Annotated in this window: 100 protein-coding genes, 1 pseudogene and 1 riboswitch (2 of these 102 running past the window's edge); of the genes and pseudogenes, 55 read left to right on the top strand and 46 right to left on the bottom strand. The window is 71.8% G+C overall.

Going from position 1 to position 114,208, the window contains the following annotated elements:
• The 5 genes in view from AAW14_RS10165 to AAW14_RS10185 are tightly spaced (at most 31 nt apart) and all read left to right on the top strand, a layout consistent with a single transcriptional unit that may run on beyond the window.
• On the top strand, window positions 1–686 hold the 3' portion of the coding sequence (locus AAW14_RS10165; RefSeq protein WP_265562230.1) for a beta-ketoacyl-[acyl-carrier-protein] synthase family protein. It extends 583 nt beyond the left edge of the window; the window shows 686 of its 1,269 coding nt (coding positions 584–1,269); the start codon falls outside the window, past its left edge; the stop codon is at window positions 684–686.
• Window positions 683–1,933 carry a ketosynthase chain-length factor gene (locus AAW14_RS10170; protein WP_265562233.1) on the top strand — a complete coding sequence of 417 codons (1,251 nt, stop codon included), beginning with the start codon at window positions 683–685 and terminating at the stop codon, window positions 1,931–1,933. Before AAW14_RS10165 ends, AAW14_RS10170 begins: the two co-directional genes overlap by 4 nt.
• A 31-nt stretch (window positions 1,934–1,964) precedes the next feature.
• Window positions 1,965–2,222, top strand: a complete 258-nt coding sequence (locus AAW14_RS10175) for an acyl carrier protein (protein WP_265562235.1) — start codon at window positions 1,965–1,967, stop codon at window positions 2,220–2,222.
• Window position 2,223: 1 nt separating this feature from the next.
• The gene (locus AAW14_RS10180) at window positions 2,224–2,703 is read left to right on the top strand and encodes an SRPBCC family protein (protein ID WP_265562237.1); all 480 of its coding nucleotides are present in this window, start codon (window positions 2,224–2,226) and stop codon (window positions 2,701–2,703) included.
• Window positions 2,704–2,723: 20 nt separating this feature from the next.
• Complete coding sequence (locus AAW14_RS10185) at window positions 2,724–3,056, top strand: TcmI family type II polyketide cyclase (RefSeq protein WP_265562238.1); 333 nt, start codon at window positions 2,724–2,726, stop codon at window positions 3,054–3,056.
• Between the two features lie 97 nt (window positions 3,057–3,153).
• Here AAW14_RS10185 and AAW14_RS10190 read toward each other — a convergent pair whose 3' ends face one another.
• Both AAW14_RS10190 and AAW14_RS10195 read right to left on the bottom strand, forming a co-directional pair.
• A complete protein-coding gene (locus AAW14_RS10190; protein ID WP_265562241.1) occupies window positions 3,154–4,182 on the bottom strand; it encodes a methyltransferase in 1,029 nt (342 codons plus the stop codon).
• A 50-nt stretch (window positions 4,183–4,232) separates the two neighbouring features.
• A complete protein-coding gene (locus AAW14_RS10195; protein ID WP_265562242.1) occupies window positions 4,233–5,291 on the bottom strand; it encodes a right-handed parallel beta-helix repeat-containing protein in 1,059 nt (352 codons plus the stop codon).
• A gap of 198 nt (window positions 5,292–5,489) precedes the next feature.
• Between AAW14_RS10195 and AAW14_RS10200 the strand changes: the two genes are divergently transcribed.
• From AAW14_RS10200 to AAW14_RS10215, 4 genes are all read left to right on the top strand, one after another.
• Entirely contained in the window at window positions 5,490–6,143 is a 654-nt protein-coding gene (locus AAW14_RS10200; RefSeq protein WP_265562471.1) for a rhomboid-like protein, read from the top strand.
• A gap of 10 nt (window positions 6,144–6,153) precedes the next feature.
• The gene (locus AAW14_RS10205) at window positions 6,154–7,560 is read left to right on the top strand and encodes an NAD(P)/FAD-dependent oxidoreductase (RefSeq protein WP_265562244.1); all 1,407 of its coding nucleotides are present in this window, start codon (window positions 6,154–6,156) and stop codon (window positions 7,558–7,560) included.
• 189 nt (window positions 7,561–7,749) lie between these two features.
• Entirely contained in the window at window positions 7,750–10,398 is a 2,649-nt protein-coding gene (locus AAW14_RS10210; RefSeq protein WP_265562246.1) for a glycosyl hydrolase, read from the top strand.
• A gap of 77 nt (window positions 10,399–10,475) precedes the next feature.
• Window positions 10,476–10,952 (top strand): GNAT family N-acetyltransferase, encoded by a 477-nt coding sequence (locus AAW14_RS10215; protein WP_265562248.1) that lies wholly within the window; start codon window positions 10,476–10,478, stop codon window positions 10,950–10,952.
• Window positions 10,953–10,967: 15 nt separating this feature from the next.
• Here AAW14_RS10215 and AAW14_RS10220 read toward each other — a convergent pair whose 3' ends face one another.
• Complete coding sequence (locus tag AAW14_RS10220) at window positions 10,968–11,642, bottom strand: pentapeptide repeat-containing protein (protein WP_265562250.1); 675 nt, start codon at window positions 11,640–11,642, stop codon at window positions 10,968–10,970.
• Between the two features lie 98 nt (window positions 11,643–11,740).
• Here AAW14_RS10220 and AAW14_RS10225 point away from each other — a divergent pair, with 98 nt between their 5' ends.
• Window positions 11,741–13,246 (top strand): MFS transporter, encoded by a 1,506-nt coding sequence (locus tag AAW14_RS10225; protein ID WP_265562252.1) that lies wholly within the window; start codon window positions 11,741–11,743, stop codon window positions 13,244–13,246.
• Between the two features lie 30 nt (window positions 13,247–13,276).
• Here AAW14_RS10225 and AAW14_RS10230 read toward each other — a convergent pair whose 3' ends face one another.
• Entirely contained in the window at window positions 13,277–13,777 is a 501-nt protein-coding gene (locus AAW14_RS10230; protein ID WP_265562255.1) for a hypothetical protein, read from the bottom strand.
• Window positions 13,778–13,876: 99 nt separating this feature from the next.
• Here AAW14_RS10230 and AAW14_RS10235 point away from each other — a divergent pair, with 99 nt between their 5' ends.
• Window positions 13,877–15,241, top strand: coding sequence for a M1 family metallopeptidase (locus AAW14_RS10235; RefSeq protein ID WP_416223284.1), 1,365 nt, complete (start codon window positions 13,877–13,879; stop codon window positions 15,239–15,241).
• Window positions 15,242–15,692: 451 nt separating this feature from the next.
• On the opposite strand, the gene AAW14_RS10245 is transcribed toward AAW14_RS10235, so the two are convergent.
• Window positions 15,693–16,268 carry a TerD family protein gene (locus AAW14_RS10245; RefSeq protein WP_265562259.1) on the bottom strand — a complete coding sequence of 192 codons (576 nt, stop codon included), beginning with the start codon at window positions 16,266–16,268 and terminating at the stop codon, window positions 15,693–15,695.
• Between the two features lie 221 nt (window positions 16,269–16,489).
• Here AAW14_RS10245 and arfB point away from each other — a divergent pair, with 221 nt between their 5' ends.
• Entirely contained in the window at window positions 16,490–16,921 is a 432-nt protein-coding gene (gene arfB / locus AAW14_RS10250) for an alternative ribosome rescue aminoacyl-tRNA hydrolase ArfB (RefSeq protein ID WP_265562261.1), read from the top strand.
• A gap of 226 nt (window positions 16,922–17,147) precedes the next feature.
• Here the strand turns inward: arfB and AAW14_RS10255 are convergent, their stop codons facing one another.
• Complete coding sequence (locus AAW14_RS10255) at window positions 17,148–17,774, bottom strand: flavin reductase family protein (protein WP_265562263.1); 627 nt, start codon at window positions 17,772–17,774, stop codon at window positions 17,148–17,150.
• Window positions 17,775–18,298: 524 nt separating this feature from the next.
• Here AAW14_RS10255 and cdgB point away from each other — a divergent pair.
• Window positions 18,299–19,972 (top strand): diguanylate cyclase CdgB, encoded by a 1,674-nt coding sequence (gene cdgB, locus AAW14_RS10260; protein ID WP_265562265.1) that lies wholly within the window; start codon window positions 18,299–18,301, stop codon window positions 19,970–19,972.
• Between the two features lie 116 nt (window positions 19,973–20,088).
• On the top strand, window positions 20,089–21,051 hold the full coding sequence (locus AAW14_RS10265) for a CBM35 domain-containing protein (RefSeq protein WP_265562267.1): 963 nt from the start codon (window positions 20,089–20,091) through the stop codon (window positions 21,049–21,051).
• 118 nt (window positions 21,052–21,169) lie between these two features.
• On the opposite strand, the gene AAW14_RS10270 is transcribed toward AAW14_RS10265, so the two are convergent.
• The 9 genes from AAW14_RS10270 to AAW14_RS10305 form a co-directional block, all read right to left on the bottom strand.
• Window positions 21,170–22,414 (bottom strand): DUF2201 family putative metallopeptidase, encoded by a 1,245-nt coding sequence (locus tag AAW14_RS10270; RefSeq protein ID WP_322741057.1) that lies wholly within the window; start codon window positions 22,412–22,414, stop codon window positions 21,170–21,172.
• 125 nt (window positions 22,415–22,539) lie between these two features.
• Window positions 22,540–23,847 carry an AAA family ATPase gene (locus tag AAW14_RS10275; RefSeq protein ID WP_416223282.1) on the bottom strand — a complete coding sequence of 436 codons (1,308 nt, stop codon included), beginning with the start codon at window positions 23,845–23,847 and terminating at the stop codon, window positions 22,540–22,542.
• A 111-nt stretch (window positions 23,848–23,958) separates the two neighbouring features.
• Window positions 23,959–25,473, bottom strand: a complete 1,515-nt coding sequence (locus AAW14_RS10280) for a hypothetical protein (protein WP_265562269.1) — start codon at window positions 25,471–25,473, stop codon at window positions 23,959–23,961.
• Window positions 25,474–25,725: 252 nt separating this feature from the next.
• Window positions 25,726–25,893, bottom strand: coding sequence for a hypothetical protein (locus tag AAW14_RS39450; protein WP_322741053.1), 168 nt, complete (start codon window positions 25,891–25,893; stop codon window positions 25,726–25,728).
• Between the two features lie 54 nt (window positions 25,894–25,947).
• Window positions 25,948–27,117 (bottom strand): serine hydrolase domain-containing protein, encoded by a 1,170-nt coding sequence (locus AAW14_RS10285; RefSeq protein WP_322741054.1) that lies wholly within the window; start codon window positions 27,115–27,117, stop codon window positions 25,948–25,950.
• A 26-nt stretch (window positions 27,118–27,143) separates the two neighbouring features.
• Entirely contained in the window at window positions 27,144–27,815 is a 672-nt protein-coding gene (locus AAW14_RS10290; RefSeq protein ID WP_265562271.1) for a DUF4097 family beta strand repeat-containing protein, read from the bottom strand.
• Between the two features lie 406 nt (window positions 27,816–28,221).
• The gene (locus AAW14_RS10295; RefSeq protein ID WP_265562273.1) at window positions 28,222–29,151 is read right to left on the bottom strand and encodes a 1-phosphofructokinase family hexose kinase; all 930 of its coding nucleotides are present in this window, start codon (window positions 29,149–29,151) and stop codon (window positions 28,222–28,224) included.
• 182 nt (window positions 29,152–29,333) lie between these two features.
• Window positions 29,334–30,515: an N-acetylglucosamine-6-phosphate deacetylase gene (gene nagA, locus AAW14_RS10300; RefSeq protein ID WP_265562275.1), complete on the bottom strand. Its 1,182-nt coding sequence runs from the start codon at window positions 30,513–30,515 to the stop codon at window positions 29,334–29,336.
• The gene (locus tag AAW14_RS10305; protein ID WP_265562278.1) at window positions 30,515–31,459 is read right to left on the bottom strand and encodes an ROK family protein; all 945 of its coding nucleotides are present in this window, start codon (window positions 31,457–31,459) and stop codon (window positions 30,515–30,517) included. The genes nagA and AAW14_RS10305 overlap by 1 nt, the downstream gene beginning before the upstream one ends.
• A 175-nt stretch (window positions 31,460–31,634) precedes the next feature.
• Between AAW14_RS10305 and AAW14_RS10310 the strand changes: the two genes are divergently transcribed.
• The 3 genes from AAW14_RS10310 (at window position 31,635) to otsB (ending at window position 34,033) form a co-directional block, all read left to right on the top strand.
• On the top strand, window positions 31,635–32,855 hold the full coding sequence (locus AAW14_RS10310; protein WP_265562475.1) for an extracellular solute-binding protein: 1,221 nt from the start codon (window positions 31,635–31,637) through the stop codon (window positions 32,853–32,855).
• A 37-nt stretch (window positions 32,856–32,892) separates the two neighbouring features.
• The gene (locus AAW14_RS10315) at window positions 32,893–33,120 is read left to right on the top strand and encodes a DUF3263 domain-containing protein (RefSeq protein ID WP_265562279.1); all 228 of its coding nucleotides are present in this window, start codon (window positions 32,893–32,895) and stop codon (window positions 33,118–33,120) included.
• A gap of 67 nt (window positions 33,121–33,187) precedes the next feature.
• Window positions 33,188–34,033 (top strand): trehalose-phosphatase, encoded by an 846-nt coding sequence (otsB, locus tag AAW14_RS10320; protein ID WP_265562281.1) that lies wholly within the window; start codon window positions 33,188–33,190, stop codon window positions 34,031–34,033.
• 95 nt (window positions 34,034–34,128) lie between these two features.
• On the opposite strand, the gene AAW14_RS10325 is transcribed toward otsB, so the two are convergent.
• The gene (locus AAW14_RS10325) at window positions 34,129–35,556 is read right to left on the bottom strand and encodes an alpha,alpha-trehalose-phosphate synthase (UDP-forming) (RefSeq protein ID WP_265562283.1); all 1,428 of its coding nucleotides are present in this window, start codon (window positions 35,554–35,556) and stop codon (window positions 34,129–34,131) included.
• Window positions 35,557–35,660: 104 nt separating this feature from the next.
• On the bottom strand, window positions 35,661–36,632 hold the full coding sequence (locus tag AAW14_RS10330) for a glucosyl-3-phosphoglycerate synthase (protein WP_265562477.1): 972 nt from the start codon (window positions 36,630–36,632) through the stop codon (window positions 35,661–35,663).
• Between the two features lie 190 nt (window positions 36,633–36,822).
• Window positions 36,823–36,979, top strand: a riboswitch (SAM riboswitch).
• An 18-nt stretch (window positions 36,980–36,997) separates the two neighbouring features.
• Here AAW14_RS10330 and thrC point away from each other — a divergent pair.
• The 6 genes from thrC (at window position 36,998) to AAW14_RS10360 (ending at window position 44,358) form a co-directional block, all read left to right on the top strand.
• Window positions 36,998–38,278, top strand: a complete 1,281-nt coding sequence (thrC, locus tag AAW14_RS10335; protein ID WP_265562285.1) for a threonine synthase — start codon at window positions 36,998–37,000, stop codon at window positions 38,276–38,278.
• 44 nt (window positions 38,279–38,322) lie between these two features.
• The gene (locus AAW14_RS10340) at window positions 38,323–38,598 is read left to right on the top strand and encodes a MoaD/ThiS family protein (protein WP_152788212.1); all 276 of its coding nucleotides are present in this window, start codon (window positions 38,323–38,325) and stop codon (window positions 38,596–38,598) included.
• 448 nt (window positions 38,599–39,046) lie between these two features.
• Window positions 39,047–39,250, top strand: a complete 204-nt coding sequence (locus AAW14_RS10345) for a cold-shock protein (RefSeq protein WP_003986833.1) — start codon at window positions 39,047–39,049, stop codon at window positions 39,248–39,250.
• Window positions 39,251–39,597: 347 nt separating this feature from the next.
• Entirely contained in the window at window positions 39,598–41,220 is a 1,623-nt protein-coding gene (gene groL, locus AAW14_RS10350; protein WP_265562307.1) for a chaperonin GroEL, read from the top strand.
• 238 nt (window positions 41,221–41,458) lie between these two features.
• Window positions 41,459–42,589, top strand: coding sequence for an NADH:flavin oxidoreductase (locus AAW14_RS10355; RefSeq protein ID WP_265562308.1), 1,131 nt, complete (start codon window positions 41,459–41,461; stop codon window positions 42,587–42,589).
• Window positions 42,590–42,807: 218 nt separating this feature from the next.
• Window positions 42,808–44,358 (top strand): carboxylesterase/lipase family protein, encoded by a 1,551-nt coding sequence (locus AAW14_RS10360; RefSeq protein ID WP_265562310.1) that lies wholly within the window; start codon window positions 42,808–42,810, stop codon window positions 44,356–44,358.
• 185 nt (window positions 44,359–44,543) lie between these two features.
• Here AAW14_RS10360 and AAW14_RS10365 read toward each other — a convergent pair whose 3' ends face one another.
• Both AAW14_RS10365 and AAW14_RS10370 read right to left on the bottom strand, forming a co-directional pair.
• Window positions 44,544–44,813, bottom strand: a complete 270-nt coding sequence (locus AAW14_RS10365) for a DUF397 domain-containing protein (RefSeq protein ID WP_265562311.1) — start codon at window positions 44,811–44,813, stop codon at window positions 44,544–44,546.
• Window positions 44,797–45,636, bottom strand: coding sequence for a helix-turn-helix domain-containing protein (locus AAW14_RS10370; protein ID WP_265562314.1), 840 nt, complete (start codon window positions 45,634–45,636; stop codon window positions 44,797–44,799). Before AAW14_RS10370 ends, AAW14_RS10365 begins: the two co-directional genes overlap by 17 nt.
• A gap of 116 nt (window positions 45,637–45,752) precedes the next feature.
• Between AAW14_RS10370 and AAW14_RS10375 the strand changes: the two genes are divergently transcribed.
• Together AAW14_RS10375 and AAW14_RS10380 are read left to right on the top strand one after the other, a co-directional pair.
• A complete protein-coding gene (locus tag AAW14_RS10375) occupies window positions 45,753–45,977 on the top strand; it encodes a hypothetical protein (RefSeq protein WP_265562315.1) in 225 nt (74 codons plus the stop codon).
• Window positions 45,974–46,195, top strand: a complete 222-nt coding sequence (locus tag AAW14_RS10380; protein ID WP_265562317.1) for a hypothetical protein — start codon at window positions 45,974–45,976, stop codon at window positions 46,193–46,195. Before AAW14_RS10375 ends, AAW14_RS10380 begins: the two co-directional genes overlap by 4 nt.
• Before the next feature lie 52 nt (window positions 46,196–46,247).
• On the opposite strand, the gene murQ is transcribed toward AAW14_RS10380, so the two are convergent.
• Together murQ and AAW14_RS10390 are read right to left on the bottom strand one after the other, a co-directional pair.
• Window positions 46,248–47,183, bottom strand: coding sequence for an N-acetylmuramic acid 6-phosphate etherase (gene murQ / locus AAW14_RS10385; RefSeq protein WP_265562319.1), 936 nt, complete (start codon window positions 47,181–47,183; stop codon window positions 46,248–46,250).
• A 54-nt stretch (window positions 47,184–47,237) separates the two neighbouring features.
• Window positions 47,238–48,176, bottom strand: coding sequence for a MurR/RpiR family transcriptional regulator (locus AAW14_RS10390; RefSeq protein ID WP_265562321.1), 939 nt, complete (start codon window positions 48,174–48,176; stop codon window positions 47,238–47,240).
• Between the two features lie 57 nt (window positions 48,177–48,233).
• Here AAW14_RS10390 and AAW14_RS10395 point away from each other — a divergent pair, with 57 nt between their 5' ends.
• Together AAW14_RS10395 and AAW14_RS10400 are read left to right on the top strand one after the other, a co-directional pair.
• On the top strand, window positions 48,234–48,617 hold the full coding sequence (locus tag AAW14_RS10395) for a hypothetical protein (protein WP_265562323.1): 384 nt from the start codon (window positions 48,234–48,236) through the stop codon (window positions 48,615–48,617).
• Window positions 48,614–48,874, top strand: coding sequence for a DUF4031 domain-containing protein (locus AAW14_RS10400; protein WP_265562324.1), 261 nt, complete (start codon window positions 48,614–48,616; stop codon window positions 48,872–48,874). Before AAW14_RS10395 ends, AAW14_RS10400 begins: the two co-directional genes overlap by 4 nt.
• Before the next feature lie 2 nt (window positions 48,875–48,876).
• Here the strand turns inward: AAW14_RS10400 and AAW14_RS10405 are convergent, their stop codons facing one another.
• Window positions 48,877–49,536 (bottom strand): hypothetical protein, encoded by a 660-nt coding sequence (locus tag AAW14_RS10405; protein WP_265562326.1) that lies wholly within the window; start codon window positions 49,534–49,536, stop codon window positions 48,877–48,879.
• Between the two features lie 183 nt (window positions 49,537–49,719).
• On the opposite strand from AAW14_RS10405, the gene AAW14_RS10410 reads away from it, so the two are divergent.
• Entirely contained in the window at window positions 49,720–50,409 is a 690-nt protein-coding gene (locus tag AAW14_RS10410; protein WP_265562328.1) for a copper homeostasis protein CutC, read from the top strand.
• 63 nt (window positions 50,410–50,472) lie between these two features.
• Here AAW14_RS10410 and AAW14_RS10415 read toward each other — a convergent pair whose 3' ends face one another.
• Window positions 50,473–52,437, bottom strand: a complete 1,965-nt coding sequence (locus AAW14_RS10415) for a HelD family protein (protein WP_265562479.1) — start codon at window positions 52,435–52,437, stop codon at window positions 50,473–50,475.
• Between the two features lie 505 nt (window positions 52,438–52,942).
• Between AAW14_RS10415 and AAW14_RS10420 the strand changes: the two genes are divergently transcribed.
• Window positions 52,943–53,137, top strand: a complete 195-nt coding sequence (locus AAW14_RS10420; protein ID WP_265562330.1) for a hypothetical protein — start codon at window positions 52,943–52,945, stop codon at window positions 53,135–53,137.
• Between the two features lie 171 nt (window positions 53,138–53,308).
• On the opposite strand, the gene AAW14_RS10425 is transcribed toward AAW14_RS10420, so the two are convergent.
• Both AAW14_RS10425 and AAW14_RS10430 read right to left on the bottom strand, forming a co-directional pair.
• On the bottom strand, window positions 53,309–54,952 hold the full coding sequence (locus AAW14_RS10425; RefSeq protein WP_265562332.1) for a DNA repair helicase XPB: 1,644 nt from the start codon (window positions 54,950–54,952) through the stop codon (window positions 53,309–53,311).
• A gap of 71 nt (window positions 54,953–55,023) precedes the next feature.
• Window positions 55,024–57,606, bottom strand: a complete 2,583-nt coding sequence (locus tag AAW14_RS10430) for a helicase C-terminal domain-containing protein (protein ID WP_265562334.1) — start codon at window positions 57,604–57,606, stop codon at window positions 55,024–55,026.
• Window positions 57,607–57,852: 246 nt separating this feature from the next.
• Between AAW14_RS10430 and AAW14_RS10435 the strand changes: the two genes are divergently transcribed.
• The gene (locus AAW14_RS10435) at window positions 57,853–58,848 is read left to right on the top strand and encodes a hypothetical protein (protein WP_265562336.1); all 996 of its coding nucleotides are present in this window, start codon (window positions 57,853–57,855) and stop codon (window positions 58,846–58,848) included.
• Between the two features lie 130 nt (window positions 58,849–58,978).
• Window positions 58,979–59,617 (top strand): HAD family hydrolase, encoded by a 639-nt coding sequence (locus AAW14_RS10440; protein ID WP_265562338.1) that lies wholly within the window; start codon window positions 58,979–58,981, stop codon window positions 59,615–59,617.
• Here AAW14_RS10440 and AAW14_RS10445 read toward each other — a convergent pair.
• Window positions 59,614–59,865 carry a hypothetical protein gene (locus AAW14_RS10445; RefSeq protein WP_265562341.1) on the bottom strand — a complete coding sequence of 84 codons (252 nt, stop codon included), beginning with the start codon at window positions 59,863–59,865 and terminating at the stop codon, window positions 59,614–59,616. The two genes, AAW14_RS10440 and AAW14_RS10445, sit on opposite strands and share 4 nt — an antisense overlap.
• A gap of 175 nt (window positions 59,866–60,040) precedes the next feature.
• On the opposite strand from AAW14_RS10445, the gene AAW14_RS39455 reads away from it, so the two are divergent.
• Entirely contained in the window at window positions 60,041–60,424 is a 384-nt protein-coding gene (locus tag AAW14_RS39455) for a cold-shock protein (RefSeq protein WP_322741056.1), read from the top strand.
• A 23-nt stretch (window positions 60,425–60,447) separates the two neighbouring features.
• Here AAW14_RS39455 and AAW14_RS10455 read toward each other — a convergent pair whose 3' ends face one another.
• The 4 genes from AAW14_RS10455 to AAW14_RS10470 form a co-directional block, all read right to left on the bottom strand.
• Window positions 60,448–61,341, bottom strand: coding sequence for a 1,4-dihydroxy-6-naphthoate synthase (locus AAW14_RS10455; protein WP_265562343.1), 894 nt, complete (start codon window positions 61,339–61,341; stop codon window positions 60,448–60,450).
• Window positions 61,325–62,080 carry a futalosine hydrolase gene (locus AAW14_RS10460; protein WP_265562345.1) on the bottom strand — a complete coding sequence of 252 codons (756 nt, stop codon included), beginning with the start codon at window positions 62,078–62,080 and terminating at the stop codon, window positions 61,325–61,327. The genes AAW14_RS10455 and AAW14_RS10460 overlap by 17 nt, the downstream gene beginning before the upstream one ends.
• Window positions 62,050–62,511 (bottom strand): DUF2771 domain-containing protein, encoded by a 462-nt coding sequence (locus tag AAW14_RS10465; RefSeq protein ID WP_265562347.1) that lies wholly within the window; start codon window positions 62,509–62,511, stop codon window positions 62,050–62,052. The genes AAW14_RS10460 and AAW14_RS10465 overlap by 31 nt, the downstream gene beginning before the upstream one ends.
• 183 nt (window positions 62,512–62,694) lie before the next feature.
• Window positions 62,695–64,122 carry an MFS transporter gene (locus tag AAW14_RS10470; RefSeq protein ID WP_265562350.1) on the bottom strand — a complete coding sequence of 476 codons (1,428 nt, stop codon included), beginning with the start codon at window positions 64,120–64,122 and terminating at the stop codon, window positions 62,695–62,697.
• 412 nt (window positions 64,123–64,534) lie between these two features.
• On the opposite strand from AAW14_RS10470, the gene AAW14_RS10475 reads away from it, so the two are divergent.
• On the top strand, window positions 64,535–65,461 hold the full coding sequence (locus AAW14_RS10475; protein WP_265562351.1) for a DUF3027 domain-containing protein: 927 nt from the start codon (window positions 64,535–64,537) through the stop codon (window positions 65,459–65,461).
• Window positions 65,462–65,671: 210 nt separating this feature from the next.
• Window positions 65,672–68,821: a sacsin N-terminal ATP-binding-like domain-containing protein gene (locus AAW14_RS10480; protein ID WP_265562353.1), complete on the top strand. Its 3,150-nt coding sequence runs from the start codon at window positions 65,672–65,674 to the stop codon at window positions 68,819–68,821.
• 94 nt (window positions 68,822–68,915) lie between these two features.
• Here the strand turns inward: AAW14_RS10480 and AAW14_RS10485 are convergent, their stop codons facing one another.
• Both AAW14_RS10485 and AAW14_RS10490 read right to left on the bottom strand, forming a co-directional pair.
• Entirely contained in the window at window positions 68,916–71,309 is a 2,394-nt protein-coding gene (locus AAW14_RS10485) for an HAD-IC family P-type ATPase (protein WP_265562355.1), read from the bottom strand.
• 117 nt (window positions 71,310–71,426) lie between these two features.
• Complete coding sequence (locus AAW14_RS10490) at window positions 71,427–71,699, bottom strand: DUF2530 domain-containing protein (RefSeq protein WP_265562359.1); 273 nt, start codon at window positions 71,697–71,699, stop codon at window positions 71,427–71,429.
• 244 nt (window positions 71,700–71,943) lie between these two features.
• Between AAW14_RS10490 and AAW14_RS10495 the strand changes: the two genes are divergently transcribed.
• The gene (locus AAW14_RS10495) at window positions 71,944–73,395 is read left to right on the top strand and encodes an NCS2 family permease (RefSeq protein WP_265562361.1); all 1,452 of its coding nucleotides are present in this window, start codon (window positions 71,944–71,946) and stop codon (window positions 73,393–73,395) included.
• 48 nt (window positions 73,396–73,443) lie between these two features.
• Here the strand turns inward: AAW14_RS10495 and AAW14_RS10500 are convergent, their stop codons facing one another.
• Window positions 73,444–73,626: a ribbon-helix-helix protein, CopG family gene (locus AAW14_RS10500; RefSeq protein ID WP_265562363.1), complete on the bottom strand. Its 183-nt coding sequence runs from the start codon at window positions 73,624–73,626 to the stop codon at window positions 73,444–73,446.
• A 191-nt stretch (window positions 73,627–73,817) separates the two neighbouring features.
• Between AAW14_RS10500 and AAW14_RS10505 the strand changes: the two genes are divergently transcribed.
• Entirely contained in the window at window positions 73,818–74,255 is a 438-nt protein-coding gene (locus AAW14_RS10505; RefSeq protein WP_265562365.1) for a MarR family winged helix-turn-helix transcriptional regulator, read from the top strand.
• Between the two features lie 246 nt (window positions 74,256–74,501).
• The gene (locus tag AAW14_RS10510) at window positions 74,502–75,770 is read left to right on the top strand and encodes an MFS transporter (RefSeq protein ID WP_265562481.1); all 1,269 of its coding nucleotides are present in this window, start codon (window positions 74,502–74,504) and stop codon (window positions 75,768–75,770) included.
• A 28-nt stretch (window positions 75,771–75,798) separates the two neighbouring features.
• Here AAW14_RS10510 and AAW14_RS10515 read toward each other — a convergent pair whose 3' ends face one another.
• Window positions 75,799–76,305: a GNAT family N-acetyltransferase gene (locus tag AAW14_RS10515; RefSeq protein ID WP_265562367.1), complete on the bottom strand. Its 507-nt coding sequence runs from the start codon at window positions 76,303–76,305 to the stop codon at window positions 75,799–75,801.
• A gap of 53 nt (window positions 76,306–76,358) precedes the next feature.
• Here AAW14_RS10515 and thpR point away from each other — a divergent pair, with 53 nt between their 5' ends.
• A complete protein-coding gene (gene thpR / locus AAW14_RS10520) occupies window positions 76,359–76,928 on the top strand; it encodes an RNA 2',3'-cyclic phosphodiesterase (RefSeq protein WP_265562369.1) in 570 nt (189 codons plus the stop codon).
• 735 nt (window positions 76,929–77,663) lie between these two features.
• Here thpR and AAW14_RS10525 read toward each other — a convergent pair.
• From AAW14_RS10525 to serC, 3 genes are all read right to left on the bottom strand, one after another.
• Window positions 77,664–78,656 carry an aldo/keto reductase gene (locus AAW14_RS10525; protein WP_265562370.1) on the bottom strand — a complete coding sequence of 331 codons (993 nt, stop codon included), beginning with the start codon at window positions 78,654–78,656 and terminating at the stop codon, window positions 77,664–77,666.
• 147 nt (window positions 78,657–78,803) lie between these two features.
• Entirely contained in the window at window positions 78,804–79,487 is a 684-nt protein-coding gene (locus AAW14_RS10530; RefSeq protein ID WP_265562483.1) for an SGNH/GDSL hydrolase family protein, read from the bottom strand.
• Window positions 79,488–79,787: 300 nt separating this feature from the next.
• Window positions 79,788–80,906, bottom strand: coding sequence for a phosphoserine transaminase (gene serC / locus AAW14_RS10535; protein WP_265562372.1), 1,119 nt, complete (start codon window positions 80,904–80,906; stop codon window positions 79,788–79,790).
• Window positions 80,907–81,220: 314 nt separating this feature from the next.
• Between serC and AAW14_RS10540 the strand changes: the two are divergent.
• Window positions 81,221–81,524 (top strand): annotated as a pseudogene (locus AAW14_RS10540) (FAD-binding oxidoreductase); the annotation flags it as partial.
• Between the two features lie 179 nt (window positions 81,525–81,703).
• Window positions 81,704–82,828 (top strand): lipid II:glycine glycyltransferase FemX, encoded by a 1,125-nt coding sequence (locus AAW14_RS10545; RefSeq protein WP_265562374.1) that lies wholly within the window; start codon window positions 81,704–81,706, stop codon window positions 82,826–82,828.
• A gap of 243 nt (window positions 82,829–83,071) precedes the next feature.
• On the opposite strand, the gene AAW14_RS10550 is transcribed toward AAW14_RS10545, so the two are convergent.
• The 3 genes from AAW14_RS10550 to AAW14_RS10560 form a co-directional block, all read right to left on the bottom strand.
• Window positions 83,072–84,025, bottom strand: coding sequence for an EamA family transporter (locus tag AAW14_RS10550; protein WP_265562376.1), 954 nt, complete (start codon window positions 84,023–84,025; stop codon window positions 83,072–83,074).
• A 126-nt stretch (window positions 84,026–84,151) separates the two neighbouring features.
• Window positions 84,152–86,140, bottom strand: coding sequence for an ABC transporter ATP-binding protein (locus tag AAW14_RS10555; protein ID WP_265562378.1), 1,989 nt, complete (start codon window positions 86,138–86,140; stop codon window positions 84,152–84,154).
• A gap of 139 nt (window positions 86,141–86,279) precedes the next feature.
• Window positions 86,280–86,414 (bottom strand): hypothetical protein, encoded by a 135-nt coding sequence (locus tag AAW14_RS10560; protein ID WP_265562380.1) that lies wholly within the window; start codon window positions 86,412–86,414, stop codon window positions 86,280–86,282.
• Window positions 86,415–86,797: 383 nt separating this feature from the next.
• Between AAW14_RS10560 and AAW14_RS10565 the strand changes: the two genes are divergently transcribed.
• From AAW14_RS10565 to AAW14_RS10605, 9 genes are all read left to right on the top strand, one after another.
• Complete coding sequence (locus AAW14_RS10565; protein ID WP_265562382.1) at window positions 86,798–87,634, top strand: TIGR03084 family metal-binding protein; 837 nt, start codon at window positions 86,798–86,800, stop codon at window positions 87,632–87,634.
• Window positions 87,631–89,397, top strand: coding sequence for an acyclic terpene utilization AtuA family protein (locus AAW14_RS10570; protein WP_265562384.1), 1,767 nt, complete (start codon window positions 87,631–87,633; stop codon window positions 89,395–89,397). The genes AAW14_RS10565 and AAW14_RS10570 overlap by 4 nt, the downstream gene beginning before the upstream one ends.
• Window positions 89,394–91,001: an acyl-CoA carboxylase subunit beta gene (locus AAW14_RS10575; protein WP_265562386.1), complete on the top strand. Its 1,608-nt coding sequence runs from the start codon at window positions 89,394–89,396 to the stop codon at window positions 90,999–91,001. The genes AAW14_RS10570 and AAW14_RS10575 overlap by 4 nt, the downstream gene beginning before the upstream one ends.
• A 40-nt stretch (window positions 91,002–91,041) precedes the next feature.
• Window positions 91,042–92,889, top strand: a complete 1,848-nt coding sequence (locus tag AAW14_RS10580; RefSeq protein ID WP_265562388.1) for an acetyl/propionyl/methylcrotonyl-CoA carboxylase subunit alpha — start codon at window positions 91,042–91,044, stop codon at window positions 92,887–92,889.
• 54 nt (window positions 92,890–92,943) lie between these two features.
• Window positions 92,944–94,104, top strand: coding sequence for an acyl-CoA dehydrogenase family protein (locus AAW14_RS10585; RefSeq protein ID WP_265562390.1), 1,161 nt, complete (start codon window positions 92,944–92,946; stop codon window positions 94,102–94,104).
• 56 nt (window positions 94,105–94,160) lie between these two features.
• On the top strand, window positions 94,161–95,726 hold the full coding sequence (locus tag AAW14_RS10590; RefSeq protein ID WP_265562393.1) for a 4-coumarate--CoA ligase family protein: 1,566 nt from the start codon (window positions 94,161–94,163) through the stop codon (window positions 95,724–95,726).
• Window positions 95,723–96,460 (top strand): enoyl-CoA hydratase family protein, encoded by a 738-nt coding sequence (locus tag AAW14_RS10595; RefSeq protein ID WP_265562394.1) that lies wholly within the window; start codon window positions 95,723–95,725, stop codon window positions 96,458–96,460. Before AAW14_RS10590 ends, AAW14_RS10595 begins: the two co-directional genes overlap by 4 nt.
• Window positions 96,461–96,467: 7 nt before the next feature.
• Window positions 96,468–97,067, top strand: coding sequence for a TetR/AcrR family transcriptional regulator (locus AAW14_RS10600; RefSeq protein WP_416223283.1), 600 nt, complete (start codon window positions 96,468–96,470; stop codon window positions 97,065–97,067).
• A gap of 253 nt (window positions 97,068–97,320) precedes the next feature.
• Window positions 97,321–98,337 (top strand): isopenicillin N synthase family dioxygenase, encoded by a 1,017-nt coding sequence (locus AAW14_RS10605; protein WP_265562398.1) that lies wholly within the window; start codon window positions 97,321–97,323, stop codon window positions 98,335–98,337.
• Between the two features lie 51 nt (window positions 98,338–98,388).
• Here AAW14_RS10605 and AAW14_RS10610 read toward each other — a convergent pair whose 3' ends face one another.
• A complete protein-coding gene (locus tag AAW14_RS10610) occupies window positions 98,389–99,489 on the bottom strand; it encodes a citrate synthase 2 (protein WP_265562400.1) in 1,101 nt (366 codons plus the stop codon).
• Window positions 99,490–99,993: 504 nt separating this feature from the next.
• On the opposite strand from AAW14_RS10610, the gene pdxH reads away from it, so the two are divergent.
• Window positions 99,994–100,632 carry a pyridoxamine 5'-phosphate oxidase gene (gene pdxH, locus AAW14_RS10615; protein ID WP_265562485.1) on the top strand — a complete coding sequence of 213 codons (639 nt, stop codon included), beginning with the start codon at window positions 99,994–99,996 and terminating at the stop codon, window positions 100,630–100,632.
• A gap of 487 nt (window positions 100,633–101,119) precedes the next feature.
• A complete protein-coding gene (locus AAW14_RS10620) occupies window positions 101,120–102,511 on the top strand; it encodes a PAS domain-containing protein (RefSeq protein WP_265562402.1) in 1,392 nt (463 codons plus the stop codon).
• Window positions 102,512–102,517: 6 nt separating this feature from the next.
• Here the strand turns inward: AAW14_RS10620 and AAW14_RS10625 are convergent, their stop codons facing one another.
• Window positions 102,518–103,306 (bottom strand): SIS domain-containing protein, encoded by a 789-nt coding sequence (locus AAW14_RS10625; protein ID WP_265562404.1) that lies wholly within the window; start codon window positions 103,304–103,306, stop codon window positions 102,518–102,520.
• A 233-nt stretch (window positions 103,307–103,539) separates the two neighbouring features.
• Between AAW14_RS10625 and AAW14_RS10630 the strand changes: the two genes are divergently transcribed.
• Together AAW14_RS10630 and AAW14_RS10635 are read left to right on the top strand one after the other, a co-directional pair.
• The gene (locus AAW14_RS10630) at window positions 103,540–104,232 is read left to right on the top strand and encodes a metal-dependent transcriptional regulator (RefSeq protein ID WP_265562406.1); all 693 of its coding nucleotides are present in this window, start codon (window positions 103,540–103,542) and stop codon (window positions 104,230–104,232) included.
• Between the two features lie 594 nt (window positions 104,233–104,826).
• Window positions 104,827–105,684: an alpha/beta fold hydrolase gene (locus AAW14_RS10635; protein WP_265562487.1), complete on the top strand. Its 858-nt coding sequence runs from the start codon at window positions 104,827–104,829 to the stop codon at window positions 105,682–105,684.
• Between the two features lie 352 nt (window positions 105,685–106,036).
• On the opposite strand, the gene AAW14_RS10640 is transcribed toward AAW14_RS10635, so the two are convergent.
• The 3 genes from AAW14_RS10640 to AAW14_RS10650 all read right to left on the bottom strand — a co-directional run bounded on the left by AAW14_RS10640 (window position 106,037) and on the right by AAW14_RS10650 (window position 109,198).
• Complete coding sequence (locus AAW14_RS10640) at window positions 106,037–107,626, bottom strand: transporter (protein WP_265562408.1); 1,590 nt, start codon at window positions 107,624–107,626, stop codon at window positions 106,037–106,039.
• A complete protein-coding gene (locus AAW14_RS10645; protein WP_265562410.1) occupies window positions 107,623–108,414 on the bottom strand; it encodes an ABC transporter ATP-binding protein in 792 nt (263 codons plus the stop codon). The genes AAW14_RS10640 and AAW14_RS10645 overlap by 4 nt, the downstream gene beginning before the upstream one ends.
• Before the next feature lie 121 nt (window positions 108,415–108,535).
• Window positions 108,536–109,198: a bifunctional DNA primase/polymerase gene (locus tag AAW14_RS10650; protein ID WP_265562489.1), complete on the bottom strand. Its 663-nt coding sequence runs from the start codon at window positions 109,196–109,198 to the stop codon at window positions 108,536–108,538.
• A gap of 392 nt (window positions 109,199–109,590) precedes the next feature.
• Here AAW14_RS10650 and AAW14_RS10655 point away from each other — a divergent pair, with 392 nt between their 5' ends.
• Both AAW14_RS10655 and AAW14_RS10660 read left to right on the top strand, forming a co-directional pair.
• A complete protein-coding gene (locus tag AAW14_RS10655; RefSeq protein WP_265562412.1) occupies window positions 109,591–110,976 on the top strand; it encodes a transcriptional regulator in 1,386 nt (461 codons plus the stop codon).
• A 353-nt stretch (window positions 110,977–111,329) separates the two neighbouring features.
• On the top strand, window positions 111,330–113,057 hold the full coding sequence (locus tag AAW14_RS10660) for a hypothetical protein (RefSeq protein WP_265562414.1): 1,728 nt from the start codon (window positions 111,330–111,332) through the stop codon (window positions 113,055–113,057).
• Window positions 113,058–113,109: 52 nt separating this feature from the next.
• Here the strand turns inward: AAW14_RS10660 and AAW14_RS10665 are convergent, their stop codons facing one another.
• Window positions 113,110–114,208, bottom strand: the 3' portion of a protein-coding gene (locus AAW14_RS10665; RefSeq protein WP_265562416.1) for an ABC transporter substrate-binding protein. It continues 236 nt past the right edge of the window; 1,099 of the gene's 1,335 nt are visible here — the last part of the coding sequence; its start codon lies beyond the right edge, outside the window; it ends in the stop codon at window positions 113,110–113,112.

Raw genomic sequence — 114,208 nt, forward strand, 5'->3', positions numbered from 1 at the left:
CCTCGGACTCGCCCATCTCACCGATCACCATGGCCTGCTTCGACGCGATCAAGGCCACGTCCCCGAACAACGACGACCCCGCACACGCCTCCCGGCCCTTCGACAACAACCGTGACGGGTTCGTCATGGGCGAGGGCGGCGCGGTGCTGGTCCTGGAGGAACTGGAGCATGCCCGGGCCCGCGGCGCGCGGGTGTACTGCGAGATCAGCGGCTACGCCACCTTCGGCAACGCCTATCACATGACCGGTCTGACCAGCGAGGGCCTGGAGATGGCCCGGGCGATCGAGGAGGCGCTCGACCACGCACGCCTCGACGGCTCGGCGATCGACTACGTCAACGCGCACGGATCGGGCACCCGGCAGAACGACCGCCACGAGACCGCCGCGGTGAAACGGGCCCTGGGTCATCACGCCTACGACACGCCGATGAGTTCCATCAAATCCATGGTGGGCCACTCGCTCGGTGCGATCGGCGCGATCGAGGTCGTGGCCTGTGTGCTGGCCCTGGACCGTCAGGTCGTACCCCCGACCGCGAACTACGAGACCCCCGACCCCGAATGCGACCTGGACTACGTGCCACGGGTCGCCCGCGAACGGAGACTCGGCAGCGTGCTCTCCGTGGGCAGCGGGTTCGGCGGCTTCCAGTCCGCGGTGATCCTTACCCGATCGAGGGAGAGGACACGATGAGCGCACCGTACCCGAGGCGTGCCGCCGTCACCGGAATCGGCGTCGTCGCGCCCAACGGAACGAACACCGACACCTTCTGGAAGTCCACCCGGGAGGGCATCAGCGTCCTGGACCGGATCACCCGCGAGGGCTGCGAGAACCTTCCTCTGCGGGTGGCCGGTGAGGTCCGCTCCTTCGAGCCCTCGTCGTCGATCGAGGAGCGCTACCTCGTCCAGACCGACCGGTTCACGCACTTCGCGATGGCCGCGGCCGACTTCGCGCTGGAGGACGCCCGGCTCGGCGATGCCGATGCCGAGGCCTCGCCGTTCTCCCTGGGCGTGGTCACCGCGGCCGGATCCGGCGGCGGTGAGTTCGGCCAGCGGGAGCTGCAGCAGCTGTGGGGGAAGGGAAGCCGCTTCGTCGGCCCGTACCAGTCCATCGCCTGGTTCTATGCGGCCAGTACGGGTCAGATCTCCATCCGCCGGGGCTTCAAGGGCCCCTGCTCGGTGGTCGCCGCCGACGAGGCCGGTGGCCTGGACGCGCTGGCCCATGCCGCTCGGGCGGTGCGGCGGGGCACCGATGTGATAGTGGCCGGCTCGACCGAGGCGCCGCTGGCGCCGTACTCGATGGTCTGTCAGCTCGGTTACGAGGAGCTCAGCATCGTCCAGGACCCGGCGCGGGCCTACCGTCCGTTCACCGACGACGCCTGTGGGTTCGTGCCCGCGGAGGGCGGGGCCATGCTGGTCGTGGAGGACGAGACCTCGGCCCGTGAGCGGGGCGCCCGGGTACGGGCGTCGGTCGCCGGACACGCGGCGACCTTCACCGGGGCCTCCCGCTGGGAGTTGTCCCGGGAGGGACTCGCCCAGGCGGTCCGGGGGGCCTTGGACGAGGCCGGTTGCGCCCCCGAGGAGATCGACGTCGTCTTCGCCGACGCCCTCGGCGTCCCGGAGGCGGATCGTGCCGAGGCGCTGGCCATCGCCGACGTCCTGGGCACGCACGGCAGGCGTGTGCCCGTCACGGCACCCAAGACGGGCATAGGCCGTGGCTACTGCGCGGCGCCCGTGCTGGATGTCGCGGCGGCCGTGCTCGCGATGGAGCACGGCCTGATCCCACCCACTCCCAATGTCTTCGACATCAGCCATGACCTCGACCTGGTGACCGTCCGCGCCCGCGCCGCCGAGCTGCGCACGGCGCTGGTCCTCAGCCGGGGGCTCATGGGATCGAACACCGCGCTCGTGCTGCGGCACGGCGCTGCCGAGGCCTCCTAGCGAGGCCGCCCCGGAACAAAGGAGGAACCGCATGAGTGCCCAAATCACCGTGGAAGAACTGGCCGAGCTCATGAAGAAGGCCGCTGGGGTCACCGTCGCCCCGCAGGATCTCCAGCAGCGGTACGACTCCGGCTTCGACGCCCTCGGCATCGATTCGCTCGGTCTGCTCGGCATCGTGGGCGAACTGGAGAACCGGCACGGCACGCCGATGCCCCCCGACGCGGAGCGCTGCAAGACCCCCCGGCAGTTCCTCGACCTCGTCAACACCACTCTTATGGCAGGAGCCTGATATGGCCGGACACACGGAGAACGCCATCACCATCGCTGCGCCGGTGGATCTCGTCTGGGACATGACCAACGATCTGGAGAACTGGCCGCAGTTGTTCAGCGAGTACGCCTCGGTCGAGGTCCTCTCCCGGGACGGGAACAGGACGACCTTCCGGCTGACCATGCACCCCGACGAGAAGGGCACGGTGTGGAGCTGGGTCTCCGAACGGGAGACGGACCGCTCCTCGCTCAGCGTCAAGGCCCGCCGCGTGGAGCCGGGACCCTTCGCGTACATGAACATCCGGTGGCGTTACGAGGAGGTCGCCGAAGGCACCCGGATGGTGTGGACGCAGGACTTCGAGATGAAACCGGAGGCACCGGTAGACGACGACTGGATGACCGACAACATCAACCGGAACTCCAAGGTGCAGATGGCCCTGATCCGGGACAAGATCGAGAAGGCCGCCGCCGGGCACCGGCCCACGCCGGCGCTGGCCGACTGAGCCGGACGGAGGACAGGCCGATGCACCAAGCCCTGATCGTCGCCCGCATGGCCCCGGGGTCGGCGCCGGACATCGCCAAGGTGTTCGAGGAGTCCGACCGGGGAGAGCTGCCGCACCTCGTCGGGGTCACCCGGCGCAGCCTCTTCCAGTTCGGTGATGTGTACATGCACCTCATCGAGTCCGACCGGGAACCGGGTTCCGCCATCGCCAAGGTGGCGGACCACCCGGAGTTCAAGGCCATCAGCGAGCGGCTCACGGCGTACGTCAGCGCGTACGACCCCGCGACCTGGCGCTCCCCGAAGGACGCGATGGCGCAGTGCTTCTACCGCTGGGAGCGGGACGCCCGCGCCTGAACCGTCCCCACGGCCACCGGTCGCCGGGCCCGCGTCGGACGCGGACCCGGCGACCGGTGGTGTGAGGGGACCGCCTCGCCGGGGCGGTCCCGGATGTTCAGGCCGGGACGGTGCAGTCGAATGCGTGCAGGTAGGGGTTCACCTGGCGGATCGCGTCGATGACGAGGCCCGCCCCGGTCAGCCGGTCCACCATGCTCTGGGTGGTGTGCTTGGCCCCGCCCACGTTGAGGAGCAGCAGCAGGTCCATGGCGGTGCTGAACCTCATCGAGGGGGTGTCGTCGACGAGGTTCTCGATGACCACGACCCTCGCTCCGGGCCCGCCTGCTGCGATGACGTTGCGCAGTGTCCGGGCGGTGCTGTCGTCGTCCCACTCCAGGATGTTCTTGATGATGTAGACGTCGGCCCGGACCGGGATGGCCGCGCGGCAGTCGCCGGGCACGATGCTTACCCGGTCCGCGAGCGCACCGCCCCTGCGCAGCCGTGGATCGGCGTTCTCCACCACACGCGGCAGATCGAGCAGAGTGCCCTGCATCGACGGGTATTTCTCCAGCAGGCTCGCCACCACGTGCCCCTGGCCGCCCCCGATGTCGGCGACCGACGAACTGCCCGACAGGTCGAGCAGCTGTGCGACGTCACGCGCCGACTGCTCGCTCGAGGTCGTCATGGCGCGGTTGAAGACGTCCGCCGATTCGGGGGCGTCCTCGTGCAGGTACTCGAAGAACTCCTTGCCGTACAGGTCCTGGACGACGTTCCGTCCGGTGCGCACCGCCTCGTCGAGCCTCGGCCACGCCTCCCAGGTCCAGGGCTCGGTGCACCACAGCGAGATGAAGCGCAGGCTGTCGGGGTCGTCCTCGCGCAGCAGCCGGGACATGTCGGTGTGCGCGAACCTCCCGTCCTCCTGCTCGGCGAAGACGCCGTGGCAGGACAGAGCCCGCAGCAGTCGTCGCAACGGCCGCGGCTCGGCCTTCACCGCGCCCGCGAGGTCCTCGACGGTCATGGGGTTGTCCCCCAGTGCGTCGGCCACGCCCAGCCGGGCGGCCGCGCGGAGGGCGGCGGCACACGCCGCCCCGAATACGATTTCCCGCAGCCGCATCGACGGCGCCGGGGCAGGAGTTGCGGTCGTCATGTGCCGCCTTCCTCTCTGGGGTCCAACAAGGGGGGAACAGGACCGGACGGTCAGCACAGCCCGTCGGGCCTGGAGACCCGGCAGATGTTGCGCTGGAAGGTGTTGCCCTTTCCGGTGTCCACGTTGACGAGGTCCGCCGGTGCGTTGCGGCGCAGCGTGTTGCCGCTGATCTGGTTGTGTTCGTTGAGGGTGCCCACAAAGCTCCTGAAGAGCACGATGCCGCCCGAGAACGGGGAGTTGCCCGCGTTGTCCGTGATGACGTTCCGCGTCAGCACGGTGCCCTCGGCGCCGGTCAGGACGATCCCCGAGCCCTTCAGGAAGGGCAGCCGGGCGGTCTTCGGGCAGAACTTGTTGTTCTTGTGGATGACGTTGTCGCTGACGGTCAGGCCCCCGGCGCGCGGGGAGTTCTCGTCACTGACGACGAACACGGCGGCACAGTTGCCGGTGAGTTCGTTCTTCGTGACGGTGAGGTCCCGGAGGCGTTTGATGACGAGGCCGGCCCGGTTGCCCTCCAGACGGTTCCGCGCGATCACCGCTCCCTGGGTGTCCGTGGCTCCGCCCTCGACGTCGACCATGTTGGCGAGGAACAGGCCCGCGTCGCCGTTGCTCCGGGCGGTGTTGTCCAGGAACAGGGCGCGGGTGCCGCGTTCCTGAGCGATGCCCCACTGCCCGTTCTTCTCGGCGGTCACCTGCCGGACGGTCAGCCCCGTGGTCCTCGACGACCACAGGCCGCTCTTGCGGAAGCCGGTCAGGGTCAGTGACCTGATGGTGGTGTCCTCGACGGGACGGCCGTCCCGCCCCTCCACGCAGATGCCGTTGCCCGCTTTCGCACAGGCGTTCTTGCCCGGTCTTGTGCTCGGGGAGATCACGGTGCTCCGGCCCCTGCCGCGCAGGGTCACCCCGGACGTGGTCATCCGGATGCTCTCCCGGTAGGTCCCGGCGGACAAGAGGACGGTGTCGCCCGGCCTGGCGGCGTCCACGGCCCTCTGGATCGAGCCCCCCGGACGGACCAGATGGATCGCCGGACCCGCGGCGGCCGGAGCGAAGCCCAGCCCGCATCCGGCGAGCGCCGCGGTGCATGCGAGGTACGCGATATGGCGTTTCGTCATATTCTGTACGCTATGGCCAAGGATGGGTCGTTGAAAGCTCGATCGGCCATCCGACGGCGTGTCTACGGGGTGCCCGGACCGCCTCCGGGGGCATCGCCCGCGCGTTGTCACCCAGCCGCCGTAGCGGACGGCCGCCCGCCGCGGGGGCCCGGCACGTCGATCACGTCGGCGACCATACTTGCGTATGTGAACCGGGTGATGCGGGTCAGACGTCTGCCCGGGGCGGTGGCGGACTACGTCCGCAGCGCCCCGGGGACGTACGTCTGGCTGCTGGTCCTGTTCGTCACCACCGTCGCCCTGCATCGCATGTCGCCGCAGTTCGAGGAGAGCTTCCTGCGGCAGCGCTCCACCAACATCCACGAGCTGTCTTCCGACCCGGTGCGGGCGTTCATCACCAGCGCGATGTGGATGGACGGGGGGCGCTGGCTGCCGTACGCCCTGCTCTACACGGTCTTCCACGCGCAGGCGGAGCGCTGGCTGGGCACCGCACGCTGGCTGGTCGTGTGCATCGCTGCGCACGTGATGGCCACGCTCGCCAGCGAGGGCGCGCTGCTGCAGGCCGTGCGCGACGGGATGGCTCCGCAATCGGCCGTCAACGCCCTTGACATCGGGGTTAGTTACGCATTGGCGGGGGTGGTCGGGGTGCTCACGTACCGGATCGCGGCGCCCTGGTGCTACGCGTATCTGACGGCCGTCCTGCTCGTGTACGCCCTCCCCCTCGCCACCTCTCCCACGTTCTCCGATTTCGGGCATTTCATCTCGTTGCTGATCGGTCTCGCGTGCTACCCGCTGACACTGGGCCGCGGAGAACCATGGAATCCGAAGGAGACATTGGCCGCCCTGAGGGGTTAACGTCCGGCGCATGAGCAGCGCAGTGAGCAGCGTCGTCAACGGAGGCATCTCCTTCTGGTACGCCGACGACGGCCTGCCCGTCCAGCGGGAGCCCCTCGCCGGGGACGCGTCCGCCGACGTCGTGATCGTCGGTGGCGGCTACACCGGTCTGTGGACCGCGTACTACCTGAAGAAGGCGGCGCCCTTCCTGCGCATCACCGTGCTGGAGCAGAAGTTCTGCGGCTACGGCGCCTCCGGGCGCAACGGCGGCTGGCTCTACAACGGTGTGGCCGGCCGCGACCGGTACGCGAAGCTGCACGGTCACGAGGCCGCCGTACGCCTGCAGCGGGCGATGAACGAGACGGTCACCGAGGTGGTACGGGTCGCCGAGGAGGAGGCCATCAAGGCGGACGTGCACGTCGGCGGAGTGCTCGAGGTGGCGTACACGCCCGCCCAGCTGGCCCGGCTGAAGGCTTTCCACGAGCACGAACTGTCCTACGGCGAGAAGGACCGCGAGTTGTACGGCGCCCGGGAGACCACCGAGCGGATCAAAGTCGCGGATGCGGTCGGCTCGACCTGGACCCCGCACGGGGCCCGGCTGCACCCGGTCAAGCTGGTCAAGGGCCTCGCTGCGGCCGTCGAGGCGCTCGGCGTGACGATCCACGAGCGGACGCCGGTCACGGAGATCCGTCCCAAGCACGCGGTGACGCCGTACGGCACGGTCCGCGCGCCGTACGTGCTGCGCTGCACGGAGGGCTTCACGGCGTCCCTCAAGGGCCAGCGGCGCACCTGGCTCCCCATGAACTCCTCGATGATCGCGACCGAGCCGCTGAGCGAGGCGCAGTGGGCGGAGATCGGCTGGGAGGGGTGCGAGGCGCTGGGCGACATGGCGCACGCCTATATGTACGCGCAGCGCACCGCGGACGGCCGGATCGCGCTCGGCGGACGCGGAATCCCGTACCGCTTCGGCTCACGCACGGACAACGACGGCCGCACCCAGCCCGCCACCGTCGAGGCGCTGTACGACATCCTGGTCCGCTTCTTCCCGTCGCTGGCCGGGGTGAAGGTGACGCACGCCTGGTCGGGAGTGCTCGGCGTGCCGCGCGACTGGTGCGCCACGGTCACCCTGGACCGGTCGACGGGCCTCGGCTGGGCCGGCGGATACGTCGGCTCGGGCGTGGCCACCGCGAACCTCGCCGCCCGCACCCTCCGCGATCTGGTCCGGCAGGACTCGGGTCAGGCGGGCACGACCGAGCTGACCGCGCTGCCGTGGGTGAACCACCGGGTGCGCAAGTGGGAGCCGGAGCCGATGCGCTGGCTCGGTGTGCACGGCATGTACGCCACGTACCGCACGGCGGACCGGCGTGAACTGACCACCCACGGTGCCGAGTCATCGAGGCTGGCGCGGATCGCCGACCGCGTGGCCGGGCGGCACTGAGGAAAGCCCCGCGCCGGCAAGGCGGTTCGGGGGCGGCAGGACCAGCGGGCGACCGGCACGGTCACCTGCTGGCCTGATTTTGTCGTCTCATTGCCATCCTGGGCACCTCTCTCAACTCCCTTCTCCCCAAAGCTGTGTGCGGCTCATGTCATGTACGCCGCGACTTCCTCTGGGGAGGGCATGTTTTTCATGGCAGTTGACTCAATGCGCAGAAGACGGGCGTGGGCGGCGGTGCTCGCCGTGTCCGCCGCGCTGGGGCTGACGGTGGCACAGGCCCAGGCGGCGTCCGGCACCGGTGGGGATCCCTTCGGGGTGCGCGCGCTCAGGGCACAGGCCCTTCTGAACCAGCAGAAAGGCCCCTCCGCCTTCGTGGACAAGGGGAACGACGACCCCGGTGGCGACGAGGACGAGTCCGGGAACACAGCAGAGCAGGCGGATCAGTACGCGGAGGCCCGGACCTCGCCGGGGATCGTGGCACCGGGCGCGTACGGGGCCGCGTACGGCGAACTGGCAGGTCTGCGGCACACGGACGGCAGTTGGCGGGAGCTGACCCGGCTGCCGTACGACTCCGACGACCCGCGCTACCGGGACGTCAACTCCAACTCCAGCGGGGGAGCGGGGAAGGTCACCGGGCGCGTGACCGGGCTCGCGGCCGACGACCACGGGTATGTGTACGCCGGCTCCGCCAACGGCGGTGTCTTCCGGTCCCGCACCGGTGGCGGGCACTGGACGAACATCTCCGACCGCCTGCCCGCGCTCTCCACCGGCGATCTCCAGCTCGATCCGCACGGACGGCTCTGGTACGCGACCGGTGAGGCCAACACGAGCTCGATGGCCTTCCTCGGTACGGGCGTCTATGTGCTGGACGACCCGCACGAGGGCCGTTTCAGCCCGCGCGACCGGGTCGGCGGCGAGGAGCTGGAGTCCAGCTCGATCAACGCGCTGCGGTTCGCCGGGGACAAGGTGTGGGCTGCGACCACGCGCGGTGTGTGGAGCCACTCCACCAGGACGCTGAACGGCGCGTGGAAGCTGGAGTTCGCCCCCAACCCCGACTATCTGCCGGGCGGCGCGAAGGCGAGCGACCCGTCGGCCGCGTACAAGAACATCACCAGCGACATCGCGATCGATCCGAAGGACCCTGACAAGGTCGTGCTCGCGGTCGGCTGGCGCGGCGGCGACACCTACAACGGCTTTTACGCGAAGGGCCCCCGCGGCTGGGAGCGGCTGACCGGACTGGGCGATCTGCCGAGCGACAGCGACAACGTGGGCAACGTGACCTTCGCGCGCAGCGCCGACGGCTCGCGCTACTACGCCATCGACCAGTCGCCCGCGATGACCGCCTCCAACCCGGACAGCGGTCTCGCGGGCATCTTCGTCTCCAAGTCCGGTTCCCCTACGGGGCCGTGGACGAAGATCGCCGACCACACGCAGCTGCGCGACTCCGGTTCGGCGCTCACCGGTGCGGGATACCAGCCCGGCATCCAGGCCTGGTACGACCAGTTCCTCACCGTCGACCCGAAGAACCCGGACCATGTGTACGCGGGGCTCGAGGAGGTCTTCGAGACCAAGGACGGCGGCCGGAGCTGGACGGTCCCCGGCCCGTACTGGAACTTCGGCTTCTCCTGCTGGTCCATCGACCCCGCGAAACGGAGCGGCGACTGCCCGCCCACCACGCACGCCGACCAGCACTCGGTGGCGATCGGCAGCGACGGCGGGAATCCGTACGTCGTGGTCGGCGACGACGGCGGTGCGTTCCGGAGGCCGGTGGACGGCTCCGCCAACGCCCAGGGGCACGCCACCGACTGGACGTCCCTGAACGACGGCACGATGGACGCGCTGCAGTACTACTCCGTCGGCGTGGGCATCGACCAGGCCTCGCGCGGGGTCTCGGTGACCGGCGGTCTGCAGGACAACGGGCAGTCGATCCTGCGCCCCGGCGACCGGGTGATGGGCTCCAACTTCGGCGGTGACGGCGGCGACACGATCACCGACCCGGCGAACGGGTGCAACATCGCGGCCGAGTACGTGTACCTGGCGGTGTCGGTCACGCAGAACTGCGCCGTCAACAACGGTGCTTGGGCCACCGATCCGTCGAAGGCGACCACGTACTCCGTGGCGCCGCCCGACAACGCCACCAGTGAGGCGCGTTTCATCGCCCCGCTGAACGCCGACATCAAGGACCCGAACACCTGGGTCGCGGGCGGCCGGCACGTGTGGATCAACACCAAGGGGTGGGCGATCCGCAGCGGCAGCGAGTGGTCCGCGGCATACGACCTCGGCAAGGGCAACACCGCCACGGCCGTCGCCTCCTCCGGCGGCAAGGTGTACGCGGCCTGGTGCGGCCCCTGCAACAACCAGGGCTTCACCCGCGGCATCGCGGTCGGCAACGCGGACGGCACCGGCTGGCACCAGCTGAACCTGCCGGTCGACGGGACGGTCCCCAACCGCTACCTGGCGGGCCTGGCGATCGACCCGGCGGACTCGAACCATGTGCTGCTGGCCGTCAACGGCTTCTCACGCAAGTGGACGGAGGGTCCGGGCGCGGGCGTCGGGCATCTGTTTGAGACCCGGGACGGCGGCGCCACCTGGAAGAACGTCTCGGGGAACCTGCCGGACGTGCCCGCCAACTCGGTGGTGCTGCTGAAGAACGGGACCGTGGCGCTCGGCACCGACCTCGGTGTCCTGGTCCGCCCGGCGAGGTCGTCCCGCTGGAAGGTGGCGGGGGAGAACCTGCCGACGACGGCTGTCCTCCAGCTGCGCACCGGTCCCGACGGCCGGCTGTATGCGGCGACGCACGGGCGCGGGATCTGGGCGATCGACGTCCGACGCCTGTGCTGACCGCACGCCACCGGCCGGTGGCGTGCGGGAGGGGGCGGGGCCTGACGGGCCCCGCCCCGCCGTGTGAGACTGCGCGCATGATCCGCACCGCGACCCCCGACGACGTCCCCGCCATCCACGCCCTGATACGTGAGCTGGCCGCCTACGAGAAGGCGCCGGACGAGGCGCGGGCGACGCCGGAGCAGCTGAACGAGGCGCTGTTCGGCGCCCGCCCGGCGGCGTTCGCGCACATCGCCGAGGAGGACGGGGGCGAGGTCGTCGGCTTCGCGCTGTGGTTCCTGTCCTTCTCCACCTGGCGGGGCGTGCACGGCATTTACCTGGAGGACCTGTACGTCCGCCCGGAGGCCCGCGGCGCGGGCCACGGCAGGGCGCTTCTCGGGGAACTGGCCCGGATCTGCGTCGAACGCGGTTATGCGCGCCTGGAGTGGTCGGTCCTGGACTGGAACCGTCCGGCGATCGGCTTCTACGCATCCCTGGGCGCCCGCCCGCAGGAAGGGTGGACGGTGTACCGGCTGACGGACGGGGCGCTGGCGGAGCTGGGGCGGCGGGCATAGGCGACCCGGAACGCCTCAGTCGTCCCCCGCCACCCGCACCCCCATCTCCGCGGCCAGCACGGGCGCGAGGTCCAGGAGCTGGGCGTGGCTGATCACCGCGCCGGACAGACGGTCCACGCCGCGGGTGATGTCCAGCTCCGCCGCGCGGCGCAGGTCCACATCGACCAGGGTCGCCGCCGTGAGGTCCACGCCCTTCAGCACGCAGTCCACGAACTCGACCCGTTCGAGCCGGGCGCCCCCGAAGTCCGGCTCGACCAGGACGCAGCCCTCGAAGACGACGTCCTTGAGCCGCGCCTTGCGGAGATTCAGGTAGTCGATCTTGCCGCCGCGCACCAGCACACGCTCCAGCACCGCGCCGTGCAGCTGGATCCCGCCGAGCCGGGCGTCCACCAGCTCCACGTCCCGCAGGTTCGCCTCGGCGAGGTCGATGCCCACGCCCCGTATGCCGGTGAGGACGGAGTCCAGCACCCGGGCGTGGTGCAGCTGCGTCTCGTCCAGCGAGCAGCCCGTCAGCGCGCAGTCCATGAACCGGGCGCCCCCGCCGTCCTGCCCGGCGAGATCCGCCTCCCGGAACTCCAGCCCGTCGTAGTCCCCGTCCGGTGCCAGCTCCCCGTCCGTGAAGGCCACCAGCTCCGGCAGCCTCACCTGCGGCCGCCGCGCCTCCTTCGTCACCCGTGTCCTGTGCGTCATGCCCCCATGCTGCACCCCGCCACTGACAGTCCCCCGGCCCGTCGTGGCAGCGGCCCGCATCGGATGCGATACGTGCCGATTCATGGTCTTCTGGCGGGGTGAGTGGCACCCGAACGGGCGAGGCCGGGGCATGTGACCAGGCCGATGCCCGCCGCTGGTGGGGCCTGGTCGTCATCGCGCTCGCCCAGCTGATGGTGGTTCTCGACGCGACGATCGTGAACATCGCGCTGCCGTCCGCCCAGCGCGCGCTGGGCATGTCCGACGGCAACCGCCAGTGGGTGATCACTGCCTACAGCCTGGCCTTCGGCGGGCTGCTGCTGCTCGGCGGCCGGATCGCCGACCTGGTGGGCCGCAAACGGATGTTCGTCATCGGCCTCATCGGCTTCGCGGTGGCGTCAGCGCTGGGCGGCGCCGCCATCACGCCCGGCATGCTCTACGTTGCCCGCGCGCTCCAGGGTGCCTTCGCCGCCGTCCTGGCCCCGTCGGCGCTCAGTCTGCTCACGACCACGTTCACCGACCCGAAGGAGCGCGGAAAGGCCTTCGGTGTCTACGGCGCGCTCGCGGGCAGCGGATCGGCCATCGGGCTGATCGCGGGCGGTCTGCTGACCCAGTACCTGAACTGGCGCTGGTGTCTCTACGTCAACGTCCCCATCGCCGTCGTCGCCGTCAGCGGCGGCCTCGCGCTCCTGCCCGGCCGCCCCGGCCACCCGGGCGCCCGCCTCGACCTGCCCGGCGTGCTGCTGGGCTGTGGCGGCCTGGTCGCGGTCGTGTACGGGTTCAGCGAGGCGGAGCCGCGAGGGTGGACGGATCCGCTGGTGCTCGCCCTGTTCGCGGTCGGCGTGGTGCTGCTCATCGCGTTCGTGTGGTGGCAGACGAGGGCGCCGCAGCCGCTGCTGCCGCTGCACGTCGTCAGGGACCGCAACCGCGCCGGCTGCTTCCTGACGATGGCCCTGGCCGTCATCGGCATGTTCGGGCTGTTCCTGTTCATGACCTACTACCTGCAGGTCGTCCGGGGCTACTCGCCCCTGAGGACGGGGCTGGGCTATCTGCCGCTGACGGCCGCGGTCGTGGTGGGCTCGACGCAGATCTCGGCCCGTCTGCTGCCCAGGGTGGCGCCGCGCGCGCTGATGGCGCCGGGGATGGTGCTGGCGGCGGTCGGCCTGCTGATCCTCACCCGGATGAGAGTGGACTCGGCGTACGCGACCGAGATCCTGCCCGGGCTGGTACTGATCGGCCTCGGCATGGGCCTCACCTTCATGCCGGTCTTCGCGACCGCGACCGCCGGTGTCGCGCCGCGGGACGCGGGCGTGACGTCGGCGACCGTGAACACCTCGCAGCAGGTGGGCGGCTCGATCGGTACGGCGCTGCTGAACACGGTCGCGACGACCAGCAGCACGGCGTACATCGCCGCGCATCTGAGCAACCCCGCTCGGAAGGGACTGGTGGTCCGCGAGGGCATGGTCCACGGCTACACCGTCGCCATCGGGTGGGCGGCGGTCGTGATGCTGCTGGCGGCGCTGGTCGCGGGCGTGATGGTCAGGACGAAGCCCCCGGCACACGGCCCGGCCGAGACACCGGTGCCGCAGGACGTGCGCCGGGCCTAGGGCTGCCTCCCCGGAGGTCAACGGCCCCGGTCAGCCGATGCGCGGGAAACGGGCCTGAAGGGCCCAGACGGCCGGGTTCTCCCCGAGGTCCTCGTGGAGGTCCGTGAGGTCGGCGACCAGGTCGTGCAGGAAGTCGCGGGCGTCGCGGCGCAGCTCGGAGTGGGAGAAGGTCAGCGGCGGCTCGGCGGCCGGCACCCACTCCGCCTCGATGTCCACCCAGCCGAAGCGGCGCTCGAAGAGCATGCGGTCGGTGGACTCGGTGAAGTCCAGCTCCGCGTGCTGCGGCCGGGCGGCGCGGCTGCCGAGCGGATCGCGGTCGAGATGCTCGACGATGTCGCACAGCGCCCAGGCGAAGTCGAGTACCGGCACCCATCCCCAGGCTGTGGACAACTCCCGGTCCGCCTCGGTGTCGGCGAGGTAGACGTCGCCGCAGAACAGGTCGTGCCGCAGGGCGCGGACGTCCGCGCCGCGGTAGTCGGTCTGGGGGGGGTCGGGGAAGCGGGTGGAGAGGGCGTAGCCGATGTCGAGCACGGGGCGATGGTGTCACGCCCCATCCGTCCCCGTAGTCGCCGGCCGCCTCATAGGATCGCGCTCGTGCCCCGAACCATACGCTTCGTCCCCGCCCTGCTCATGGCCCTCACGCTCACCGCGTGCGGCGCCGGTGTGCACGGCACCCCGGGCGGCTCAGGTGTGCGTGACCCGTACTTCCCGAAAATGGGCAACAGCGGGTACGACGTCACGCACTACGACCTGACCCTCGCCTACGATCCGGCGCGCCGCCACCTCACCGGCACCGCGGTGATCACGGCAATCGCGACCAAGGACCTCTCCGCCTTCGACCTGGATCTGAAGGGGATGGACGTCGCCGGCGTCACGGTCGGGGGCCGCGGCGCCCGCTGGAGCCGCAACGGGCAGGAGCTGACCGTGCGTCCACCCAGCGACCTCCGCCGCGGCGAAACGTTCCGCACGATGGTGCGCTACGGGGGCACGCCCGAGACGATCACCGACCCGGACGACTCCAAGGAGGGCTGGCTGCCGACCGCCGACGGCGCGCTGGCGCTCGGCGAGCCGACCGGTTCCATGGCGTGGTTCCCCGGCAACCACCACCCGTCCGACAAGGCGTCGTACGACATCTCGGTCACCGTCCCCGAAGGCCTCCAGGCGCTCTCCAACGGCGAACTGACGCGCGAGACGACGGAGCACCACCGGAGCACCTACGTCTGGCACACCGCCCAGCCGATGGCGAGTTATGTCGCCATGCTCGCGATCGGCCACTACACCGTCCGGCGCACGCGTCCGGCGGACGGCCCGCCCCTGTACGTGGCCGTCGAACCCGCACAGGACAAGGCGGCCGCGGACGTGCTGGGGAGGATCCCCGAAATCGTGAAGTGGGAGACGTCCCTCTTCGGCCCCTACCCCTTCTCCTCCACGGGCGCGGTCGTCGCGGACCAGGGCGACGCGGGCTATGCGCTGGAGACCCAGAGCCGCCCGGTCTTCCCGGGCGCGCCCGGCCTGCAGACGGTGGTCCATGAACTGGCCCACGAGTGGTACGGCGACTCGGTCACCCCCAAGTCATGGGCGGACATGTGGCTCAACGAGGGCTTCGCGACGTACACGGAGTGGCTGTGGCAGGAGGACCACGGCGGCGACACGGCACAGGACATCTTCGACTCGCTCTACAAGGGCGACTACTACGACGACCCGGCCGCCGACAAGGCGATATGGGCGTACCCCCCGGCCAGGCCGTCGGGCGCCGCGCACATCTCGGACAGCCCGGTGTACGAGCGGGGCGCGATGGTGCTGCACAAGATCCGCCAGACGGTCGGCGACAAGGCGTTCTTCCGGATCCTCCGCGGCTGGGCCGCCGCCCACCGCTACGGCAACGCGAACACGGCGGACTTCACGGCGTTCGTGGAGAAGCAGGCTCCCGGCAAGGACTTCGCGCCGATCTGGCGGGACTGGCTGTACGGCGAGGGGAAGCCGGGGCACGAGTGAGAGGGGACCGCCTCGCGGCTGACCGGTACCCTCCCGCCGCGCGAGCCGTCCGGCCGAACTCCTGCCCGCTCCACCTCCGGGGCGCGAAGTGGTTTGCGCAGCACGTTGCAGGCGCGGCCCTTGTGGAGGCCGGGGCGGTGGCCGGTGGTCTCGTAGCCGAGGGCCGTCCGGAAGGCGAGGCCCTCGGGGTTGTTCTCCAGGACCGCGAGGCGCACGGCGGTGCGGCCCGCCGCGCGGAGGCGGTCCTCGACGAGTGACGCGGTCCGGCGGCCGTGCCGCTGCCGTGCACGCCCGCTTCCACCACCAGCAGACCGATCCACGGGTCCGGTTCGTCCGGATCGGGGTGGTGGGCGAGGGTGACCTCGCGGTCCCCCGGCGACTCGGGCGGACGGGTCGGGCCCGGGCTGCACGGCAGCCGGGGCCGACCCGGCGCGCGGGCTGTCCCCCGAAGTCAGACGTTGACGCCGAAGTCCTGCGCGATGCCGACCAGGCCCGAGGCGTAGCCCTGGCCGACTGCGCGGAACTTCCACTCCGCGCCGTTGCGGTACAGCTCGCCGAAGACCATGGCCGTCTCCGTGGCCGCGTCCTCCGACAGGTCGTAGCGCGCGATCTCCTGGCCGCCGGCCTGGTTGACGATGCGGATGTACGCGTTGCGCACCTGGCCGAAGTTCTGCGAGCGGGACTCGGCGTCGTAGATGGAGACCGGGAAGACGACCTTGTCGACGTCGGCCGGGAGCGCCGCCAGGTTGATGTTGATCGCCTCGTCGTCGCCCTCGCCCTGGCCCGTGCGGTTGTCGCCCGTGTGGACGATCGAGTTGTCCGGGGTCTGCTTGTTGTTGAAGAACACGAAGTGCTGGTCCGAGTAGACCTTGCCTTGGGTGTTGACCGCGATCGCGGACGCGTCGAGGTCGAAGTCCGTGCCGGTGGTGGTGCGGACGTCCCAGCCGAGGCCCACGGTGACGGCGGTCAGGCCCGGAGCCTCCTTGGTGAGCGAGACGTTGCCGCCCTTGGACAGGCTTACAGCCATTGTTGGGAGTCCCTTCCCTCGTTCGCGTGCGCGGTGCGGCGCCTGCGGGCTTCGTACGGGCACGAAGCTACAGCTACCCGTATCAACGCCAAGGGGGGTCCCGACGGTTCCGTGTCTCTTTACTTTCTTTACCCGCAATCCCGGGGAGGCCGGGGCCGCCGATGGCCGGGGCCGCCGATATTCGGGTGACGCGGACCCGACGGCCGCGCGACCATGGAGACATGTCCGGTCCTCACGTCATCCGCGGCTCCGTCTCGCTTCCCGAGGCCGAGCTCATGTGGCGTTTCTCGCGGTCCTCGGGACCCGGCGGACAGCACGTCAACACCAGTGACACTCAGGTGGAGTTGCGCTTCGACCTCGCCGCGACCGAGGCACTGCCCCCGGTGTGGAAGGAGCGGGCCCTCGAGCGGCTCGCGGGACGGCTCGTCGACGGCGTGGTCGTCGTGCGCGCCTCCGAGCACCGTTCGCAGTGGCGCAACCGCGAGACCGCGGCCGTCCGTCTGGCCTCCCTGCTCGCCGAGGCGACGGCACCGCCGCCCAAGCCCCGCAGGCCCACCCGTATCCCCCGCGGGATCAACGAGCGGCGGCTGCGCGAGAAGAAGCAGCGTTCGGAGACCAAGCGGGGGCGTTCGGGCCGGGATTGGCAGCGCTAGGGCGCCGGGTTCTCCTTACGGGGGTCGGTGAATTCCCCGTGGAAAACGAAAACGAATTGTGCGGGCGCCGTCACGGGGCCGCGCTCCGGGCCTCCGGGATTGTCGCCGTCGGGCTTCTGGAGTCGGGTTGGTACGGATCGCGGGCGGCTGCCGGCGCCCGTGAGGAGGAGCCGCTCACGGCAAAGACCCGCGTTCTCCTTCCGGGGCGCCCTCCGGCACACCGCCGTCAGCCCAGGTGGCGGTACCGCCCCCGGAAGTACACCAAGGGGCCGCCCTCCGCGCTCGGTACCCGGGCCTGAAGCACCCGGCCGATGACCAGCGTGTGGTCGCCGGCCTCGACGCGCTGTTCCGTGCGGCACTCCAGGGTCGCCAGGGCGCCCCCGACCAGGGGTGCACCGCTGGTCTCGCCGCGGACGTACGGAATGTCCTCGAACAGGAGCCGGTCGCTGATGCGGCCCTTCATCGCGAAGCGGCCCGCGATGTGCCGCTGGCTCTCCGCGAGCACGGAGACGGCCCACAGGGGCTGCTCGGCGAGCAGGTCGTCCATGCGGGATCCCTCGCGCAGGCTCACCAGGACCAGGGGCGGATCCAGGGACACCGACGTGAAGGCGGTCGCCGTCATGCCGACGTCCTCGCCTCGGGTGATGTCGCGGCGCGCAGCACCCCCGTCAGGGCGGTGGTGGGGGACGGACGGGCCCTCGGGGTCCAGTGCGGGCTCGTGCGCGGTCACCAGGACCACGCCCGCGGCGAGCCGGGACATGGCGGCGCGGAACTCGTCGTTGCTCACCCCCTCAGCATGCCCGGCGGCGGGCGGGACGGCGGGCAGGGACGGGACGGAGGGAGTCTTCAGCACACAAGAACGCTAGTGGGCGCCCTCGAGCCGCCGCATCGGCCCCGGGCCCGAACCGGGGCCTAGGACCATCGGCGGATACCCCGGGAGGTCCCGAGGATGCCCCAGGAGGTCCCGAGGAGGTCCCGAGGGGGCGACGGGGGCCGTCGCGGGCCCTCGGGGCCGAGCCGTCGGGAGGGGGCCGTGGCGGCGACGGGACGGGCAATGCGCCCCGCGCGGCCGTCAGTTGACCCGTATGATCACGGCGTCTTCACAAGGGCTCGAATTGCGTTCCGTAATCGCGCAGGGGAGCCTCGGGAAATGTGGAATCCCCTCTCAATTGTTCACGTTTTGCTGTGACTTGAGTCACAGGTGCCGTATTTTGTTGACCCTGTGTACCTAACGGGCAGCGCGCTGTGATTCAGTGGCGGGGACGCTGCACGACGCTACCCGGGGAGTACGCCGAGTAGCGCACCGAGGAAAACCGGGAGAACCGTAGTACGCCGACGCGTCCCTGGAGTTGCTGCCAGACCTCGAGGGGAGGGCGAATGGAGACCGAGTCGGAGCCGTATGTCCGTCTTGCGACCCTGCGGCAGCTGCATCAGGTGATGGCGGACATGAACACCGCCCGGAGCCTGGCGGACACGCTGCAGAACGTCGCCGACGGCATCGTCACCGGCCTCGGCTACGAGCTGGCGGCCGTCAACCTCGTACGCCCCGACGGCGACCTCGTCGTCGCCGCACTCGCAGGGAACTCCGCCGCGGAGGCGCTGATCACCGGCAGGGTCGGCTCCCGTGCCTCCTGGGACCGCCGGCTGAACATGGGGGAGGCCTGGGGCGACCTGCGGTTCATACCGCACACCGAGGGATGGGTCCTCGACGAGGACGATGTGCCGCAGTGGTACACCGAGGGCCCCGAGCCCCGCTTCGAGGACGAGTGGCACCCCTCCGACCGCCTCTTCGCGCCCATGTACACCCCGGGTGTCCAGGGCGGCTCCGGCGAACTCATCGGGGTCATCTCGGTGGACCGGCCGCGCAATGGGCGGCGGCCCGGCGCATGGGGCCGTGAGGCCCTCCAGATGTACGCCTTCCAGGCCGCCATCGCCATCAGCAACGCCCGTCTGCGGGCCAACATGCAACGGGCCCTCGTCCGTCTGGAGCGGGAGCAGCAGGCCCTGCGCGCCAGCGAGGAGTCCTTTCGGCAGGCCTTCGAGTACGCCCCCTCCGGCATGGCCATCGCCGAGATGGGCGGCGAGCAGCACGGACGGATCCTGCGGACCAACGACGCCCTGTGCCGCCTCCTCGGCCGACCCGCCTCCGCGATGCGCCGCTACTCGTTCTCCGACCTGGTCCACCCCGAGGACATCGGCACGCTCCTGAGGACCTCCGCCGAGGGCGGACGGGCCGAACTGCGGCTGGGGCGCCGGGACGGCACCTACGTCTGGGTGTCCCTGCGCAACTCCGTCGTCGCCGACGCCGCCGACGGGCCCCGTTTCCTGCTCACCCACGTCGAGGAGATCGAGGAACGCAAGCGGCGCGAACTGCAGCTCGCCCACCGGGCCTCCCACGACTCGCTCACCGGCCTTCCCAACTCCGCCGAGCTGCGCTCCCGCCTGTCCGCCCGTCTCTGTCAGCGCCCGCAGTCCCTGCCGCCGGGCGCGGCCGCCTCCTTGGACGCGGCCTACGGCGGGTACGGAGCAGACCACCCGGCGGCCTACGAGGCGAGCGGGCACGCCTTCGACTTCTACGCGGGCCCGGGACCGTACGACGCCTTCGACCACCATGTGCACACCGTCGCCCCCGAAGGCGAGACCGACGACGGCACCAAGGGGCTCGCGGTGCTCTTCTGTGACCTCGACGGCTTCAAGTCGATCAACGACCGCTTCGGGCACAACGCGGGCGACGCCGTCCTGATCGAGGTCGCCCAGCGGCTCACCCGCGGGGTGCGCGACGGGGACACGGTGGCCCGGCTCGGCGGGGACGAGTTCGTCGTCCTGGCCGACGGGCTCGGCATGGCCGACGCCCAGGACCTCGCCGTACGTCTGCGCAACGAGATCATCCAGCCGATCCGGGTCGACGGCCGCGCCATGCGGGTCGGCGCCAGCTTCGGCATCGGCTGGGCGCACTGCGGCATGACGGCGGACGAAGTGCTGAAATCTGCTGACGAGCGGATGTACGTTGAGAAACGGTCTCGTCCCAAACAGCACCGACGCGCGGGGTAAATACCAGGTCAGTGGTTGGGTGAGGGGAGAACAGCCGTTTGGGCCCGCTGGAGCGGGTAGGCTCGCCATTCAGCCACATACGCATCTGGACCCGCACCTGTTGAGGAGACCTAGGGATGACGCCCGGCAACAACGGCGCGAGCACGCCCGAGGACGACGACCCGTTCGGCTATCTGTACGCCGACGGTCAGGCCAACGGCGCCCAGCCGCCCTCCGGCGGCTACGGCTACCCGGGCTCCGTCAACAGAGTGCGCACGGTCGGCCAGCGCCAGTACGGCCAGCCGGGTGCCCAGGCCCCGACCGCCCCCTACGGCCAGGTGCCGCAGCAGCAGACGCACGGCCAGGCCCCCTACGGCCAGACCAACGCGCACTACGCCGCGCCCGAGACCGTGCCCGGCGGCGCTTCCACGACCCGGCAGTCGCCGGCGGGCTCGGGAGGCTCGGGTCCCGGCCGCGGCCGGGGCCCCAACACCAAGGGCCTGCTGATCGGCGCGATCGCCGTGGTCGCCGCGGTCGTGATCGGCATCGCCGTCGCCATGACGGGCGGCAACTCGGACGGCAACAAGAACGGCGCGCAGTCGGGCTCCAGCGCATCCGCCGCCCAGAGCACGTCGCCGAGCCAGTCCTCCAGCCAGCAGTCGGCGGACGACTCCAAGCTGCCGACGATCGACGCGAAGGCGCTGCGTCTGGAGGGCGGCGCCACCACGGCGTCCGACGTCAAGGGCGCCAAGGCCGACGGCGGGGTCTATGTGACGGGCTTCAACGCCGTCGGCGCGGCCGTGACCTGGAGCGTGGACGTCCCCGCCACCGGGCAGTACACGCTGCACACCGGCTACGGCGTGCCCGGCGTCGACGCGACAGCCACCCTCACGATCAACGGCACGGCGCAGACCAGCCCCCTCAAGCTCAAGAACTGGGCCCAGGCGCCCCAGGGGGACTGGGAAAAGGGCTGGACGAAGACGTACAACTACATCCAGCTCAACAAGGGCACCAACACCATCCGGGTCTCCTGCGAGCAGGGAAACCAGTGCAACGCCAACCTCGACCAGCTGTGGCTGACGAAGGGCTGGAGCAACTAGGCGGTTTCGTCCGGACCAGCGGGCGGACCGGACGAGGATGCTGCGATGTGGAGTCCGGTCAGGCAGATGGTCGCAGGGCCGCTTGTAACGAGTGGCGATGTGGCGCCACTGCGCTTTCTCAGCCGATGGTGACGACACGTGCCCAGTGCGGCGGGGCGTCGGGGGCGTATTCGGGGTTCTCCTCGTCCATGGAGCGGGCTGGGCGGGGGAAGAGACCGACGACGGTGCGGCAGGGCGGCGGCGCGGAGGGCCACGGCGTCTGACCATCCGTCAGAGCGACGATCACGTCCGGACGGGGCCGGGAGCGGAGCGCCCGGGCGAAACCGGAGCGCAGATCCGTTCCCCCGCCGCCGACCAGTGCGATGTTCTCGGCGCGGCAGAGCGGGACGGCGACCCCGGCCGCCGCGTCGCAGGAGATCACCGAGACCAGGTCGCGCCGCCCGCCCACCGCCCGCGAGATCGCCGCCACCTCCAGCAGCGCGCTGCCCAGCTCGGCGTCGCTCACCGACCCGGAGGTGTCGATCACGACGCAGACCCGGGGCGGCGTACGGCGCAGGCTCGGCAGCAGCACCCCGGGGACACCGGCCGAGCGCCGGGACGGACGCCGGTAGCTGTGGTCCTCGCCCAACCCGGGCGCGCCCGCCGCCGAGCGGACCGCCGCCCCCAGCAACTGCCGCCACGGCTGCGGCGGATGGAACGCCTCGTCCGCCCACCGGCGCCACCCCTCCGGCGCGTGGCCCGGTCGGCCCTTGATCCCCTCTGCGACCCGGAAGCGGACTGCGTCCCGCTGCTGCCTGCTCAGCCCGTGTGCCCCGTCGGGCCCCAGCTCCCACGGCCGGTCCTGCCCGTCGGCACCACTGCCGCAGTCCAGCCAGGCCAGGTCCGCGGCGAGCCCGGACATCGACGCCGTCCGCAGGTACTCCTCCATCAGCAGCCCGTCGGGCAGCCGCAGCAGCGACGGCAGCACCGCCCCGACAGGCAGGGGCAGACCGTCACCGTAGATGTCGTCGTTGATCTCGAAGTCGGCGGCGATGTTCCGCCGCAGCCTCCCCAGGCCCTCGGCCGGGGGAACTCCCGTCTCGCTTCGCTCGCCCGGCCCGTGCTCCTCGTGCTCCCGCGCGTACCGCTCGCCCCGCCCGTGGTGGTCCCGGAGCAGATGGGAGACCTCGTGCACCCAGACGCCCGCCAGCTCCTCCACCGGGGTGCGGGCCACGAAGCCGGGGGAGACGTAGCAGCGCCAGTGCGCGTCCACCGCCATCGTCGGTACGGACCGGTCCTCCACCACGTGCAGCGCGAAGAGCGCGGCGGCCAGGTAGGGACGGACCTTCACGGCGTGCAGCCGGGCGGCCAGCAACTTCTCCATGTCCAGCGGGAGTCCGGGCCGGCCGACCGGCGCCGTCGGCACGGTGGCCCGCACGGGGCGCGGCGGCGCGGGACGGGACATCGGGCGCGGCAGCGGGTGCGACCCCGGGCGCTTCGCGGCCCCCGTCATCGGCACGCCCCCGTCGCACGCCGGGCGTCGGCCGCCGCCGCGGCCCGCCCCACAGACCGGTCCGCCAGCCGGGTGAGGCCGACCACCGCGGCCAGCCGCTCCACCGCCTCCGGCACCTCCCAGTCGTCGCGCCGCAGCGCGGCCAGCGCCGTCGCCGGTGCGACCAGCAGGTCCGGGGCGCCGGTCTCCAGCGCCCGGACCAGCACCGCCCAGCCCGCTTCCCACCGCTCCCGTTCCGGCCGCGCCCCGACGGCCGCCACCACCGCCTCCAGCGCCGCCTGACGCAGATCGCCCCGCACCGGCAGCTCTGCGGAGGCCGGATCGGCCAGCAGCGACTCCGGATCCGGCAGGTCCATCCGGTCCAGATGGGCGAGGAGTTCGAGCCCCGGCCCGTCCCCCACCGCGCCCCGCACCAGCAGCGCCAGCACCTCCCGGGAGACGGAGGCCGCCGTGCCGAAGGCCAGCAGGGTCAGCGCGGCCTCCCAGCTCCGGGGCGAGGGCCAGGCGCCGCTCCGGCGCGTCTCGGTGCTCGGCAGCCGGTGTATCAGTGTCGGCCGGGCTTCCAGGAAACCGCAGACCGCGCGCCGGGCGAAGGCCACCGCCTCCGGCAGCCGCTCCGGCACCAGCCGGGGCAGCTCTGCCCGGGGCCAGACCCCGCCCAGCCCGCGTACCACCACCTCCCGGTCGTGCACCCAGTACAGATGCACGAACCGGTTGGCCAGCGGCGGGCTCAGCTCCCACCCGTCCGCCGCCGAAGCGCGCGGATTGGCGGCGGCCACGATCCGCACCCCCGGCGGCAGTTGCAGCGCACCGATCCTCCGCTCCAGGACGACCCGGAGCAGTGCGGCCTGGACGGCCGGGGTGGCGGTGGAGAGTTCGTCCAGGAAGAGCAGCCCCCGCCCGGCCCGCACGAGCTCCACGGCCCACTGCGGCGGCGCCATCGGCACCCCCTGCACCGCCGGGTCGTCGCCCACGATGGGCAGCCCGGAGAAGTCGGACGGCTCGTGGACACTGGCGATCACCGTCGTCAGCGGCAGGTCGAGGGAGGTGGCGAGCTGCGTCAGGGCCGCGGTCTTGCCGATGCCCGGCTCGCCCCAGAGCAGCACAGGCAGGTCGGCCGTGACGGCCAGGGTGAGGGCTTCGAGCTGCTCGTCGGGGCGCGGCTCGGTGGTGGTCGTCCGCAGGAGGGTCAGGAGGCCGTCGGCAAGGGTGAGTTGGGTTCCGGTTCCGGATGCGTCGGCGGGGATGGGCGCGGGCATGCCGACGGCCGGGACCGGGGCAGGCAGGAGGGTGCTGGAGGTCATGGGCATCACCTGGGGTGGAATAGGGGGAACGGGACGGCCCGTCCCGGATGTCGTGGGGGCGTGCGGCGCGGAATGCGCGGTGCGGGAAAGGGACTTCGGTCGGGCAGCCGGTCAGCGGTGCAGCCCGGTGCGAGGCCGGGCCCGGCTGCTGCGCTTGCGGCGCATCTCGTGAGGCGTACGACGGTCGAGCCGGGGACGGTGGCCCGCCTCCGCGTGCACTGCGCCCGAGGCGTTCTGGCCCCCGACCGCCCCGGGGTGCACGGTGACCAGCCCCGACCGGAAGAGCCCGTGGTCGACGCGGCGGGCCGCGGCCGACTCCAGTTCCTCCCGAAGCGGCCCGTCGCGCAGGACCGCACGGGGACCGAGCAGCCCCTCGACCACGGCCAGCGCCCCGGCGACGTCACCGTGGCCGAGCCGCTCCCGGACCGCGGGCAATGCCTCCGGGTTGCGATGCACCGCGTCGATCGCCCGCAGGCACGGCAGCGCCGGGCCGCCGAGCGCCACAAGCAGCTCCTCCCGGCGCAGTTGGGCCGGGTCGTGATCGATCGCCGTCAGTACCCCGTCCCGCAGCGCGATCCGGTGGACCTCGCCCCGGCATTCCACCCGGTGCGGATCGCCGGACTCGGGGGCGGGGCCGGCCACCGGTGCCGAGCGGGACGCCGCCACCGAGCCGGACGACGCCAGTGCGGTGGCGACGAGCGGATGCAGCCGTTCGGCCGTGACCAGCCCGGCCCGCAGCAGCTCCAGATCCGGAAGGACCCGGGCCGCCGCCTCCGGTAGCACCGGAAGCGCCGCGACCTCCTGCGGCGGCAGCGCCTCCCGCAGCGGCCGGAACGTCGGGGCATGGCTGTCGTCGGGGGCGACGAGTTCGAGCACGGCGCGGCTCCGCGCACCGAGCCGCACGGTGAAGGCCCCGCGAGGGCACCCCTCGGCCCGCAACAGCAACTCCGCCTCGGCGGCCCAACTTGCCACCGCCCACGCGGAATCGTGGACAGTGGGCCGATCGGGCAGGACTGGCCGATCCCGCAGGGCCGGCCGACGGAGTGCGTGGGGCCGGCCGGGCGGCGCCATGGACGATGCCCCGCCCGCACCGCACCGCCGCACCAGTTCGCCACTCCTCCCGGAGTCCCAGAGATGCCGGTGCAGGTCGAGCCGGAAACGCCGGTCTGGATGCGGGTGCGGATGGTGCCCGGGGGCGCCGTTCCCGGACCCCTCCCACAGGGCCAGGGACATCCGCTGTCCGGCGTCCGCCCGGGCCGGCGGTGTTCGCACCACCAGCTGCAGCGGCGTGGCGCCGGAACTCCGGTAACGGGCAAGGGAGATGGTGAGGCCGGGCCGGAGCCGACCGTCGGGGGCGATCCGGGGCATGTGCCAGCGGAGCAGATCCGGCGCCAGCCGGCGCAGATCCGCCCGGAGGCGGGTGACGAGATCGGTGCCGTGGCGGTCGCGCACGGCGCGCAGATCGAAATCGACATCGATCCGGGCGGCGGCGCAGGCCCCCGCCCAGTCGCCGACCGCACGCCGTGCGGTCGCGGTCTCGATCATGGACAGTGGCACGGCGTACTCGCGTACGCGCTGCCACATCAACAGGTGGGCCGGAATCTCGTTCGCGACGTGATGTGCCATCAGCACTCACCTTGCGCGAACGATTCCCCCAATCCGAACGAGGAGAAGTTCTTCATCACCGGCATCATAAGCATCCCGATGACGATCTGTCAGTCACCATTCACCGGGCCGCGCTCCGTCTCGCGGCCATCTTCATCCGGTCGGCGACGCGGAGTCCAGCGAGCTAGGCGTCGCCCCGTGCGCGCTCCACCTGATGCACGACCGCAAGGAGTCCGCCCTCAAGGCGTACGGGTCCGCGGCGCTCTGCCCCGTCTACTGAGTCGGCTCGGCCTTGTCAGCCGCCCCGGCCTGCCCGCCGCAGAACACCACCTTCAAGAGCTTCTCCAGGGCCTTCGGGAACTCCTGCGCCGGGTCGATTGCGGCGTCCCCGGTGGTCACCGAGGCGGTCAGGGTCCTGCTGCCGTCGGGCGAGCTGTACATCAGCGCCCCGTAGCCCCCCGGGGGGCCCCGTTGTGCTGGAGCGCGAGCTGTACATCAGCGCCCCGTAGCCCCCCGGGGGGCCCCGTTGTGCTGGAGGACGGTGCCGCCGCAGTTCGGGCCCAGGTCCTGCACGAACAGCCCGAGGCCGTAGCCGAGCTTGCCATGCGGCTTGCGCATCTCGGCAAGCAGCGGGGCCGGCAGGAGCTTGCCGACCATCAGCGCGGAGATGAACGTGTGGAGATCCTGGGTGGTCGAGATCATGTCACCGGCGCCGGCGAGTAGGGACAGGTTCTGGCGGGTGACGTCGATCGTCTTCCACTGGCCGGCGTCCTGGTAGCGGTAGTAGCCGTGGGCGTGCGGCCCTGGGATCTGCGTCCGGGTACCCGGCACCACGGTGCCCTTCAACCCGAGCGGCCGCAGGATCCGCCGCCGCATCTCCTCGGCGTAGGAGCGCCCGGTGACCTTCTCGATCAGCAGCAGGGCCAGCGTGTAGTTGGTGTTGGAATAGTTCTGGTCCGTCCCCGGTGCGAACCGCGCCGGCTTGGACAACGCCAGCCGTACCAGCTCCTGCGGCCGGTAGGTGCGGAACCGGTTGTCCACCCACTCTTTGCCCGTGGCGGGGACCCCCGGCACGACCTTCCCGTCGTCGTAGTACTCGCCGGTGTAGTTGAACAACCCGCTGGTGTGCTGCAGCAGCATCCGCACGGTGATCCGCCGGTCCAGCCCGAGACGGGGCAGGTAGCCGGCCACCGAGGCGTCCAGCCCGATCCTGCCCTCGGCCACCAGCTGTAACACCACTGTCGCGGTGAAGGTCTTGGTGACACTGCCCACCCAGAACCGCCCGTTCGTGGGCGGCTTCGCGCTCTCGCCCAGCTTGCGCACCCCGGCGCTGCCGACCCATTCGCCCCGCTGATCGTGCACGCGCAGCTGCACCCCGGCGAAACCGGAATCGACGAACGCCTGGATGGCCTTCTGCAGCTCCGGGCGCTCCTGCCCGGCAGCGGCCTTCGGCACGGCCCTGCTGTCCGCAGCGGCCACCCCGGGTGTGGCCGCCCCGGCCAGCAGCGTGGCCGCCAGCGCCGTGACCCCCGCTCGCCGTAAGAACCGCGTACGGACCCGGTTGATGCCGTCGAGCACGACCTTGTCCTTGCCTGCCTCGCGCAGCCCGTTCTTGTCCTTGCCTGACTTGCGCAGCCCGTTCGCCGAGATGGCCGGGTTCGTCATGATGCTGCTCCTTTGGAGGCTGCGGGTCAGAGGCTGCGGGCGGTGATGTCGCCGTGGGCGGTGGTCGCGTGGATGTTCAGACCGGCGCCGGCGCCGTCGGTGTTCTTGAGCGCGTTGTGGATCCGGCCGTGGGCGGTGCCGGCGTCCAGAGCGGCGGAGACTCCGCGGGCGGCGCCGATCGAGATGTCGCCGGACTCGGTGCGCAGCGTGACGGTGCCGTGCACGGCCTCGGTGACCTGGATGTCGCCCTTTTGGGTGCTGATCTCGCCGGGGCCGCCCAGGCGGCCGACCGAGACGTCGCCTGCGAGGAGGGTGAGGCGGGCGCTTTCGGTCTCGTCGAGCTTGACCGAGCCCTGCGCTCCCTCGAATGCGACGTCGCCGAGTCGTCCGACGCCCCGGAGTTCGGCGCTGGCCGCCTTCGCCTCGAGGCGGGAGCCGGCGGGCAGCTGGACGGTCACCTCGAGGGATCCGGAAGCGCCGAGGATCCGGTTCTTCGCCGCCGGGGTCTCGATCCGCAGGACGCCGTCGCCGTAGGCGACCTCGGTCTGCTCCGCCGTCTTCACGTCGCGGCTCTTGGAGGCGTCGGCGGGCCGGACCTCGACCGTGGTGTCGGCCCGGTCGGCGGCGATGAACCGGATGCGTCCCGCGGGGATGTCGAGGACGGCGGAGACCGGGGCGGGGGTGTCGAACTTCTGCATCGTGCTCTCCTTTGGCGCGTCGTTTCTGACATTGGAAACGCTACGTTGCATTCAACTATCTGGCAACAAATGTGTTGCGGAGAATCATCGTTGAGGCAGGTCAGCCGCATAAGATCGTTGCAATAGTTTCGAGCCTAATGCAACAATCCTCAGCTTGGCTCATTGCAATGGATTGCAGGTGAACGCTACGGTGGAGGCACTGCGGAACATGAGGGAGGCTGCGATACCGGGAGGCAGGCCCACCCGGCAGGAACGCCGGCGGATCGCGCTGGGACTGGCCGACGGCCTCGCCGGGCCCGCGACGTCCCCCACACGAATGCCGCCCTCGGACGGCACCCCGCGTTCAGGCCGCGAATGGAAAGCCGGCAGTGGAGTGGATGCCCCCGCGTCGCGGGCCCCGGGGGTGTCAGGCCGCCGTCGCCTCGCCGGTCACCGACACCTGGTCCAGCAGTTCCTCGTAGACCCGCGGGACGAACTCGCCCGCCACGGGTGCCAGCACCGTGGCCGTGGACAGGGCCACCGCCCGGGCCAGCCGCCTGGGCCACGGCAACTGCTCCACCAGGCCCGACAGCAGGCCGGCGACCGCCGAATCCCCGGCGCCCGTGGGGTTGCCCCGGACACGGCGCGGCGGGACCGCACGCCAGCGGCCCTCCGCGTTCACGGCGAGCAGGCCTTCGGCGCCCAGCGAGGCGACCACCGTGTGCGCCCCGCGCCGACGGGCGTCCCGGGTGGCCTGCAAGGGCTCGTGGGAGCCGGTGAGTTCGGCCAGTTCGTCGACGTTCGGCTTGACGATGTCCGGGCGCGCGGCGACCCCGCGGCGCAGCGGCTCGCCGCTCGTGTCGAGCAGGACGGGCACGCCCACCGTACGTGCGGTGCGCACCAGTTGGGCGTACGCCCCCACCGGCACCCCCGGCGGCAGGCTGCCGCACAGCGCCACCGCTGTGGCCGAACGCACCAGTTCCCCGTACGTCTCCAGGAAGGCCGCCCACTCGGGGGGCGCGATCAGCGGGCCCGGCTCGTTGAGCTGGGTGGTGTCGCCGGTGGTCTCGTCGAACACGGCGACGGTGCGCCGGGTGGCGCCCTCGACCGCGACGAGAGCGTCGACGACGCCGGGGGTGCGCGCCAGCTCTTCCCGCAGGGAGCTGCCCGTCGGGCCGCCCACGAATCCCGTGGCGGTCACCTCGTGGCCGAGCGCGGCGAGTACCCGGGCCACGTTCAGGCCCTTGCCTCCGGGCCGCTCGGTCACCTCGGTCACCCGGTGCGCGGTGTGCGGCCTCAGCGCCCCGACGCGGTAGGTGATGTCGAGAGCGGTGTTCAGCGTGACCGTCAGGATCACCTGGGGGACCTCCCTCGAAAGTCATGACGGCGGGCTCCGGGCCCCCGTACGTCGGTGTCCAGACGTACCGGAATGCCGGAATGCGCTTGCCGTCGGCGGCGTGCGGAGGCTCGATCATGCCAAATGAGTCGGCGGTCGGCCCAGTCCCCGGGTCGACCGCCGTACGGCAACAAGCGGATGAATCATCCCGGTTGGGGACCGACCACCCATTCGCCGCGGCGCATCACGCCCTTGAGGGCGAAATCGGCGTCCAGCAGCACCAGGTCGGCGTCCTTGCCGGGCTCCAGGGAGCCCACCCGGTCGTAGACGCCCAGCAGCTTCGCCGGGTTGGCGGAGATGGCCGCCACGACGTCCTCCACCGGCAGCCGGTCGACGGTGACCGCCCGCTGGAACGCACGGTCCAGGGTGAGCGTCGAGCCCGCGATCGAGCCGCCCTCCACCAGGCGGGCCACCCCCTCGCTGACCTCGACCTCCAGCGGGCCGAGCACATACCGCCCGTCGCCGAAGCCGGCCGCGTCCATCGCGTCCGTGATGAACGCGACGCGACCCGGGCCCGCGTGATGGAACGCCAGCTGGAGGGAGGCGGGGTGCAGATGCGTGCCGTCGTCGATGAGCTCGACCGTGACGCGCTCGTCCTCCAGCAGGGCGGCGATCGGGCCCGGTGCGCGGTGACCGAGGGCGGGCATCGCGTTGAACAGATGGGTCGCCACGGTCGCTCCCGCGTCGATCGCCTCCACCGTCTGCTCGTACGTGGCGTCCGTGTGCCCGATCGCCGCGATCACGCCGTGCTCGGCGAGCAGCCGTACGGAGTCGATGCCGCCGGGCAGTTCGGCGGCGAGCGTGACCATGCTCGCCCGGCCGCGGGCCGCGTCGATGAGCTTGCGGACCTCCGCCGGGTCCGGATGGCGCAGCAGTTCCTCGGAGTGAGCGCCCTTGCGGCACGGGGAGATGAACGGCCCCTCGAAGTGGATTCCGGCGACGTCGCCCTGTTCGGCGAGCTCGGACAGCAGCCCGGCCTGCTTGACGAGGAAGTCCATGTCGTCGGTGACGGTCGAGGCGACGAGGGTGGTGGTGCCGTGCAGACGATGGGCGCGGACGGCCGTCAGGATGTCGTCGGCCGTCCCCGAGAAGGACGCGCCGCCGCCCCCGTGGTTGTGCATGTCGACGAAGCCGGGGACCAGCCAGTGGTCCCGTACGTCGATGATCTCGGCGTTCTCGGGAGCCTTGCCCAGGTTTCCGACAGGCTCCGGCCCGGGGGAACCCCCGTCGGCGATCCGCGTGCCCTCGACGATGACACGGCCGTCGGTCACGATCCCGGTGGGAAGCACCACCCGGGCACCGGCGAGCACCTTGCAAGAGGCCATCAGGCGGTTTCCTCCGAACGGTCAGTGGTTTCAAGGAGATCCCAGGCGAGGAGTCCCGCGCCCAGGCACCCGGCGGTGTCCCCCAGTGCCGCGGGGACGATCGACGGGAGCTTCTGGAAGGTGACCCGCCGCCGGACCGCGTCCCGCAGCGGTGTGAACAACGTTTCCCCGGCCTCGGCGAGCCCGCCACCGATGATCAAGGTGCGCGGGTCCAGCAGGGTGAGCGCGGTGACGAGTCCGTCGGCGAGGGCGTCCACGGCGTCCTGCCAGACTCGGACGGCGTTCGGGTCACCGGACGCGACGGCCCTTGCGCAGTCCGCGGCGTCCGCCTCCGGATCGCCGGACGCCTCCGCCCAGGCCCGGCTGACGGCGGCGGCGGACGCGTACCGCTCCAGACAGCCGTGCTGGCCGCAGGGGCAGGGGCTCCCGCCGGGGCGTACGACGACATGGCCGATCTCGCCCGCGAAGCCGTGGGCACCTGCCTCGACCCGGCCGCCGATGCCGATGGCGCCCGCGATCCCGGTGCCCAGGGGCACGAACAGAAAGCGGTCCGCCCCCTTGCCCGCGCCGATTCGGCCCTCGGCGAGCCCGCCGGTGCGCACGTCGTGCCCGAGTGCGACGGGTACGCCGGTGAGACGCCGGCTGAGCAGATCGCGCAGGGGCACGTCCCGCCAGTCGAGGTTGGCCGAGTAGACGGCGATGCCGCCGTCGGCGTCGACGATTCCGGGCACGGCGACGCCCGCGGCGGCCGCGGGTTCGCCGAGGTGCCGCTCGCCGTGGGCGCGCAGATCGGCCGCGAACGCGAGGATCGACTCCACCGCGGCGTCGGGCCCGCGCTCGCGCCCGGTGGCCCGGCGCGCCCGGTGCAGCAGCGCGCCCCCCGCGCCTACCAGGGCGGCCTTCATTCCGGTGCCGCCCACGTCGAGGGCGATGACATGTCTCACGGAGACAGTGTGGCCCGTGGACCCGGAAGAGGTCTAGTCCACTTACGTGGTGTAGACCTTATGTTGATATTCCGAATGGCGAGACGGCAGGGTTGGGGAAAGAGCGGTGCAGGGGCGTGGGACGCGTGGGACGACGTGGCGCAGGGGCCTTATCGCGGCGGTGTCCGCACTGGCCATGACGGGGATGCTGGGCGGCTGCTCGGCCTCGTCCGGCTCCGGGCAGGTGACGCTGCGGCTGGTGGCCGCGGACTACGGGGACTCGTCCGCCAACAGCTCCAAGAAGTACTGGGACGAGCTGGTCCGGGGCTTCGAGGCGGAACACTCCGGGATCAAGGTCGACGTCAGCGTCTACTCCTGGAACGACGTGGACCGCAAGGTGAAGGAGATGGTCGCCGCGGGCAACGCGCCCGACCTGGCGCAGATCGGGGCCTACGCGGACTACGCGGCGGCGGGCGAGCTGTACCAGGCCGACGACGTGCTCTCGATCCCCGCCCAGGCGGACTTCCTCTCGGAGCTGAGCGACGCGGGCAAGGTGAAGCGCGTCCAGTACGGCATGCCGTTCGCGGCGTCCACGCGGCTTCTTTTCTACAACAAGACGCTGTTCTCCGACGCGGGCATCACCCCGCCGACGACCTGGAGCGAGCTGGCGGCGGACGCGCGCGCCCTCAAGGCCAAGGGGGTGAAGTTCCCGTACGCGCTGCCGCTGGGGCCGGAGGAGGCCCAGGCGGAGACGATGCAGTGGCTGCTGAGCGGCGGCGACGGCTATCTGGACGGCTTCGGCTCCTACAACCTCGACTCCACGCAGAACGTGGCCACCTTCACCTGGCTGAAGGACGAACTGGTGGGCAAGGGGCTGACGGGGCCGGTGGCCCCGGCGGACCTGAACCGCGCGGACGCCTTCGCCGCCTTCACCCGCGGCGAGGTCGGCATGCTGAACGGCCATCCCTCGCTGATGAAGGCGGCGAGAGCGAAGGGCGTGAAGTTCGGCATGGTGCCGATGCCCGGGGTCAACGGTCGGCCGAAGTTCACCATGGGCGTGGCGGACTGGATGACGGCGTTCAAGCAGAACGGCCACAAGGACCAGGTCCGCGACTTCCTCGACTACGTGTACGGGGAGAAGAACGTCCTGGCCTTCTCGCGCGAGTACGACCTGCTGCCGGTGACGAACTCGGCGCAGCAGACCATGGCGGCGTCGCCGCAGGACGCGGACCTGCAGCCGTTCCTGCAGCAGCTGCCGAGCTCGGAGCTGTACCCGGCCGGCAAGACGTCCTGGGCGGGCGTCAGCGCGGACATCAAGAAGCGGATAGGGCGGGCCGTCGCCCCGGACGGCAGCCCCGCGGCGATTCTCGGCCAGCTGCAGCGGGAGGCGGTGACGGCGGACAGCTCCATCCGTTAGCGGGGAGACTGTCGGCGCCTGCGGTTACCGTTCCCCCATGGACGAGCTCACCTCCCGCGAAAAGGACATCCTCGCCCTGGAGGGACACGGCTTCCCCGGGCCGGGGGCCAAGGAGCGTGCCATCCGTGAGCGGCTCGGCCTCGCCCCCGTGCGTTACTACCAGCTGCTCAACGCGCTCCTCGACGACCCGCGGGCTCTCGCTCACGCCCCGGTCACGGTCAACCGCCTGCGCCGCGTCCGGGAGTCCCGCCGCGCGGAGCGCTGACGGAACGCGCGCGGCGCGCACCCATGAGCCATGGGTGCGCCCGCCCCCGCACGGATAGGGTCGTCCCATGGGCAGCCACACGGACTCCTTGCCGACGCCCGCCACTGCGGCCGGGCGCGACGGACTCGACGCCATCCTCGCCCGTCCCGACCGGGCCGTCCTCGCCTTCGACTTCGACGGGACGCTCGCCCCGATCGTCCCCGACCCCGACCAGGCCCGCGCCCACCCGGACACGGTCCCCGCCCTGGCGGCCCTCGCCCCGAAGGTCGCCTCCATCGCGGTCGTCACCGGTCGCCCTGCAGGCGTCGCCGTCCGCTACGGCGGCTTCGCGGGCGTCCCCGGACTCGACCACCTCGTCGTCCTCGGCCACTACGGCGCCGAACGCTGGGACGCCCGCACCGGCACCGTCAACGCTCCCGCCCCGCACCCCGGCGTCGCCGCCGTCCGCGCCGAACTTCCCGGTCTTCTGGAGCGGATCGGCGCCTGGCACGGCACCTGGATCGAGGAGAAGGGGCGCTCCGTCGCGGTGCACACCCGCCGCGCCGACGATCCGCAAGCCGCTTTCGAGGCCCTCCGCGAACCCCTCGCCGACCTCGCCACCCGCCACGGACTGATCGTCGAACCCGGCCGCCTGGTCCTGGAGCTGCGCCCGCCGGGCATGGACAAGGGCGTGGCCCTGCTGGAGTACGTCCGGGAGATCGGTACCGGAGCCGTCATGTACGCGGGCGACGACCTCGGCGACCTCCCCGCCTTCGCCGCCGTCGGCAAACTCCGCTCCGACGGTGTCCCCGGCCTGCTGGTGTGCAGCGGCAGCGAGGAGGTCACGGAGTTGGCGGAGAGGGCGGACCTGGTGGTCGACGGCCCGGAGGGGGTCGTACGGCTTGTGAGGTCGTTGGCACACAGGCTGAGCTGAACCGCGCCCCTTCAGGGGCTCGGGGCTGCGTCGACGTCCGGCTCCGCCGCGTGGGCGCGAGCACCCGGAAAACCGGCAGCCGGAAACCGACCCGTTCAGTCGCCCAACGCAGCCAACTGATCCAGGAACCACCGAGCCGGGGGAAGCGCCGTAGCCTGCGCGGCAAGCCGCTTCGCGCGCTCCGCGCGCTCCCCCGGTCCCATCGACAGCGCCGTGTGCAGCGCCTGGGCCATGCCCCCGATGTCGTACGGGTTCACCGCCACAGCGTCCTCGGCCAGCTCCTCGTACGCCCCCGCCTCCCGGGACAGCACCAGCGCACAGCCCTCGTCGGAGACCACCGGGACCTCCTTGGCGACCAGGTTCATGCCGTCCCGGATGGGGTTCACGAAGGCCACGTCCGCCAGCCGGTAGGCGGCCAGCGAGCGCGCGAAGTCGTCCTTCACATGCAGCTCGACCGGGGTCCAGCCGGGCGTCCCGAAACGGGAGTTGATCTCCGTCGCCACCCGCTGGACCTCCGCCGTGTAGTCGCGGTAGACGGCCAGGTCCTGGCGGGAGGGGTACGCGAAGGCGACGTGGACGACCCGTTCGCGCCACTCCGGATGGGACTGGAGCATTTCCTCGTACGCCAGTAGCCCGCGCACGATGTTCTTCGACAGCTCCGTGCGGTCCACCCGCACGATCGTCTTCCGGGGGCTGCCGTCGGGGGCCGGGCCGATCTGCCGGCGCAGTACGGCCATCCGCTCGTCCACGTCCGGCTGGTGCGCCCGCCTGCGCAGGAAGTCGGCGTCCGCGCCCAGACCGTGCACTCCGATGCGCGTGCCCGAGGGGATGCCGGGGCCGAGGACCGCGTGACAGCAGTCCGTGAACGCGTCCGCCCATCGCTGGGTGAGGAACGCCGCCCGGTCCGCGCCCAGGATCCCGCCGAGCACCTGCGCCGCGATGTCGTCGGGCAGTAGACGGAAGTACTCGGGCGGCGCCCACGGTGTGTGCGAGAAGTGGCCGATGCGCAGGTCGGGCCGCAGACCCCGGAGCATCCGGGGGGCCAGGGTGAGGTGGTAGTCCTGGATCAGCACCGCCGCCCCCTCGGCCGCCTCCTGGGCCAGGGCATCGGCGAACGCGCGGTTGTACGTCTCGTACGACGCCCACTGGCGCCGGAACTCCGCGTCGAAGACCGGCTCCAGCGGCGTCTGGTACAGCATGTGGTGCACGAACCACAGCACCGAGTTCGCGATGCCGTTGTACGCGTCCGTGTGCACCTGGGGGTCGATGTCCAGCATCCGTACCCGCTGGCCGCCGGTGTCGGCCGGATCGAGAGCACCACCCGACCGCCGCACGGCTTCCCGGTCGCCGTCGCCCAGCGCGGAGCACACCCACACCGCGTCCGTGTCCGGACCGATCGCCGACAAGCCCGACACGAGTCCGCCTCCGCCGCGCTTGGCGGTCAGGGCTCCGGTCTCGTCCAAGGCGTACGAGACCGGGCCGCGGTTGGAGGCGACGAGAACGGAAGCCGCATGCGAAGCCATGCCACGAAACCTAGCCCGGGTCCGAAACGCTCAAACGTGCGGTTCGGCCGTCTGCGGAGCCGTATACAACGGTGGCGGCGCGCCCCGGGCGTTCGCGGAAAAGCTCAGGCCGCCTTCCGTTCCATGTACTCCGCGATCTCCGTCATCGGCGGCCTCTCCTCCGTGTCCACCGGGTACGTCCGTGGCTCGAAACCCCCCTCGCGCCGTACGAACTGGGTGAGGGAGGGGCGGATCAGGTGGCCGCGGGCCAGCCGGAGCTGCGCGGTGCGGTAGATCGCGGCGGCCATGCGGCCCAGCGCCTGCCCGTCCTGGTGGCGGTGCTTGCGCACGCCGACGTCGACCTGGGCCAGGGCGTCCAGGCCCACCAGGTGCAGCGCGTCGACCAGCATGCCCAGCTCGACCCCGTACCCGACGGGGAACGGCAGCCTTTCCAGCAGGGAGCGGCGGGCCGCGTACTCGCCGCCGAGCGGCTGTACGAATCCGGCGAGCTGCGGCCAGTGCATGTTGAGCAGCGGGCGCGCCATCAGTTCCGTGACCCGGCCGCCCTGGCCGGCCGCGGACGCGCCGGAGGCATGTTCGTCGGACACCGTCAGCGGGCGGTCGTACATCGCCTTGACGAGGTCGATGCCCGGGTCGGTGAGCAGCGGGCCCACGATCCCGGTGACGAAGTCCGAGGAGAACTCCCTCAGGTCCGCGTCGATGAAGCAGATGATGTCACCCTGGGTGACCAGGAGGGAGCGCCACAGCACCTCGCCCTTGCCGGGCACGGCCGGCAGGCGTGGCAGGATCGCGTCGCGGTGGACCACCCTCGCGCCGGCCGCCGCGGCGACCTCGGACGTGCGGTCCGTGGAGCCCGAGTCGACGACGACGATCTCGTCGACGAGCGGGGCCTGCTGCATGAGGTCGTGGCGGATGACGGAGACGATCTCGCCGACCGTCTCCTCCTCGTTGAGCGCGGGCAGCACGACGCTGACCGTCGAGCCCGAGGCGCGTTTGGCGGCCAGGATCTTGTGGAGCGGGCGATCGGTCACGGACCAGGAGCGGGTGCTCAGCCAGCGCTCGACTTCTTCCAGCACAGTCTGCGGCTCCTCACGTTCGGCGGTGGTGGGCACGAGGGGTCTTTCCGACGGGTCTCTGTGTGATCCGTCTCGCGGTTCGGACGACTATCTCAACTGTCCTGGCCTTCGGTTACAGTCTTGAACAACGCCGGTGACCATCGCATGTCGGGGGTCGCCGCGTCCTCACACCAGTGAAACAACCACATACAGCTCATCCAGAGGGGCAGAGGGATACGGCCCGATGAAGCCCCGGCAACCCTCCAGTCGGCTCTCGTAGATCAGTTTTGATCGTTTCGGCGAGGCTCCCGGCTAGGGAAGGTGCCAAATCCGTCTCACGGCGAGGTGCGTCGTGAGGAAGATGAGGAGAAAGGGCCTCGCCTGACATGGCTGTGCAGACAGTTGCAAGCTCCACGAACTCCGTGAACCTCGGCCCCGCCGCGGCCCTGTCCTGCCGCGAGTGCGGCCACCGTGTGCCGCTCGGCCCGGTCTTCGCCTGCGAGGAGTGTTTCGGCCCGCTGGAGATCGCGTACGACTTCTCGGGCTACGACACCGAGGAACTGCGCAAGCGGATCGAGGCGGGCCCGGCGAACATCTGGCGCTATGCGCCGCTGCTGCCGGTCCCGGCGGACGTCGCCGGCAAGCCGAACCTCAACCCGGGCTGGACCAAGCTCGTCAAGGCCGACAACCTGGCGCGCGAGCTGGGCGTGACCGGCGGGTTGTATGTGAAGGACGACTCCGGCAACCCGACGCACTCCTTCAAGGACCGGGTGGTCGCCCAGGCGCTGGAGGCGGCGCGCGTCTTCGGCTTCACCACCCTTTCCTGCTCCTCCACCGGCAACCTCGCGGGCGCGGTCGGCGCCGCGGCTGCCCGCGCCGGCTTCCGTTCCTGCGTGTTCATTCCGCACGACCTGGAGCAGGGCAAGATCGTGATGGCGGCGGTCTACGGCGGTGACCTCGTCGGCATCGAGGGCAACTACGACGATGTGAACCGCTTCTGCTCCGAGCTGATCGGCGACCCGGTCGGCGAGGGCTGGGGCTTCGTCAACGTCAACCTCCGTCCGTACTACGCGGAGGGGTCCAAGACCCTGGCGTACGAGATCGCCGAGCAGCTGGGCTGGCGGCTGCCGGACCAGATCGTGGTCCCGATCGCATCCGGTTCGCAGCTCACGAAGATCGACAAGGGTCTGCAGGAACTGATCAAGCTCGGGCTCGTCGAGGACAAGCCGTACAAGATCTTCGGCGCGCAGGCAGAGGGCTGCTCGCCGGTGTCGACGGCGTTCAAGGCGGGCCACGATGTCGTACGGCCGCAGAAGCCGGACACGATCGCCAAGTCGCTGGCGATCGGCAACCCGGCGGACGGCCCGTACGTCCTGGACATCGCACGCCGCACGGGCGGCGCGGTGGAGGACGTGACGGACGAGCAGATCGTCGACGCGATCAAGCTGCTTGCGCGGACCGAGGGCATCTTCGCGGAGACGGCCGGTGGCGTGACCGTGGGCGTCACGCGCAAGCTCATCGACAACGGCGTCCTCGACCCGGCGAAGACGACGGTCGTCCTCAACACCGGCGACGGCCTCAAGACGTTGGACGCGGTGGCCGGTACCGGGCTGACCGCCACGATCCGCCCCAACCTCGACTCCTTCCGCGAGGCCGGGCTCGTCTGACCGCCCGTCCCGCACGCCGTACCCCGACCGGAGGTCACCAACCCATGAGCGTCACCGTCCGCATCCCCACCATCCTGCGCACCTACACCGGCGGCCAGGCCGAGGTGAGTGCCGAGGGCGCGACCCTCGCCGAGGTCATCGCCGACCTGGAGAAGAACCACACCGGTATCGCCGCCCGCGTCCTGGACGACCAGGGCCAGCTGCGCCGCTTCGTCAACGTGTACGTGAACGACGACGACGTCCGTTTCGAACAGGGTCTCGAGACGGCGACGCCGGACGGCGCGGGCGTCTCCATCATCCCGGCGGTGGCGGGCGGCTGACGGTCGCTCACCCGCCATATCATTACCCTCGGTAACATCGAACACCGAGAGTTCATCGAATTGCCCTCTCCGTGAGAGAAACGGAGGGGGCAATTCTGCATGGTTGAGCGCGGTACAGTTGGGGAACCTGCTCCCGGTTTCCCGGCGGTCGCCCCGGGTTCCCGACGCACGCCCGACAAGAAGCAGCCAAAGTGTGCAGGGCTTTTGCGCCATTCATTCCTTTCGCCGGGCCCGACTTGCCCTGAATTCGGGTGAATTCTTCGTACATTCCCGACCGGCCGTGCCTGGATTTCTCGTCCGATTGACCTGTTGCAGAGGGCAGTTGGACAGATACATTCAGCCGCGGTCGACGCGTTCCGGCGCACGCCCCCAACCGTTGGGGGGTGAGGTCTGACCCGGATCCGCGAAGTGTGGATCTGTGCAAGGGCCAGTAATAGGGGAGTTAGGCATGGCTCAGGGCACCGTCAAGTGGTTCAACGCGGAGAAGGGGTACGGCTTCATCGCGGTCGACGGTGGTGCGGATGTATTCGTCCACTACAGTGCGATCCAGATGGACGGCTACCGCACCCTGGAAGAGGGCCAGCGGGTCGAGTTCGAGATCTCGCAGGGTCAGAAGGGGCCGCAGGCGGACATGGTCCGCGTGGCCGGCTGAGGTTGCGCGCCGACGACTGAACTGTTCGACGTGTCGAGGGGCTCGTATCCCGTTGGGGGTACGAGCCCCTCGGTCTGCCCGGCCCGTGTCCCAGGGGGCGCGCCCGCTGTCTCCATCTGCGGATCACGCCCCCTTGTTCACCTCCCGATCCTCCGGTGCCGCTTGCACTCGACAGGGGCGAGTGCTAATCATTGGCGTTAGCACTCTGAAGGTGAGAGTGACAAAGAAGGACCGGGTCGGTGAGGCCGCGGACCGGGTGGGGCAAGGAACCACCGGCCGGGGCCGTCCGTCGCGGGCGCGGGCGCGGTCCGAAGTAATCACCCCCAGTCCTGGAGGGACCACTTCACATGGCCAAGATCATCGCGTTCGACGAGGAGGCGCGGCGCGGCCTCGAGCGCGGCATGAACCAGCTCGCGGACGCCGTCAAGGTGACCCTCGGCCCCAAGGGCCGCAACGTCGTCCTCGAGAAGAAGTGGGGCGCTCCCACGATCACCAACGACGGCGTCTCCATCGCCAAGGAGATCGAGCTCGAGGACCCGTACGAGAAGATCGGCGCCGAGCTGGTCAAGGAAGTCGCCAAGAAGACGGACGACGTCGCCGGTGACGGTACGACCACGGCGACGGTGCTCGCCCAGGCGCTGGTCCGCGAGGGCCTGCGCAACGTGGCCGCCGGTGCCAACCCGATGGCCCTGAAGCGCGGCATCGAGAAGGCCGTCGAGGCCGTCTCCACCGCCCTGCTCGAGCAGGCCAAGGACGTCGAGACCAAGGAGCAGATCGCCTCCACGGCCTCCATCTCCGCCGCCGACACCCAGATCGGCGAGCTCATCGCCGAGGCCATGGACAAGGTCGGCAAGGAAGGCGTCATCACCGTCGAGGAGTCGCAGACCTTCGGTCTCGAGCTGGAGCTCACCGAGGGCATGCGCTTCGACAAGGGCTACATCTCGGCGTACTTCGCCACCGACATGGAGCGTATGGAGGCCGTCCTCGACGACCCGTACATCCTGATCGCCAACTCCAAGATCTCCTCGGTCAAGGACCTGCTCCCGCTCCTGGAGAAGGTCATGCAGTCGGGCAAGCCGCTGCTGATCATCGCCGAGGACGTCGAGGGCGAGGCCCTGTCGACCCTGGTCGTCAACAAGATCCGCGGCACCTTCAAGTCCGTTGCCGTCAAGGCCCCGGGCTTCGGCGACCGCCGCAAGGCCATGCTCGGCGACATCGCCATCCTCACGGGCGGCGAGGTCATCTCCGAGGAGGTCGGCCTCAAGCTGGAGAACGCGACCCTGGACCTCCTGGGCCGCGCCCGCAAGGTCGTCGTCACCAAGGACGAGACCACGATCGTCGACGGCGCCGGCTCGTCCGAGCAGGTCAACGGCCGGGTGAACCAGATCCGTGCCGAGATCGAGAACAGCGACTCCGACTACGACCGCGAGAAGCTGCAGGAGCGCCTGGCGAAGCTGGCCGGCGGCGTGGCCGTCATCAAGGCCGGTGCCGCCACGGAGGTCGAGCTCAAGGAGCGCAAGCACCGCATCGAGGACGCCGTCCGCAACGCGAAGGCGGCCGTCGAGGAGGGCATCGTCGCCGGTGGTGGCGTGGCCCTGCTGCAGGCCTCCCAGGTGTTCGAGAAGCTGGAGCTGGAGGGCGACGAGGCCACCGGTGCCGCCGCCGTCAAGCTGGCGCTCGAGGCCCCGCTGAAGCAGATCGCCGTCAACGCCGGCCTCGAGGGCGGTGTCGTGGTGGAGAAGGTGCGCAACCTGACCCCCGGCCACGGCCTGAACGCCGCGACCGGCGAGTACGTCGACCTGATCAAGGAAGGCATCATCGACCCGGCGAAGGTGACCCGTTCCGCCCTGCAGAACGCCGCCTCCATCGCCGCGCTGTTCCTCACCACCGAGGCCGTCATCGCCGACAAGCCGGAGAAGGCCGCCGCGCCCGCCGGCGGCGGCATGCCGGGCGGTGACATGGACTTCTGAGCCCCTGGCAGGCTCGGACCCTCCGCTCGGCTCCGCCCGAGCGGAGGCCTCACGTCCAGACCGAGGGCGGCACTCCCTGGAAACAGGGGGTGCCGCCCTCGGGCGTGTCCGGGATCACAGTACGGGCGGCCGGTCGCCGGAATTCCCGGCACGGGCGGGTCGGTTGAGCGATACAGGCACCGATGCATGTGCACATACCAACTGGTACCCGTCCGTCCCCTGTCGAGGAGTTCCCCACGTGACCGTCACCGCCCCCGACGCCGCCTCCCGCGCGGCCCAGCTCCTGTCCCGTCCCGTCTCCCTCAACGGCCTGACCGTCCCCAACCGGATCGTGATGGCGCCGATGACGCGCATGTTCTCCCCGGGCGGCGTCCCCGGTGAGGACGTGGTGTCGTACTACGCACGCCGCGCGGCCGCCGGCGTGGGCCTGATCGTCACCGAGGGCACCTATGTGGGCCATGAGTCGGCCGGTCAGAGCGACCGTGTCCCGCGGTTCCACGGCGAGGAGCAGCTGGCGGGCTGGGCGAAGGTCGCCGAGGCGGTGCACACGGCGGGCGGCACGATCGTGCCCCAGCTGTGGCACATCGGCATGGTGCGCAACGCGGGCGACCCGCCGTACGCGGACGCCCCGGCCGTCGGCCCGTCCGGCATCCGCCCCGACGGCACCGAGGGCGCGGGCAGGGCCATGACCCAGCGGGACCTGGACGACGTGATCGCCGCCTTCGCCGAGGCCGCCGCCGCGGCCGAGCGGATCGGCTTCGACGGCGTGGAACTGCACGGCGCGCACGGCTATCTGATCGACCAGTTCCTGTGGGAGGGCACCAACCGCCGCACCGACGCCTACGGCGGCGACCCCGTGGCTCGTACGAAGTTCGCCGCGGAGATCGTGGCTGCCGTACGGGAGTCGGTCTCGCCGGAGTTCCCCATCCTGTTCCGCTACTCGCAGTGGAAGCAGGAGGCGTACGACGCCCGGATCGCGCAGAGCCCGGAGGAGCTGGAGGCGATCCTCACCCCGCTCGCCGCGGCCGGTGTGGACGCCTTCCATGCCTCCACGCGCCGTTACTGGCTGCCGGAGTTCGACGGCTCGGACCTCAACCTGGCGGGCTGGACGAAGAAGCTCACGGGCAAGCCGGCCATCACCGTCGGCTCGGTGGGTCTGGACGGCGACTTCATCCGCGGCTTCATGGGGGAGGGCGCGCCGGTCAAGGGTATCGACAACCTCCTGGACCGGCTGGAGTCGGAGGAGTTCGACCTGGTGGCCGTCGGCCGCGCCCTGCTCCAGGACCCGCAGTGGGCGGCGAAGGTGCTCGAGGGCCGCTTGGACGAGCTCACGCCGTACGACGCGGCGGCGCTGAAGACCCTGAGCTGAGCGGCCTCCCCGCGCCCTCGAAGCGCGGGGAAACCTTCGGGCCTCGCGGAGACCGGGGGCCGCGGAGGTCTCCGGGACCACGGCGTAATCTTCTTGTGATCGTCGGTCCGAGGCGGTCGCCGTCCTTCTCAACGGGCGGCGGCCGCCCGGCCGTTGGCACCACTCTGTCCAGCGGCACCCGGCGAGGTGCCGTCCCGGCGACCAGTGAGGGGTCATCCATGACGACAGCCGAGTCCCGCAGGTCCGCGGCCGATACGACCGGGCCCGTGGTGCGCACCACCGCCGGCGCGGTGCGCGGGAGGCGGGAGGACGGGCTGGCGGTCTTCCGCGGCATACCGTTCGCCCAGCCCCCGGTGGGGGAGGGACGCTTCGCGGCGCCGCGCCCGCCTCACGCCTGGGAGGGGACGCGCGAGGCGTACGCCTTCGGGCCGCCGCCCCCGCAGGAGGCAGGGATCCAGGGCCGTACCGCCGGGCCGGCCGCGCCCCTCGGCGACGACTGGCTGACCGTCAACGTCTGGACGCCCGACGCCGATCCTGCGGCCCGCCGTCCCGTCATGGTGTGGATCTACGGCGGCGCCTACAAGCTCGGCCACTCCGGCAGCCCCGGCTACGACGCCCAACACATCGCCCGTGACGGCGACCTCGTCGTCGTCACCTTCAACTACCGTGTCGGCATGGAGGGTTTCGCCCTCATCGAGGGCGCCCCCGCCAACCGGGGCCTGCTGGATCAGGTCGCTGCCCTGGAGTGGGTGCGGGACAACATCACGGCGTTCGGCGGCGACCCCGGCCAGGTCACGGTCTTCGGCGAGTCGGCCGGTGCCGGCTCGGTGGCCGCACTGCTGGCCATGCCGCGCGCGGCCGGACTGTTCCGCCGGGCGATCGCCCAGAGCGTGCCGGGCACCTATTTCTCCGAGGAACTGGCCCGGGACTTGGCGGGCGCCCTCGCCGCGGAGGTGGGCCTGCGGGCGACGGTCGCCGACCTGTCGACCACGGACCCGCGCCGACTGACCGCCGCGGGCCAGGGGCTGGGCAGGAAGATGCACCAGTACCAGGACAGGTGGGGGAAGGCCGCCCCCACGGTGACCCCCTTCTCGCCCGTCGTCGACGGCGAGGTCCTGCCCGCCACGCCCTGGCGGGCGCTGGCGGACGGTGTGGCCCGGGACGTGGAGCTGGTCGCCGGGCACAATCGGGAGGAGTTCCAGCTCTTCCTGGTCCTCGGCGGACTGCTCGGGAAGATCAGCGACGAGCAGGTGACGGCGGCCCTGCGCCTGTTCGTGCCGGGCCCGGACGGCGAGCGCGCCTACCGCGCCGCATACCCCGACGCCGCGGCCGACGAACTGTACGAACGGGTCCACTCCGACTGGCTCTTCCGCATGCCGACCGTGCATCTGCTCGACGCGCAGGTGGCAGGCGGCGGCCGTGCCTACGGATACGAACTCACCTGGCCCGCCCCGGGCAGCAAAGGTGTCCTCGGCGCCTGCCACGGCCTCGACATCCCGCTCGTGTTCCGCACGTTCACGGCCGACCTGGGCAGCCTGCTGTTCGCGGGGGTGGAACCCTCGCCCGAGGCCGAGGCGCTGTCGTCCCGCTTCCGCGCGTCCTGGACGGCGTTCGCGAGGACGGGGGACCCGGGCTGGCCGGAGTACGACTCGGAGCGGCGGCTGGTGCAGATCCTCGCTGCGGACCCCGTGGTCACAGGGTATCCGGAGGAGGAGTCGCGGCGGCTGTGGGAGGGGCACGAGTTCACTGCGCTGCCGCTGCTCATGTAGGGGCGTCCGGGCGGGTCGGTGGGTGCTTGGGCGCGGCGGACGGACCCGGATTGGCCATCGGGTGCGTGGATACGTGCGCGGGCAGGGAGTCCTTCGATCTCGTAGGTCGAGCCCCCGCAGGTGTTGCAGCACCTGACGGGGGCGTTCGTTATTCGGGCACCAGAGCCTGGCTCGGGGCTCGGGGCTCAAGCCCCGAGGCTCCTGAGGTTTTCGACGAAGGCCGACCACGCCTCGGCCCGGAACACGAGCTTCGGGCCGAGGGGGTTCTTGGAGTCGCGGACCGGGACGACGGCGGGGTGACCGTCGGCGACTTCGAGGCAGTTGCCACCCTCGCCGCCGCTGTGTGTCGACTTGCGCCAGCGGGCGACTTCCAGGCAGTTGCCGCCGCTGCCGTCGCTGTAGCTGGACTTGTACCAAGTGGCCGAGCTCAGGTCGTACTCAGGGCTGATCTCCATGGGCGTAATCCTCCGCCACTGATTCGATCAGGGCCAGCGATTCTTGCGGGGAGAGTGCAGTGGCGCCGAGTAAGTCGTAAGCCAGTTCGTAGCGACTGACGGTGGCCGGATCGTCGTCCAGTCTGCCGGTTCCGGGGCCTTCGAAGTAGACGAGTGGCGGCGCATCATCGAAGACCATCAGCTTGATCGCGCCGCCCATCAAAGTATGCGCACCCTCCGCGAAGGGCAGCACCTGCACGATCACCCGGCGTCGCCGGACCATGCCAACGATGTGGCGAAGGGCCTTGGCCATCACGGCGGGGCCACCGGTCCTGCGGCGCAATGCTGCTTCGTCAAGCACAACCCACAACAACGGCCTTGTTGGATTGTCGAGGAGCTTGGCCCGCTCCAATCGGGCCGCGACCAGCTCGCCGATTTCCTCCTCCGGTGCCGTCGGCTGATGCGCGACGCACACGGCCTGCGCGTACTCGGGGGTTTGCAGCAATCCGGGGATCAGCGTCGGCGCGTACTCCCGAATCGCCGTAGCAACCGCCTCCGCCTCCGCAGCCTCAGCGAAGTGCTCCGGATACTTGGACTTGGCCATCGCTCTGCAGTTCCGCGCGAAGAAGTCCGCCGTGCCGAGCACCTCGTCCAGCATGCGCGCATACTCCGGCTGCATCCGTCGCGTACCCGATTCCAGCTGTCCGATGAACGAGCCGCTCACGAACAGCCGTTGCCCCAACTCCTCCTGGCTGAGCCCCGCTTTCTCGCGCGCATGACGCAACTCCGCGCCGATCATCGCGCGCGGAGACGACGACGGATCGAGGTCCTTCGGTCCGGGCATGGGCAACTCCCTGTCACACAGGCGGGGTTGTTGGGGCGCCGTCCCTGGCCAGGTTAGACGGATGATGGCCACGCTGTGTGGTGAAGACGAACACTCACCGTGGAGGGAACAGCGCGATGGAGACGACAACGGGTGACCGGCCCGCCCGGACGGCCGAGGAGGCCGTGGAGCGGCTGCGCTCCGCCCTGCACGACGTGGGAATCGTCCTGCCGTCGCTGCGCATCGACCCGGTGACCGGTGCCCAAGGTGACCCGTACGCCCTGGTCGACCTCGGCCGCTGCAATCTGCGCGTGGCGTCCCGGCTGGCCGATGCGCTGCGCGGGCAGGGCGGCCCGTCGTGACCGGTGAAGGGATGCAGGACGTCGGCGGGTACGCCGTGGACGTACGGGACGGGCGGATCGGCGAGATCATGGGGCACGTGGGTGGTTCCGTGCAGCTGCGGCCCGTGGGCGGCGGACGGGAGTGGGACTGCCCGCCCGAGTCGGTGGGGCCCGCCCCGCCCGGCGAGGTGCTGCGCGCCCGGGTCAGGAGGGCGAACCGGGACAGCCGGTTGCCGTGACCGGCCCTCGTGGACCCCCGTTCACCAGCCCGCCGGTCCTCCGGGACACCGGTCAGCCCGTCGCCTTCTCCAGGGCCGTGCGCAGATGGCCGCCGCTCTCCGCGAGGAGCCGCGTTGCCGACGGGCCGTCCACTCCGCTGAGGATCGTCAGGATCGCGTTCTTGACCTCGCCGTCCGCGGCCGCCAGGGCGCGCTCGATCTCCTCGTCCGTCGCGCCCGTCGCCAGCGCCACGATCCGGCGGGAGCGGGCGCGCAGCTTGTCGTTGGAGGCGCGGACGTCGACCATCAGGTTCCCGTACGTCTTGCCGAGGCGGATCATCGTGATCGTCGAGAGCATGTTGAGGACCAGCTTCTGCGCCGTACCCGCCTTCAGCCGCGTCGACCCGGTGAGCAGCTCGGGTCCCACGACGATCTCGAGGCCGTGGTCGGCGGCGGCCGCCAGTGCGCTGCCCGCGTTGCAGGAGAGGCCGATCGTGAGCGCGCCGCGCGCCCGTGCGTGCTCCACCGCGCCGACCGCGTACGGTGTCCGCCCCGACGCCGAGATGCCGACCACCGCGTCACGGTCGGTCAGGTTCAGCGCGTCGAGGTCCGCCGCCGCCAGCTCCCTGGAGTCCTCCGCGCCCTCCACCGACGTCACCATCGCGCCGGGGCCGCCCGCGATCAGCCCCACGACCTGCGAGGGGTCCGTGTTGAAGGTGGGCGGGCACTCGGACGCGTCGAGGACACCGAGCCGTCCGGCGGTGCCCGCTCCCGCGTAGACGAGCCGGCCGCCCCGCGCCATCCGCTGTGCGATGTCGTCGATCGCGGCGGCGATCTGCGGGAGCCGCGCGGCGACCGCGGCCGGTACGGTCGCGTCCCCGCCGTTCATGATCTTCGCGATCTCCAGCGTCTGCAGTTGGTCGATCTCGGCCAGCTCGGGCCGGAAGGCCTCGGTGGTCAGCGTCTCCAACTCGGCTCGGAGGTCGCGGTGTCGGGGCGAGGAGTCCATGGGGGGCGGCTCTTTCCGGTGCGGCGCTGTTCTGGCAGGAGAGACGGACGGGGGCTAGCGCTTCGTTCCGCCACGCGGATGGTGGCGGTGCGCCAGGGCCTCGTACGAGGCGGCGAGCGCGGGCGCGGCGGTCTCGTACGTCCGCTGCGCCACGCCGACGAACAGGCAGTCCACGACCAGGAGCTGGCTCGTGCGGGAGGACATCGCGGCCGGTCTCAGCTCGCTCTCGCGCGCGGTGGACGTGGTGAGCACGTGGTCGGCGTACTGCGTCACGGGCCCGTCCGGACGGCCGGTGATCGCGACGGTCGTCGCCCCGTGTTCGAAGGCGACCCGCAGCGGCTCGATGACGTCGCCGGTGGAGCCGGAGTGCGTGATCGCGATCGCCACGTCCTTGGTGCGCAGTTGCACGGCGTTGGTGACGGCGAGGTGCGGGTCGCTGTGCGCATGGGCTATGAGCCCTATCCGCAGCAGCTTCTGGACGAGGTCCTGGGCGACGAGCCCGGACGCCCCGATGCCGTACACGTCGATGCGACCGGCGGCGGCGAGCGCGGCGACGGCGGCGCCGAGTTGCGCGGTGTCGAGCCCGGCCGCGGTGTCGGCGAGGGTCTGCTGCTCGTCGTACGCGAGCTTCGCCACGACGTCCGCGATGGGGTCGTCGACCGCGATGTCGGCGGTGACGGACGGAGCGCGGCCCGACTGCTGCTGGGCGGCGAGGCCGGCGAGGGCGAGCCGCAGGTCCCGGTAGCCGGGGTAGCCGAGGAGGCGCGCCGTGCGCACAACGGTGGCCTCGCTGGTCCCGGTCAGCTCGGCGAGCCCGGTGACGGTGAGTGCCGCGCACCCGGCCGGGTCCCCGGCGACGGCCTCGGCGACGCGCTGCATGGACCGGGTCATGGAGGGTGCGAGGGTCCGCACCTTGGCGGCGAGCGCGGCGGGTGCGGGCGGCGCGGCGGGGCCTGCCGAGCCTCCGAAACTTTCCTTCACATGTTGGGTCACAATCTGAAAGATATTTTCCATTCGGTGGTGCGGTCAAGAGTGCGCACAATGGGTGTTATGGACCCCGTCAGCCCACTGGAGCAGGCACTGCACGCTGCTCGCGCCCTTGTGCTCGCCGATCTGGTCGCGGGCGAGGTGGCCGAGGCCGATGTCGTCTCGCTCGTCGAGGACTCCGTCATCCAGCGGCGCTGGTGGGTCGAACAGTGGCCGGAGGGCGCGGACTACGTGGCCGGGCTGGTCGCGCAGGACGTCCAGGACGCACTGCTGGAGCGGTACGGACGCTGGCCGCTGTGCCCCGTCTGCGGCTCGGGCGACCCGCACGCACTGGACATCGAGCCGGAACTCGGCCGGGACCCGCACTGGGTGTGCCACAAGGCGGGGGTGAAGGTCGCGGCGGTGGGCTCCCTGGGGAGGGCGACGGGCGGGATGCCGTCCTCGTGACGGTCTACGTCGACCCTCCCACCTGGCCCGGCCACGGCCGTATGTGGTCACATCTGATCAGCGACGTCTCGTACGACGAACTGCACGCGTTCGCCGAGAAGCTGGACGTACCGCGCCGGGCGTTCGAACGCGACCACTACGACCTCCCCTCCCACCGGTACGCGGACGCGGTCCGGGCGGGGGCGGTGGAGGTCGGCAGCCGCGAGGTGGTGCGCCTGCTGCACGCGTCCGGCCTGCGCAGACGCAAGCTGCCGTGACGCTACTCAGGCCCGGCTTCCGGCGCCAGTAGTTCCAGTTCCGATCGCATGTTGTACCGGGCCGTCGCCTCCCACTCCCGCTGACCGTACGGCGTGCGGAACAGCCGGGGGAGGTCCAGGAGTTGGCGCAGTACGGCCGTGCGGCCGGTGCGGAACGCGTCGTCGGGGACGAAGCCGTACTCCTGGCGGACCGCCGCCGTGTACGCGGCGTACGCCTGCGGGGGTGCCGCCAGGATCGCCAGGTCGGCGTCGCACAGGACCTGGCCGTTGCGGTCGTCGTCGGACGGGTCGTGGGTAACGGTGAGGCGGACCAGGCGGGCGACCTCCGCCGTCGTGGTCCCCGGCACCCCGGCCTCGGGGAGCGCGCGTTCGGCGAGACGGGCCGACCGCTCCTCGTTGGTCGACCTCTCGGGCAGATAGACCGCGTCGTGGAACCAGGCCGCGAGACGCACCGCGTCCGGGTCGTCCGCGTACTCCGCCAGGGTGTCGACGTGATCGAGGACCGCCGCCAGGTGCTCGACCGTGTGGTAGCGGCGCTGCGGCTCGGACCAGCGGCGCAGCAAGTTTTCGGCGTACCGGTACGGATCCGGGTGGCATGCGCCCTCCCGGGCCGCGAGCAGCGTCCGCAGCCAGCGGGAACGCAGCGCCTCGAGTTCGGTCATGCGGTCATTCTCCCGTGTTTCCCGGACGGCCCCGGGCGTGGCCCCCTGACGACTGCAGAGGGGCGGGCCTCTGACGACTGCACACGGGCGGACGGTGGCCTTCTCGCCGCACGGACCCCGCCGTCGTACCCTTGGATTGGACTAGACCTGTAGCCGCTCCAGGGGAACAACGGAAGGGGTCCTATGAGCACGCGTGCAGTCCTGGAGGTGATCGCCCTCGGGGTCGAGGACGCGGTCGCCGCCCAGGCCGGAGGCGCTGACCGCCTCGAGCTGGTCACCGACATCGCCGCGGACGGGCTGACCCCGTCGGTGGGGACCTTCACCGCGATCCGCGCCGCCGTCGACATCTCGCTGCGCGTGATGCTCCGTCTGCGGGACGGGTTCGCGGCCGGTGACGTCGAGGCGCTCGTACGGGCCGCGCGGAAGCTGCGCGCGGCCGGCGCCGAGGAGTTCGTGCTCGGGTTCCTCGCCGAGGACGGGAGACCCGACCTCGGCACCGTCGAGCGGCTGGCCGTCGAGCTGGACGGCTGCCGCTGGACCTTCCACCGGGCGATCGACCGCGCCGCCGACCGTGACGCCCTGCGCAAGCAACTCGCCGATGTGCCGGGCCTGGACACCTACCTCACGGCGGGCTCGCCGGACGGTGTGGACGACGGCCTGCCCACCCTCCTCGCCGAGGCGGGACGCGGCGGCGAGCCCGGCTACACCCAGCGGCTCCTGGTCGGCGGCGGCCTCCGCCTCGACCATGTGCCACGACTGCGGGCCGCGGGCATCGACGCCTTCCACATCGGTGGAGCGGCCCGCCCGAACGGCTGGGACTCGCCGGTCTCCGCCGAGGCGGTACGGCAGTGGCGTACGGCCCTCGACGGCTGACGGGCGCGCGTGGCCGGTGGTCGCCGGGCGCCGACCGTTCCCCGGGCGATCGCCGGGGAACGGTCAGCCGAGCTGAGGCGGCAGCGGTGCCGCGTGGGTGACGACCAGGCCCGAGACCGCGCGGGTCAGCGCCACGTACAGTCGGCGCAGGCCCGTCCGCTCGTCCGGTTCGCCGTCAACGACGGCCCTCGGCTCGTCGAGGACCACGTGGTCGTACTCCAGACCTTTGGCGAGCGACGCCGGCACCAGCGTCAGCCGGGTCTCCTGGGTCGTCTCCTCACCGGGCTCCAGATGGCCGATGCCTGCCGCGCCGAGCGCCTCGGCGAGTACGGGGACACGGGCGTCGGCGGCGATGAGGCCCACCGAGCCCTCCCGGCGCAGCAACTCCGTGCAGGCGGCGACCACTTCGGCGTCGTCACCGATCGTGCGCACCTCGAAGAAGCCCGGGTTCTCACGCACGGAGGCGACCGGCGTCAGACCCGGCGCGATGTGCGGCAGCAGCCTGGAGGCGTAGGTGATCACGTCGGTCGGCACCCGGAAACCGGCGGTCAGTTCCTCGATCACCGCGTCCGACTTCCCCAGGTGGGCGAGCGCCTCCTGCCAACTGCGCGTCGCCCAGGGCGTGGTGCCCTGGGCGAGGTCTCCGAGCACGGTCGCCGAACCGGTCGTGCAGCGTCGGCCGACCGCGCGGTACTGCATAGGGGAGAGGTCCTGCGCCTCGTCGAGCACGACATGCCCGAGCGAGTGCGTCCGTCGGACCAGGTCGGCGGTCTCGTCGATCAACACCGCGTCGGCGGACGACCACTTGGCGGACTTCACCGAACGTACCGGCTTCGCCCAGAGAACCTCCTTTCGCTCGTCCTCGTCGAGGATCCCGTCCGCGTGCTCGGCGAGGAAGCCGGCGTCGGTGAGCAGCCGCAGGACCAGCTTGGCCGGGTCGACGGCCGGCCAGATCGCCTTGACCGCCGCCTTCACGGCGGGGTTGCGGGCGACGGCGTCCTGCACGCGGTCGTCCGGCGCCTCCCCCGACCGTTCCATCTGGACGAGCACGGCGTGCGCGATCCGCTGCGGCAGGGCCTCGCGGGCGGCGCCGTAGCGGATGTCCCGGTCGAGCAACTCCCGGACGATCTCCTCGAGTTCGTAGGCGGGCACGCGCCAGCGCCGGGAGCCGCGCACCACCACGACCGGCTCGGCGGGCATCGTCACATGCGCGCGGACGGCCCTGCGGAGGACCTCCGCCATGCGTGCGTCGCCCTTGATGACGGACGCGGCCGCGGTGTCCGTCCCGCGCACCTCGACATGCGCGACCAGGTCGTCCACCGTCGCCTGCTTGACCTCCAGCTCGCCGAGCGCGGGAAGCACCTGCTCGATGTAGTGCAGAAAGGACCTGTTGGGACCGATGACGAGGGTGCCGGTGCGGGCGAGCCGCTCACGGTGTGCATACAGCAGGTAGGCGACCCGGTGCAGGCCGACGGCGGTCTTTCCCGTCCCCGGTCCGCCCTGCACACAGACCGTGCCGGACAGCCCGCTGCGGACGATCTCGTCCTGTTCGGGCTGGATGGTGGCCACGATGTCGCGCATAGGACCCACGCGCGGGCGCTCGATCTCCTGTTGCAGCAGCTTGCTGGCGGTGGCCGCCTCGGCCGGGTCGGAGAGGTGTTCGTCCTCGTACGCGGTGAGGTCGCCGCCGGTGTAGCCGAAGCGGCGGCGAAGCGCGACGTCCATCGGGTCCTTCTTCGAGGCCCGGTAGAACGGCTGGGAGACGGGCGCGCGCCAGTCGATCACCATGGGATCGCCGTCGGCGTCGTGCACGTGCCGGCGGCCGATGTAGAAGCGCTCTCCCTCGGCGCCCTCCGCCCGGTCGGCGCCGGGTGCGTGGAGGTAGTCGAGGCGGCCGAAGAACAGCGGGGTGTGGCTGAGGTCGGCGAGGGCCTTGATGCGTTCGTCGATCTGACGGGCGAGGACCTCGGCGTTGACCCAGTTCGCCGTGACGTCGCGGATGTCCAGGTTCTCCACGTCCTCGCGCATGGCGCGCAGGGCGGCACGGGAGGCGCTGAGGTGGGAACGCTCGCGTGCGAGCGGGTCGGCGTCGGAGAGGGGGCCGGACAGGGGGTGGGGGCCGGGGGCCGACGGAGCTGACGGGGTGGACACGGAAAGGTGCCTCCGGGGCGGTGGGCTCCCCCTTGTGCCGGCTTGTTCCGGGTGAAGCCGGGAACATGGGGGAGGCGGACCGGCGGGGCGCGGGCACGCACCGGCCGGCCCTCGCGGTGACGGGTGGCGGTTCTGCCGTCCGGTTTCCGTCCGGACGACGGCTCTCCGTGAAGGGAGGCGGGCAAGGCAGGGGATTCTAGGTGACGGGCGGATGCGGCGGCCAACGGTTTTCCCGGCGCCTCAGGGCCGTGCCCCCCGTTGCCCTAGGGGATGGCCTCCCTCCGCAGGAGTACACGGGCCGGACCGGAGGGGTACGAGCGGGCAGCGCAGGTTACGTCCATGGTCCGACGCCATTCGGGGCTCCGGGTTCCACCATGGAGACATGAGCGCAGCGACCTTCTCCCCGGTGCCCGCCCCGGGCGGTCCGCCATCCGGGGCGACAGCCATCGACGCCGAACCCCATCGGCATCCGTTCGGCGACGCCCTGCGCGCCGTGAAGGTTTTCCTCGGCGCCGCGGTGGACGTGGTCCTTTTCGGCGAGTACGGGGAAGAAGCGGGAGTCCGCCACCGCCGATAGCGGGGGCCGGAGTCCGCCACCGCCGATAGCGGGTGCCGCTCCTGGCGCCCGCGCGCACGAGCCACAGCCGGGCGGCAGCGCCCGGGTACGACGGTCCGCTCCGGATTCTGACGGAACGTGACCGTTCGTCACCTCCTGTGGCTTCTTTTTGTGCCTGCTTTGCTGTCCGGCTCAGTTCCCGGCCAGCAACTCGTCCGCGTCCACGATCCGGTAGGCGTACCCCTGCTCCGCCAGGAAGCGCTGACGGTGGGCCGCGAAGTCCTGGTCGATGGTGTCGCGGGCCACGACCGAGTAGAAGTGGGCCTGGTGGCCGTCGGCCTTGGGCCGCAGTACCCGGCCCAGCCGCTGCGCCTCCTCCTGCCGCGACCCGAACGTCCCCGACACCTGAATGGCGACGGTCGCCTCGGGCAGGTCGATGGAGAAGTTCGCGACCTTGGAGACGACGAGCACGCTGATCTCGCCCTCGCGGAAGGCGTCGAAGAGCTTCTCGCGCTGGGCGTTGGAGGTCTCGCCCTTGATCACGGGCGCGTCCAGGTGCTCACCGAGCTCGTCCAGCTGGTCGATGTACTGGCCGATGACGAGGATCTGCTGCCCGGCGAAGCGCCGCACCAGCGCCTCGGTCACCTTCCGCTTGGTGTCGGTGGTCGCGCAGTACCGGTACTTCTCGTCGGTCTCGGCGGTGGCGTACGCGAGCCGCTCGGAGTCGGTGAGGTTCACCCGCACCTCCACACAGTCGGCGGGCGCGATGTATCCCTGGGCCTCGATCTCCTTCCAGGGCGCGTCGAAGCGCTTGGGGCCGATCAGGGAGAACACGTCCGACTCGCGGCCGTCCTCGCGCACCAGGGTCGCCGTCAGGCCGAGCCGCCGCCGGGCCTGCAGGTCCGCCGTGAACTTGAAGACCGGCGCGGGCAGCAGATGCACCTCGTCGTAGACGATGAGCCCCCAGTCGCGGGAGTCGAACAGCTCCAGGTGCGGATAGACACCTTTCCGCTTGGTGGTCAGCACCTGGTAGGTGGCGATGGTGACCGGCCGGATCTGCTTCCTCGTACCGGAGTACTCCCCGATCTCGTCCTCGCTGAGCGAGGTCCGCTTCACCAACTCGTGCTTCCACTGCCGGGCGGAGACGGTGTTGGTGACGAGGATGAGGGTGGTGGCCTTGGCCTGGGCCATGGACCCGGCGCCGACGAGGGTCTTTCCGGCCCCGCAGGGCAGCACGACGACGCCGCTGCCCCCGTGCCAGAAGTTCTCGACGGCCTGCCTCTGATACGGCCGCAGGGCCCACCCGTCCTCGTGCAGTTCGATCGGATGTGCCTCGCCGTCCACGTACCCGGCGAGGTCCTCCGCGGGCCAGCCCAGCTTCAGCAGCACCTGCTTGATCTGCCCGCGCTCGGAGGGGTGGACGGCGACCGTGTCCGGGTCGATCCGGGTCCCGACCAGCGGAGCGATCCGCTTCGAGCGCAGCACCTCCTCGAGCACGGGCCGGTCGGTGCTGGTCAGGACGAGCCCGTGGGCGGGGTGCTTGGTGAGGCTCAGCCGCCCGTAGCGGTCCATGGTCTCTGCGATGTCGACGAGCAGCGCGTGCGGCACCGGGTAGCGGCTGTACTGCATGAGTGCGTCCACGACCTGCTCGGCGTCGTGCCCCGCGGCCCGCGCGTTCCACAGCCCGAGCGGGGTCACCCGGTAGGTGTGGATGTGCTCCGGCGCCCGCTCCAGTTCGGCGAAGGGAGCGATGGCCCGACGGCAGTCATCCGCCTGCTCGTGATCGACTTCGAGGAGCAGGGTCTTGTCGGACTGAACGATGAGCGGACCATTCACGCGCGGCACCCTTTCCGTGCGGCCGGACGTTCCGTGCGGCCAAACGTCCAGTGTGCCTCATACCGGGGTGATCACGGCTGGTCGTCCGCGAGCTCGGCAACCCCCGTGATCCGGTGCAGCGGGTAGGTGCGTACCTCGTCCGCCGTGTGGTCGTACGCCGTCACGAAGCCGCCCTCGACGCGGATGGGGGCGATGACGCGCTGGCTGGCCGTGCCCTCGGCGTTGACGTACCCGATCCAGAGGGACTCGCCGGTGAGGACGGCGGCCTGCATGGTGGCGAGGGTCTCGGCGGAGGTGGTGCGCGGGAGTTCGCCGTCGTCGGCGGTGGTCCGGGTGGGTTTGCGGACGGCTGTGGAGGCCAGGTCGCCGGCGCGGATGGCGCGCAGGGCCGCGGTCAGCAGCGTGGCGTCGGGGGCCGGGGGGCCGTCCGGGACCGGCTCCGGCGGGGTGCGCGGCGGGGTGCGGTGGGCATGGGCGCGGGCGATCAGGACGTCGCCCTCCGCGGATTCGGCGGCCGGTGCGAACCCCATCGCCCGCAGGCCTTCCAGCAGGGTCGCCGGGTCGGTCTGCGCGGCCAGGACCGTCGGGGCCAGGCGGCGCAGACGCAGGCCGGCCGAGCGCCTGTCGGCCAGGATCTCGCTCAGGAGCGCGTCGTCGTCGCAGCGCAGGTACGCCGAGGCCGCCCCCACGCGCAGATGCCCGTGCTTGCGGGCCACGTCGTCGATCAGATACGTGAGCGGCTGCGGGACCGGGGTGCGGGAGTGCGCGGCGAGGAACCCGTGCAGGTCCGACGCCGCCCGGCCCGCGTCCAGGGCGCGGCGTACGGAGGCGGGCGTGAAGCGGTAGACCGTCGCGCCACCCTTCGACTCCACGTCCGCGAGCACGCCGAGCATGTCGGCGAGCGGGCGCTTCAGCGGGCCGGGGGCGACCGCCGTCAGATCCGCCTGGAGCAGGACGTGGTCCAGGGGCTCGGGGAGCAGCGGTGCCAGCAGACGGGCGGCGCGGGCGGCGGCCGTGGTCTGCTCGGCGGCGGTGAGGGGTTCGCGCGGGGCGGGGCGCGGGTGCTGCCGGTGGACGGGGAGCTTGTCCCCGGGACCGGCCGGCTCGGCGGCCGGGGCGTGGTCGGGGTGTTCGCCGAGCAGTGCGCGGCCGTGCGCGGACAGGGCGCCTCGGCCGGTGACGCCCAGCAGTTCCGCCTCCGTCAGCGTCCACTGGGCGAGGAGGGTGCGCAGCTCGTGGGCCGCGGGCTGGGCGCCGCGCAGGGGCCGCTCCCAGCGCAGGCGGGACAGGAGGGACTCGGGGGTGGCCGCGGTCCCCTCGGGAAGACCGGCGAGCAGGGTCAGGACCCGGTGGCGGACCTCCGGCGCGGACGAGCGGTCCAGGCCCGGGCCGAGCGCGGAGAGCGCGCGGTCCTTGGCGTCCCGGCCGCCGACCAGGCCCGGGGTGCGGGTCGCGGCCAGCCAGGCCGTGGCCAGCCGACTCCACCGCTCGGCGTCGGGCAGTTCCAGCCACTCGTCGTACGCCGGGGTCGCCGCGTACCGCTCGTCGGCCTCGCCGTCCGACGCCAGCAGGCCCGCTGCGTAGGCGAGTTCCACCCAGAAGGCGGCCACGGGCTCGGACACGTCGAGCGCGACGGCCGTCCGCTTCAGATCGCGCACGCTCAGGCCGCCCGCGCGCAGCACCGACGGCCCGCCCTCGTCCCAGTCCTTCAGCAGTTCCTCGACGGTCGCCAGCGCGGTGTACGCCTGCGCCCCCGCCGTCGCGTCCACAACCTGTGGACGGTGTGCGGCGGCCGCCTCGACCGCGGGCGGAAGCGGCTCGGGGTGGCGGTGTGCGCGGCCGGACCGCAGATGCAGCGCGACCTCGCGGGGCAGGACGACCGTGCCCGGCGCCGTCGGAAGCAGCAGTCCACGGTCCAGCAGCCAGCGCAGACGCGGGGCAGGGTCGGCGGTGACCTGGCCGTACGGCGGGCCCCACGTCAGCCGGGAGAGCACCTCCGGGGAGTCGGCGGGGGCCGCCTCCAGCAGCGCCCCCATGCGGGCGCGGTCGGTGAACAGGGCGGTGAGCGCGGACACGGCGGACACGGCGTCGTGCGTGCCCGGCAGCCCGGCCGTGGTCAGGATCTCCTGGACCCGGCCCAGCGAGATGCCGGACGCCGCCTCGGCGACGGTGGGGCCCAGGCCGGTGGGCGAGGGGTGCTGCGGGGACGGGGTGAGCAGCTCCCGAGCCGTGCGGACGAGACGCAGACGGTCGTCGCCGCCCCAGACGAGGGCCTGCTCCCGGAGGACGGCGAGGGCCCGGGGGAGCGCCTCGGCGACCGCGGGATCGGCCTCCGGGCCTCCGTCGCCGGCCATCAGACCGAGGAGTTCGTGGTACGACGCCGGGTCCGGGCCCACCGCCAGGGCCTCCGCGGTCTGCAGGGCGAACCGGTCGAGTCGCTCCAGCGCACGCACGACGCTCGCCCGGGTGGCGGCGCGGGTGGCCAGCTGGGTGAGGTCGGTGGGGACGGGGGTGATCAGGTCCGGGCGTGCGCGGAGCAGCGCGGACAGCGAGGCGTCGTCCCGCGCACGCAGGGACTCGGCCAGCGAGCGGGGGCCGGCGGTGCCGGTGCCCGTGGCCGGGGGTTCCTCGCTTGAGCGCTCCTCGGGGGTCATCCGGTCAACGGTAGCGGGTGGGGTGGGGATGGCGCCCGGGCGCGCAGCGGTGACCTTGGCGGAGCGCGCACGTCCTGGACCGAGGGCACGCGTCCCGGTCGGCCCTCGTGCGGGTCCCCCGCTCGGGCGAAGGATTGGGGCAGTTCGAGCACGAGGCTGTTCAGGCCGATGGGGTCCCGGGGGCGGAGCCCGGGAGGACTCGCCCGGTACGGTACGTGTCAAAGCCGCCCACCCCGGAGGGGCTTCGTGGGGATCGAGAGCGACCAACTGGTCTTCGACTATCTGAGCCGGGTCGGAGACCTGGCCCAGCAGCGTCAGCTGCCGTCGGCGGCGCGCATGCGGCTCGTGTCCGAGCTGCGCAACGAGATCGACCGGCACCGGTCGAACTCCCCGGTCGACAGCCCGGCCGCGGTCCGCCGCATCCTCGCCCGTCTCGGCACCCCCGACGAGATCGTCGACGCCGCGTCCGCCGACACCCCGGGCGGCGCCGCCGGGAGCCGTCCGGCGGCCGTCCCCGTCCAGCGCGCGAACGACACCGAGGACCGCCCCAAGGGGCTGCGACGCGTCGTGCCCCGCCCGCGCCCCGCCGAGCCCGGTCCCGCCGGCCCCTCCCGCAACGCCCCCTCGCCGCCCCATCTGGCCGGAGCGCACGAGCTGGGCGACAGCGCTGCCCAGCCCGACTGGTGGCGCGTAGAGGGCGGTTCCGGCGGCGCATTCGGGCTCGGCGACGGCGTTCCCGGGTTCGTCGGCGGCGTGGAGATCCCCGAGCTGCTGAAACCGCCGCAGGGCGAGGCGCCGAGGCGTGAGGCCGACCGCTCCGGCCCGCACCCGGAACCGGCCACGGAGGCCGCACCCGCCGCCGAGGAGACCGCCGCCGCGCCACGCCGCCGGCTGCCCCGCCTCACCGGTCGGCGCAACCCGCTGCTGCTCCTTGCCGCCGGGCTGCTCGTGGCCGGTGCCGTGCTCGGCAACTGGCTCGCTCTCGGACTCGGCTGGCTCATCGCCTGGGCGTCCCGCCGACTGAGCCCCGCCGAGTCCAAGTGGGCGGTCATGGGCATGCCCGGTGTGGCCGCGGCCGCCGGGATCGTCTGGCTCTGGGGCCGCACCGACGGCCGCTGGGGCGATCCGATCGCCCAGGGCCACATGGACGACGCCGTCACCCAGACCTGGCCGTGGGTGGTCAGGGGAGCGGCCGTCGGCTCGGCCCTTTACCTGGTGTGGCGCTCACAGCGGCAGAAATGAGCGGCAGAGCGAGCGGCAGGGGCGAGCGGCAGAAGTGAGCGGCAGGGGCGAGCGGCAGAAGTGAGCGGCACAAGTGAGACGGCTCACGGCACGCAGATGCCATGACGGGCCGCAGATTCCCGCTGGGACAATGTCCCCCATGACGTCTCGCGCCCTCACGGTCGGCTTCGACCTCGACATGACGCTGATCGACTCCCGGCCCGGTATCCACGCCTGCTACCAGGCGCTGTCCGCGCGTACGGGGACGTTCATCGACGCCGATCTGGCCATCACCCGGCTCGGGCCGCCGCTGGTGGACGAGCTCGTCAACTGGTTCCCGGCGGAGCGGATCGACGCCATGGTCGGCCTCTACCGCGAGATGTACCCGACCATCGCGGTCCCCGCGACGACCGCCCTGCCCGGCGCCCGCGAGGCGATCGAGGCCGTGCGGGCGGCCGGCGGACGCGCGATCGTCGTCACCGCCAAGCACGAGCCCCTCGCCAAGCTGCACTTGGACCACCTCGGCATCGAGCCCGACGCCGTGATCGGCGACCTGTGGGCCGAGGGCAAGGCGCAGGCGCTGATCGAGCACGGCGCGGCCGTCTACGTCGGCGACCACACCGGGGACGTCCGGGGAGCCCGTACCGCCGACGTGTACTCCGTCGCCGTCGCCACCGGCCCCTGCGCCGCCGACGAGCTGCGGGCCGCGGGCGCGGACGCCGTCCTCGCCGACCTCACGGAGTTCCCCGCGTGGCTGACGACGTACGAGGCCCGCCCGGCGCGCGCCTAGGAGCGTGCCTGGCGCGCCCGCCTGCGGCCCTCCGCGATCGACTGGAGCACACCCGCCCCGGCGATCAGGAAGCCCACGGCCATGAGCATGCTCAGGCCGAACATGTACGTCGGGAAAGGCTTCGTCCCGAGCAGCAACGGGGCCACGGTGACCAAAGTGGCCACTGCTCCGACGAAGAACACGATGGCACCGGCACGGATCAGCCGGTCGCCGGCCGGGGCGGAATTCGCTTGGGTTTTGTCACGCACCGGACCAGGGTAGTTCCCAGCGCGAGGAACGACTCGGCGGCGTCTTGTCAGCGGCTCCCGGACCATTAGCCTTGGTACCGGCGGGTCCGTGCGGCCCGCTGCAGTGCTATCCAGAGCCGTTTCCCGAAACACTTTGCAGACGCAGTTTCCGACGAGTACGAGGACGAGGACAGACGTGCCCACCGGCAAAGTCAAGTGGTTCAACAGCGAGAAGGGCTTCGGCTTTCTCTCCCGCGACGACGGCGGCGACGTCTTCGTCCATTCCTCGGTTCTCCCCGCCGGAGTCGATGCCCTGAAGCCGGGACAGCGTGTGGAGTTCGGAGTCGTCGCCGGCCAGCGCGGCGACCAGGCGCTGTCCGTCACCCTTCTGGACCCGACCCCTTCGGTCGCGGCCGCCCAGCGGAAGAAGCCGGACGAACTGGCCTCCATCGTCCAGGACCTGACGACGCTCCTGGAGAACATCACCCCGATGCTGGAGAAGGGCCGCTACCCCGACAAAGCCTCCGGCAAGAAGATCGCGGGCCTGCTGCGCGCGGTCGCCGACCAGTTGGACGTCTGACCGAGCGCGGGGCGGGACCACGGTCAGGGGAACGCGAGCGCGTTCGGGCCGAGGGGCGGCACCAGCCCCTCGGCCGCGGCACGCGTGAGCAGGCCCCGGACCGCGGCATAGCCGTCCTCGCCCAGGCCGGCCGTGAACTCGTTGACGTACAGCCCGATGTGCTGGTCGGCCACCGCCGGGTCCATCTCCTGTGCGTGCTCCATGACATACGGGCGGGAGGCCTCGGGGTCGTCCCAGGCCGCCAGCACGGACGTACGGGCGGACTCGGCGAGCAGCTTCAGCGTGTCCGCGCCCAGCGAGCGCTTGGCGATGATCGCGCCCAGCGGAATCGGCAGGCCGGTGGTGTCCTCCCAGTGCTCGCCCATGTCGGCGAGCTTGTGGAGGCCGTAGTTCTGGTACGTGAACCGCGCCTCGTGGATGACGAGCCCCGCGTCGACCCTGCCGTCCCGCACGGCCGGCATGATCTCGTGGAACGGCATGACGACGATCTCGCCGACCCCTCCGGGCACCGTGTCCGCGGCCCACAGACGGAAGAGCAGATACGCCGTCGACCTCTCGCTCGGCACGGCGACCGACTTGCCGGTCAGTCCCCCGAGCTCTCGGCCTCGCTCGAGCAGGGGGGTGCCCCGAGCACCCGGCTCCCGGGTGAGCACCAGCGGGCCGCAGCCCCGGCCCAGCGCGCCGCCGGACGGCAGCAGGGCGTACTCGTCGAGGACGTACGGCAGCACGGCGTACGACACCTTCAGTACGTCGAACTCGCCGCGCTCGGCCATGCCGTTGGTGATGTCGATGTCGGCGAACGTGACGTCGAGGGCGGGCGCGCCCGGGACGCGGCCGTGGACCCAGGCATCGAAGACGAAGGTGTCGTTCGGGCAGGGCGAGAAGGCGATCCGGAGGGGCTCACTGGATGCGGTCATGCTGGTTCCAACTCTCCAATACGGGCGCGAGCTTCCCGAAGCCCTCGGTGAGGGCGGCGAGGGCCTCGCCGATGCGCCAGGCGGCGCGGTCGCGCGGGCCGACAGGGTTGGAGACGGCCCGGATCTCCACCACGGGCGTGCCGTGCGCGGTGGCGGCCTCGGCGACCCCGAACCCCTCCATCGCCTCGGCGAGCGCACGGGGATGCCGGGCGCGCAGAGTGGCGGCGCGCGCGGCGCCGCCGGTCACGGTCGAGACGGTGAGTACGGCCCCGGTGAGCGCGCCGGTGGCGGCGGCGAGGTCTCGTACGAGTGATGCCGGCGGCCGGTGGCTGACAGTTCCGAAGCCTAGTTCGGTGACGGGCAGGAAGCCGTCCGGGGTCTCGGCGCCGAGGTCGGCGGCCAGGATGTCGTCCGCGACGACGAGCGAGCCCACGGGCGCCTTCGGTGCGAAGCCACCCGCGATACCGGCCGAGACGACGAGGCCGTAGGGGGTGCCCTGGAGGGCGGCGGCGGTGAGCGCGCAGGCCGTGGAGGCGGCGGCGAGGGCCGGGCCCACACCGGCGGCGACGAGGTCGAGGGCGCCGGTGCGGTGCAGGGTCACCCCGGGGAGCGGAATCTCCGTGACCGGAGATGCGAGTGCCTTGGCCACCGCGTCCCGCTCCACGGGGACCGCGGTGGCCACGAGGACCCGTCCGATGGACGACGTGATCAGGAAGCCTTCTCGAGCTTGAAGGTCCACACACCCGTCACCTTGTTCTCGCCCTCCTTGATGGAGACGAGCGTGGAGTTGCCGCTCGCCCCGTACTGCGCGTTGAAGAACACGCTGCCCGGGATCGTGCGGTAGGTCTTCTTGCTGGAGTCGGTGAGCGGCTGGCCGTTCATCAGGAGTGTCCAGCTGTTGTCCGCGATGCCCGGGTCGACGCCGAAGCGGACCGTCTCATCGGGGTCGACCTTGATCGACTTGATGTCCTTCGACTTGAGGCACTTCGCGAGCTCCGCGGCCGGGATCTCCTTGCCGTCGTTGTAGCAGTCGGTCTGGGAGCTCACCGAGTTCGTGCCGACCGTGACGGTCGCCATGGGCGTCGGCTTGTTACAGGCGGACAGCAGGAGAAGTCCGGCGGAAACGGCGCCGAAGGCGGCTACGGCGCGGCGGGAACGCAGTGCGGTCATGGCCGAAGGCTATCGGGCGGGTCCGGCCCACTCCCCACGCGGGGTGCGCGACGTGCCGCGCACTCGTGCGATCAGGTGCCGAGCACCCGCCGCTTCACACCCCGCACTCCCGTTCGCCTCGGGCCGGGCGGTCCGTCCCGTCGGTCGCGCGCGCCCCGCCCCGAGCCGTCCCTTCCCGCTCCCTCAGATCGCCTTCGGGCGGGGCGGGCCGCCATGGTGGGCCGAGGCGAGCAGCCCGCGGACCGTCGTCAGCCAGCCCGCCGCGACGATCGTGGCGCCCACCGTGAGTCCCAGCACGCCGTTCAGCGGCAGCACGATGCCGATGGCGCCGCCCAGCACCCACGCCATCTGCAGCAGCGTCTCGGCGCGCGCGAATGCCGATGTGCGGACCAGCTCCGGCACGTCCCGTTGGATCAGTGCGTCCAGCGACAGCTTGGCGAGCGCCTGCGCGAAACCGGCGATCGCCGCCAGACATGTCACCAGGAACGCCCCGAAGAGGAGCGCCGCGGCGATCGCCGCGCCCAGCACGATCGCCACGACCGTCACAATGATCACTTCCGGTGCGCGCGATTTCAGCCAGGCGCCGACGGCCGTGCCCAGGGCGTTCCCCGCACCCGCCGCGACGCCCACGATGCCCAGCGACACCGCCGCGCTCTCACCGGTGAGCGGGTGCTCGCGCAGAAGGAAAGCCAGGAAGAAGATCAGGAAGCCGGACAGACAGCGCAGGGCCGCGTTGGCGGCCAGGGCGTGGGTGACGGCGGGGCCGACCGTGCGCAGCCCGGGGCGGCGCGCGACCGTGTCGCGGCGTGGGCCGCGCAGGTGCTGGGCGTCCGCGGCGAGCAGCGCGACGTCCTCGCCCTTGGCGGAGTCGACCTTCGGGGGCAGCGAGAACGACAGGAACGTCCCCGCGGCGAAGATCACGAAGGCGCCGTACAGCGGCCAGCCCGGGCCGATGGTGTGCAGTGCGGCGCCGATGGGCGCGGCCACGCCGGTGGCGAGAAGGCCGCTGAGGGTCACCCGGGAGTTCGCCTTCACCAGGGAGAAGTGCGGCGGCAGGAGCCGGGGGACGACGGCGCTGCGGACGACGCCGTACGCCTTGGACGCGACGAGCACGCCGAGCGCGGCCGGGTACAGCTCCAGACTGCCGCTCGCGACCGCACCCGAGATGACCAGGGCGAGCAGGGCGCGCGCGAGCATCGCGCCCGCCATCGCGGCCCGGCGTCCGTGCGGGAGACGGTCCAGCAGGGGGCCGATCACGGGCGCGAGGACGGTGAACGGCGCCATGGTGATGGCGAGGTAGAGCGCGACGCGCCCGCGCGCCTCGTCGGTCGGCACGGAGAAGAAGACGGTGGAGGCGAGCGCGACGGTGATCATGACGTCGCCCGCGCCGTTCACGGCGTGCAGTTCGATGAGTTTGCCGAGACCGGACTCGCCGGCGCCATGCGCGTGAGTGGCTCTGCGAATGCCACGGGCGGCGCCGGTGACGGGCAGGTGCAGGGCACGCCCGACCGCGCGGACGGACCCGCCGAACCGGCCCGAACCGCCACCCCGGCTGCGCCCCCCGGCCCCACCGAGCCCGGTGGTGCTCTGGGACGACCTCGCGGCTGCCACCCCGTCATAGTGCCCCGAGAAACGCGGGCATAGTGCGGTTACCGCGCGTACGGCGCCGGGTGGTGTCGTACTCCGGCCGGGCGGCTCGGGACGCGCAACGAACCGGCCAACCGCGCCCTGCGGCCGGAAGCCGGGGCGCCGACACACCCGGCACTGCGCGGGGCAGGACCGGGTTACGGGAATGCGCAGCCACTCGGTGTGGGCCCCGGAGCCCGGAGAGGGTAGCGTGCGTAGCGCGCCGTGGCGATTGTTCTCGGCCGCGCGCCTCTCATCCATCCCGCAGAATGGGTGGTGTAGGTGCGCCCGAGCGCTATCGGGCGCGGACGTCGACGCGGCCCCCCGGTCCGCTCCGTCCGCACCCCAGCCGAGGAAGGGCGCACCCGTGAGACGGCGTAGGAGAGAAGCGATACCTGTGAGCGCAGCGAGCACGCGAAGCCGCACCCCCGACCGCCTGTGCGCCGAGGCCGTCGACCTCGCCCGCGCCGCCGCCGAGGAGGCCGCCGCGCCCGGTGTGGTCGGCGAGCACGTCGGGATGGTGTCCGAGGGCGACCGCGTTGTCACGCACTTCTTCGAGGCCAAGGAACTGGGGTACCGGGGCTGGCGCTGGGCGGTGACGGTCGCCCGGGCGTCACGCGCGAAGGTGGTCACCCTCGACGAGACGGTGCTGCTGCCCGGCGCCGACGCGCTGCTCGCGCCGGAGTGGGTGCCGTGGAGCGAGCGGCTGCGCCCCGGAGACCTGGGCCCCGGCGACCTGCTGCCCACGGACGCGGAGGACCTGCGCCTGGAGCCCGGCTTCTTGGGCGAGGACGGGCCGCCGCCGAATTCCGCGGTCTCCGGGGAGATGGCGGAGCTGGTCGAGGCGGAGGACGCGGAGGTCACGGCGGGGACTCCGGCCCACCTGCCGATGGCGCCGTCTCGCGGCTCGATCGCCGCGGTCGCGGAGGAACTGGGCCTGCGGCGCGCCCGGGTCCTGTCCCGCTACGGCCTGCACATTGCGGCAGACCGCTGGGAGGACGCCTTCGGCCCGAAGACGCCTATGGCCCAGGCGGCGCCCGCGACGTGCGCCACCTGTGCCTTCCTGGTGCCGATCGGGGGCTCGCTGGGGCAGGCCTTCGGCGTGTGCGCCAACGAGTTCTCCCCGGCCGACGGCCGGGTGGTCTCCATGTCGTACGGCTGCGGCGCCCACTCGGAGGCGGCGGTCATGCCGACGACACCGCGGCCGGCCCCGCCGGTGGTCGACGAGACCAGGGTGGAACCGTTCCCTCTGCGGCCCGCCCCGGACTCGGGTTCGGTTCCGCCGGTCGCGGACGAGTCGTCCGCGGAGCTGGGGCACTCGTAGCCGGGGGGCAAACACAAGCCCGTCGTGCGGCCCCCGCTCGGGCGAAGCCGGGAGTGGGGGAGCCCGAGGAGGAGGCCGTTCGGGCCGAAGGCGGGTGCGGGAGGCGCAGCCGCCCGAGGCGGCCGCCCCGGCAGGCGGTGCCTTCCGCGAGCTACGGCACCCTCGCCGCACGGTACCTTCGTCCCGCAGCGTCGAGAGGGAGAGTGAACCGTGAGCAAGTTCGTGCGGCCGGCGGCCGAGGGCGCGGACCCGTTCGGGACGGCGCGCCTGCGGCGCGGGGTGCTGGACGCCTGGGCCACCAGCCCGGCCCGGTTCCGTGAGGACGCGAACGCCGAGGAGGACCTCGTACTCGGCGGGTACCGCGACCGCCTCGTCGTCGAGCTCGCGCAGAACGCCGCCGACGCGGCGGCCCGCGCGAAGGTGCCCGGCCGGCTCCGGCTCACCCTCCGCGACGGCGTGCTCGTCGCCGCCAACACCGGCGCCCCCCTCGACGCGGCCGGTGTCGAGTCGCTGTCCACACTGCGGGCCTCCGCCAAGCGCGAGGGCCAGGACCAGGCCGTCGGCCGCTTCGGCGTCGGCTTCGCGGCTGTCCTCGCCGTCACCGACGAACCCGCCGTCGTCGGCCGGCACGGCGGGGTGCGCTGGTCGCTGGCAGAGGCCCGCGAACTGGCCACCGGCACCGCACGGCACAGCCCCGGCCTCGGCGAGGAGATCCGGCGCCGCGACGGACACGTACCGCTGCTGAGGCTGCCGTTCGCCGCCGAGGGCAGCGCCCCGGACCCGTACGACACCGTCGTCATCCTCCCGCTGCGCGACACGGCCGCTGCCGATCTCGCCGAACGGCTCCTCCAGGCCGTCGACGACGCGCTGCTCCTCGCCCTGCCGGGCCTCGAAGAGGTTGTCGTGGAGATCGGCGACGGCGCTCCCCGCACCCTCCGCCGCCGCACCGAGGGCACCGACACCGTCATCGAGGACTCCCGCGACGGCACCACCCGCTGGCGTGGCGTCTCGCGGCACGGCGCGCTCACCCCGGACCTCCTCACCGGCCGCCCGGTCGAGGAGCGGCTGCGTCCGCACTGGTCCGTCACCTGGGCCGTCCCCCTCGACACCGACGGCACCCCGGCCCGCCCCCGTACCGCACCGGTCGTCCACGCCCCCACCCCCAGCGACGAGGCGCTCGGTGTGCCCGCCCTGCTCATCGCGTCGTTCCCGCTGGACACCAGCCGCCGCCATGTCGCCCCCGGCCCGCTCACGGACTTCCTGACGGAGCGGGCGGCCGACGCATACGCCGAACTCCTCGCCGGCTGGCGCCCGGTGACGTCCGGCCTCATCGACCTGGTGCCGGGGCCGCTCGGCAAGGGCGAGCTGGACGGCGCCCTTCGCGCGGCGCTTCTCGACCGGCTGCCGCGCACCGCGTTCCTGCCGCCCGCGAACGACCCCGGCGACGACAACGAGCTGCCCGAGGCGCTGCGCCCCAGGGACGCGGAGATCGTCGAGGGCGCGGGCGCCGAGACCGTGCGGGTCCTCGCCGAGGTGCTGCCCAGCCTGCTGCCCGCGGGCCTGGAACGCCGGGTGGAACTGCGGACACTGGGGGTCGCCCGGGTGCCGCTGACCGAGGCCGTCGACCGGCTCGCGGGCCTGGAGAAGGAGCCCGGCTGGTGGTGGCGGCTGTACGACAGCCTGGCCGGGGTCGACCCGGACCGGCTGACCGGGCTGCCCGTCCCGCTCGCCGGGGGTACCTCCGAGGCGTTCGGCACCGGGGGAGGCCGTACGACCATCGGGCCCCGGCAGGTCCTGCTGCCGACTCCCGACGGGCCGCCGGTGGCTCCCGAGGCCCTCGCCCGGCTGGGACTCAAGGTCGTCCACCCGGAGGCCGCCCACCCCCTCCTGGAGAAGCTGGGCGCCCTGCCCGCCACCCCCCGCGCCGTTCTCACCACCCCGCAGGTGCGGGCCGCCGTCGGGGCCTCCCTCGATGACGAGGGCCCCGGCTGGGACCAGGAGGGCCTGGACGCCGAGGAGCTGGCCGACACCGTCCTCGCCCTCGTCCGGGACGCAGGGCTCGAACCCGGCGACGAGCCCTGGCTCGGCGCCCTCGCCCTGTCCGACGAGGACGGCGAACTCGCCCCCGCCGGAGAACTCGTCCTGCCCGCCAGCCCCTTCGCGAGCGTCATGCGCGAGGACGAACTCGGCTTCGTCGATTCCGAGTTGGCCGAACGCTGGGGGGAGCAGCCGCTGGCCGCCTGCGGGGTGCTCGCCAACTTCACCCTCGTCCGCGCCACCGACGTCGTCCTCGACCCCGACGAACTGGAGCCCCGCGACTCGGACTTCGCCGAGCCCGACGACGTCGGGCTGCTCGACGCCGTCGACGTGTGGTGCGAGGACGTCCTGGACCGGCTGCCCGACACGCCCGTACCGCCGGTGGCGACCGAGATCGTCGCCGTGCGCGATCTCGACCTCGTCGACGACGACCGCTGGCCGGCGGCCCTAGCCCTCCTCTCGGAGCCCCCGCTGCGGGACGCGCTCACCCAGCCGGTGCGGATCCTGCTGCCGGACGGCACCCATGAGGTCGTACGGCCGTACACGGCCTGGTGGCTGCGCGGTCATCCCGTGCTCGGCGGCCGGCGGCCCGCCGGTCTGCGCGTGGCCGGTGGCGACCCGCTGCTGCACGGCCTGTACGACGAGGCCGACGCGACCGGCTTCGACGACGAGCAGGTGCTGCGCGCCCTCGGCGTACGGACGTCCGTGGCCGCCCTGCTCGACGAGCCCGGCGGTGCGGCCGAACTGCTCGACCGGCTCGCCGACCCGCGGCGGCACGTCTCGGCCGCCCAACTCCACGCCCTCTACTCCGCGTTGGCCGAGCTCGAGCCGGAGCAGGTGAGCCTGCCGGACGAGTTGCGCGCGGTCGTCGACGGCCGGGTGACCGTCGTGGACGCCGCCGATGCGGTGGTCGTCGACTCTCCCGACCTGCTGCCCTTCACCGAGGGCGTCCCGCTGCTGCCCGTTCGCCCGACGCGGGCCGCCGACCTCGCCGAGCTGTTCCAGGTACGGCGGCTGAGCGAGTCGGTGACGGGCGAGTTGACCTCCGAGGGCGCCGAGCACGGCGTACCGGAGTCCGTACGGGTCCTGCTCGGCCCGTCCACCCCGGCGTCGTATGTCGAGCACGACGAACTCACCGTCGGCGGTGTGGAGATCGACTGGCGGCTGACGAGCGACGGCGTTCTGCACGCCTCGACCCTGGAGGGCGTCGCCGCCGGGCTCGCCTGGGCGGCGGGCCAGTGGCCGCGCCGCTTCGAGGTCGCGGCCCTGCTGGAGGACCCGTCCCGCACGGAGGAACTGGCCCGGGACCGCTGGTTCGACTGATGACGGTTCGGCCGGGGAGCCGTACCGCGAGTCGAACGGGCGTGCCACGGCGGGCCTTCGCGGGACCACCCCGGCCTGCCCGCCGTGGAGCGCCTCACGCGGGAAAGCGGCGGTCCACCCACTTCCACAGGAGCTCCAGGACGGCCGCCGCCACCACCGCGATGCCCACCGCGACCGACGGGACCGTCGCCCCGACCAGCTTCAGCGCGAAGAAGTGCTGCAGGGACGGCACCATCAGGACGAACAGGAACGCCACGCCCATCGCGGTCACCAGGGCGACCCGCCACCAGGTGTAGGGCCGCGCGACGACGGCCAGCACCCACAGGGAGATCAGGAAGAGCGTCAGGGTGGCCGCGCTGGTCTGCGCGTCCAGCGAGCCCGGTCCCGTATAGGCGTGCCGGGCGATCAGATAGGTGGTGAAGGTGGCGACCGCCGCCACGACCCCGCCCGGGATCGAGTACCGCATCACCCGCCGTACGAAGTGGGGTCTGGCGCGCTCCTTGTTGGGTGCCAGCGCCAGGAAGAAGGACGGGACGCCGATCGTCAGGGTCGACAGCAGGGTCAGATGCCGGGGCAGGAACGGGTACTCCACCTGCCAGCACACCACCAGCACCGCGAGCAGCACCGAGTAGACCGTCTTCACCAGGAAGAGCGTGGCCACCCGCGTGATGTTGCCGATCACGCGCCGGCCCTCGCCGACCACCGACGGAAGCGTCGCGAAGCTGTTGTCGAGGAGCACGATCTGCGCCACCGCCCGGGTCGCCTCCGAGCCCGAGCCCATCGAGACGCCGATGTCAGCGTCCTTGAGCGCGAGCACGTCGTTGACGCCGTCGCCCGTCATCGCCACCGTGTGCCCGCGCGACTGGAGCGCGCCCACCATGTCCCGCTTCTGCCGCGGGGTGACCCGGCCGAAGACGGTGCCCTTGTCCAGCGACTTCGCCATCTCCGCCTGGTTGGAGGGCAGTCGGCGGGCGTCCACGACCCGGCCGGAGACACCGAGCTTTCCGGCCACCGCGCCGACGGACACCGCGTTGTCGCCGGAGATCACCTTGGCGTGGACGTTCTGGTCGGAGAAGTAGCGCAGGGTGTCGGCGGCGTCCGGGCGCAGCCGCTGCTCGAGGACGACCAGGGCGGTGGGCCGGGTGCCGTCCTTGACCCGGGCGTCGTACAGGTCCCGTGAGGCACGGGCGAGCAGCAGCACGCGCAGCCCCTGCTGGTTGAGCCGCTCGGTCTCGGTCAGGGCCGGGTCGTCGGGGTCCAGGAGGACGTCGGGGGCGCCCAGCAGCCAGGTACTGGACTCGCCGTCGCCCTCGCTGAAGGACGCGCCGCTGTACTTGCGGGCGGAGGAGAAGGGCAGCGCCTCGGTGCAGCGCCACTCCTCGCTGTCGGGGTAGGCGTCGATGATCGCCTGGAGGGAGGCGTTCGGGCGCGGGTCCGCCTCGCCGAGTGCGCCGAGCACCTTGCGTACGTACGTCTCGTCGGAGCCCTGGAGCGCCCGCAGTTCGGTGACGTCCATGCCGCCCTCGGTGAGCGTGCCCGTCTTGTCCAGGCAGACGGTGTCGACGCGGGCCAGCCCCTCGATGGCGGGCAGTTCCTGGACGAGGACCTGTTTGCGCCCCAGCCGGATGACGCCGATCGCGAAGGCCACGGACGTCAGCAGCACGAGCCCTTCCGGGACCATCGGCACGATGCCTCCGACGGTGCGGGCTATGGAGTCCTTGAACCCGTGCTGGTTGACCACCAGCTGGCTGATGACCAGGCCCACCGCGGTCGGGATCATCATCCACGTCACGTACTTGAGTATCGTGGAGATGCCGCTGCGCAGCTCGGAGTGTACGAGTGTGAAGCGGGTCGCCTCCTCGGCGAGCCGGGCGGCGTACGCCGCCCGCCCCACCTTGGCCGCCTTGAAGGCGCCGCCTCCCGCGACGACGAAGCTGCCGGACATGACCGGATCGCCGGGCTGCTTGACGACGGGGTCGGCCTCGCCGGTGAGCAGGGACTCGTCGATCTCCAGCCCGTCGGCCTCGACGCAGGTGCCGTCGACCACGATCTTGTCGCCGGGCGCGATCTCGATGATGTCGTCCAGCACGATCTCGGACGTGCCGACCTCGGCGGCCACGTCGTCCCGGCGCACCGTGGGCCTCGCCTCGCCGATCACCGCGAGCGAGTCCAGGGTCTTCTTGGCGCGCCACTCCTGGATGATGCCGATGCCGGTGTTGGCGATGATCACGTATCCGAAGAGGCTGTCCTGGAACGGCGCGACGCACAGCATGATCAGCCAGAGCACACCGATGATCGCGTTGAAGCGGGTGAAGACGTTCGCGCGGACGATCTCGCCCAGGGAGCGGCTGCTGCGGACCGGGATGTCGTTGACCTCGCCGCGGGCGACCCGCTCGGCCACCTCGGCGGAGGACAGTCCCCGAGCCCGCTCCGGCAGGGCGGAGGAGTGCACGGGATCGAGTCCGGCGCCCGCGTCGATGTGCGTCATGCATTCGACGGTACGTGCGGATATGCGCCTTCACCTGCCGAGCGCCCCGAAGGTACGACCCGGCCGGAACCGCTCTCGTCCGGTGGTCGCACGGGCGGCCCGGACCCGGCTGCGGGGCTACTGCCCGGCGGCAGCGGCCCGCTTGGCAGCCGCGTCCCGCTTGATCGCCGCGTCCCGCCTTCGCACGTACCAGATGCCGATGCAGCCGAGGCCCGCGCCGGCCAGGCACGTCCACAGCCACCAGGTGTGACCGTGGTCGGCGAACCAGCCGTAGAACGGGAGCTGCACCAGGAAGAGGACGAACCAGAGGATGGTGCCGCCGGTGATGGTGGCGACCACGGGGCCCTCAAGGGGCTCCGGCGCCTCGTGCCTGGGGGTCCACTTCGCCATGCGCACAGCTTACGAGGGGATCGGGCGGGAGCGGGAGAAGCCCCCTGCGCCCTTGTGCACCAAGGATCTACGCGCGGAGATAGCGATCAGTGCACTATATGTTCATACTGAAACTGTTCGAGTCTGGCCACTTGTATTCGTACGAAACACCAACGGCAGCGTTGGGGGGAGTCTGTTGGTGATCAGGCGAAGGCGAGACTCGATCACGTTTGTCACCGGTCCCCCGCACCCCTGAAGGTCCCGCATGCCCACCTCGGCCCCCGCCAAGGCCTCCGCTCCGCAGCAGCCCGGTACCCGGCCCCCGTCCGGCGTCCTCGACCGCTACTTCAAGATCTCCGAGCGGGGAAGCACGCTGTCGCGTGAGATCCGCGGCGGTTTCGCCACCTTCTTCGCGATGGCGTACATCATCGTGCTGAACCCGATCATCCTCGGCAGCGCGAAGGACATGTACGGGCATCACCTCGACCACGGTCAGCTGGTCACCGCGACCGCTCTGACCGCCGCCTTCACCACGCTGCTCATGGGCGTGATCGGGAACGTCCCGATCGCGCTGGCCGCCGGCCTCGGTGTGAACACGGTCGTCGCGCTCCAGCTCGCGCCGCGCATGTCCTGGCCGGACGCGATGGGCATGGTCGTCCTCGCCGGTTTCGTGGTGATGCTGCTGGTCGCGACCGGTCTGCGCGAGCGCGTCATGAACGCCGTGCCGCTCGGGCTGCGCAAGGGCATCTCGATCGGCATCGGCCTGTTCATCATGCTGATCGGCCTGGTGGACTCCGGCTTCGTCACCCGCATCCCGGACATCGCCCAGACCACGGTTCCGCTCCAGCTCGGCGCGGGCGGCCACCTCACCGGCTGGCCGGTCCTGGTGTTCGTACTCGGCACGCTGCTCACCTTCGCGCTGATCGTCCGCAAGGTGCCGGGCGCGATCCTGATCTCGATCGTCACGATGACGGTCCTCGCGCTCGTCCTCAACGCGGTTGCCAAGATCCCCTCCTGGGGTCTGACCGTGCCGAAGTGGCCGGGCAACCCGGTCGCCAGCCCCGACTTCGGCCTGATCGGCAAGGTCAGTCTCTTCGGCGGCTTCGGCAAGGTCGGCGTGCTGACCGGCATCCTGTTCGTCTTCACGGTGCTGCTCTCGTGCTTCTTCGACGCGATGGGCACGATCATGGGCATCAGCGACGAGGCCAAGCTGACGGACGCCGAGGGCAACATGCCGGGCATCAACAAGGTCCTCTTCGTCGACGGCATTGCCGTCGCGGCGGGTGGCGTCAGCTCCTCCTCGGCCACCACCTGCTTCGTGGAGTCCACGGCCGGCGTCGGCGAGGGCGCCCGCACGGGCTTCGCAAATGTCGTGACGGGCGCCCTCTTCGCGGTGGCCCTCTTCCTCGCCCCGGTCGCCACGATGGTCCCCTCCCAGGCGGCCACCCCGGCGCTGGTCGCGGTGGGCTTCCTGATCCTTTCCAACTCGGTCAGGGAGATCGACTGGGCGGACCACACGATCGCGATCCCGGCCTTCGTGACGATGATGATGATGCCGTTCACGTACTCGATCACGAACGGTATCGGCATGGGCTTCATCACCTTCGCGGTCCTGCGTCTGGCCGCCGGGCGCGGCCGGGAGGTTCCGGTTCCCATGTACGTCGTGGCGGCGGTCTTCGGTTTCTACTACCTGATGCCGGCGCTGGGCCTGACCTGATCCGGATCGGCCGGGGCGGGGAGCCCGGCCGAACGTCCTCTCCCGGGGTCAGGTGACCCCGTAGAACCTCTCCGTCTCCTCGACGGCGGCCTGGAACCGCTCGTCGAAGTCACCGCGGATGAGCGTCCGGACGACATAGTCCTGGACGCTCATTCCTCTTTTCGCGGCGTGGTGCCGGAGCCGGTCGAGCAGCTCCCCGTCTATCCGCACGCTGAGCACGCTGGTCCCCATGCGTACGAGGGTTGCCGCACCCGAGAGGGCGCTGCGTCACGTTCCGCCGTCATGTCACTCATATGGGTGATACGCGTAGCTCGGGAGTTTCGCTGACGGGCCTGAAGGCGCGGGCCCCAGTGGTCGGAGTCACCCTTTCGGCGATGCGCTCCGGTGGTCCTTAGAGAAGGTAATGAGTTATCCTAAAGAGCATGGTTGACCTGACCCATGGCGACGACGCTGCCGCCGTGAACGCTCTGCGCTCCGCTGTGATGCGCCTGTCGCGCCGACTCAAGCACCAGCGGGTCGACGAGTCGCTGAGCCCGACCGAGATGTCCGTGCTCGGCACCCTCTCCCGCTGCGGCTCCGCCACCCCCGGCGAGCTCGCCCGCAAGGAACACGTCCAGCCGCCCTCGATGACCCGCATCGTGGCGCTGCTCGAGAGCAAGGGCCTGGTCAGGCTGGAGCCGCACCCCGAGGACCGGCGCCAGAAGGTGGTCACGCAGACCGAGCAGGCCGAGGCGATGCTCGAGGAGAGCCGCCGCAAGCGGAACGCCTTCCTGGCCGGACTGGTCGAGGGACTGGACGAGGAGGAGTGGGGGAAACTCCGCGCCGCCGCCCCCGTGCTGGAGAAGCTCGCGCACCTGTGACCAGGGCGCACCCATGACAGACGCGGCCCCCGCCCGCGTGCGTACGAAGCCGTCATCGCAAGGAGGCGAACCCTTTTGAGTTCGGGACCCGGAGCAGCTTCCGCCCCCGCACCGACCACCCACGACTCCCCGACCGCCCACGACTCCCCAACTGCCCACGACGCCCACCCGGCCCGGACCGACTCCGCCTCCTCGGCTCCCGGGAGCCCCGCGTCCGCCGACGGGGCCGCGCCCCGCAAGTCGTCGATGTTCAGCTCCCTGCGCGTCCGTAACTACCGCCTCTTCTTCATCGGCCAGGTCGTCTCCAACACCGGCACCTGGATGCAGCGCATCGCCCAGGACTGGCTGGTGCTGAGCCTGACCGGCTCCTCCACCGCCGTGGGTGTCACCACGTCGCTGCAGTTCCTGCCGATGCTGCTCTTCGGCCTGTACGGCGGCGTCCTGGTCGACCGCCTCCCCAAGCGCCCGACCCTGCTCGTCACCCAGTCGGCGATGGGCGCCACGGGCGTCGTCCTCGCGCTACTGACCCTTTCCGGCCAGGTCCGGGTCTGGCACGTCTACCTCGCGGCCTTCGCCGTCGGACTCGCCACGGTCCTCGACAACCCGGCCCGCCAGTCCTTCGTCTCCGAGATGGTCGGCCCCCGGCAGCTGCAGAACGCGGTCAGCCTGAACTCGGCGAACTTCCAGTCCGCACGTCTGGTCGGCCCCGCGGTGGCGGGCGTCCTGATCACCGGCGTCGGCACGGGCTGGGCGTTTTTGTTCAACGGCCTGTCCTTCGTCGCCCCCATCGCCGGTCTGCTCCTCATGCGCTCCCGCGAGCTGCACGTCGTGGAGCGCGCGCCGCGTGGCAAGGGCCAGCTCCGTGAAGGTCTGCACTATGTCGCCGGGCACCCGGAGCTGATCTGGCCGATCGTGCTGGTCGGCTTCATCGGCACCTTCGGCTTCAACTTCCCGGTCTGGCTGTCGGCGTACGCGGACGACGTCTTCCATGCGGGTGCCGGCGCCTACAGCCTCTTCAACACGCTGATGGCGGTGGGCTCGTTGGCCGGCGCGCTGCTCGCCGCCCGCCGCGGCACGGCCCGGCTGCGGCTGCTGATCGCGGCGGCGGCGGCCTTCGGCGCGCTCGAGACCGTGGCGGCCGGGGCCCCGTCGCTGTGGCTGTTCTCGCTGCTGATGGTCCCGATAGGCATCTTCGGTCTGACCGTGAACGTCACCGCGAACACGGCCGTCCAGATGGGCACCGACCCGGTGATGCGCGGACGCGTCATGGCCCTGTTCATGATGGTCTTCGTGGGCGGTACGCCGCTGGGGGCGCCCGTGGTCGGCTGGATCACGGACGTGTACGGCGCCCGGGTCGGCTTCGCCGCGGGCGGTCTGATCTCGGCCGGGGCGGCCGTGACCATCGGGCTGATCCTGGCGCGCTCCGGCGGGCTCCGCCTGGCCGTGGGCTGGCACCGGGGGCACCCCCGGCTGCGGTTCGTACCGCGCGAGCAGCCGGCGCCCGCATCGGCGTGACCGGGGAAGGGGGCGCCCACGAGCGCAGTCACACGCGCTGTGCCAGCACCTGCCCCGGCCACTGGTCCTCGCCGACCGTGAAGGCCTCCGTGCGCGTGAAGCCGTTGCGCTCGTAGTAGGCGACGAGCTTGCCGTCGTCGCCCGCGTAGCAGTCGACCCGCAGCAGGGTGACGCCCGCGCGCCTGGTCTCCTCGACGGCGTGGGCGAGCAGCGCGCTGCCCACACCACGGCCCGAGAAGCGGTGGTCGGCGGCGAACAGATGGACGTAGCGCTCGGGCTCGTCCACGGGAGCGAGATAGTTGCCGGGGCCGTCGGAGAGTGTGAGGGTGCCCGCGGGGACACCGTCGATCTCCGCGATCCAGGGGGCACCGACCGTCACGTACTTGTGTACCGCCCGCACTGCGCTGGGCCGCCGGGACCAGGGATGGGTGCCCCACTGCCGGGTCCGTCCCTGTGAGACGAGCCACTCGACCGCGCCGTCGAGCAGGCCGAGGATGACCGGGATGTCGTCGGTGGTGCCTTTCCGTATCCGCATGCGGCCCATCATGGCCGGTGGCCGAGTGATCCGTTCCCTGGAATGGTGACGTCATGAGACTCTTCGCGGCGGTGCTGCCACCTCAGGGCGCGATCCATGAACTCGCCTCGATCGTCCATGAGTTGAAGGGACTGCCGGGGGCCGGAGGGGTGCGCTGGACCGAACGCCCGGGCTGGCACTTCACGCTCGCCTTCTACGGTGAGGTGGCGGAGGACGTCGTCCCGGACCTGTCGGAGCGGTTGTCGAGGGCGGCCCGGCACACCGAGCCGTTCACGCTGTCCCTGTGCGGGGGCGGCCGCTTCGGGGGCCGTGCGCTGTGGGTGGGCGCGTCCGGGGACGTGGGGGCGATGCGGCTGCTCGCCGACCGCACGGAGTCCGCGGGCCGGAAGGCGGGCGTGGAGATGGGGGAGCACCGCCGCTACCGTCCGCATCTGACGCTGGCCCGCGGCCGGGGCTCCGCGGACTTCCGGCCGTACGTCACGGCGCTGGACGCGTTCGTGGGGGGTGCGTGGACGGTCGGCGAGCTGTGCCTGGTCCGCAGCCGGCTGCCGAGGTCGGGGATGGCGGGGGAGCACCCGCGCTACGAGACCGTGGAGCGGTGGGGGCTCGGCGCGGACGGGTGATGAGGGCCGGTTAGTCTCGATACGTGGACCCGAAGACCCGTAACCGGATCATGGCCGGTGTGCTTGTGCTGATGTTCGCGGTGGTGGCGCTGACGGCGGCGCTCGGAAAGTAGACCTCCGACAGGGCCCTGCCGGGCGGTTCGCTGTTGCCTCCGGGCCCGCAGGTGCCCCTTTGGCCGCCGCCCGGACGCGGACTCCGGCTGACGCCCGCGCGTGCTCCCGCTGGCGCCCGCGCAGACTTCCGCCGACGTCCGCGCGTGCTCCCGCTGGAATCCGCACAGACTTCCGCTGACGCCCGCGCCGGCTCCCGCTGAGGGCCTGGTCCCGTGACGCATCGCCGGGTCGGGCGAGGCGACCTGCGAGGGCCCACTCTGCGGGAGCGGGCCAGGCGGGGGACGGCCTCGTCCTCGGGCGGTGCTGTTCCTTGGTCGCTTCGGGATCTCCGGGGGCCCAGGATCTCTGGCGGTCCCGGAACCTCGAGCGGTTCCGGAATCTCCAGGGGCGACCGGGCGACCGGGCGAGCGTCCGGGACGGCCCCGCGCCCGTCAGGGGTGGGTGGGTCCGCAGTCTCGGGCGACCACCGGGGGAGACGGCCACCGGGGGGCGTTGCCTGCGGAGGTCGGGCCCCGGTCCTGGGGCTGTGCCGGGGCCCCGGGGCTCTCCCCGGGGCCCCCGACCGGTCGTCGGGCGATGGATTCCGCGGGCGAGTGCCCCGGGACGGGGACTCCCCGCCGACTACCAGGCGAACGCCTCCGGGGACGGGCCCGGGCCCGGGAAGATTTCCTCGAGGCCGGCCAGCACCTCCTCCGGGAGTTCCAGCTCGACCGCCCGCAGGGCCGACTCCAGCTGTTCGGCGGTGCGCGGGCCGACGATCGGGCCGGTGACGCCGGGGCGGGTCAGCAACCAGGCGAGGGCGGCCTCTCCGGGTTCGATTCCGTGCTTGTCGAGCAGGTCCTCGTAGGCCTGGATCTGGGCCCGGACGGAGGTGTTGGCGAGCGCGTCGGCCGAGCGGCCGGAGGCACGCCGGCCGCCCTCGGCCTCCTTCTTGATGACACCGCCGAGCAGGCCGCCGTGCAGCGGCGACCACGGGATGACGCCCAGTCCGTACTCCTGCGCGGCCGGGACGACCTCCATCTCGGCGCGGCGCTCGGCGAGGTTGTAGAGGCACTGCTCGCTCACGAGGCCGATCGTGCCGTGCCGGCGGGCGGCGATCTCGTTGGCCTGGGCGATCTTGTAGCCGGGGAAGTTGCTGGAGCCGACGTAAAGGATCTTCCCCTGTTGCACCAGGACGTCGATGGCCTGCCAGATCTCTTCGAACGGGGTGTTCCGGTCGACGTGGTGGAACTGGTACAGGTCGATGTAGTCGGTCTGGAGTCGCTTGAGGCTGGCGTCGACCGCCCGCCGGATGTTGAGGGCGGAGAGCTTGTCGTGGTTGGGCCACGCACGGCCGTCCGGGCCCATGTTGCCGTACACCTTGGTGGCGAGCACGACCTTGTCGCGCCGGTCGCCGCCCTTGGCGAACCAGTTGCCGATGATCCTCTCGGTACGGCCTTTGTTCTCGCCCCAGCCGTACACGTTTGCGGTGTCGAAGAAGTTGATGCCCGCGTCCAGTGCCGCGTCCATGATCGCGTGGCTGTCGGCCTCCTCGGTCTGGGGGCCGAAGTTCATGGTCCCGAGGACGAGCCGACTGACCTTGAGTCCTGTGCGTCCGAGCTGCGTGTACTTCATGACTGCCTAGCCAACGGGGTGGAGTGCGCTCCAGGCAAGGGAGTTGACCGCCGGTCGGGTCAGTCGCGGGGGAACCAGTCGGCTTTGAGGGTGAGGCCGAGGGGAGTACAGCGATACGCACGGTGACCAGGGCCCGCCGGTACCCGGTCAACCAGTCCCAGCAGCGTACGGTTGTCCGAACCCCCACCCCTCGTACATCGCCCCCGCGTACGCCGCCGCGATCTTGTGCTCCCCGCTCGCGTTCGGGTGCGTGCCGTCATAGGTGTCCATGTGGACGTCGTACGACGACGGGGTCGAGGCCAGCAGGAGTGGCGAGCGGGGCTCGTCCAGGTCGGCAACCGTCTTCGCCAGGAGTTCGTTGAAGAGCTCCACCTGGGCCGCGAACGGGGCGTCCGCCTGTGCCCGGACGTTCGGGATCACGGGCAGCAGGACCATACGGACACGGGGGTTCGCGGTCCGGGCCTGGTCCACGAAGCGCCGTACGTTCTCCGCCGTCTGCTCGGCGTTCGTGTAGAAGCCGAGGTCGATCAGGCCGAGGGACACGAGCAGCACGTCCGCTCGTGCCTCCCGCACGGACCGGGCGATCAGCGGCGTCATGTGCGCCCACCCCTCGCCCCAGCCCGCCAGATGGGCGCGGGGGAAGTCCGGGTCGGCGTAGGCGTACGACGTCGCAGTGTCCGTCGCCTTGTCGTACAGCGTCTCGCGCGGGCCGACGAGCGTGAACGGGCCGCCGTAGGTGGCGCACAGGTGCTGCCACAGCCGGTAGCGCCATGTGTGTTCGCCCGCGCTTCCGATCGTCATGGAGTCGCCTACGGGCATGAGCCTGAGCATCCGCTCATCATGGACGATCGCCGTGGGACGCATGTGGGACGTATGGGGCGGGCCGGTGTGAGGATCGACACGCCCTCCCCCGCACCGGTCGAACGGGCCGGGCCGCCGGTGGACCCCGTCGCACCCGTCGACCTGTGGGCCACCGACGCCGCCTTCTCGCCCGACGGCCGACAGCTCGCCGTACGCGGCTACTTCGGCGGCATCGCCTCACGACGAGACGGAGAGGCGAGACGGAGAGGCGAGACGGAGAGAGGCGCCCGGCCGGTGTGCCGGGCGCCTCTCATCCGAGTACCGGGAAGGTCAGAGCTTCTCGATCACGTAGTCGATGCACTGCGTCAGCGCCTCGATGTCCGCCGGGTCGATCGCCGGGAACATCGCGATACGAAGCTGGTTGCGGCCGAGCTTGCGGTACGGCTCGGTGTCGACGATGCCGTTGGCACGAAGAACCTTGGCGACGGCCGACGCGTCGATCTCGTCCGCGAAGTCGATCGTGCCGATGACCTGCGAGCGCTTGGCCGGGTCGGCGACGAACGGGTTGGCGTACTTGACGTCCTCGGCCCAGCCGTAGAGCGTGCGCGCCGAGGTGGCCGTGCGGCGCACCGACCAGTCGAGGCCGCCCTGACCGTTGAGCCACTCCAGCTGCTCGTTGAGCAGGAACAGGGTGGCGAGGGCCGGGGTGTTGTACGTCTGGTTCTTGCGGGAGTTGTCGATCGCCGTGGGGAGGCTGAAGAACTCCGGGATGTGGCGGCCGGAGGCGTGAACGCGCTCGGCGCGCTCGATCGCGGCGGGCGAGAAGACTCCGATCCACAGGCCGCCGTCGGAGGCGAAGGACTTCTGCGGGGCGAAGTAGTACACGTCGGTCTCGGCGATGTCGACCGGGAGGCCGCCGGCGCCGGAGGTGGCGTCCACGAGGACCAGGGACCCGGAGTCCGCGCCCTCGACGCGCTTGATCGGCATAGCGACGCCCGTAGACGTCTCGTTGTGCGTGAAGGCGTAGACGTCGACGCCCGTCTCGGCCTCGGCCTCGGGGTGGGTGCCCGGGTCGGTGGAGATCACGGTGGGCTCGGCCAGCCACGGGGCGAGCTTCGCGGCCTTCGCGAACTTGGAGGAGAACTCGCCGAAGCTGAGGTGCTGCGACTTGTTCTCGATCAGACCGTGGGTCGCGATGTCCCAGAACGCGGTGGAGCCGCCGTTGCCGAGGATGACCTCGTATCCGTCGGGGAGCTGGAAGAGCTCGCGGATCCCCTCCCGCACCTTGCCGACCAGGTTCTTGACCGGGGCCTGGCGGTGGGACGTGCCGAGCAGGGAGCTACCCGTGGCGGCGAGGGCGTCCAGCGCCTCGACCCGCACCTTGGAGGGACCCGCGCCGAAACGACCATCCGCGGGCTTGATGTCAGCAGGAATCTGGATATCAGCCACGAGCCGGAGGGTATCCCGTCGGTGAAACCCGGCGGAACCGTGTCCGTTCGATGAGACGAGCCCTCCGGTCCGTGGACTTGTGAGGACCTACGAGGTCAGCCGCACCGGCAGCAGGGGGTGGACGCGCGAGCCGTGGCCCATGGCGAGGTGCCGGTTTCTCCGGTTCTTTGTTTCCCGGGTGATGCGAAGGCGTCCGGCGTACGGCTGTCCGGCGTCCGGCGTCCGGTGCCCGCGGTCTGCCTTCGCCGTGGCGGCCGGTTCCCCGTTGGTCGTCCTCGAACCGAGGTGCGCGGCCGCGCTCCGTGCGGACCTGCCGGCACGCGGTCCTCGGCGACGCGCCCGACCGCCGGCCGCGCGCGGCCGGCGGGCCTGACCGGTGAACTGTCGGGTGGCTGCTGCGGACTCGCGGGCGACTTCGGCTTCGCAAAGGGCCACTTCGAGGTGGAGGGGGCCTGCGCCGAGGACCAGCTGCTGCCCGCGGTGCGGAGCACGCCGGAGCGGGCGGTCGTCCTCGCGGACGGTTTCTCCTGCCGCACCCGGCTGGAGCAACTGGCCGGTCGCAGGGCGCAGCCCCTGGCCCAGGTGCTGGCCCAGGGGCTGGAAGGGTCCGGGGAATGACGACCAACGTGGTGAACTCCGCGTCGGCGAAGTGGCGGCACCGCGGGACCTCGGAAAGATGGATAGGGCGGTGCTGAGCGGGCTCGCCCCGGCCGGTGACCGCGACACCGCGACGCCCGGAACCGGCTCCGGCCCGTCGGCGTCCGTACAGCGTCACCGCCTCCCCCGAGGAGCCCCGAATGGCCCTAAGTGTCCGCCCGATCTCCCGCGAGGATCACCTGGCGTTCATCGCGTCACGGCCGTCGGTCAGTCATATGCAGGTGCCGTCGTGGGGCGAGGTGAAGCCGGCCTGGCGGGCGGAGAGCCTGGGCTGGTTCGAGGGGGGCGGGGACCGGCCGGCCGGGGCGGCCCTGGTGCTGTTCCGCCCGCTGCCGAAGTTGAGACGGTATCTGGCGTATCTGCCCGAGGGGCCGGTGATCGACTGGTCCGCGCCCGACCTCGACCGGTGGCTGAAGCCCCTGCTCGCGTATCTGAAGGGCCGCGGCGCCTTCTCGGTGAAGATGGGACCGCCCGTGGTCGTACGCCGCTGGAGCGCGGACGCCGTCAAGGCGGCGATCGCGGATCCGGGTGCGCGGCGGCTGGGCGACGTGCCGGCCACCGAACACGAGCCGGCCGCAGCCGGTGTCGCGGACCGGCTGCACCGCATGGGCTGGCGGCCGTCCCGGGCGGACGGGGAGGACGGCTTCGCGGCCGGCCAGCCCCGGTACGTGTTCCAGGTGCCGCTCGCCGGGCGGACGCTCGACGAGATCCAGCGCGGCCTCAATCAGCAGTGGCGCCGTAATGTGAAGAAGGCCGAGAAGGCGGGCGTGAAGGTGGTCCAGGGCGGCTACGACGACCTGCCGGCCTTCCACACCCTCTACACGGAGACCGCCGAGCGCGACCGCTTCGTCCCGCGCCCGCTGGCGTACTTCCAGCGGATGTGGACCGCGCTGACGGCTGAGGCCCCGGACCGTATGCGCCTCTACCTCGCCCACCACGACGGCGAGGTCCTGGCCGCCGCGACGATGCTGACGGTCGGCACACACGTCTGGTACTCGTACGGCGCCTCCACCGCCCGGCGGCGCGAGGTCCAGCCGAACAACGCCGTCCAGTGGCGCATGCTGACCGACGCCCACGAGGCGGGCGCCGCCGTCTACGACCTGCGCGGCATCACGGACACCCTGGAGGAGAGCAACCACCTCCTGGGCCTGCTGCGCTTCAAGGCCGGCACGGGCGGTCACGCGGTGGAGTACCTGGGCGAGTGGGACTACCCGTTCAACCGCCTGCTGCACAAGGCAGTGGACCTGTACATGTCCCGCCGCTGATCCGGATGGCACGATGTCGTGCTGTCCGGTGACGTTGACGGCTGCGGACCGGAACTTCACCTTGCGGCGCGGACGGCCCCGAGGGTCTGCGCGAACTGGTCCCGAACCTGTCCGTCATGGAACTCGCGCCGGCCGCCTCACCGGTCGGCATCACCAGCGATCCCACCACTGGAAGCCGGCTGAACCCGCCGCTGTGCCGGGTGCTCTGCGTCGGACGACGGCCTCCCCCGGTTTCGTCCGTGCCTACCCCTCCGGCCGTGCGACCGCCTTGCTCAGGCCCACCTGCGTCCGTACCGCACCCATGCTGGCCGCGATGACCAGGGCGATCGCCATCGCCTGGGTCGCGGTCAGGGACTGGCCGAGGACGAGGAAACCCGCGGTCGCCGCGATCGCCGGTTCCAGGCTCATCAGGATCGCGAAGGTGGAGGCGGGCAGTCGGCGCAGGGCGAGGAGCTCCAGGGTGTAGGGAAGGACCGAGGAGAGCATCGCCACGGCCGCGCCCAGCCCGACCGTCGTCGGCACGAGCAGCCTCGTGCCCGACTCGACGGCTCCGAGCGGCACGAACAGGACCGCGGCGACCGCCATCGCGAGCGCGAGCCCGTCGGCCTGCGGGAAACGCCGCCCCGTACGGGCGCTGAAGACGATGTACGCCGCCCACATCGCACCCGCGGAGAGCGCGAAGCCCGCGCCCGCCGGGTCCAGGTGGCCGAAGCCCCCGCCGCCCAGCAGGAAGACGCCGGCCAGCGCGAGGCCCGCCCAGATCAGGTTCACCGCGCGGCGGGAGGCGAGCACCGAGAGGGCCAGCGGGCCCAGGACCTCCAGGGTGACGGCGGGGCCCAGCGGGATGCGGGCCGCGGCCTGGTAGAAGAGGCCGTTCATCGCGGCCATGGTGATGCCGAAGACGACCACCGTGCCCCAGTCGGCGCGTGAGTGCCCGCGCAGCCGGGGCCGGCAGACCAGGAGGAGGACGACCGCCGCCACCACGAGCCGCAGGGTGACGACGCCCAGCGCGCCGGCCCTTGGCATCAGGCTCACCGCGAGCGCCCCGCCGAACTGCACGGAGACACCTCCGGCGAGCACCAGCCCGACGGGCCCGAGGGAACCCCGGCGGAGCGGCCCGCCGGGCGCCGCTGATGCGCGGTCCGGCGCGGTCGGGACCGGGGCCGGGGTGGAGGGGACGGCGCTGGGGGTGTTCACGGGGCCTTCCAGTGGGGCTCTGTTTCAAAATTCGTTCATCATGATGTACCTGTAAGTCCAGGGTAGTGGACTGCGTCAGGCGTGTGAACCCTTTATGTGCCTGTGCTGTTTCGGCCGAGTGGGGGATCAGGCGTCGTGGCAGGGTGTCTCGTCACGGAACAGGGGCCGTCCGTCGGGGAGTTGGTCGGGGACGGTGCGGGGCAGGTCGCCGGCGGGCTCGAACGGGAAGTGCTGCGGATTCGGCGCGGCATACGGGTCGGTCGCCCAGCTGCCCTGGTAACCCGCGCCCGCCACCCCCGCCCGCTCCGCGACCGCTCGGACGAACAGCGGCAGTCGCAGCTCCCCCGTGTCCGTGATCGCGTTGTTCTGCGACCGGTGCAGCCGCGCATACGCCCCGCCCCGGGAGAGCAGTTCCTCGTGCCGGCCGGTCTCGACGATGCGGCCCTGGTCGACGACGAGGATGCGGTCGGCGTCGGGCGCCAGGTTCAGGTCGTGCGTGATCATGATCGTGGTACGGCCGGTCATCAGCCGCCGCAGCGGCCTGACCACCCGGCGCGCGGCCATCGCGTCCAGTCCGGTGGTCGGCTCGTCCAGGACGAGGACCGGCGCGTCGCGCAGGATGGCCCGTGCGATCGCGAGGCGCTGGAGCTGACCGCCCGACAACCGGGCCGAGTTGGGCTCGACCTTGGTGTCGTACCCGTTCGGCAGCCCCGTCACGAAGTCGTGCGCGTCCGCCGTCTTCGCGGCCTCGACGATCGCCCGGTCGCTCGCCCCGGGCCGCCCGCAGGCGATGTTCGCGCGGACGGTGTCGTGCAGGACCAGGGTCTCCTGGGGCAGCAGCGTGATGTACTCGCGCAGCCGGGCCAGTGGGAACCTGCCGATCGGGGTGCCGTCGAGGAGGACCGAGCCGGAGTCGGGGTCGTAGAAGCGCAGCAGCATCTTGGAGACCGTGGACTTGCCCGCGCCGCTCGGCCCGGTGATGATCACCAGCTCGCCGGGCCGCACCGAGAACGACAGACCCTCGAGGGCCGCCTTGTCCGCGCCGGGGTAGCGGAAGAAGATGTCCCGCACCTCCATCGCACCGTCGGGCCGGCCCACCGGCACATCCGGGGAACGCGCCGGGTCGCTGACCGAGGGCCGTACGTCCAGGATCTCGATCAGCCGTTCGGCGCCGGCCGTCGCCGCCGTGACCGTGAGCCCGAGCTGGGCCAGGCCGCGGACGGGCGGGTACAGATAGCCGAGGAAGGCGGCGAACGCGAGCAGTTGGCCCAGCGTCATCCGCCCGCCGGAGATCTCCCATGCGCCGAGGCCGATCACCGCGAGCACGCACACGGTCTCGATGACCTGGACGAGCTGCTCGTACAGCTCGTTGAGCCGGGCCGAGCGCACCGCCGCCCGGAACCAGGCGTTCGCCTCCTGCCCGAGCCGCCGCCGCTCCGCGTCCCGTCGGTCGTAGGCCTGGGTGAGCACAATGTTGCCGAGCGACTCCTCCACCACGGAGGTGATCGCGCCGTCGGCGACCCGGCCCTCCCGCGAGACGGACTTGATGCTGCCGGAGAAGCGCCGGGCGGCCAGCCAGAACAGCGGCGCGAGCACGAAGGTCGCCGCCGCCAGGTCCCAGCGCAGCCAGAACGCGGCGGCCGCGTAGAAGACAGCGCTGAAGGCCGCCGAGGCGGCCCCCACGAGACCGGACACGACCATCGTCTCGATCGCTTCGACGTCGCCGGTCAGCCGGGACAACAGGTCCCCCTGCCGGTGTCGTTGGAAGAAGTGCGGAGGCAACTGCTGTACGTGGTCGAAGACATGCTCACGCAGCCGCATCACGAAGCGCTCGGTGATCCAGGCGGCCAGGGAGTTGCCCGCGTACCCGACTGCCGCCCCGAGGACGGCGACGCCGAGCCACTCGGCGGCCGGACGCCGGAACGCGCTCAGTGACCCCTTCTGCAGCGCGTGGTCGGTCAGTTCGCTGAACAGCAGGATGGCCGCGGTCTCGGCGAGCGCGGCGAGCACCGTGCACACCCAGACGGCCACCAGCCGGCCACGCAGCCCCTTGGTCATGGGCCAGAAGCGCCGGAAGGCGGTACGGGCGGGGATGGAGGGGGTGTCGTCGGTCATGCCCACAAGGCTCCGTCATGGAAATTGGCCCCCGCTTTGGAATGCCTGGGCGCAGACTGTGAAGTGCCGGTCGGAAATCGCCGGGAAATTGCGGATGAGGGTCGACGGTGCACCGTCGACCCTCATCATTCTCGCCGGATCAGCTTTCCCGGCCGTGCAGCGGCTTGGGCAGCGGCTTCGGCTCGTGACGCTTCTTCGGGCGCGGCTTCGGCGGGGGCGGGAGCTGCTTCGACTTGGGCTTCGGGGGCAGCGGGGCAAGCTTCTTGAAGCTCATTCCGACTCCTTGAGAGTTTTTGCTTTGCAATGGCGTGAGAATTCTCGGCGGCCAGGGGCGAGAGTTTCCGGTCGTTCATCTCGGGAATTCCGTGCCGTCCGACATGAAAGAACGTACACGGCCCCGATCCGTGCAATGGAAAGGAACGGCAAACAGGGGCTGTGAATGCCTGGGAAAAGCCTTGGGGTCGGCGGAGGAACCTGGGCGCCGGGTGTCCCCGGGGGCCGTAGCTGTGAGATCCCTGGGGAACGGGCCGCGCCCACCGGACGGTGGCGCCGGTTCACCGCCCCGCGGCCGAAAATCAATGCAAGCACGCTTGATTGTTTCTGCGCCCGCTGCCATGCTCCCCACGCACACCGTCGTGGCCCCGAGGGGAGCGCATCGTGTCCGACGCATCGTCCGTGATCGACGATCTGGGCCGGGAGAGCGAGGAACTCGACCGGCTCGTCGCCCCGTTGGGCGAGTCCCGGTGGGCGCTCGCCACGCCCGCCCCCGGCTGGACCATCGCCCATCAGATCGCGCATCTCGCCTGGACGGATCGGGCCGCACTGCTGGCAGTCACCGACGCGGAGGCGTTCGCGGCGGAGGTGGAGAAGGCACTCGCCTCCCCGGAGACCTGGGTCGACGACGCCGCGCGGGCGGGCGCCGCGCTGCCGCCCGCCCGGCTGCTCGCCGAGTGGCGCGCGGGGCGCGCAGCCCTGGGCCGTGCGCTGCACGCCGCTCCCTCCGGCGTCCGCTTCCCCTGGTACGGGCCGCCCATGTCGGCCGCATCCATGGCCACCGGCCGGCTGATGGAGACCTGGGCGCACGGTCAGGACGTCGCCGACACACTCGGTGTGGCGCGCACCCCCACCGACCGGCTGCGGCATGTGGCGCGCATCGGGGTGCGGGCACGTGACTTCGCCTTCGGGGCAAGGGGGTTGAGCGCCCCGCGCGAGGAGTTCCGGGTTGAACTGACCGCTCCCTGCGGGGACGACGTCTGGGCGTACGGGCCCGAGGACGCCGCCCAGCGGGTGACCGGCCCCGCGCTGGACTTCTGCCTGCTGGTCACCCAGCGCGCGCACCGCGCCGACCTTGCGGTGCGGGCCGAGGGCCCGGACGCGGACCGCTGGCTGGACATCGCCCAGGCGTTCGCGGGCCCGCCGGGAGCGGGCAGGCCACCGGCGCGGGAATCGGGAGGCGGGGCCGGGAGTGCCACCCCCGAGGAGGGGGCTCGGTGACCGACGTTCCCGCGCCCCGCGGCCCGGCCCCGGGCACACCCTTCCGCATAGGCAACGCCTCCGGCTTCTACGGCGACCGCTTCGACGCACTGCGCGAGATGCTCACCGGCGGCCCCCTCCACGTCCTCACCGGCGACTACCTCGCCGAGCTGACGATGCTCATCCTCGGCCGCGACCGCCTGAAGAACCCTTCCGGAGGCTATGCGCGCACCTTCCTCGGCCAGCTGGAGGAGTGCCTGGGCCTCGCCCACGAGCGGGGCGTGCGGATCGTGACCAACGCGGGCGGCCTCAACCCGGCCGGACTCGCCGACGCGGTGAGGGAGTTGGCCGACCGTCTCGGCATCCCCGTCCGCGTGGCCCATGTGGAGGGCGACGACCTCACCGCCTCCCTCCCCCAAGGTGTCGACGGCGCTCGACCAGTGGGGACCCCCACGGGCACCCTCGCCGCCCACGCCTACCTCGGCGGCCATGGCATCGCCACGTGTCTGCGCGAGGGCGCCGACATCGTGGTCACCGGGCGCGTCACGGACGCCGCGCTCGTCACCGGGCCCGCCGCCGCCCACTTCGGCTGGGGACCGCGGCAGTACGACCGGCTGGCGGGCGCGGTGGTAGCCGGGCACGTCCTGGAGTGCGGGGCACAGGCCACCGGCGGCAACTACGCCTTCTTCACCGAGCACCCGCCCGCGCTGCTGCGCCGCCCCGGGTTCCCGCTCGCCGAACTCCACGAGGACGGCAGCAGCGTCATCACCAAGCACGACGGCACCGGCGGTGTCGTGGACATCGGCACGGTCACCGCGCAGCTCCTGTACGAGACGGCCGGAGCCCGGTACGCCGGCCCTGATGTCACCGCGCGCCTCGACACGGTCCGCCTCACCCAGGAGGGGCCCGACCGGGTGCGCATCGAGGGCGTGCGCGGGGAGGCGCCGCCCCCGGATCTGAAGGTCGGCCTGAACCGGCTCGGAGGGTTCCGCAACGAGGTCACCTTCGTCCTGACGGGGCTCGACATCGAGGCCAAGGCCGCGCTCGTCCGGGACCAGATGGAAGCGGCCCTGGCCGCGGCCAAGTCCCTCCCTGCCGACGTACGGTGGGACCTCGCCCGCACCGATCACCCCGACGCCCCCACCGAGGAGACGGCCAGCGCCCTGCTCCGGCTCGTCGTACGCGACCCTGCACCCGAGCCGGTGGGCCGGGCACTCAGCGGCGCGGCGATCGAACTGGCGCTCGCCAGCTACCCCGGCTTCCATGTGCTCGCGCCCCCGGGCAAGGGAGCGCCCTACGGGGTCTTCGAGGCCGCCCACGTCGACCGCGCAGCCGTGGACCATGTGGCCGTGCTCCACGACGGGCGACGAATCCCCGTGGCCCCCGCCCACGACACCCTCGTACTCGACGACGTGCCGGAGCCACCGCTGCCCGCGCCTTGGCCCCCGGGCCCGACGCGACGCGCCCCGCTCGGGCTCGTCGCCGGGGCCCGCAGCGGGGACAAGGGCGGGAGCGCCAACGTCGGGGTGTGGGCGCGCACGGACGACGCATGGCGGTGGCTCGCGCACACCCTCACCGTCGACCGCTTCCGCGCACTCCTCCCGGAGACGGCGCACCTGACCGTCGTACGCCGCCTCCTGCCGAACCTGCGCGCCCTGAACTTCGTCGTCGAGGGGCTCCTCGGCGAGGGCGTCGCCGCGCAGCACCGCTTCGACCCGCAGGCGAAGGGCCTCGCCGAATGGCTGCGCGCCCGCCACCTCGACCTACCGGAGGCCCTGCTGTGACGGTCCTTTCGTCCGCGCTGGACGTGGGCAGCCCCGACTACCGCGCGAACCGCGAGGCCATGCTCGCCCGACTCGCCGAACTGGAGGCCGAGCACGCCAAGGCCCTCGCGGGCGGCGGTCAGAAGTACGTCGAGCGGCACCGAGGGCGCGGCAAGCTGCTCGCCCGCGAGCGCATCGAACTCCTCCTCGACCCCGACACCCCCTTCCTGGAGCTGTCCCCGCTCGCCGCCTGGGGCAGCGCCTCCCCCGAGTACACAGTCGGGGCCTCCCTCGTCACCGGCATCGGCGTCGTCGAGGGCGTCGAATGCCTGATCACCGCGAACGACCCCACCGTGCGGGGCGGCGCCAGCAACCCGTGGAGCCTGAAGAAGGCCCTGCGCGCCAACGACATCGCGCTCGCCAACCGGCTGCCGTGCATCAGCCTGGTCGAGTCGGGCGGCGCCGATCTGCCGTCCCAGAAGGAGATCTTCATCCCGGGAGGGGCGATCTTCCGCGACCTCACCCGGCTGTCGGCCGCGGGCATTCCGACGATCGCGGTCGTTTTCGGGAACTCGACCGCCGGCGGCGCCTACGTTCCCGGCATGTCCGACCACGTGATCATGGTCAAGGAGCGGGCGAAGGTCTTCCTCGGCGGGCCGCCACTGGTGAAGATGGCCACCGGCGAGGAGAGCGACGACGAGTCCCTGGGCGGCGCCGAGATGCACGCGCGCGTGTCGGGTCTCGCGGACCACTATGCCGTCGACGAGCAGGACGCGCTGCGGCAGGCGCGGCGCGTGGTCGCCCGACTCAACCACCGCAAGACGTACGCCGATCCGGGTCCGGCCGACCCTCCCGAGTACGACCAGGAGGAGCTCCTCGGGATCGTGCCCGGCGACCTCAAGGTGCCCTTCGACCCGCGCGAGGTCATCGCCCGCATCGTCGACGCCTCCGACTTCGACGAGTTCAAACCGCTGTACGGGACGAGCCTGTGCACCGGGTGGGCGACCCTGCACGGCTATCCCCTGGGGGTGCTGGCCAACGCCCAGGGGGTGCTGTTCAGCGAGGAGTCCCAGAAGGCGGCCCAGTTCATCCAGCTCGCCAACCAGCGCGACATTCCGCTGCTGTTCCTGCACAACACCACCGGCTACATGGTCGGCAGGGAGTACGAGCAGGGCGGCATCGTCAAACACGGCGCGATGATGATCAACGCGGTGTCCAACAGCCGGGTACCGCATCTGTCCGTGCTCATGGGTGCCTCGTACGGGGCCGGCCACTACGGCATGTGCGGGCGGGCCTACGACCCGCGCTTCCTGTTCGCCTGGCCCAGCGCCAAGTCGGCCGTAATGGGCCCGCAGCAGCTCGCCGGTGTCCTCTCGATCGTCGCCCGCCAGTCGGCGGCCGCCAAGGGACAGCCCTACGACGAGGACGCGGACGCCGCCCTGCGCGCGATGGTGGAGCAGCAGATCGAGTCCGAGTCCCTGCCGATGTTCCTGTCCGGGCGGCTGTACGACGACGGGGTCATCGACCCGCGCGACACCCGCACCGTACTCGGCCTGTGCCTGTCCGCGATCCACACGGCACCCTACGAGGGCGCGCGTGGCGGGTTCGGCGTCTTCCGGATGTGAGGCCGGTGACGACTTCGATGTCTTACGGATGTGAGGCCCCGTGATTACTTCCGTTCTGGTGGCGAACCGCGGCGAGATCGCATGCCGTGTCTTCCGCACCTGCCGTGAGCTCGGCATCCGTACCGTCGCGGTGCACTCGGACGCCGACGGCGACGCGCTCCACGCGCGCGTGGCCGACGCGGCGGTAAGGCTGCCGGGGGCGGCGCCCGCCGACACGTATCTGCGCGCCGATCTGATCGTGAAGGCGGCCCTCGCGGCCGGCGCCGACGCCGTGCACCCCGGCTACGGCTTCCTGTCCGAGAACGCCGACTTCGCGCGTGCGGTGGGCGAGGCGGGCCTGGTGTGGATCGGCCCGCCACCCGAGGCGATCGAGGCGATGGCCTCCAAGACGCGCGCCAAGAAGCTGATGGGCCTGGAGCCGCTGACCACGGTCACCGCCGACGACCTGCCCGTCCTGGTGAAGGCCGCGGCGGGCGGCGGCGGACGCGGGATGCGTATCGTGAGGGAACTGTCCTGTCTGGACGCCGAGGTGACGGCCGCGCGCGCCGAGGCCCTGAGCGCCTTCGGCGACGACGAGGTCTTCGTCGAGCCCTACGTCGAGGGCGGACGCCATGTCGAGGTGCAGATTCTCGCCGACACGTACGGCACGGTGTGGGCGCTGGGCACTCGCGACTGCTCCCTCCAGCGACGCCACCAGAAGGTGATCGAGGAGGCCCCCGCACCGGGTCTGACACCCCGGCTCACCGCCGACTTGTGCGCGATGGCGGTACGGGCCGCCCGCGCCGTCGAGTACGTGGGCGCCGGCACCGTGGAGTTCCTGGTCGCGGACGGCCGGGCGCACTTCCTGGAGATGAACACCCGGCTCCAGGTGGAACACCCCGTCACGGAAGCCGTGTTCGGCATCGACCTGGTGGCCCTGCAGATCCGCGTCGCGGAAGGCGCGGCCCTCGACGGCGAACCGCCACGCGCGCGTGGCCACGCGATCGAAGCCCGGCTCTACGCCGAGGACCCGGCACGGGACTGGGCTCCGCAGACCGGCACGCTGCACCGCCTCGCCGTACCGGACGTGCGCCTGGACACGGGGTACACGGACGGCGACTCGATCGGCGTCCACTACGACCCCATGCTCGCCAAGGCCGTGGCTCACGCCCCCACGCGCGCGGAGGCGATCCGCAGACTCGCGGGTGCCCTGGCAAGGGCCGAGGTCCACGGCCCGGTCACCAACCGGGACCTGCTCGTGCGCTCCCTGCGCCACGAGGAGTTCACGGCGGCACGGATGGACACCGGCTTCTACGAGCGCCGTCTGCCCGAGCTGACCGGTTCCGCCCCCGACCCCCACGCCCCCCTGGCCGCCGCGCTCGCCGACGCCCACGGCCGCTCACGGTTCGGCGGCTGGCGCAACCTGCCCTCGCAGCCGCAGGTCAAGCGGTACCTCATGGCGGGCGAGGAACACGAGGTCCGCTACCGGCACACCCGCTCGGGTCCGGTCGCGGACGGCGTACGTGTGCTGCACACCGACGCCCGTCTTGTGATCCTCGAAGTGGACGGCGTACGGCGGAAGTTCGAGGTGTCGCGCTACGGCGACCAGGTGTACGTCGGACCGACCGCCCTCACCGCCCTGCCCCGCTTCCGCGAACCCGCCGCCGACCACGCCCCCGGCTCCCTGCTGGCCCCGATGCCGGGAACGGTCGTACGCGTCGCCGACGGCCTCGTCGTCGGAGCCGCCGTACGGGCCGGGGAGCCCCTGCTGTGGCTGGAGGCGATGAAGATGGAACACAAGATCACGGCACCGGTCACAGGAACGCTGAGCGCCCTCCACGCCGCTGCCGGCCGGCAGGTGGAGGTCGGCACATTGCTGGCTGTCGTGGACGACAACGCGCCCCGATAGGGGCGCGGGGAACGGCGCGAGCAACCACGAAGAACTCGCACTCGGGAGACCGACATGAGCCCCATCCTCGAAACCGACGAACACAAGGCCCTCCGCTCAGCCGTGGCCGCGCTCGGCAAACGCTATGGCCGCACCTACCTCACCACCGTCGTCGCAGAGAACCGCCCTCCCACCGAACTCTGGTCGGAGGCGGCCAAACTCGGCTACCTCGGTGTCAACCTGCCGGAGGCCCACGGCGGCGGAGGCGGCGGCATAGCGGAACTCTCCATCGTCCTCGAGGAGCTGGGAGCAGCGGGCTGTCCTCTCCTCATGCTCGTCGTCTCGCCCGCCATCTGCGGCACGGTCATCGCCCGCTTCGGCACCGAGGCACAGAAACGGACCTGGCTCCCCGGTATCGCCGACGGCACGCGCACCATGGCCTTCGGCATCACCGAACCCGATGCCGGCTCCAACTCCCACCGCATCACCACCACCGCCCGCCGCGATGGCGTCGACTGGATCCTGAGCGGCCGCAAGGTGTTCATCTCCGGTGTCGACATCGCGGACGCGACCCTGATCGTGAGCCGCGCCGAGGACGCCCGCACCGGCAGGCTCAGGCCCTGTCTGTTCATCGTCCCGCGGGACGCCCCCGGCTTCGAGCGGCGGCGGATCGACATGGAACTGGCCGGTGCCGAGAAGCAGTTCGAGCTGACCCTCGACGACGTACGGCTGCCGGCCGAAGCGCTCGTCGGCGACGAGGACGCGGGACTGCTCCAGCTGTTCGCCGGCCTCAATCCCGAGCGCGTGATGACCGCTGCCTTCGCGATCGGCATGGGCCGCTACGCCCTGTCCCGCGCCGTCGAGTACGCGCGCGACCGTACCGTCTGGAAGCAGCCCATCGGCGCGCACCAGGCGATCGCGCACCCCCTCGCCCAGGCCCACATCGACCTCGAACTGGCCCGCCTGATGATGCAGAAGGCCGCCCACCTCTACGACGCCGGGGACGACATCGCCGCGGGGGAGGCCGCCAACATGGCCAAGTACGCGGCCGGGGAGGCCTGTGTGAAGGCCGTCGACCAGGCCGTGCACACCCTCGGCGGCAACGGCCTCACCCGCGAGTTCGGGCTCGCCTCGCTCATCACGGCCTCGCGCGTGTCTCGAATCGCACCGGTGAGCCGGGAGATGATTCTCAACTACGTTTCCCACCAGAGCCTGGGCCTGCCGAAGTCGTACTAGCCCCCGGCAGCGCCCGCAGCCGTACAAAGCGGTACAGAGCCGTACGAGGAGGAACCGTGTTCCGGAGCCAGTACGCGGACGTCCCGGCCGTCGAACTCCCGATCCACGAGGCGGTACTGGGCCGCGCCGCCGAGTTCGCCGAGCTGCCCGCCCTGATCGACGGCGTGGACGGCACCAGCCTCACGTACGAGCAGATCGACCGGTTCCACCGGCGGCTGGCCGCCGCCTTCGCGGAGGCGGGCGTGCGCAAGGGCGACGTGCTCGCCCTGCACAGCCCCAACACGATCGCCTTTCCCACCGCCTTCTACGCCGCCACGCGCGCGGGAGCCTCGGTCACCACCGTGCACCCGCTCGCCACCGCCGACGAGTTCGCGGGGCAGCTGCGCGACTCGGCCGCCCGCTGGATCGTCACCGTGTCGCCCTTCCTGGAGACGGCGCGCACGGCCGCCGAAAAGGCGGGCGGCATACGGGAGATCTTTGTCTGCGACAGTGCGCCCGGCCACCGTTCCCTGATCGACATGCTGGCCACCAACGCGCCCGAACCCCACGTCGGCATCGACCCGGCCGAGGACATAGCGGCCCTGCCGTACTCGTCGGGGACCACGGGCGTCCCCAAAGGCGTGATGCTCACCCACCGCTCCATCGCCACGAACCTCGCCCAGCTCCAGCCGCTGGTCGCGTCCGGACCGGGCGACCGCATCCTCGCCGTGCTGCCGTTCTTCCACATCTACGGGCTCACCGCCCTCATGAACGCGCCCCTCAGGCTGGGCGCCACGGTGGTCGTACTGCCCCGCTTCGACCTGGAGACGTTCCTGGCCGCCATCGAGAAGCACCGCATCACGGGCCTGTACGTCGCCCCGCCCATCGTCCTCGCCCTCGCCAAGCACCCGGCCGTCGAGGGCTACGACCTGTCGTCCCTGAAGTACGTCATCTGCTCCGCCGCACCCCTGGACGCCGGCCTGGCCGCCGCCTGCTCACGGCGGCTCGGAATCCCGCCCGTCGGCCAGGGCTACGGCATGACCGAACTGTCGCCCGGTACGCACGTGGTCCCCCTAGACGCCCGGAACCCGCCCCCGGGCACGGTCGGCAAGCTCATCGCCGGCACCGAGATGCGCATCCTCTCCCTCGACGACCCGGACAAGGACCTCGGCGTCGGCGAGGCCGGGGAGATCGCCATCCGCGGACCCCAGGTGATGAAGGGCTACCTGGGCCGGCCGGAGGCGACCGACGCGATCATCGACCGGGACGGCTGGCTGCACACCGGGGACGTCGGCCGGGTCGACGCCGACGGCTGGCTGTTCATCGTCGACCGCGTCAAGGAACTCATCAAGTACAAGGGCTTCCAGGTGGCCCCCGCCGAACTGGAGGCACTCCTGCTGACCCACCCCGAGATCGCGGACGCCGCCGTCATCGGCGTCCACAACGACGACAGCAACGAGATCCCGCACGCCTTCGTGGTGCGCCGCCCGGACGCGGACGGCCTGTCCGCGGGAGAGGTCATGATGTACGTCGCCGAACGCGTCGCCCCGTACAAACGCATCCGCGGCGTCACCTTCATCGACGTGGTGCCGCGGGCCGCCTCCGGCAAGATCCTCCGCCGGCAGCTGAGGGAGCGGTCATGACCGGACTCGTACGCTCCGCCCACGACCGCGGCATCACCATCCTCACCCTCGACTCGCCCGACAACCGCAACGCCCTGTCGGCCGCGCTCGTCGACGCGCTGGCGGACGCGCTCACCCGCTGTGCCAAGGACCGCGAGGTACGCGCCGTCGTCCTCACCCACACCGGCAACACCTTCTGCGCGGGCGCCGACCTGCGCGACCCTCCCGACCCCGACGCGCTGGTCGGACTGCTGCGGCAGATCGTGGAGCTGAGCAAGCCCGTCGTCGCCCGGGTGACCGGACACGTACGGGCGGGCGGCCTCGGCCTGCTGGGCGCCTGCGACATCGCGGCCGCCTCCACCGCGGCCACCTTCGCCTTCACCGAGGTACGCATCGGCGTCGCCCCCGCCGTCATCTCCCTGCCCCTGCTGCCCCGCACGGACCCCCGCGCCCTCGCCCGCCACTGCCTCACCGGCGAACGCTTCGACAGCGCCGAGGCCGTACGCGCCGGGCTGCTCACGGCGGCAGGCGACGACGTCGACACGGTCCTCGCACCGGTGCTCGACGGCCTGCGCCGGGCCTCGCCCCAGGGCCTGGCCGAGACCAAACGGCTGCTCACGGCTACTGTGCTGGAGGCCTTCGACCGGGACGCGGCCGACCTGACCGCGCTCTCGGCCCGGCTGTTCTCCTCGCCGCAGGCCCGCGAGGGAATGACGGCCTTCCTCGAACGACGGGACCCGATATGGGTGGTGTGAGATGGGTATGGACCTGAGCACGGTCGAACGCGTCCCCAAGCAGGACCGCAGCCGGGTGACCCGGCAGAGGCTCCTGGAAGCCGCCGTGGCCTGCCTCGCCGAACACGGCTGGGCAGGCTCGACGGTCTCCGTCGTCGCCGAACGCGCCGGCGTCTCCCGGGGCGCCGCCCAGCACCACTTCCCCACCCGCGAGGACCTGTTCACGGCGGCCGTCGAGTACGTCGCCGAGGAGCGCTCCACGGCGATACGGACGCTGTTCCCGCAGGGCGCCGCCGACCGTCGCGCGGTGGTCGAGGCCCTCGTCGACCTCTACACGGGGCCCCTGTTCCGGGCCGCCCTGCACCTGTGGGTGGCCGCCTCGAACGAGGACCAGCTGCGCCCGCGCGTCACGGAACTGGAGGCGCGCGTCGGCCGCGAGACCCACCGCATCGCCGTCGACCTGCTCGGCGCCGACGAGTCCCGGCCCGGCGTCCGCGAGACCGTCCAGGGCCTGCTCGACATGGCCCGCGGCCTGGGCCTCGCCAACCTGCTCACCGACGACGCCGTCCGACGGGAACGGGTCGTGGCCCAATGGGCGGCGCTCCTCGAGGGGGCGCTGGGCTGCTGAGGGAGCCGTCAGCGGCGCAGGCCCGCGCCGGTGTGAACCAGGACGCATCCGCACCGGCCACACCGCAGTACTCTTGCCCCATGCTTCCGATGCTCGTCCGACGCCGGCACGTGGACTACGTGCGCGTCACGAGCATGGGCTGTCGGCGCTCTGCCTGACCCAGCCCCTCCTCTTCTTCCTCCCCGTGGCACCCGGGACTCCGCCCCACCCTCGGCGGCCGCCCGTGCCCCCGTACACCCTGCGGACGCATCCCATGACGAACCCGTCGTACGACCAGCTCCCGATCATCGACCTCGCCGCGGCGGACCGCGGCCCCCAGGCCCGAGCGCTGCTCCATGCCCAGCTCCACAGCGCAGCCCACGACGTGGGCTTCTTCCAGCTCGTCGGGCACGGCGTCCCCCAGGCCGAGAAGGACGCCCTGATCGGCACCATGCATGCCTTCTTCGCACTCCCCGAAGCCGACCGCCTCGCCCTCGACAACATCCACTCGCCCCACTTCCGCGGCTACACCCGCACCGGTGACGAGCGCACGGGCGGTGCCCGCGACTGGCGGGACCAGCTCGACATAGGGGCGGAACGGGCCGCCCGCACCCCGGGTCCCGGCGAACCCCCCTACTGGTGGCTGGAAGGCCCCAACCAGTGGCCCGCCGCCCTCCCCGGGCTCCGCACCGCCGCGCTGACCTGGATCGACCGGCTCAGCGGCGTCGCCCAGCGGCTGCTGCACGAGCTGCTCACCGCCATCGGCGCACCCCCGGACTTCTACGCCCCGGTCTTCGGCGACCGCGCCCACCCCCACCTCAAGCTCGTGCGCTACCCGGGCAGTGCGGACGACGGCGCGGACCAGGGCGTCGGCGCGCACAAGGACTACGGCTTCCTGACCCTGCTGCTCCAGGACCAGGTCGGCGGGCTCCAGGTGCAACGCGAGGACGGACTGTTCCACGACGTGCCGCCGCTGGAGGGCGCGTTCGTCGTCAATCTGGGCGAGCTGCTGGAGGTGGCCACCAACGGCTATCTCCTGGCCACCAACCACCGCGTCGTCTCCCCGCCCGGCGCCACCGAGCGGTTCTCCGTCCCGTTCTTCTACAACCCGCGCCTGGACGCCCGCGTCGAACCGCTGCCCTTCCCGCACGCCGCCACCGCGCCCGGCATCACCGACGACCCCGCCAACCCGCTGTTCGCCGAGTACGGCTTCAACGAGCTGAAGGGCAAGCTGCGCGCCCACCCGCTGGTCGCCGAACGCCATCACGCGCAACTGCTCGCCGCCGCGTGAGCGTCCTCCCGCGCGGGCGAGGACCAGGCGCCCGCGCGGGAGCGCCGCCGATCAGTGCGCGATGTCCGCGTACCCCTCGACCTCCTGAGGGCTGCGCGGACCGGGGCCCACGTACCGCGCGGACGGGCGTACCAGCCGGCCCGTGCGCTTCTGCTCCAGGATGTGCGCCGACCAGCCGGCCGTACGGGCGCACGTGAACATCGACGTGAACATGTGCGCGGGGACCTCGGCGAAGTCCAGCATGATCGCCGCCCAGAACTCGACGTTCGTGGCGAGGACACGGTCGGGACGGCGGTTGTGCAGCTCCTCCAGGGCCGCCTTCTCCAGTGCCTCCGCGATCTCGAAGCGCGGCGCACCCAGCTCACGCGCCGTACGGCGCAGCACACGGGCCCGCGGGTCCTCGGCGCGGTACACCCGGTGGCCGAAGCCCATCAGCCGCTCGCCCCGGTCGAGCGCCTTCTTCACATACGCCTCCGCGTCGCCGGTGCGCTCGATCTCCTCGATCATGCCGAGGACACGGGACGGGGCACCGCCGTGCAGTGGCCCGGACATGGCGCCCACCGCACCCGACAGCGCGGCGGCCACGTCCGCGCCCGTGGACGCGATGACCCGCGCCGTGAACGTGGAGGCGTTCATGCCGTGCTCGGCGGCCGAGGTCCAGTAGGCGTCGACGGCGGCGACGTGCTTCGGGTCGGGCTCGCCACGCCAGCGGATCATGAACCGCTCCACGACGGAGTGCGCCTTGTCGATCTCGCGCTGCGGCACCATCGGCAGGCCCTGGCCACGGGCGGACTGGGCGACGTAGGACAGCGCCATGACGGCGGCGCGGGCCAGGTCGTCGCGGGCCTGCTCCGCGTCGATGTCGAGGAGCGGTTTCAGGCCCCACACGGGGGCCAGCATGGCGAGTGCCGACTGCACGTCCACGCGGATGTCGCCGGAGTGCACCGGGATCGGGAACGGCTCGGCGGGCGGCAGCCCGGGGTTGAAGGCTCCGTCGACGAGCAGCCCCCAGACATTGCCGAACGAGACATGGCCGACCAGTTCCTCGATGTCGACGCCCCGGTACCGCAGGGCCCCGCCTTCCTTGTCCGGTTCGGCGATCTCCGTCTCGAACGCGACGACTCCCTCGAGCCCGGGTACGAAGTCGGACATCAGGCGGCTCCTCGTGATGTGTGCGGCGGATGTGGTCTGTGGGTTCCCGTCGGCCGCCGTCCGGGACCCGGTGGGACGGAATCGCGTGGCGGACGTCAGCTGTCGGAGAGGGGTCGCCACCCCGGTTCCGCGGTCATTCGCAGTCGTTCTCAAAAACTCGCGGTCCGGAACGGTCACCCGGGTGATGCCCCGATCGGTCGGCGGTCACCCAACCCGAACGGCATCAGCACGATATCCCCGAGTGCCACCTTTGGGGAGAGTGTGCGGCACTCAGTGCCACGCAGTGATGAACCACACCCCCATCGGCGCTCAGGGCCCATACGGCAAGATGACGGCGTGACCGACCGTTTCCCGGACGAACCCGTACCCGAACCCGCAGCTGAACGCCCATCCGAGCCCGCGCCCGAGCCCCCCGCCGCATCCGCCGAGGAGCCGGCCCTCGAGCCCATCGTCGAACACGCGGCCGAAGGCCCCATCGAGGACCTCGCCGACAACCCCGCCGAGATGCGCGCGCACTACCGCGCCGAGGGCCTCGACGAGTCGTCGCTCGCCGCCCACCCCATGGACCAGTTCGCCCGCTGGTTCAAGCAGGCCGCCCAGGCCGCCGTCCAGGGGATGATCTACGAGCCGAACGCGATGGTCGTCTCCACGGCGGACGTGGAAGGACGCCCCAGCGCACGCACGGTCCTCCTGAAACAGTTCGACGAACAGGGATTCGTCTTCTACACCAACTACGACTCCCGCAAGGCCCAGGAGCTGGCGGCCAACCCGTACGTCTCGCTGCTCTTCCCCTGGCACCCCATGGCCCGCCAGGTCATCGTCACCGGCACTGCCCGCCGCACCGCCCGTGACGAGACCGCCGCCTACTTCCGCACCCGGCCCCACGGCTCCCAGCTCGGCGCCTGGGCCAGCGTCCAGTCCTCGGTCATCTACTCCCGCGCCGAACTCGACGGCGCATACGAAGAGCTGAGCGCCCGCTACCCCGAGGGCTCACAGGTCCCGGTCCCGCCCCACTGGGGCGGCTTCCGCATCGCCCCCCGGACGGTCGAGTTCTGGCAGGGCCGTGCCAACCGCCTCCACGACCGCCTCCGCTATGTCGCGGAACCGAACGGCACCTGGCGCGTGGAACGCCTCAGCCCCTGAACGCAGACGACCCGCGAGCTCGGGTCCTCCGCCTGACGGCGGAGAAGCCGGCCGGACGTACCGGCGAGCTCGCGGGTCGGGTGACTGCTTTGGATTGGGCCGGCTGCACGCATCTCGCACGCGCTGGTCCGGCACCGCACTCGGTGTGGTGACGGGCCGCTAGCCCGCAGCCACCTCACGCGTCCGGTTCTCATACATCTGCCGAACCACCTCCCTTCCGTGTACTTCACACCCTAAGAAGCTGCTGAAGGCCAATCAACCGTTTTTTTGAGGTACTGGCGGCTTTTCGAGGTACTGGCGGCGAGGTACGGCGCGAGGTACGGCGGCGCTGCTTCCGGCCGGACGGAGGCACGGAAATCCGGGCGTGACGAATTTCGTCCCATCTTTCGGGAAGGAGATGTGGGCTGTGTCACGTTCCAGTTGAATGAAGGCAGTGAGCGGACGAACGCGCCGTACGTGCGGACGCAGCAGCCTGCAGGGGGTTCAGGTGAGTGCTTCCCGGCGTAGTGGGACCACGGACGAGTTGGGGCCCGGTGAGCCTGAGCGGGATGGTTCGGACCTTCTCGCCGCGCTCCTCGACGGCATGGACGCGGCTTTGTGCGCCTTCGACGCCGACGGGGTCGTGACCCACTGGAACCGGGAGGCCGAGCGGATTCTGGGGTGGTCCGCGGCCGAGGCCGTGGGGCGGCGCGGGTTCGCCGGGTGGGCCGTGCGGGAGGCCGACGCCGCGGAGGTCGAGGCGTGGCTCATGTCCGCGATGCAGGCCCCGGGACGGCAGGTGCACGAGTTCGCGCTGCTCACCAGGGACGGCGGGCGGGTGCTCGTACGGACCCAGTCGGCGGCGGTGCGAGGCCCGGAGGGAAAGCCCGCCGGGGTGTACTGCGCCTTCAGCGAGGTCCACGCGCAGATCGATCTGGAGCGGTCGATCGCGCTGAGCGAGGCCCTGTTCGAGGACGCGAGCTGGGGTGTCGTGGTCGTCGACGCGGACCTGCGACCCGCCGTCGTCAACGCGCACGCGGCCCGGGCGCTCGGCATCGGGCGTACGGCCGTGCTCGGACGGCCGCTCGGGGATCTGCTTTCCCAGGGCGTCGAGGAGCTGGAGAGCGCGCTGACCCATGTGCTCGCCGAGGGGGCCACGCCCGCTCCCGCGGAGATGTGGGTGAGCGTGCGGACCGCGGAGGGCGAGAATCGGCGGTGCTGGCGCAGCGGGTTCCTGCGGCTGTCCTCCCCGCTCGCGGAAGAGCCGGTTCCGCTCGGTGTCGGCTGGCTGTTCCAGGACGTCACCGAGGCCAAGCAGACCGAGCAGGAGGCCGCGCTGCTGCGCTTCCGCTCCAACCAGCTGCATCGCGCCGCGCGGGCGGCCGCGGAGTGCGAGGACCCGGGGGAGGCGGCCACCGTCCATCTGGACTTCGCGCTCGCCGGGTTCGCCGATCACGCGCTGATCGACCGGGTGGCGGGCGGTTGGATGGCGGAGGGGGAGGAGCCGGTGCGGCTGGTGCGGGTCGCCGAGACACCGTCCGGCGCGCCGGGGCCGAGCGTGCTCTCCGGGAAGGCGGGGCTGCCGGTGCGGTACGGCGAGGGTCATCCGGCGGTGCAGTGCGTGGAGCGCGCGGGGTCCGTGCGGGCCGGAGCGGGTGACGTCACCGCGGAGCGGGCGCGGGAGTGGGCGCTGGCGCGGCAGTGGCCCGGCGACGCGGTGCACGCGTTGTGCGCGGTGTTGCGCAGCCGGGGCCGGACACTGGGCGTGGTGACGTTTCTGCGGGGTGCCGGGCGCAACCGGTTCGAGCGGGCCGACGCGGTGTACGCGGAGGATGTGGCGGTGCGGATCGCCGCCGCGCTGGACCTGGCCGACGTGTGCGACCGGACGCCCGAGGTGTAGATACGGCTATGCCTGGCGGTAGAAGATCCGGTCGCCGTACTCCTGCAGTACCCGGCCGTTCCACTCGTGGCCGCCGTCGACGTTCCCGGACCTGAGCAGGGGCGGTTCGATGCCGCGGTCGGCGAGGGCGCCCGCCGCCGTGGCCATGACCGCCTGGAGCAGTGCGGTGGTGACGACGGTGGAGGCGGGGGCGAAGGGGGCGGGGATGGCGTCGAGGGTGAGCTCGGCGTCGCCCACCGCGATCTTCGAGTCGAGGACGATGTCGCAGTGGTCCTTGAGGTACGTGCCGGAGGCGTGCCGCGATTTCGTCTCGGAGGCGTAGGCCACGGAGGTCACTCCGATGACCTTGGCGCCGAGCGCGCGGGCGTTGACCGCCATCTCCACCGGGAGCGCGTTGCGGCCGGAGAGGGAGATGATCACGAGGAGGTCGCCGGCCCGGACCGGGCTGGAGTCGAGGACAGCGCTCGCCAGTCCGTCGACCCGCTCCAGCGCGGAGCCGAGGGTGGCCGGCATGACGTCGACGCCGACGACACCGGGGACGGCGAGCAGGTTCATCAGCGCGAGGCCGCCCGCGCGGTAGACGAGGTCCTGGGCGGCCAGCGAGGAGTGTCCGGCACCGAACGCGAACAGTCGGCCGCCCGCTTCGACGGTGTCCGCAATGAGGGTGCCGGCCGCCGTGATCGGTTCCGCGTCCTCGTCGCGCACCCGCTTCAGCAGCCCGATCGCCGCGTCGAAGAACCGCCCGGCCAGCTCGCTCCCGCCTCGCGGCTCCGCGCTCCTCGGCTCCTCGCTCATCGGCGACGCCCCTTCGCACCCGTGACGGCCCGTGTCGCGGATCACGTTGCGGTCTGGACCAGCGCCGTGTCAATACGGCGCTGCCGGGGCCCCGGGAACCAGCGGGTGCGCGCAACCCCGTGGTTTCCTTGCCGCGCCACGGTTGTCAGTGGGATGCGTCAGAATTGAATGCAGGGCCAGCGCACACGCCGGTGAGCCGTCGAGCCTCCGGCAGATCTCATCGAGGGGCACGTATGTCCGGACTGATCGACACCACGGAGATGTATCTCCGCACCATCCTCGAGCTGGAAGAGGAAGGCGTGGTCCCCATGCGCGCCCGCATCGCCGAGCGGCTCGACCAGAGCGGGCCGACGGTCAGCCAGACGGTGGCGCGGATGGAGCGCGACGGCCTGGTCTCGGTCGCCGCGGACCGTCATCTGGAGCTGACGGACGAGGGCCGTCGCCTGGCCACGCGCGTGATGCGCAAGCACCGTCTCGCCGAGTGCCTGCTGGTCGATGTGATCGGGCTGGAGTGGGAGCAGGTGCACGCCGAGGCGTGTCGCTGGGAGCACGTGATGAGCGAGGCGGTGGAGCGCCGGGTGCTGGAGCTGCTGCGCCACCCCACCGAGTCGCCGTACGGAAACCCGATCCCGGGCCTGGAGGAGCTGGGCGAGAAGGACGGTGCCGACCCGTTCCTGGACGAGGGCATGGTGTCGCTGGCCGAGCTGGATCCGGGCACGGACGGCAAGACGGTCGTCGTACGCCGTATCGGTGAGCCCATTCAGACGGACGCCCAGTTGATGTACACGCTGCGGCGGGCGGGTGTGCAGCCCGGCTCGGTGGTCAGCGTGACGGAGTCCCCCGGCGGTGTGCTGGTCGGCAGTGGCGGCGAGGCGGCCGAGCTGGAGTCGGACATCGCGTCCCACGTCTTCGTCGCCAAGCGCTAGGCGGCCGTCGAGCGCCCCGAGCGCTCTGCCCCCCGTCAACCGGTGTGACGGAAGGGGTGGTTGTGATGTTTTCGCGATCCTTCCGAAACCAAGATTCAGTGTGCGGAATCGCAGCGCTCCGGCCGTTCCCGTGCGAGGCTGTCGCGTGAGGCATATGACCTGAGGGCTCTTGGCCGGGGGGTGACAGCGATGTCACGTGGTCGGGGAGGGTGGGAGGATGTGCCGCAGACATAGGGAGGGCCCCGGCGCCCAAGAGCGCCGGGGCCTGTCCTCCCCTGTGCTGACCCGGAGCCCCGAGCTCTCAGGGTCATCCCCCGCGGACCGTTTTTCCCCGAGCGGTCCGCCTCCCGCTGAAGATCTCCCCGCGAAAGCGGCGGCCAATCCTCGAGGGATGTCACTCGAAGGAGGGGTGTTGATCCCCGAGGCCCCATTTTCGAATGGCCATTCGATAGCGTGAGGGCGACACCCGGCGACAGCGGTGACCGGCAACACCAGCAGGAGCAGCAGTACGACACCGGCAGTACGACGAGAGCGTGGACCGACCGCCCGAAGCGGGAGCAAGCGGTCCGAGCGGAGCAGGGGGGTGCCAGGACGATGGTGCGGCGCATCGACATGACCGGAGCGGGCGGCCTACGCCTTGCCGCATGGGAGTTCGCCGACCCTCCCAAGACCGGAGAGGAGCGGGTGCCGGGCGTGCTGTTATTGCACGGGCTCATGGGCCGCGCCTCGCACTGGGCGTCCACGGCCCGCTGGCTCTCCGAGCGGCACCGCGCCGTCGCGCTCGACCAGCGCGGCCACGGACAGAGCGACAAGCCGCCCGAGGGCGAGTACACGCGTGAGGCCTACGTCGACGACGCGGAGGCCGCCCTCGCACAGCTCGGCCTCGCCCCCGCCGTCCTCATCGGCCACGCCATGGGCGCCCTGACCGCCTGGCAGCTCGCCGCGAAACGCCCCGACATGGTGCGCGGTCTGATCATCTGCGACATGCGGGCCTCCCCGCTCGGCGCCGCCTCGCAGCGCGAGTGGGAGGACTGGTTCAAGTCCTGGCCGCTCCCCTTCGCCACCCTCGCCGATGTCCGCAAGTGGTTCGGCGAGGACGACCCCTGGGTGGAGCGCCCGAACCCGGCCCGAGGTGAGTTCTACGCCGAGGTGATGGCCGAGTCCGAGGACGGCTGGCGGCCCGTCTTCGAACCGGGGCAGATGCTGAAGTCCCGCCAGACCTGGGTCTACGACGCGCACTGGGAGGAGCTGGCCCAGGTGCGGTGCCCGGCCCTGGTGGTCCGCGGTCTGGACGGCGAGCTGGGCCGCGCGGAGGCTCAGGAGATGGTCCGCGTCCTGCCGCACGGCCAGTACGCGGAGGTGGCGGACGCCGGCCACCTCGTCCACTACGACCAGCCGGAGGCATGGCGCGCGGCGATCGAACCGTTCCTGGACGGGGCGCTCACCCCGTGACCGCCGCGGACGCCTGCCGACTGCCCGCGGCGCCGCTGACCGCAGTCGGCCGCGCCCGTTGACCGCCGCGGCACCTGTTCCGCGGCCGACGGCCGCCGTCAGCCTTCGTGCCTGCGGACTGTTGCCGCGCCGGCCGGCTGTTGCCGTGCCTGCTGACCGCCGCCGTGTCTGGGGATCGCTGCCCGTGTCTGCGGATCGCTGCCCGTGCCCGCTGCCCGTGCCCGTGCCCGCTGCCCGTGCCCGTGCCCGCTGCCCGTGCCCGCTGACCGCTGCCCGTGCCCGCTGATCGCTGCCCGTGCCCGCTGATCGCTGCCCGTGCCCGCTGATGGCCCTGCGCTGCCTGTGCTCGCCGCTAGCCCTTGCTGACTGCTGTCAGGATCTCCGGTAGCCGTCGTGCCGTCCGGGGAGCGGCGAGGCGGAGGCCGAGCAGGGTGATCAGGGCCCCGTAGGCGGCGCCCGCCGGCAGCAGGAGCCAGGTCCGGGCGTCCCCGCCCGCGGCCACGTTCAGCCAGATGGTCGCCGCGATCATGGGCGCGGAGAGCAGAGCCGCCGAGATCATGCCGCCGAAGATGGAGATCCAGGCGAGTCCGGTCTGCCCGGGAGCCACGTTCTTGTAGCCCTCCTGCGGGATCGAGTAGGGGAAGCGGGCCGAGCACCAGGCGCCGGTGGCCAGCATTGCGCCGAGCAGGGCGTAGGACAGCCCGAGCACCTCGGGCAGCCTCGGCCAGGCGCCGAGCACCGCGGTCGTCACGACGGTGACGAGGGTCGCGTACGGCAGTGTGATCAGCAGGAGCGCCAGCGCCCGGCCGCGCAGTTCGGTGTATGCGTCCCGGGCGGAGGAGATCGTCATCGCGACCATCCAGAACGCGGAGGTGTCCTGCCCGAACTGGTTGTACATCTGGATGCCCAGCATCCCGGCAGCGAAGCAGGCGAAGTAGATCGAGCCGGTGCCCTGGAGGGCGTTGAAGACCGGGACGATCAGCCCGATGGCGAGCGAGGTCACCCAGGCCGCCTTGGTCTTGGGGTCGCGCCACACATAGCGCAGGCTGCGCTCCATCACCGTGCCGGTGCGGCCCGGGGGCAGCAGCCGGGACAGGCCCGCCGAGCCGCGCTGCCGGGGGCCCGGTTCGGCGGCCTGGAGCGTCGACTGGTCCGGCGAGGTCATCAGCTTCGTCAGCGTGCGGGACCACAGGGTCAGCAGGCCCGCCAGCGCCGCCGCGCTCAGCGTGAGCTGGGCGGCCCCGGTCCCGTACGACCCCTTGCCCATGGAGTCGACGGCGGCGATCGCGGAGGCGGGCGGCACCCAGCGCAGTACCTCCCCGACCGGGTCCAGCTGGGACAGCCCGGCCGAACCCAGTTGCCGTGCGCCGAAATTGACCAGCTGCGCGCCGATCGCGACGACAAGTCCGCTGAGGACGGCCAGGTCGCGGCCCTTGCGGCTGGTCAGCAGCCGGATGTTGGCGGCGGCGACGGCCCGCGCGAGTGCCACGCACACCAGCAGTGCCAGGGCGACGGCGACGACGGCGGTGCCGTAGGCGGCCGGGCCGTGTGCCACGGAGATCACCGACCCGGTGAACAGGCAGACCGTGAACAGGGGCCCGATGCCGACCAGCGACGCCGTCAGCAGGGCCCGTACGAGGGGCCGCGGGCGCAGTGGCAGGACCACCAGGCGCGTCGGGTCGAGCGTCTCGTCCCCGCTGGGGAAGAACAGGGGCATCACTGCCCAGCCGAGCGCCATGACCATGACGGCCAGCACCGCGACCGTGGCGGCGTGCGCGTTGCCGCGCAGGGCGATAAGGCCGATCAGTTGCAGGGCAGCGAACAGGAGGACGACGACGAGCGACGCGATGTACGCGGCCCGCCGCCCGGCGGACTGCCGCAGCCCGTTGCCCAGCAGGGACAGCTTGAGCCGTACGACGGTGGAGGTGAGACCAGTGCTCATCGCGTGCCGCCGCCGAGCCAGTCGAGGTTGGTGCCGGGGGTGCGGCCGTGGGCGCCGACCAGTTCCAGGAACGCCTGCTGGAGGGTGGGCGCGCTGCCGCGTACCTCGGCGATCGGGCCGTGTGCGCGGATGCGCCCCGCGGCCATGACCGCCACCCAGTCGCACAGCGACTCGACCAGCTCCATGACGTGGGAGGAGAAGACGACGGTGGCGCCGGAGGCGGTGTACCGCTCCAGGACGCCGCGGATGGTCTGTGCGGAGACCGGGTCCACGCCCTCGAAGGGCTCGTCCAGGAAGAGGACTTCGGGGTTGTGGAGGAGGGCGGCGGCGAGCCCGATCTTCTTGCGCATGCCGGTCGAGTAGTCGACGACGAGCTTGTGCTGGGCTCCGGCCAGGTCGAGCACGTCGAGAAGCTGGGTGGCCCGCTTGTCGACCTCGGCGCCGGGCAGTCCGCGCAAACGGCCCGTGTAGGCGAGGAGTTCGCGCCCGGAGAGGCGTTCGAAGAGCCGGAGTCCCTCGGGCAGGACGCCGATGCGGGCCTTCACCTCGACCGGGTCGCGCCACACGTCGTGCCCGACGACCTCGACGGTGCCCTGGTCGGGCCGCAGCAGCCCGGTGACCATGGACAGAGTGGTGGTCTTTCCGGCGCCGTTGGGCCCGACGAGCCCGATGAACCGTCCGGCGGGCAGCTCCAGATCGATCCCGGCGACGGCGATCTGCTCCCCGAACCGTTTCCAGAGCCCTCGCACCCGTACGGCGGCCGTCCCCGCCCCAGATCCATCGTTCATATGAGAACCCTACGAGGGCGGAAGCGTCCCGTGAGGGGCAGGGGCAGGGGCAGGGGCAGGGGCAGGGGCATTGATACGGATACCGATACGGGCACCGGCAACGCAGCGCAGGCCGCGTCCGCTAGCGATCCCTCCCGCACGCATACGCCAACGGGGAGATGAGCTCCTCCGCATCCGGCAGCCACCGGTTCGCGGGTGTGGGCCGGCGGGCCCACTGCACGGCGCCCCGTGACCCGTAGCGCGTGGGCGGAGCGGCCACGTACGCGCCCTCGCCGAGCGTGACCAGGTCGAGCGAGGCGGGGGACCAGCCCAGCTTCCGCACCAGATCGGGGACCTTCGCCGACGCCCCGGGGAGCACGAAGAACTGCATGCGCCGGTCCGGGGTCAGCGTCACGGGCCCGAGCGTCAGCTCCATGCGCTCCATACGCGCGAGCGCGAGGAAGCCGGCGGTCTCCGGCACATCGACCGCGTCGAAGGTGCGCCCGGTGGGCAGCAGGATCGAGGAGGACGGCTGCTTGGACCACAGCCGGCGCGCGACGGTCGCGCTGCCGGTCGCCTGCGTCGCCCAGTCGTCGCGCGCCGGGTGCGCGCCGGGCACGGTGCACTCGGGCTGACCGCAGGAGCAACGGTGCATCCCGTCCGCGGCCTCCAGCCAGGTGCCGGGGAACACGTCCCAGTGGCGTTCCTCGGCGTATCGTACGGCGGCTTCCAGGAGCGAATCGCCGCGCTGCTTCGGGATGAGGGCAGTTTCGGGGCCCGCGATGGTCTCTTCCACGAAGAGCACAACTCTAGCCGTCACGGGTGGTTACGCCCTGTGCCGGAGCCCATCTCCGGTACGAGCAACGGCTTTTGGGCATGTCCTTTTTATCCCGCATGCGCGGGGGAGGAGCACCGTTCCAGGGGCGGGGCGCATGGGTGCACGGGCGGGGGCGCGCACGGGGAACGGCCGCGGGGGCTGGGTAACCACGTGAGGGGTACGGCACCGGCCGTTACCCCGGCAATCCTCGCATGTCCCGCATTAGAGGCATGTCCGCTGGGCATCGATCTTCACGGCCGGATCTTTTCGGCGCACAGGAAGGTGTTCCGGAGGGCCGGTCGCTGAAGACACGTCAACTCGGCGCGTGGCCAGGCACCGCAGCCACGCGGTGTACCGAGCCGTCAAGCAGGGAGTACGCCATGGCCGCCAGGCCTCTCGTCGCGCGACAGCCGAACGAACGGCTGCAGGCGCTCATTCAGGAAGCGGGCTGCTCGAACGCGGGGCTCGCCCGCAGGGTCAACATGTGCGGCGCTGAACACGGCCTCGATCTGCGCTACGACAAGACGTCGGTGGCCCGCTGGCTGCGCGGACAGCAGCCACGCGGCCGGGCCCCGGCGATCATCGCGGAGGCGCTGGGCCGCAAGCTGGGGCGTACGGTCACGATCGACGAGATCGGCATGGCCAACGGCAAGAACCTCGCCTCCGGCGTGGGCCTGCAGTTCTCGCCGACGGTGCTCGGCGCCATCGAGCAGGTCTGCGAGCTGTGGCGCAGCGACGTCGGCCGACGCGACTTCCTGTCGGGTTCCTCGGTCGCCGCGTCCGCGCTGGTCGAGCCGAGCCGTGACTGGCTGATCTCCGCGCCGGACTCACAGGTCGCGCGCTCGGCCGGCCCGCGGGTGGGGCTCTCGGACGTGGCCGCGGTGCGGGCGATGACGCAGGCGCTGGTGGATTTGGACCACCAGTACGGCAGCGGGCATGTGCGCCCGGTCGTCGTGCACTACCTCAACAGCGTCGTCTCCGGGCTGCTCGCGGGCTCGTACCGGGACACCGTGGGGCGTGAACTCTTCGCCGCGGTCGCTCGGTTGACCGAACTCGCCGGGTACATGGCCATCGACACCGGTCAACCCGGGCTCGCCCAGCGGTACTACATCCAGGCGCTGCGGCTGGCACAGGCGGCGGGTGACCGCGGGTACGGCGGCTATGTGCTGGCCGCCTCCATGAGCCATCTCGCGGCACAGCTCGGAAACCCGCGCGAGATCGCGCAGTTGGCGCGCGCGGCTCAGGAGGGGGCACGCGGGCGGGTGACGCCACGGGCGGAGGCGATGTTCCATGCCGCCGAGGCGCGTGGGCACGCGCTCATGGGCGACGCGCGGGCCGCGCAGCTCGCGTCGGGGCGCGCGGTCACAGCGCTTGAGGCGGCCGACACCGCGTCCGGGGACGACCCGGCGTGGATCGCCCACTTCGACCGGGCGTATCTGGCAGACGAACTGGCGCACTGCCACAGGGACCTGGGGCAGGCCGAGGCGGCGGCACGGCAGGCGGAGGACGCCCTCGCCGGGCACCCCGCCTCGCGTGCCCGGCGCCGGGCGATCGGCTATGTGCTGCTCGCCACCTCGCAGGTGCAGCAGCGCGAGGTGGAACAGGCCTGTCATACGGGCCTGAAGGCCGTGGAACTGCTCGGCACGCTGCGATCCAACCGTGGTGCCGAGTATCTGGAGGATCTCCAGCAGCGGTTGGAGCCGTACCGGGAGGAAGCGGTGGTGCGGGAGTTCGGGGCGCGGCTGGACCTGGCCGCGGCTGCTTGATGCGACCCGGGTCCGGGGCACCGTCACAGGGCTTCGCCCCGGCCCCGGGACGGCGCCCCGGTCCGGGGCCCGATGCTGCGAGTCCGCTGTGTGGCCGGTCGCGCCCGCGGCGGAGCCGCGTGCTGTGCAGATCCGCGACCTACGGGGCGCCGCCAATGCGTGAAGCTCTGGGTAACAAGATGTGAGCGGCGCGTGGAGGCGCGGGGCCGGCAGTAATCAGCGGCCCGGGTCGCGGATTTGTTACTGCTGTCACATGGGTACAAGGTCACGCCCTGTGCAGCGTGGCATGCGGCTCGGAGGACCCGGTAGCGTGAGCCGACGATTCCGAAGGTCCCCCAATCGTAGGAGTCCCGGTGACGCAGAGTGGACAGGGCGAGGAGCCCTCGGCGCAGCCCGCGCGCGAAGGCATCGTGCTGCCTTCCGACGGCGGCGAGCCCCTGCTGCCGGGCCAGACGGGCCGAGCGGGCGGTTCCACGGCCCCGGCGGGCGGCCACGGTGCGGCGCCCGCGCCCGGCCCCGGAGGTCAGGCCGCCCCGGCGGGCGGACAGTCCTGGGGCCAGCCGTGGGGTCCGGGGCAGTCGGCCCAGACGCCGCCGCCCGCCCAGGGCTGGGGCGGCGACGCGGGACAGCAGTGGAGCGCGCCCGGGCAGACGACCGCACCGGACTGGGGTGCCCAGGGAGCGCAGTCGTCCTGGGAGGCCTCGGACTCGCGGCCGGCCTGGCGCGGGGACGAGGCATCCCAGCAGCCGCAGTCCGGGCCGGGACAGCCCCTGCCACCACAGACGCCCCAGCCGGGTGCCGGTGCCGGGCCGTTGCCGCCCGAGGGCACGCAGGCGTCGTACGGCGCCGACGCGCAGTCTGCGCCCCAGGGCGCGCAGGATGCGCGGCACGGCGCACAGCCCCTGCCGCATGCCACGCACTCCGCGCCCCTGCCCCCCGCTTCGGGTGCAGCGCCCCTTCCTCCCGCGACGGGTGCGCCCCTGCCGACCGCCGACGAGGCCGCCACGCAGTACCTTTCGCCGGTGGCGACCGCGCCCGACGAAGGCGCGACCCAGTACATTCCGCCCGTCGCCGCCACGCCCGACCAGGGCGCGACCCAGTACCTCCCGCCGGTGGGGCCGGGCATGCTGCCGGCGGAGGCGCCCGGGGACGAGGCGACGCGGTTCCTCGGCCGCGCCGTGGGCGGCCCGCCGCCGTCCGCCGGCCCCGACGCGCAGGCCACGCAGTACCTCCCGCCCGTACCCGGGCATCCGGGCCCGGCGCCCTACGGGGTACGTCCGGGTGCGCCCGGCGGTGACCGGCAGCCGCCGACGGAGTTCGACAACCTCTTCCGCAGCGACGCAGGTGGCGCCCGGGACACCCAGAACCTGCCGCGGTTCGACGCGGCGGGCGCCCCGGGCGCACCGGCGGGCCGGGCGGCCGGACGGCTGGGCGACGACGACGGCGGCGGTACCCGCTCGCGCGTACCGCTCATCGCGGCCGTCGGTGTCGGCATCGTCGCGCTGGGCATCGGCGCCGGTGCCCTGCTCGGCGGCGGTGGCGACACCGGCGGCAAGACCGACAACAGCAAGACCGTCTCGGCGACCGGTCCCGCGGCGGACGCCTCCGGGTCGGGGGCCGGTGACCCGGCCAAGCAGCAGGCCGTCGCGCTCGACAAGCTCCTCGCCGACAGCGGCAACAGCCGCGGCTCGGTGATCAAGGCGGTCGCCGACGTCAAGGCCTGCCAGAACCTCGGCCAGGCGGCCGCCGATCTGCGCAACGCGGCCGACCAGCGCAACGGCCTGGTGACCCAGCTGTCCGGACTCGCGGTCGACAAGCTGCCCCAGCACGCCGAGCTGACCGCCGCGCTCACCACCGCGTGGAAGGCGTCCGCGGAGGCCGACACTCACTACGCGGCCTGGGCGGACCAGGTCTCGCGCAAGAAGGGCTGCAAGGACGGCCACGCGCGTGATACGGGTCAGGCCGAGGCGGGCAACCGCGCCAGCGGCACGGCCAGCGCCCAGAAGACGAAGGCCGCGAGCCTGTGGAACGCCATCGCGCAGCAGTACGGGCTGACCCAGCGCCAGCCGGTCCAGCTGTGAGCCGAGGGGTGTGCGCCGCCCGTGAGGACACCGGCGCACACCCGCGGACGGCTCAGCCGTTCGTCGTCTCCCCGAGCGTCTTCGACACGTTCACGAAGCCCTTGTGGGCTGCCAACAGCTGACCGTCGCGTACGACCTGGAAGGTCACGTCGGAGTTGACCAGGCGGGGGAAGCCGACGACCGCGGTCAGGTCCTGCAAGCGCCAGCTGAGGGTCGGGGTGAGGCCGCCCGTGTCCACCTTGAGGCCGTTGTCGAGGGCCGAGTGGATCGTGCGCGCGGTCACCTCGCCGCCGCCGAGCGAGTCGATGACCTTCTTCAGGACCGTGTACGCGATCCACGTGGTCTGCACGCCCACGTCCGCCGGATCGATCCGGTTGTCGCCGAAGGCCTCCTCGCGGATCACCTGCTTCATCGGGGCCCAGCGCGCGTCCGTCGCCTCCGGGTACCAGCCGGTGACGTACGCCCCTTCGTAAGGCCCCGAGCTGCCGCCGGACGCGTCCACGACCGACTGGTCCACGCTGCCGAGCACGGAGGCGGTGCGCACCGCCGGATAGTCGCCGCTCAGCCGGCGGAAGGAGTCCATGAAGGTTCCCGTGCGGTCGTCCAGCGCGGGTACCACGCACCCCTTCTTCAGCGGATTCGACGTCGTCCGCCGCAGTGCCTGCTGGGCCTGGTCGTCGAACGAGTTGGCGTCGTCCGCCGCGCGCACGTCCTCGGCCGTCGTGTGCTTCCCCGCCTTGAGCCCCGAGTTCAGCAACAGGGGGAGCTGGTCGCCGGCGACGGTGTCGGGGCGCACCAGCGCCACCGGACCGCAACTCTTGCCCAGCTCTTCGCCGAGGCCGGCCAGCAGAGCGGGCTGGCCGCCGTTGACGGGGTAGGAGAGCACGCTCTTGAACTCGTCGTCGGTGAGTCCGTAGCCGCCGATATAGGGGATGCCGGCCGACTCCAGCGGGGAGAGGAAGGAGGACGCGTACTGGCTGTAGGAGCCGACGACGGCGACGACGTTCTCCTTGACGGCGAGCCGGGCGCACTTGGCGGCGCCCACGTAGTCGTTGTGTTCGTTGCAGGTCAGGACGTCGAGCTTGCGCCCGTGCAGGCCGCCGTGCGCGTTGACCCAGCGCGCGTAGGCGCTCGCCATCGCCGGCATGCCC

Source organism: Streptomyces hygroscopicus (assembly GCF_026168105.1).
Lineage (GTDB): Bacteria > Actinomycetota > Actinomycetes > Streptomycetales > Streptomycetaceae > Streptomyces > Streptomyces hygroscopicus_D.

Excerpts from the sequence above, each read along its gene's own strand:
- AAW14_RS10170 (WP_265562233.1), top strand. The coding sequence starts at position 683 with ATGAGCGCACCGTACCCGAGGCGTGCCGCCGTCACCGGAATCGGCGTC.
- AAW14_RS10175 (WP_265562235.1), top strand. The coding sequence starts at position 1,965 with ATGAGTGCCCAAATCACCGTGGAAGAACTGGCCGAGCTCATGAAGAAG.
- AAW14_RS10180 (WP_265562237.1), top strand. The coding sequence starts at position 2,224 with ATGGCCGGACACACGGAGAACGCCATCACCATCGCTGCGCCGGTGGAT.
- AAW14_RS10185 (WP_265562238.1), top strand. The coding sequence starts at position 2,724 with ATGCACCAAGCCCTGATCGTCGCCCGCATGGCCCCGGGGTCGGCGCCG.
- AAW14_RS10190 (WP_265562241.1), bottom strand. The coding sequence starts at position 4,182 with ATGACGACCGCAACTCCTGCCCCGGCGCCGTCGATGCGGCTGCGGGAA.
- AAW14_RS10195 (WP_265562242.1), bottom strand. The coding sequence starts at position 5,291 with ATGACGAAACGCCATATCGCGTACCTCGCATGCACCGCGGCGCTCGCC.
- AAW14_RS10200 (WP_265562471.1), top strand. The coding sequence starts at position 5,490 with ATGCGGGTCAGACGTCTGCCCGGGGCGGTGGCGGACTACGTCCGCAGC.
- AAW14_RS10205 (WP_265562244.1), top strand. The coding sequence starts at position 6,154 with ATGAGCAGCGCAGTGAGCAGCGTCGTCAACGGAGGCATCTCCTTCTGG.
- AAW14_RS10210 (WP_265562246.1), top strand. The coding sequence starts at position 7,750 with ATGGCAGTTGACTCAATGCGCAGAAGACGGGCGTGGGCGGCGGTGCTC.
- AAW14_RS10215 (WP_265562248.1), top strand. The coding sequence starts at position 10,476 with ATGATCCGCACCGCGACCCCCGACGACGTCCCCGCCATCCACGCCCTG.
- AAW14_RS10220 (WP_265562250.1), bottom strand. The coding sequence starts at position 11,642 with ATGACGCACAGGACACGGGTGACGAAGGAGGCGCGGCGGCCGCAGGTG.
- AAW14_RS10235 (WP_416223284.1), top strand. The coding sequence starts at position 13,877 with ATGGCCCTCACGCTCACCGCGTGCGGCGCCGGTGTGCACGGCACCCCG.
- AAW14_RS10245 (WP_265562259.1), bottom strand. The coding sequence starts at position 16,268 with ATGGCTGTAAGCCTGTCCAAGGGCGGCAACGTCTCGCTCACCAAGGAG.
- arfB (WP_265562261.1), top strand. The coding sequence starts at position 16,490 with ATGTCCGGTCCTCACGTCATCCGCGGCTCCGTCTCGCTTCCCGAGGCC.
- cdgB (WP_265562265.1), top strand. The coding sequence starts at position 18,299 with ATGGAGACCGAGTCGGAGCCGTATGTCCGTCTTGCGACCCTGCGGCAG.
- AAW14_RS10265 (WP_265562267.1), top strand. The coding sequence starts at position 20,089 with ATGACGCCCGGCAACAACGGCGCGAGCACGCCCGAGGACGACGACCCG.
- AAW14_RS10270 (WP_322741057.1), bottom strand. The coding sequence starts at position 22,414 with ATGGAGAAGTTGCTGGCCGCCCGGCTGCACGCCGTGAAGGTCCGTCCC.
- AAW14_RS10275 (WP_416223282.1), bottom strand. The coding sequence starts at position 23,847 with ATGACCTCCAGCACCCTCCTGCCTGCCCCGGTCCCGGCCGTCGGCATG.
- AAW14_RS10280 (WP_265562269.1), bottom strand. The coding sequence starts at position 25,473 with ATGGCACATCACGTCGCGAACGAGATTCCGGCCCACCTGTTGATGTGG.
- AAW14_RS39450 (WP_322741053.1), bottom strand. The coding sequence starts at position 25,893 with ATGTACAGCTCGCCCGACGGCAGCAGGACCCTGACCGCCTCGGTGACC.
- AAW14_RS10285 (WP_322741054.1), bottom strand. The coding sequence starts at position 27,117 with ATGACGAACCCGGCCATCTCGGCGAACGGGCTGCGCAAGTCAGGCAAG.
- AAW14_RS10290 (WP_265562271.1), bottom strand. The coding sequence starts at position 27,815 with ATGCAGAAGTTCGACACCCCCGCCCCGGTCTCCGCCGTCCTCGACATC.
- nagA (WP_265562275.1), bottom strand. The coding sequence starts at position 30,515 with ATGGCCTCTTGCAAGGTGCTCGCCGGTGCCCGGGTGGTGCTTCCCACC.
- AAW14_RS10310 (WP_265562475.1), top strand. The coding sequence starts at position 31,635 with ATGACGGGGATGCTGGGCGGCTGCTCGGCCTCGTCCGGCTCCGGGCAG.
- AAW14_RS10315 (WP_265562279.1), top strand. The coding sequence starts at position 32,893 with ATGGACGAGCTCACCTCCCGCGAAAAGGACATCCTCGCCCTGGAGGGA.
- otsB (WP_265562281.1), top strand. The coding sequence starts at position 33,188 with ATGGGCAGCCACACGGACTCCTTGCCGACGCCCGCCACTGCGGCCGGG.
- AAW14_RS10325 (WP_265562283.1), bottom strand. The coding sequence starts at position 35,556 with ATGGCTTCGCATGCGGCTTCCGTTCTCGTCGCCTCCAACCGCGGCCCG.
- thrC (WP_265562285.1), top strand. The coding sequence starts at position 36,998 with ATGGCTGTGCAGACAGTTGCAAGCTCCACGAACTCCGTGAACCTCGGC.
- AAW14_RS10340 (WP_152788212.1), top strand. The coding sequence starts at position 38,323 with ATGAGCGTCACCGTCCGCATCCCCACCATCCTGCGCACCTACACCGGC.
- AAW14_RS10345 (WP_003986833.1), top strand. The coding sequence starts at position 39,047 with ATGGCTCAGGGCACCGTCAAGTGGTTCAACGCGGAGAAGGGGTACGGC.
- groL (WP_265562307.1), top strand. The coding sequence starts at position 39,598 with ATGGCCAAGATCATCGCGTTCGACGAGGAGGCGCGGCGCGGCCTCGAG.
- AAW14_RS10360 (WP_265562310.1), top strand. The coding sequence starts at position 42,808 with ATGACGACAGCCGAGTCCCGCAGGTCCGCGGCCGATACGACCGGGCCC.
- AAW14_RS10365 (WP_265562311.1), bottom strand. The coding sequence starts at position 44,813 with ATGGAGATCAGCCCTGAGTACGACCTGAGCTCGGCCACTTGGTACAAG.
- AAW14_RS10370 (WP_265562314.1), bottom strand. The coding sequence starts at position 45,636 with ATGCCCGGACCGAAGGACCTCGATCCGTCGTCGTCTCCGCGCGCGATG.
- AAW14_RS10375 (WP_265562315.1), top strand. The coding sequence starts at position 45,753 with ATGGAGACGACAACGGGTGACCGGCCCGCCCGGACGGCCGAGGAGGCC.
- murQ (WP_265562319.1), bottom strand. The coding sequence starts at position 47,183 with ATGGACTCCTCGCCCCGACACCGCGACCTCCGAGCCGAGTTGGAGACG.
- AAW14_RS10395 (WP_265562323.1), top strand. The coding sequence starts at position 48,234 with ATGGACCCCGTCAGCCCACTGGAGCAGGCACTGCACGCTGCTCGCGCC.
- AAW14_RS10405 (WP_265562326.1), bottom strand. The coding sequence starts at position 49,536 with ATGACCGAACTCGAGGCGCTGCGTTCCCGCTGGCTGCGGACGCTGCTC.
- AAW14_RS10410 (WP_265562328.1), top strand. The coding sequence starts at position 49,720 with ATGAGCACGCGTGCAGTCCTGGAGGTGATCGCCCTCGGGGTCGAGGAC.
- AAW14_RS10415 (WP_265562479.1), bottom strand. The coding sequence starts at position 52,437 with ATGCGCGAGGACGTGGAGAACCTGGACATCCGCGACGTCACGGCGAAC.
- AAW14_RS10420 (WP_265562330.1), top strand. The coding sequence starts at position 52,943 with ATGAGCGCAGCGACCTTCTCCCCGGTGCCCGCCCCGGGCGGTCCGCCA.
- AAW14_RS10430 (WP_265562334.1), bottom strand. The coding sequence starts at position 57,606 with ATGACCCCCGAGGAGCGCTCAAGCGAGGAACCCCCGGCCACGGGCACC.
- AAW14_RS10440 (WP_265562338.1), top strand. The coding sequence starts at position 58,979 with ATGTCCCCCATGACGTCTCGCGCCCTCACGGTCGGCTTCGACCTCGAC.
- AAW14_RS10455 (WP_265562343.1), bottom strand. The coding sequence starts at position 61,341 with ATGACCGCATCCAGTGAGCCCCTCCGGATCGCCTTCTCGCCCTGCCCG.
- AAW14_RS10465 (WP_265562347.1), bottom strand. The coding sequence starts at position 62,511 with ATGACCGCACTGCGTTCCCGCCGCGCCGTAGCCGCCTTCGGCGCCGTT.
- AAW14_RS10485 (WP_265562355.1), bottom strand. The coding sequence starts at position 71,309 with ATGACGCACATCGACGCGGGCGCCGGACTCGATCCCGTGCACTCCTCC.
- AAW14_RS10490 (WP_265562359.1), bottom strand. The coding sequence starts at position 71,699 with ATGGCGAAGTGGACCCCCAGGCACGAGGCGCCGGAGCCCCTTGAGGGC.
- AAW14_RS10495 (WP_265562361.1), top strand. The coding sequence starts at position 71,944 with ATGCCCACCTCGGCCCCCGCCAAGGCCTCCGCTCCGCAGCAGCCCGGT.
- AAW14_RS10500 (WP_265562363.1), bottom strand. The coding sequence starts at position 73,626 with ATGGGGACCAGCGTGCTCAGCGTGCGGATAGACGGGGAGCTGCTCGAC.
- AAW14_RS10505 (WP_265562365.1), top strand. The coding sequence starts at position 73,818 with ATGGTTGACCTGACCCATGGCGACGACGCTGCCGCCGTGAACGCTCTG.
- AAW14_RS10510 (WP_265562481.1), top strand. The coding sequence starts at position 74,502 with ATGTTCAGCTCCCTGCGCGTCCGTAACTACCGCCTCTTCTTCATCGGC.
- AAW14_RS10515 (WP_265562367.1), bottom strand. The coding sequence starts at position 76,305 with ATGCGGATACGGAAAGGCACCACCGACGACATCCCGGTCATCCTCGGC.
- thpR (WP_265562369.1), top strand. The coding sequence starts at position 76,359 with ATGAGACTCTTCGCGGCGGTGCTGCCACCTCAGGGCGCGATCCATGAA.
- AAW14_RS10525 (WP_265562370.1), bottom strand. The coding sequence starts at position 78,656 with ATGAAGTACACGCAGCTCGGACGCACAGGACTCAAGGTCAGTCGGCTC.
- AAW14_RS10530 (WP_265562483.1), bottom strand. The coding sequence starts at position 79,487 with ATGCTCAGGCTCATGCCCGTAGGCGACTCCATGACGATCGGAAGCGCG.
- AAW14_RS10545 (WP_265562374.1), top strand. The coding sequence starts at position 81,704 with ATGGCCCTAAGTGTCCGCCCGATCTCCCGCGAGGATCACCTGGCGTTC.
- AAW14_RS10555 (WP_265562378.1), bottom strand. The coding sequence starts at position 86,140 with ATGACCGACGACACCCCCTCCATCCCCGCCCGTACCGCCTTCCGGCGC.
- AAW14_RS10560 (WP_265562380.1), bottom strand. The coding sequence starts at position 86,414 with ATGAGCTTCAAGAAGCTTGCCCCGCTGCCCCCGAAGCCCAAGTCGAAG.
- AAW14_RS10585 (WP_265562390.1), top strand. The coding sequence starts at position 92,944 with ATGAGCCCCATCCTCGAAACCGACGAACACAAGGCCCTCCGCTCAGCC.
- AAW14_RS10595 (WP_265562394.1), top strand. The coding sequence starts at position 95,723 with ATGACCGGACTCGTACGCTCCGCCCACGACCGCGGCATCACCATCCTC.
- AAW14_RS10600 (WP_416223283.1), top strand. The coding sequence starts at position 96,468 with ATGGACCTGAGCACGGTCGAACGCGTCCCCAAGCAGGACCGCAGCCGG.
- AAW14_RS10605 (WP_265562398.1), top strand. The coding sequence starts at position 97,321 with ATGACGAACCCGTCGTACGACCAGCTCCCGATCATCGACCTCGCCGCG.
- AAW14_RS10610 (WP_265562400.1), bottom strand. The coding sequence starts at position 99,489 with ATGTCCGACTTCGTACCCGGGCTCGAGGGAGTCGTCGCGTTCGAGACG.
- pdxH (WP_265562485.1), top strand. The coding sequence starts at position 99,994 with ATGCGCGCGCACTACCGCGCCGAGGGCCTCGACGAGTCGTCGCTCGCC.
- AAW14_RS10625 (WP_265562404.1), bottom strand. The coding sequence starts at position 103,306 with ATGAGCGAGGAGCCGAGGAGCGCGGAGCCGCGAGGCGGGAGCGAGCTG.
- AAW14_RS10630 (WP_265562406.1), top strand. The coding sequence starts at position 103,540 with ATGTCCGGACTGATCGACACCACGGAGATGTATCTCCGCACCATCCTC.
- AAW14_RS10635 (WP_265562487.1), top strand. The coding sequence starts at position 104,827 with ATGGTGCGGCGCATCGACATGACCGGAGCGGGCGGCCTACGCCTTGCC.
- AAW14_RS10640 (WP_265562408.1), bottom strand. The coding sequence starts at position 107,626 with ATGAGCACTGGTCTCACCTCCACCGTCGTACGGCTCAAGCTGTCCCTG.
- AAW14_RS10645 (WP_265562410.1), bottom strand. The coding sequence starts at position 108,414 with ATGAACGATGGATCTGGGGCGGGGACGGCCGCCGTACGGGTGCGAGGG.
- AAW14_RS10655 (WP_265562412.1), top strand. The coding sequence starts at position 109,591 with ATGGCCGCCAGGCCTCTCGTCGCGCGACAGCCGAACGAACGGCTGCAG.